Source organism: Actinotalea solisilvae (assembly GCF_016464425.1).
GTDB classification, from domain to species: domain Bacteria; phylum Actinomycetota; class Actinomycetes; order Actinomycetales; family Cellulomonadaceae; genus Actinotalea; species Actinotalea solisilvae.
Genome location: NZ_JADDKQ010000006.1, coordinates 1 through 113827, shown reverse-complemented (window position 1 = coordinate 113827; position 113827 = coordinate 1). Strand labels below are relative to the sequence as shown.

The 113827-nt window shown below is 74.6% G+C and carries 106 protein-coding genes, 1 tRNA gene and 1 pseudogene (1 of these 108 cut by a window edge); 56 read left to right on the top strand and 52 right to left on the bottom strand.

What is annotated here, in order from left to right; genetic code table 11:
- The 5 genes from JIG38_RS06505 to JIG38_RS06485 form a co-directional block, all read left to right on the top strand.
- On the top strand, positions 1-1722 hold the 3' portion of the coding sequence (locus JIG38_RS06505) for a hypothetical protein (protein WP_199422947.1). The gene continues 1524 nt to the left of window position 1, outside the view; 1722 of the gene's 3246 nt are visible here — the last part of the coding sequence; its start codon lies beyond the left edge, outside the window; the stop codon is at positions 1720-1722.
- Positions 1719-4559, top strand: coding sequence for an FtsX-like permease family protein (locus JIG38_RS06500; RefSeq protein WP_199422946.1), 2841 nt, complete (start codon positions 1719-1721; stop codon positions 4557-4559). Before JIG38_RS06505 ends, JIG38_RS06500 begins: the two co-directional genes overlap by 4 nt.
- Positions 4556-5554, top strand: coding sequence for an ABC transporter ATP-binding protein (locus JIG38_RS06495; RefSeq protein ID WP_199422945.1), 999 nt, complete (start codon positions 4556-4558; stop codon positions 5552-5554). Before JIG38_RS06500 ends, JIG38_RS06495 begins: the two co-directional genes overlap by 4 nt.
- Positions 5551-6225, top strand: a complete 675-nt coding sequence (locus JIG38_RS06490) for an ABC transporter ATP-binding protein (protein WP_199422944.1) — start codon at positions 5551-5553, stop codon at positions 6223-6225. Before JIG38_RS06495 ends, JIG38_RS06490 begins: the two co-directional genes overlap by 4 nt.
- A 120-nt stretch (positions 6226-6345) precedes the next feature.
- Positions 6346-11487 carry a glycoside hydrolase family 3 N-terminal domain-containing protein gene (locus tag JIG38_RS06485; protein WP_199422943.1) on the top strand — a complete coding sequence of 1714 codons (5142 nt, stop codon included), beginning with the start codon at positions 6346-6348 and terminating at the stop codon, positions 11485-11487.
- A gap of 46 nt (positions 11488-11533) precedes the next feature.
- On the opposite strand, the gene JIG38_RS06480 is transcribed toward JIG38_RS06485, so the two are convergent.
- Positions 11534-11959 carry a VOC family protein gene (locus JIG38_RS06480; protein WP_199422942.1) on the bottom strand — a complete coding sequence of 142 codons (426 nt, stop codon included), beginning with the start codon at positions 11957-11959 and terminating at the stop codon, positions 11534-11536.
- A 101-nt stretch (positions 11960-12060) separates the two neighbouring features.
- On the opposite strand from JIG38_RS06480, the gene JIG38_RS06475 reads away from it, so the two are divergent.
- Both JIG38_RS06475 and JIG38_RS06470 read left to right on the top strand, forming a co-directional pair.
- Positions 12061-13047: a helix-turn-helix transcriptional regulator gene (locus JIG38_RS06475; RefSeq protein WP_199422941.1), complete on the top strand. Its 987-nt coding sequence runs from the start codon at positions 12061-12063 to the stop codon at positions 13045-13047.
- Positions 13048-13105: 58 nt separating this feature from the next.
- On the top strand, positions 13106-14638 hold the full coding sequence (locus tag JIG38_RS06470; protein ID WP_199422940.1) for a histidine kinase N-terminal 7TM domain-containing diguanylate cyclase: 1533 nt from the start codon (positions 13106-13108) through the stop codon (positions 14636-14638).
- A 69-nt stretch (positions 14639-14707) separates the two neighbouring features.
- Here JIG38_RS06470 and JIG38_RS06465 read toward each other — a convergent pair whose 3' ends face one another.
- The gene (locus JIG38_RS06465; protein ID WP_199422939.1) at positions 14708-15136 is read right to left on the bottom strand and encodes a VOC family protein; all 429 of its coding nucleotides are present in this window, start codon (positions 15134-15136) and stop codon (positions 14708-14710) included.
- A gap of 156 nt (positions 15137-15292) precedes the next feature.
- Here JIG38_RS06465 and JIG38_RS06460 point away from each other — a divergent pair, with 156 nt between their 5' ends.
- Positions 15293-15871, top strand: a complete 579-nt coding sequence (locus tag JIG38_RS06460; RefSeq protein ID WP_199422938.1) for a TetR/AcrR family transcriptional regulator — start codon at positions 15293-15295, stop codon at positions 15869-15871.
- Positions 15872-16285: 414 nt separating this feature from the next.
- On the opposite strand, the gene JIG38_RS06455 is transcribed toward JIG38_RS06460, so the two are convergent.
- Positions 16286-18802 (bottom strand): PQQ-dependent sugar dehydrogenase, encoded by a 2517-nt coding sequence (locus JIG38_RS06455; protein ID WP_199422937.1) that lies wholly within the window; start codon positions 18800-18802, stop codon positions 16286-16288.
- Positions 18803-19142: 340 nt separating this feature from the next.
- Here JIG38_RS06455 and JIG38_RS06450 point away from each other — a divergent pair, with 340 nt between their 5' ends.
- Both JIG38_RS06450 and JIG38_RS06445 read left to right on the top strand, forming a co-directional pair.
- Entirely contained in the window at positions 19143-19820 is a 678-nt protein-coding gene (locus tag JIG38_RS06450) for a D-alanyl-D-alanine carboxypeptidase family protein (protein WP_233404558.1), read from the top strand.
- A 41-nt stretch (positions 19821-19861) separates the two neighbouring features.
- Positions 19862-20878, top strand: a complete 1017-nt coding sequence (locus JIG38_RS06445) for a DNA glycosylase AlkZ-like family protein (RefSeq protein WP_199422936.1) — start codon at positions 19862-19864, stop codon at positions 20876-20878.
- 50 nt (positions 20879-20928) lie between these two features.
- Here the strand turns inward: JIG38_RS06445 and JIG38_RS06440 are convergent, their stop codons facing one another.
- Positions 20929-22269, bottom strand: a complete 1341-nt coding sequence (locus JIG38_RS06440; protein WP_199422935.1) for a DUF2254 domain-containing protein — start codon at positions 22267-22269, stop codon at positions 20929-20931.
- 157 nt (positions 22270-22426) lie between these two features.
- Here JIG38_RS06440 and JIG38_RS06435 point away from each other — a divergent pair, with 157 nt between their 5' ends.
- The 3 genes from JIG38_RS06435 to JIG38_RS06425 all read left to right on the top strand — a co-directional run bounded on the left by JIG38_RS06435 (position 22427) and on the right by JIG38_RS06425 (position 24258).
- Complete coding sequence (locus tag JIG38_RS06435) at positions 22427-22756, top strand: STAS domain-containing protein (RefSeq protein WP_199422934.1); 330 nt, start codon at positions 22427-22429, stop codon at positions 22754-22756.
- 153 nt (positions 22757-22909) lie between these two features.
- Positions 22910-23467, top strand: coding sequence for an RNA polymerase sigma factor (locus JIG38_RS06430; RefSeq protein WP_199422933.1), 558 nt, complete (start codon positions 22910-22912; stop codon positions 23465-23467).
- A complete protein-coding gene (locus JIG38_RS06425; protein ID WP_199422932.1) occupies positions 23464-24258 on the top strand; it encodes a hypothetical protein in 795 nt (264 codons plus the stop codon). Before JIG38_RS06430 ends, JIG38_RS06425 begins: the two co-directional genes overlap by 4 nt.
- A gap of 16 nt (positions 24259-24274) precedes the next feature.
- On the opposite strand, the gene JIG38_RS06420 is transcribed toward JIG38_RS06425, so the two are convergent.
- Both JIG38_RS06420 and JIG38_RS06415 read right to left on the bottom strand, forming a co-directional pair.
- On the bottom strand, positions 24275-24421 hold the full coding sequence (locus JIG38_RS06420; RefSeq protein WP_199422931.1) for a hypothetical protein: 147 nt from the start codon (positions 24419-24421) through the stop codon (positions 24275-24277).
- Between the two features lie 56 nt (positions 24422-24477).
- Entirely contained in the window at positions 24478-26109 is a 1632-nt protein-coding gene (locus JIG38_RS06415) for a cation:proton antiporter domain-containing protein (RefSeq protein WP_199422930.1), read from the bottom strand.
- Between the two features lie 124 nt (positions 26110-26233).
- On the opposite strand from JIG38_RS06415, the gene JIG38_RS06410 reads away from it, so the two are divergent.
- Positions 26234-26548, top strand: a complete 315-nt coding sequence (locus JIG38_RS06410) for a substrate-binding domain-containing protein (RefSeq protein ID WP_233404556.1) — start codon at positions 26234-26236, stop codon at positions 26546-26548.
- Positions 26549-26584: 36 nt separating this feature from the next.
- On the opposite strand, the gene JIG38_RS06405 is transcribed toward JIG38_RS06410, so the two are convergent.
- Positions 26585-27562 carry a helix-turn-helix transcriptional regulator gene (locus JIG38_RS06405; RefSeq protein ID WP_199422928.1) on the bottom strand — a complete coding sequence of 326 codons (978 nt, stop codon included), beginning with the start codon at positions 27560-27562 and terminating at the stop codon, positions 26585-26587.
- Between the two features lie 81 nt (positions 27563-27643).
- Between JIG38_RS06405 and JIG38_RS06400 the strand changes: the two genes are divergently transcribed.
- On the top strand, positions 27644-28363 hold the full coding sequence (locus JIG38_RS06400; RefSeq protein WP_199422927.1) for an alpha/beta fold hydrolase: 720 nt from the start codon (positions 27644-27646) through the stop codon (positions 28361-28363).
- Between the two features lie 7 nt (positions 28364-28370).
- Here JIG38_RS06400 and JIG38_RS06395 read toward each other — a convergent pair whose 3' ends face one another.
- From JIG38_RS06395 to JIG38_RS06360, 8 genes are all read right to left on the bottom strand, one after another.
- A complete protein-coding gene (locus JIG38_RS06395) occupies positions 28371-28682 on the bottom strand; it encodes a hypothetical protein (RefSeq protein WP_199422926.1) in 312 nt (103 codons plus the stop codon).
- 116 nt (positions 28683-28798) lie between these two features.
- Complete coding sequence (locus tag JIG38_RS06390) at positions 28799-29797, bottom strand: class I mannose-6-phosphate isomerase (protein WP_199422925.1); 999 nt, start codon at positions 29795-29797, stop codon at positions 28799-28801.
- The gene (locus JIG38_RS06385) at positions 29794-30786 is read right to left on the bottom strand and encodes a DUF4432 family protein (RefSeq protein ID WP_199422924.1); all 993 of its coding nucleotides are present in this window, start codon (positions 30784-30786) and stop codon (positions 29794-29796) included. The genes JIG38_RS06390 and JIG38_RS06385 overlap by 4 nt, the downstream gene beginning before the upstream one ends.
- The gene (locus JIG38_RS06380; RefSeq protein ID WP_199422923.1) at positions 30783-31994 is read right to left on the bottom strand and encodes an ADP-dependent glucokinase/phosphofructokinase; all 1212 of its coding nucleotides are present in this window, start codon (positions 31992-31994) and stop codon (positions 30783-30785) included. Before JIG38_RS06380 ends, JIG38_RS06385 begins: the two co-directional genes overlap by 4 nt.
- 46 nt (positions 31995-32040) lie before the next feature.
- Positions 32041-32907: a ketose-bisphosphate aldolase gene (locus JIG38_RS06375; RefSeq protein WP_199422922.1), complete on the bottom strand. Its 867-nt coding sequence runs from the start codon at positions 32905-32907 to the stop codon at positions 32041-32043.
- 58 nt (positions 32908-32965) lie between these two features.
- On the bottom strand, positions 32966-33850 hold the full coding sequence (locus JIG38_RS06370; RefSeq protein WP_233404555.1) for a carbohydrate ABC transporter permease: 885 nt from the start codon (positions 33848-33850) through the stop codon (positions 32966-32968).
- Positions 33851-33852: 2 nt separating this feature from the next.
- Positions 33853-34818 carry a carbohydrate ABC transporter permease gene (locus tag JIG38_RS06365; protein WP_199422921.1) on the bottom strand — a complete coding sequence of 322 codons (966 nt, stop codon included), beginning with the start codon at positions 34816-34818 and terminating at the stop codon, positions 33853-33855.
- Positions 34819-34907: 89 nt separating this feature from the next.
- On the bottom strand, positions 34908-36200 hold the full coding sequence (locus tag JIG38_RS06360; RefSeq protein ID WP_199422920.1) for an ABC transporter substrate-binding protein: 1293 nt from the start codon (positions 36198-36200) through the stop codon (positions 34908-34910).
- Positions 36201-36400: 200 nt separating this feature from the next.
- Between JIG38_RS06360 and JIG38_RS06355 the strand changes: the two genes are divergently transcribed.
- The 5 genes from JIG38_RS06355 to JIG38_RS06335 are packed head-to-tail and all read left to right on the top strand — an operon-like array spanning position 36401 to position 40497.
- On the top strand, positions 36401-37213 hold the full coding sequence (locus JIG38_RS06355; RefSeq protein ID WP_199422919.1) for a DeoR/GlpR family DNA-binding transcription regulator: 813 nt from the start codon (positions 36401-36403) through the stop codon (positions 37211-37213).
- Between the two features lie 46 nt (positions 37214-37259).
- The gene (locus JIG38_RS06350) at positions 37260-38540 is read left to right on the top strand and encodes a saccharopine dehydrogenase family protein (protein WP_199422918.1); all 1281 of its coding nucleotides are present in this window, start codon (positions 37260-37262) and stop codon (positions 38538-38540) included.
- Between the two features lie 15 nt (positions 38541-38555).
- Positions 38556-39056 (top strand): nitroreductase/quinone reductase family protein, encoded by a 501-nt coding sequence (locus JIG38_RS06345; RefSeq protein ID WP_199422917.1) that lies wholly within the window; start codon positions 38556-38558, stop codon positions 39054-39056.
- Positions 39053-39928, top strand: coding sequence for an SDR family oxidoreductase (locus tag JIG38_RS06340; protein ID WP_307844639.1), 876 nt, complete (start codon positions 39053-39055; stop codon positions 39926-39928). Before JIG38_RS06345 ends, JIG38_RS06340 begins: the two co-directional genes overlap by 4 nt.
- The gene (locus JIG38_RS06335; protein ID WP_307844638.1) at positions 39925-40497 is read left to right on the top strand and encodes a TetR/AcrR family transcriptional regulator; all 573 of its coding nucleotides are present in this window, start codon (positions 39925-39927) and stop codon (positions 40495-40497) included. The genes JIG38_RS06340 and JIG38_RS06335 overlap by 4 nt, the downstream gene beginning before the upstream one ends.
- 19 nt (positions 40498-40516) lie before the next feature.
- On the opposite strand, the gene JIG38_RS06330 is transcribed toward JIG38_RS06335, so the two are convergent.
- The 3 genes from JIG38_RS06330 to JIG38_RS06320 form a co-directional block, all read right to left on the bottom strand.
- The gene (locus tag JIG38_RS06330) at positions 40517-42115 is read right to left on the bottom strand and encodes a glycoside hydrolase family 64 protein (RefSeq protein ID WP_199422916.1); all 1599 of its coding nucleotides are present in this window, start codon (positions 42113-42115) and stop codon (positions 40517-40519) included.
- Between the two features lie 382 nt (positions 42116-42497).
- Entirely contained in the window at positions 42498-42932 is a 435-nt protein-coding gene (locus tag JIG38_RS06325; protein WP_233404554.1) for a DapH/DapD/GlmU-related protein, read from the bottom strand.
- 71 nt (positions 42933-43003) lie between these two features.
- Complete coding sequence (locus JIG38_RS06320; protein ID WP_199422914.1) at positions 43004-44905, bottom strand: FAD-binding monooxygenase; 1902 nt, start codon at positions 44903-44905, stop codon at positions 43004-43006.
- Positions 44906-45007: 102 nt separating this feature from the next.
- Here JIG38_RS06320 and JIG38_RS06315 point away from each other — a divergent pair, with 102 nt between their 5' ends.
- The 7 genes from JIG38_RS06315 to JIG38_RS06285 all read left to right on the top strand — a co-directional run bounded on the left by JIG38_RS06315 (position 45008) and on the right by JIG38_RS06285 (position 53160).
- Positions 45008-46660, top strand: a complete 1653-nt coding sequence (locus JIG38_RS06315) for a thiamine pyrophosphate-binding protein (RefSeq protein ID WP_199423012.1) — start codon at positions 45008-45010, stop codon at positions 46658-46660.
- 73 nt (positions 46661-46733) lie between these two features.
- Positions 46734-48284: a fumarylacetoacetate hydrolase family protein gene (locus tag JIG38_RS06310; protein ID WP_199422913.1), complete on the top strand. Its 1551-nt coding sequence runs from the start codon at positions 46734-46736 to the stop codon at positions 48282-48284.
- Positions 48281-48976, top strand: coding sequence for a GntR family transcriptional regulator (locus JIG38_RS06305; protein ID WP_199422912.1), 696 nt, complete (start codon positions 48281-48283; stop codon positions 48974-48976). Before JIG38_RS06310 ends, JIG38_RS06305 begins: the two co-directional genes overlap by 4 nt.
- A complete protein-coding gene (locus JIG38_RS06300; protein WP_199422911.1) occupies positions 48973-50493 on the top strand; it encodes an aldehyde dehydrogenase in 1521 nt (506 codons plus the stop codon). The genes JIG38_RS06305 and JIG38_RS06300 overlap by 4 nt, the downstream gene beginning before the upstream one ends.
- On the top strand, positions 50490-51599 hold the full coding sequence (gene hpaD / locus JIG38_RS06295) for a 3,4-dihydroxyphenylacetate 2,3-dioxygenase (protein WP_199422910.1): 1110 nt from the start codon (positions 50490-50492) through the stop codon (positions 51597-51599). Before JIG38_RS06300 ends, hpaD begins: the two co-directional genes overlap by 4 nt.
- Entirely contained in the window at positions 51596-52387 is a 792-nt protein-coding gene (locus tag JIG38_RS06290; RefSeq protein ID WP_199422909.1) for a 2-keto-4-pentenoate hydratase, read from the top strand. The genes hpaD and JIG38_RS06290 overlap by 4 nt, the downstream gene beginning before the upstream one ends.
- Entirely contained in the window at positions 52372-53160 is a 789-nt protein-coding gene (locus tag JIG38_RS06285; protein ID WP_199422908.1) for an HpcH/HpaI aldolase family protein, read from the top strand. Before JIG38_RS06290 ends, JIG38_RS06285 begins: the two co-directional genes overlap by 16 nt.
- 54 nt (positions 53161-53214) lie before the next feature.
- Here JIG38_RS06285 and JIG38_RS06280 read toward each other — a convergent pair whose 3' ends face one another.
- Positions 53215-53424, bottom strand: a complete 210-nt coding sequence (locus JIG38_RS06280) for a hypothetical protein (protein WP_199422907.1) — start codon at positions 53422-53424, stop codon at positions 53215-53217.
- A 234-nt stretch (positions 53425-53658) separates the two neighbouring features.
- On the opposite strand from JIG38_RS06280, the gene JIG38_RS06275 reads away from it, so the two are divergent.
- The 4 genes from JIG38_RS06275 (at position 53659) to JIG38_RS06260 (ending at position 57763) form a co-directional block, all read left to right on the top strand.
- On the top strand, positions 53659-53940 hold the full coding sequence (locus tag JIG38_RS06275) for a hypothetical protein (protein ID WP_199422906.1): 282 nt from the start codon (positions 53659-53661) through the stop codon (positions 53938-53940).
- Between the two features lie 58 nt (positions 53941-53998).
- Complete coding sequence (locus tag JIG38_RS06270; RefSeq protein WP_199422905.1) at positions 53999-54388, top strand: hypothetical protein; 390 nt, start codon at positions 53999-54001, stop codon at positions 54386-54388.
- A gap of 66 nt (positions 54389-54454) precedes the next feature.
- Positions 54455-56080, top strand: a complete 1626-nt coding sequence (locus JIG38_RS06265) for a helix-turn-helix domain-containing protein (RefSeq protein WP_199422904.1) — start codon at positions 54455-54457, stop codon at positions 56078-56080.
- Between the two features lie 561 nt (positions 56081-56641).
- Positions 56642-57763, top strand: a complete 1122-nt coding sequence (locus JIG38_RS06260) for a class I SAM-dependent methyltransferase (RefSeq protein ID WP_199422903.1) — start codon at positions 56642-56644, stop codon at positions 57761-57763.
- A gap of 50 nt (positions 57764-57813) precedes the next feature.
- Here JIG38_RS06260 and JIG38_RS06255 read toward each other — a convergent pair whose 3' ends face one another.
- The gene (locus JIG38_RS06255; protein WP_199422902.1) at positions 57814-58740 is read right to left on the bottom strand and encodes an alpha/beta hydrolase family protein; all 927 of its coding nucleotides are present in this window, start codon (positions 58738-58740) and stop codon (positions 57814-57816) included.
- A 32-nt stretch (positions 58741-58772) separates the two neighbouring features.
- On the bottom strand, positions 58773-59120 hold the full coding sequence (locus JIG38_RS06250) for a hypothetical protein (RefSeq protein WP_199422901.1): 348 nt from the start codon (positions 59118-59120) through the stop codon (positions 58773-58775).
- 54 nt (positions 59121-59174) lie between these two features.
- On the opposite strand from JIG38_RS06250, the gene JIG38_RS06245 reads away from it, so the two are divergent.
- Complete coding sequence (locus JIG38_RS06245) at positions 59175-59741, top strand: helix-turn-helix domain-containing protein (protein WP_199422900.1); 567 nt, start codon at positions 59175-59177, stop codon at positions 59739-59741.
- 32 nt (positions 59742-59773) lie between these two features.
- On the opposite strand, the gene JIG38_RS06240 is transcribed toward JIG38_RS06245, so the two are convergent.
- The gene (locus JIG38_RS06240) at positions 59774-60328 is read right to left on the bottom strand and encodes a GNAT family N-acetyltransferase (RefSeq protein ID WP_307844636.1); all 555 of its coding nucleotides are present in this window, start codon (positions 60326-60328) and stop codon (positions 59774-59776) included.
- On the bottom strand, positions 60325-60786 hold the full coding sequence (locus JIG38_RS06235; protein ID WP_199422898.1) for a hypothetical protein: 462 nt from the start codon (positions 60784-60786) through the stop codon (positions 60325-60327). Before JIG38_RS06235 ends, JIG38_RS06240 begins: the two co-directional genes overlap by 4 nt.
- A gap of 198 nt (positions 60787-60984) precedes the next feature.
- Here JIG38_RS06235 and JIG38_RS20045 point away from each other — a divergent pair, with 198 nt between their 5' ends.
- Positions 60985-61428: a hypothetical protein gene (locus JIG38_RS20045; RefSeq protein WP_233404552.1), complete on the top strand. Its 444-nt coding sequence runs from the start codon at positions 60985-60987 to the stop codon at positions 61426-61428.
- Between the two features lie 12 nt (positions 61429-61440).
- Here the strand turns inward: JIG38_RS20045 and JIG38_RS06225 are convergent, their stop codons facing one another.
- A complete protein-coding gene (locus JIG38_RS06225; protein WP_199422897.1) occupies positions 61441-61821 on the bottom strand; it encodes an MmcQ/YjbR family DNA-binding protein in 381 nt (126 codons plus the stop codon).
- 105 nt (positions 61822-61926) lie between these two features.
- Here JIG38_RS06225 and JIG38_RS06220 point away from each other — a divergent pair, with 105 nt between their 5' ends.
- On the top strand, positions 61927-62958 hold the full coding sequence (locus tag JIG38_RS06220; protein WP_199422896.1) for an aldo/keto reductase: 1032 nt from the start codon (positions 61927-61929) through the stop codon (positions 62956-62958).
- 180 nt (positions 62959-63138) lie between these two features.
- Here the strand turns inward: JIG38_RS06220 and JIG38_RS06215 are convergent, their stop codons facing one another.
- From JIG38_RS06215 to JIG38_RS06185, 7 genes are all read right to left on the bottom strand, one after another.
- Positions 63139-63684 carry a phage tail protein gene (locus tag JIG38_RS06215; RefSeq protein ID WP_199422895.1) on the bottom strand — a complete coding sequence of 182 codons (546 nt, stop codon included), beginning with the start codon at positions 63682-63684 and terminating at the stop codon, positions 63139-63141.
- A gap of 9 nt (positions 63685-63693) precedes the next feature.
- The gene (locus JIG38_RS06210) at positions 63694-63927 is read right to left on the bottom strand and encodes a phage tail protein (protein WP_199422894.1); all 234 of its coding nucleotides are present in this window, start codon (positions 63925-63927) and stop codon (positions 63694-63696) included.
- Between the two features lie 1854 nt (positions 63928-65781).
- On the bottom strand, positions 65782-66585 hold the full coding sequence (locus JIG38_RS20035; RefSeq protein WP_307844634.1) for an SCO1664 family protein: 804 nt from the start codon (positions 66583-66585) through the stop codon (positions 65782-65784).
- Positions 66582-67169 (bottom strand): DUF3090 domain-containing protein, encoded by a 588-nt coding sequence (locus JIG38_RS06200; RefSeq protein WP_199422892.1) that lies wholly within the window; start codon positions 67167-67169, stop codon positions 66582-66584. The genes JIG38_RS20035 and JIG38_RS06200 overlap by 4 nt, the downstream gene beginning before the upstream one ends.
- 9 nt (positions 67170-67178) lie before the next feature.
- Positions 67179-67943 (bottom strand): MSMEG_4193 family putative phosphomutase, encoded by a 765-nt coding sequence (locus tag JIG38_RS06195; RefSeq protein ID WP_199422891.1) that lies wholly within the window; start codon positions 67941-67943, stop codon positions 67179-67181.
- Positions 67944-67988: 45 nt separating this feature from the next.
- Entirely contained in the window at positions 67989-68435 is a 447-nt protein-coding gene (locus JIG38_RS06190) for a cupin domain-containing protein (RefSeq protein WP_199422890.1), read from the bottom strand.
- 68 nt (positions 68436-68503) lie between these two features.
- Positions 68504-71077, bottom strand: coding sequence for a helix-turn-helix transcriptional regulator (locus JIG38_RS06185; protein WP_199422889.1), 2574 nt, complete (start codon positions 71075-71077; stop codon positions 68504-68506).
- 140 nt (positions 71078-71217) lie between these two features.
- On the opposite strand from JIG38_RS06185, the gene JIG38_RS06180 reads away from it, so the two are divergent.
- From JIG38_RS06180 to JIG38_RS06170, 3 genes and pseudogenes are all read left to right on the top strand, one after another.
- On the top strand, positions 71218-71784 hold the full coding sequence (locus JIG38_RS06180) for a dihydrofolate reductase family protein (protein WP_199422888.1): 567 nt from the start codon (positions 71218-71220) through the stop codon (positions 71782-71784).
- 98 nt (positions 71785-71882) lie between these two features.
- A pseudogene (locus JIG38_RS06175) lies at positions 71883-72364 on the top strand (SDR family NAD(P)-dependent oxidoreductase); the annotation flags it as partial.
- 72 nt (positions 72365-72436) lie between these two features.
- Entirely contained in the window at positions 72437-72820 is a 384-nt protein-coding gene (locus JIG38_RS06170; protein ID WP_199422886.1) for a hypothetical protein, read from the top strand.
- On the opposite strand, the gene JIG38_RS06165 is transcribed toward JIG38_RS06170, so the two are convergent.
- From JIG38_RS06165 to JIG38_RS06150, 4 genes are all read right to left on the bottom strand, one after another.
- Complete coding sequence (locus JIG38_RS06165) at positions 72744-73718, bottom strand: aldo/keto reductase (RefSeq protein WP_199422885.1); 975 nt, start codon at positions 73716-73718, stop codon at positions 72744-72746. The genes JIG38_RS06170 and JIG38_RS06165 overlap by 77 nt on opposite strands.
- A 105-nt stretch (positions 73719-73823) precedes the next feature.
- Positions 73824-74366 carry a hypothetical protein gene (locus JIG38_RS06160; protein WP_199422884.1) on the bottom strand — a complete coding sequence of 181 codons (543 nt, stop codon included), beginning with the start codon at positions 74364-74366 and terminating at the stop codon, positions 73824-73826.
- A 71-nt stretch (positions 74367-74437) separates the two neighbouring features.
- Positions 74438-75394, bottom strand: coding sequence for an NAD(P)-dependent alcohol dehydrogenase (locus tag JIG38_RS06155; RefSeq protein WP_199422883.1), 957 nt, complete (start codon positions 75392-75394; stop codon positions 74438-74440).
- Positions 75391-77538, bottom strand: coding sequence for a DEAD/DEAH box helicase (locus JIG38_RS06150; protein ID WP_199422882.1), 2148 nt, complete (start codon positions 77536-77538; stop codon positions 75391-75393). The genes JIG38_RS06155 and JIG38_RS06150 overlap by 4 nt, the downstream gene beginning before the upstream one ends.
- Before the next feature lie 335 nt (positions 77539-77873).
- Here JIG38_RS06150 and JIG38_RS06145 point away from each other — a divergent pair, with 335 nt between their 5' ends.
- The gene (locus JIG38_RS06145) at positions 77874-78635 is read left to right on the top strand and encodes an alpha/beta fold hydrolase (RefSeq protein WP_307844633.1); all 762 of its coding nucleotides are present in this window, start codon (positions 77874-77876) and stop codon (positions 78633-78635) included.
- A 21-nt stretch (positions 78636-78656) separates the two neighbouring features.
- Here the strand turns inward: JIG38_RS06145 and JIG38_RS06140 are convergent, their stop codons facing one another.
- The 3 genes from JIG38_RS06140 to JIG38_RS06130 form a co-directional block, all read right to left on the bottom strand.
- Entirely contained in the window at positions 78657-79529 is an 873-nt protein-coding gene (locus tag JIG38_RS06140) for an arginase family protein (RefSeq protein ID WP_199422881.1), read from the bottom strand.
- 100 nt (positions 79530-79629) lie between these two features.
- On the bottom strand, positions 79630-80787 hold the full coding sequence (locus tag JIG38_RS06135; protein WP_199422880.1) for an endo-1,4-beta-xylanase: 1158 nt from the start codon (positions 80785-80787) through the stop codon (positions 79630-79632).
- A gap of 135 nt (positions 80788-80922) precedes the next feature.
- Positions 80923-81969: a LacI family DNA-binding transcriptional regulator gene (locus tag JIG38_RS06130; RefSeq protein ID WP_199422879.1), complete on the bottom strand. Its 1047-nt coding sequence runs from the start codon at positions 81967-81969 to the stop codon at positions 80923-80925.
- 182 nt (positions 81970-82151) lie between these two features.
- Between JIG38_RS06130 and JIG38_RS06125 the strand changes: the two genes are divergently transcribed.
- From JIG38_RS06125 to JIG38_RS06115, 3 genes are read left to right on the top strand one after another with little or no spacing between them, the layout of a single operon-like run.
- Complete coding sequence (locus tag JIG38_RS06125; protein ID WP_199422878.1) at positions 82152-84131, top strand: right-handed parallel beta-helix repeat-containing protein; 1980 nt, start codon at positions 82152-82154, stop codon at positions 84129-84131.
- A 5-nt stretch (positions 84132-84136) separates the two neighbouring features.
- Positions 84137-85042 carry a dihydrodipicolinate synthase family protein gene (locus JIG38_RS06120; protein WP_199422877.1) on the top strand — a complete coding sequence of 302 codons (906 nt, stop codon included), beginning with the start codon at positions 84137-84139 and terminating at the stop codon, positions 85040-85042.
- Positions 85039-87054 (top strand): YjhG/YagF family D-xylonate dehydratase, encoded by a 2016-nt coding sequence (locus JIG38_RS06115; protein WP_307844632.1) that lies wholly within the window; start codon positions 85039-85041, stop codon positions 87052-87054. Before JIG38_RS06120 ends, JIG38_RS06115 begins: the two co-directional genes overlap by 4 nt.
- 49 nt (positions 87055-87103) lie before the next feature.
- On the opposite strand, the gene JIG38_RS06110 is transcribed toward JIG38_RS06115, so the two are convergent.
- The 4 genes from JIG38_RS06110 to JIG38_RS06095 form a co-directional block, all read right to left on the bottom strand.
- Positions 87104-88093 (bottom strand): hypothetical protein, encoded by a 990-nt coding sequence (locus JIG38_RS06110; protein WP_199422876.1) that lies wholly within the window; start codon positions 88091-88093, stop codon positions 87104-87106.
- Between the two features lie 134 nt (positions 88094-88227).
- Positions 88228-89022 carry a GGDEF domain-containing protein gene (locus JIG38_RS06105; protein ID WP_199422875.1) on the bottom strand — a complete coding sequence of 265 codons (795 nt, stop codon included), beginning with the start codon at positions 89020-89022 and terminating at the stop codon, positions 88228-88230.
- Positions 89019-89399 (bottom strand): DUF7793 family protein, encoded by a 381-nt coding sequence (locus JIG38_RS06100; RefSeq protein ID WP_199422874.1) that lies wholly within the window; start codon positions 89397-89399, stop codon positions 89019-89021. Before JIG38_RS06100 ends, JIG38_RS06105 begins: the two co-directional genes overlap by 4 nt.
- A 145-nt stretch (positions 89400-89544) precedes the next feature.
- A complete protein-coding gene (locus JIG38_RS06095) occupies positions 89545-89949 on the bottom strand; it encodes a RidA family protein (protein WP_199422873.1) in 405 nt (134 codons plus the stop codon).
- 78 nt (positions 89950-90027) lie between these two features.
- Here JIG38_RS06095 and JIG38_RS20030 point away from each other — a divergent pair, with 78 nt between their 5' ends.
- The 6 genes from JIG38_RS20030 to JIG38_RS06065 all read left to right on the top strand — a co-directional run bounded on the left by JIG38_RS20030 (position 90028) and on the right by JIG38_RS06065 (position 94521).
- Complete coding sequence (locus JIG38_RS20030) at positions 90028-90423, top strand: winged helix-turn-helix transcriptional regulator (RefSeq protein ID WP_199422872.1); 396 nt, start codon at positions 90028-90030, stop codon at positions 90421-90423.
- A 95-nt stretch (positions 90424-90518) separates the two neighbouring features.
- Positions 90519-91394: a class I SAM-dependent methyltransferase gene (locus JIG38_RS06085; RefSeq protein ID WP_307844631.1), complete on the top strand. Its 876-nt coding sequence runs from the start codon at positions 90519-90521 to the stop codon at positions 91392-91394.
- An 84-nt stretch (positions 91395-91478) separates the two neighbouring features.
- The gene (locus tag JIG38_RS06080) at positions 91479-92168 is read left to right on the top strand and encodes a histidine phosphatase family protein (RefSeq protein WP_199422870.1); all 690 of its coding nucleotides are present in this window, start codon (positions 91479-91481) and stop codon (positions 92166-92168) included.
- 108 nt (positions 92169-92276) lie between these two features.
- Complete coding sequence (locus JIG38_RS06075; protein ID WP_199422869.1) at positions 92277-93116, top strand: NAD(P)H-binding protein; 840 nt, start codon at positions 92277-92279, stop codon at positions 93114-93116.
- Between the two features lie 510 nt (positions 93117-93626).
- Positions 93627-93824 (top strand): hypothetical protein, encoded by a 198-nt coding sequence (locus JIG38_RS06070; RefSeq protein WP_199422868.1) that lies wholly within the window; start codon positions 93627-93629, stop codon positions 93822-93824.
- Positions 93814-94521: a hypothetical protein gene (locus tag JIG38_RS06065; RefSeq protein WP_199422867.1), complete on the top strand. Its 708-nt coding sequence runs from the start codon at positions 93814-93816 to the stop codon at positions 94519-94521. Before JIG38_RS06070 ends, JIG38_RS06065 begins: the two co-directional genes overlap by 11 nt.
- Before the next feature lie 24 nt (positions 94522-94545).
- Here JIG38_RS06065 and JIG38_RS06060 read toward each other — a convergent pair whose 3' ends face one another.
- The 3 genes from JIG38_RS06060 to JIG38_RS06050 form a co-directional block, all read right to left on the bottom strand.
- Positions 94546-95199 carry a hypothetical protein gene (locus JIG38_RS06060; RefSeq protein ID WP_199422866.1) on the bottom strand — a complete coding sequence of 218 codons (654 nt, stop codon included), beginning with the start codon at positions 95197-95199 and terminating at the stop codon, positions 94546-94548.
- A gap of 409 nt (positions 95200-95608) precedes the next feature.
- Positions 95609-96136 (bottom strand): GNAT family N-acetyltransferase, encoded by a 528-nt coding sequence (locus JIG38_RS06055; RefSeq protein ID WP_307844630.1) that lies wholly within the window; start codon positions 96134-96136, stop codon positions 95609-95611.
- Between the two features lie 43 nt (positions 96137-96179).
- Positions 96180-96665 carry an HIT family protein gene (locus tag JIG38_RS06050; RefSeq protein WP_233404551.1) on the bottom strand — a complete coding sequence of 162 codons (486 nt, stop codon included), beginning with the start codon at positions 96663-96665 and terminating at the stop codon, positions 96180-96182.
- 349 nt (positions 96666-97014) lie between these two features.
- On the opposite strand from JIG38_RS06050, the gene mobF reads away from it, so the two are divergent.
- The 3 genes from mobF to JIG38_RS06035 are packed head-to-tail and all read left to right on the top strand — an operon-like array spanning position 97015 to position 101314.
- Complete coding sequence (gene mobF, locus JIG38_RS06045) at positions 97015-99900, top strand: MobF family relaxase (RefSeq protein ID WP_233404550.1); 2886 nt, start codon at positions 97015-97017, stop codon at positions 99898-99900.
- A 36-nt stretch (positions 99901-99936) separates the two neighbouring features.
- Positions 99937-100089, top strand: a complete 153-nt coding sequence (locus JIG38_RS06040; protein WP_233404549.1) for a hypothetical protein — start codon at positions 99937-99939, stop codon at positions 100087-100089.
- A gap of 58 nt (positions 100090-100147) precedes the next feature.
- Positions 100148-101314: a tyrosine-type recombinase/integrase gene (locus JIG38_RS06035; RefSeq protein ID WP_233404548.1), complete on the top strand. Its 1167-nt coding sequence runs from the start codon at positions 100148-100150 to the stop codon at positions 101312-101314.
- A gap of 37 nt (positions 101315-101351) precedes the next feature.
- On the opposite strand, the gene JIG38_RS06030 is transcribed toward JIG38_RS06035, so the two are convergent.
- Entirely contained in the window at positions 101352-102044 is a 693-nt protein-coding gene (locus tag JIG38_RS06030) for a hypothetical protein (protein ID WP_199422864.1), read from the bottom strand.
- Between the two features lie 3 nt (positions 102045-102047).
- Positions 102048-102425: a hypothetical protein gene (locus tag JIG38_RS06025; protein ID WP_199422863.1), complete on the bottom strand. Its 378-nt coding sequence runs from the start codon at positions 102423-102425 to the stop codon at positions 102048-102050.
- Positions 102426-102581: 156 nt separating this feature from the next.
- Between JIG38_RS06025 and JIG38_RS06020 the strand changes: the two genes are divergently transcribed.
- Positions 102582-103379: a hypothetical protein gene (locus JIG38_RS06020; RefSeq protein ID WP_199422862.1), complete on the top strand. Its 798-nt coding sequence runs from the start codon at positions 102582-102584 to the stop codon at positions 103377-103379.
- A gap of 177 nt (positions 103380-103556) precedes the next feature.
- Here the strand turns inward: JIG38_RS06020 and JIG38_RS06015 are convergent.
- Positions 103557-103629, bottom strand: a tRNA-Arg gene (locus JIG38_RS06015).
- Between the two features lie 326 nt (positions 103630-103955).
- On the opposite strand from JIG38_RS06015, the gene JIG38_RS06010 reads away from it, so the two are divergent.
- The gene (locus tag JIG38_RS06010; protein WP_267907628.1) at positions 103956-105392 is read left to right on the top strand and encodes a basic amino acid/polyamine antiporter; all 1437 of its coding nucleotides are present in this window, start codon (positions 103956-103958) and stop codon (positions 105390-105392) included.
- A gap of 136 nt (positions 105393-105528) precedes the next feature.
- Entirely contained in the window at positions 105529-105990 is a 462-nt protein-coding gene (locus JIG38_RS06005; protein ID WP_199422861.1) for an META domain-containing protein, read from the top strand.
- Positions 105991-106095: 105 nt separating this feature from the next.
- Here JIG38_RS06005 and JIG38_RS06000 read toward each other — a convergent pair whose 3' ends face one another.
- The 4 genes from JIG38_RS06000 to JIG38_RS05985 form a co-directional block, all read right to left on the bottom strand.
- On the bottom strand, positions 106096-106356 hold the full coding sequence (locus JIG38_RS06000) for a hypothetical protein (RefSeq protein ID WP_199422860.1): 261 nt from the start codon (positions 106354-106356) through the stop codon (positions 106096-106098).
- Complete coding sequence (locus JIG38_RS05995) at positions 106353-107324, bottom strand: hypothetical protein (RefSeq protein WP_199422859.1); 972 nt, start codon at positions 107322-107324, stop codon at positions 106353-106355. The genes JIG38_RS06000 and JIG38_RS05995 overlap by 4 nt, the downstream gene beginning before the upstream one ends.
- Before the next feature lie 242 nt (positions 107325-107566).
- Positions 107567-108733 (bottom strand): sensor histidine kinase, encoded by a 1167-nt coding sequence (locus JIG38_RS05990; protein WP_199422858.1) that lies wholly within the window; start codon positions 108731-108733, stop codon positions 107567-107569.
- Positions 108734-108799: 66 nt separating this feature from the next.
- Positions 108800-109516 carry a response regulator transcription factor gene (locus tag JIG38_RS05985; protein WP_199422857.1) on the bottom strand — a complete coding sequence of 239 codons (717 nt, stop codon included), beginning with the start codon at positions 109514-109516 and terminating at the stop codon, positions 108800-108802.
- Positions 109517-109729: 213 nt separating this feature from the next.
- On the opposite strand from JIG38_RS05985, the gene JIG38_RS05980 reads away from it, so the two are divergent.
- From JIG38_RS05980 to JIG38_RS05970, 3 genes are all read left to right on the top strand, one after another.
- Positions 109730-111343: a basic amino acid/polyamine antiporter gene (locus tag JIG38_RS05980; RefSeq protein ID WP_307844628.1), complete on the top strand. Its 1614-nt coding sequence runs from the start codon at positions 109730-109732 to the stop codon at positions 111341-111343.
- Positions 111340-112617, top strand: a complete 1278-nt coding sequence (locus JIG38_RS05975) for an arginine deiminase (protein ID WP_199422856.1) — start codon at positions 111340-111342, stop codon at positions 112615-112617. The genes JIG38_RS05980 and JIG38_RS05975 overlap by 4 nt, the downstream gene beginning before the upstream one ends.
- 124 nt (positions 112618-112741) lie before the next feature.
- Positions 112742-113707 carry a manganese catalase family protein gene (locus tag JIG38_RS05970; RefSeq protein ID WP_199422855.1) on the top strand — a complete coding sequence of 322 codons (966 nt, stop codon included), beginning with the start codon at positions 112742-112744 and terminating at the stop codon, positions 113705-113707.
- Positions 113708-113827: the final 120 nt, after the last annotated feature.

Below are 113827 nucleotides of genomic sequence, written 5' to 3'. Positions count from 1 at the left end.
CCCGTGCACGGCGTCACCGTCGTGCTCGTCGTGCTCGCCGCGGGGGCCGGGACGGTCGTCGCCGCCTACACGGGGACGCTCGGCCGCTGGGCCGCGGACGTCCGGCACACCGCCGTCGGCGCCGACGTCGTCCTCGACCTCGCCGGGCCGCCGTCGCCCGGGGTCCCCGCCGCCGCGGCGGCGCGCGAGCTGCCCGGGGTGGCGGCCGCGACCCCGGTGCGGGTGGTCGGCGCGGCGACGTCCGGGGCGGCCGGCGAGGTGGTCGCCGTCGCGCCGGGAGGACCCGACGAGGCCTCCGCCGCGCTGCGGGCGGTCGACGGCCCGCCCGCGCTCGCCCTGCCGGACGACGCCGGACGCCTCGACCTCGCGGTGGACGCGAGCGCCGGGACGCTCGCACCGACCGCGCTCGGCGCGCGCGTGTGGCTCGTGGACGACGCGGGCGACCTCGTCGCGCTCGACGCCGGGGAGGCCGTCGGCGAGCCGTCCGGCGGAGCGCCCTCCGCGCGCTTCACGTGGAGCGTCGACGTGCCTGCCGGCGGGCTCGGCGGCTGGTCCGTCGCCGCCGTCGACGTGAGCTACCGGGCGCTGCCGACGACTCCCGAGCCCCCGGCCGCCGCGCCGCTGCCCGGGGCCGACGCGGCGGCCGAGGCCCCGACGCCGGGCCCGCCGCTCACGGTCGCCGTGGCGGGCCTCGACGCCGTCGCCCCGTCCGGGGACGCGACCGACCTCCTCGCACCCGGGGACGGCTGGACCGCCGTCGTCTTCCGAGGCCGCGAGGCGAGCGAGCCCGCCCTCGCCGACGGTGCGCTCGCGCTGGCCCCCGCGGAGGCCGCGGCGCTCGTGGGCACACCCCTGCGCTTCCTGCCCGGCGAGGCGACCCCGCCCCTCGCCGTGGTCGTGACGAGCGACTGGCTCGCGGAGCGGGACACCGCGGTGGGCGCCGCGACGCGGATGACCGTCGCGGGCCGGGAGACCGAGGTCGTGCTCGTCGGCGCGACCGCCGTCGTGCCGGGCAGCGCCGCCGCGGCCGAGCAGCGCGTGCCGGGCACCGCGGCCGACGACGACGCGCCGCCGCTGGCGATGCTCGCCGACCTGCGCGCGCTGGACCGCCTGCTGCTCCGCACGCGTGCCGAGCTGCCCGTCGCCGACGCCGTCCGGGTCACGACCGCCGACCCGCAGGGCGTGGCCGCGGCCGCGCTGGCCGAGCCGCGCCGCGAGACCGCCAGCGGGGACGCGGGGGCCGTCGGCGTCACCGCCGCGACGACCGCGACCCCGACGCCCGACCGGCTCACCGCACCCGCGGTCGTCGCGGCGGCGCTCGCCGCGGCGTGCGCCCTGCTCGTCATGGTCCCGGGCGTCGCGTCGACCGCGCTCGCGCTCGCGCTCACCCGAGCCCGCGAGGCGGCGGTCCTGCGCGCGCTCGGCGTCGCCCCGGCGCGGCAGGCGACCGCGCGGCGCGCCGAGCTCGCGGTCGTGACGTCCGCGTCGCTGCTCGTCGGCGTCGGCGGCGGGCTGCTGGTCGCGTGGTGGTGCGTGCCCCCGCTCGTCCGCGCGACGGCGCCCGGGCCCCGTGCGCTGCCGACCCACCTCGCCCCCGACCTCGTCGCCGTCGCGGGGGTCGTCGCCGTGACCGCTGCCCTGCTCGCCGCCGTCGTCGCCGGCTACGGGGCGCACGTCGCGCGCCAGGCGCACCGGGCCACGCGCGTGGAGGACGAGCGGTGACGCGCCGGTCCGGCTACGGCGCCCCCGCCCTCGTGCGCCGCCAGCTCGCCGCCGAGCCGGGCACGGCCGTGCTCGTCGCGGCGACCGTGCTGGTGGTCGCGTTCGTCCTGTCGCTGTGGCCGCGCGCCGTCGACGGCCTGCTCGGGGAGGACACGCGCGACGGCGTCGCGGACCTGCCTGCCGACCGTCGCGACCTGTCCACGAGCGACCAGTGGTTCCCGCACGACGCGCCGGAGGAGACGGTGGGCGCGGCCGACGGCAGCGCCGCGGCCGTGGACGGGACCGCCGTGCTCGACGCGTGGGTCCGCGAGCTCGAGGGCACGACGACGGCCGGGCCGACCCTGCGGTCGGTGCTGGGCGAGGCCGGCGCCTCGCTCACGCGCGCCCGCGACGCGGTCGAGCGCGGCCCGCGCGGCGGCGACGTGCACGACATGACGCTCACCGTGCGCGCGGACGCCGCGGTCGGCGAGCGCGTCCGGCTCGTCGGCGGCGCCGCGCCCGCGCCCTTCGACGCGGCGGCCGTGGTCGGCGTCGGCGGTCGCCTCGACGCGGTGCTCGCCGAGACGCCGATGGACGTCATGGTCTCGGCCGACACCGCCGAGCGGATGCGCTGGGAGGTCGGCGAGGTGCGCCGGATGCTCGGCGTCATCCCGTTCCGCATGCGCCTCGCCGGGGTCTTCGAGGCCGTCGACCCGGACGACGGCGCGTGGGCCCACGCGCCCGGGACGCTCGCGCCGACGGTGCTCGAGGACGGCGACGTCGGCATCACGATCCACGGGACGGCGTACGCCGACCCGAGCGCCGTCGGCGCGCTCGCGCTCGTCAACGGCCTCGACGCGGACCGGTGGATCGCGGTCGAGCCGGCCGCCGTCGCGGCGGCGGAGCGCGAGACGCTCGTCCGCGAGCTGCGCGCCTTCCTCGACGCGCGCGGCATGACCAGCGAGCTCGACGAGCGGCTCGACGAGGTCGCCGCGCGGCACACCACGTTCGCGACGCTGCTCGACATGCTCGCCCTCGGGCCGGTCGGGGTCGCCGCGGGCGTGCTGTGGCTCGCGGCAGTGCTCGCGGCCGCGCGCCGGCGCGGTGCGCTCGGGCTCGCTGCGGCGCGCGGCGGCTCGGGCACGGGGATCCGGCTCGCGATGGCGGTCCAGGGGCTCGTGACGGGGCTGCCCGCGGCGGCCCTGGGCGCGGCGGCCGCCGCGCTGGCGCTGCCGCGCCAGGTGGGCGCCTCGGCGTGGGTGCTGCCCGCCGCCGTCGGCCTCGCGCCGGCGGCGCTCCTGGCGCTCTCGGCGGGCGCGGGCATGCGGCACGGTCCGGCGCGGCGCGTCGACGCCGGCGGCAGCGGGGACGACGCGGGCGGCGCGCGCCGGGGACCGCGCGAGCTCACGCCCGCGGGACGACGGCGCCTGCGGTTCGGCGCGGAGGCCGTCGTCGTCGCCGTCGCCGTCCTCGCCGTGGTCGCGGTGCGCCAGCGCGGTCTCTCGGGCGGCGGGGGCGGGGGCACGGGCGAGGGCACCGACCCCCTGCTGCTCGCCGCTCCCGTGCTCCTGGCCGTCGTCGGCGGTCTCGTGGCGGTGCGCGCGCTGCCCCTCCCGCTGCGCGGGCTCAGCCGCGCGCTGCACCGCCGGCGCGGCCTCCCGCACTTCCTCGGCGCGGCCGAGGCGACGCGCTCGGGCGCGGGGCTCGCGGCCGTCGTCGCCCTCGTGCTCGGCGTGGCCATCAGCGTGTTCTCGGGCGTGACGTGGTCGACCGTCCGCGCGGGCATCGCGGCGACGGCGGCCGGCGACGTCGGCGCGGACGTGCGGGTCGACGTCGGCGCCGACGGCGCGACCTTCACCCCCGAGGACGTCGCCGCGGCCGCGGCCGTGCCGGGGGTCGCCCGCGTCGCGGAGGTGGCGTCCGCGGGCCGCGCGTCGCTCACGCAGGGCGCGTCGAGCGTGGACGTCACCGTGCTCCTCGTGGCCGGCGACGCGCTCGCGGCCGTGCAGGAGCCCCTCCCCGGCGCCGTGTCCGTGCGCCTCGACGCCGCGACCGGCGACGGGGCGGTCCCCGCGGTGCTCGCCGGCGGGGGCACGGACGGCGGACCGGCGCCCGTGCCCGCGACGGCCGAGCTCGGGGTCGGCGGGCTGCGCGTCCCGCTCGCGCCCGGGGCCGTGGTCCCGGCGGTGCCGGGAGTGACCAGCGGGTCGCAGTGGGTCGTGGTGGACCGTGCGGGGTGGGCCGCCGCGACGGGCGACGCCCCCGCGCCCGGGCGCCTGCTCGTCGACCTCGCCCCGGGCGCCGACCCGGAGGCCGCCGCGGCCGCGCTGGGCGCCGCGCTCGCGGACGCCGAGCCGAGGGTCACGACCGCCGCATCCGTCCAGGCAGCGCTGGGCGACCGGACGCTCGTGCGGGGCGTCACCGTCGGGCTGCTCGCGGCCGCCGCCCTGAGCGGCCTGCTCAGCGTCGTCGTCGTCGTGCTCGCGCTCGCGGTGCGCGCGCCCGAGCGCGGCCGGCTCGTCGCGCTGCTCTCGACCGTCGGCGCGCCGCGCGGCACCGCCGGGCGCCTCGTGGCCTGGGAGGTGTGGCCGCTCGTCGCGGTGAGCACCGTCGTCGGCGCCGCGGTGGGCGTCGCCCTGCCGTGGCTCCTGCTCGCGACCGCGGACCTGCGCCCCTTCACGGCGGGCGCGGTCCAGCCACCCGTGGTGGTCGACCCCACGGTGCTCGCCGTCACCGGTGCGGGCGCGCTCGCCACCGTCGTCGTGGCCGTCGCCCTCAGCGGCGCCGTGTCCCGCGTGTCCCCCCGGTCCCGGAGCCGGCGCGCCGCCGTCGTCCTGCGAGAAGGAGAACGCCCATGACCGCACCCGCCGCCGCGCCCCGCACGGGGACCCGGCCCCGCGACGCCGCGCCGGGCGACCAGGGCCCGGAGATCTGGTGCGAGGACCTCGTGCGCGTCTTCTCGACCGAGGGTGTCGAGGTCCAGGCGCTCCAGGGGCTCAACCTCCGCGTCGACGCGGGCGACCTCGTCGCCGTCGTGGGGGCCTCGGGGTCGGGCAAGTCGACGCTGCTCACCATCCTCTCGGGCCTCGACCGCCCGACGGCGGGCTCGGCCGTCGTCGCGGGCACGAACCTGCTGACCATGACCGCGGCCCGGCGCAAGCACTACCAGCGCGACGTCGTCGGCTTCGTCTGGCAGCAGACCGGGCGCAACCTCCTGCCGTACCTCACCGCGGCCGAGAACGTCGCGCTGCCGCTGGTCGTCGCGCGCACCGTGCGGCGCGAGCGCGACCGCGAGGCGCGCGTGGCCGAGCTGCTCGAGCTCATGGACGTCGCGGACTGCCGCGACCGGCTGCCCCGCGAGCTGTCGGGCGGGCAGCAGCAGCGGGTCGCGATCGCGGCCGCGGTGGCGAACCGGCCGCGCGTCCTGCTCGCCGACGAGCCGACGGGCGAGCTGGACGAGGCCACGTCCGCGCAGGTCCTCGAGGCGATCCGGCACGTCAACCGCGAGCTCGGGACGACGACGCTCATCGTGACGCACGACCCGTCGGTCGCCGAGCACGTGCGCCGGACCGTGCAGATCCGCGACGGGCGCACGTCGACCGAGGTGCTGCGCCGGTCCACGGTCGACGAGCACGGGCGCGAGCAGCTCGTGGCCGAGGAGTTCGCCGTGCTCGACAAGGTCGGGCGCCTGCAGCTCCCCCGCGAGTTCGTCGAGTCCCTCGACCTGCGCGACCGCGTGCGGCTCGGGCTCGAGCCGGACCACGTGAGCGTCTGGCCGGACGCCTCCCCGCCGGCGGCGCCGGGGGCGCACGACGCGTCCGGCACGAGCGGCACGTCGGGGGACGCCCGGTGAGCGCCGCGCTGCGGGGCGAGGGCCTCTCGCGCACGTACGGCACGGGCGCCGCGGCGGTCCGGGCGGTCGCCGACGTCGACGTGCAGGTGGACGCGGGTGAGCTCGTCGTCGTGCGGGGCCGGTCCGGCTCGGGCAAGACGACGCTCCTCCACCTGCTCGGCGGGCTCGAGCGGCCGACGTCGGGCCGCGTCCACGTGGGCGACCGCGAGCTCACGGCGATGACGCAGGACGAGGTCCTCGCCCTGCGCCGGCGGCACCTCGGCTACGTCTTCCAGTCGTTCGGGCTGATCCCGTCGCTCTCGGCCGCCGAGAACGTCGAGGTCCCCCTGCGCCTGCTCGAGGTCGACCCCGCCGAGCGGGACGAGCGCGTCGCCGCCGCCCTCGACGCCGTCGGGCTGGCCCGGCACGCGCGCCAGCGCCCCGCCGAGCTCTCGGGCGGGCAGCAGCAGCGCGTCGGCATCGCGCGCGCGCTCGTGGCCGAGCCGCGCGTGCTGCTCGCCGACGAGCCCACCGGCCAGCTCGACAGCCAGAACGCCGTGGTCGTCATGGACCTGCTCGCGGACCTCGTGCACACGCGCGGCGTCGCGGCCCTCGTGACGACGCACGACCCGCTCATGGCCGAGCGCGCGGACCGCGTCGTCGAGCTGCACTCGGGCCGCCTCCGCGTCTGAACCGGGTCGCCACGCCCGGCCGACACGCCGTCGTGACCTTTTCGTGACCTTTCGCCCTCTGCCCGCTTCGCACCGCGTTGTGGTCTTGTGGTCGGGTCTCGTCTCACGAAGGAGTGAACGGTGCCCGGACGTCGCAGCCTCGGCCAGGACAGGCCCCACCCCGACGCACCGACCTCGGGACCACGCCGACGACGGCTCGCGGCCACCGTCGGGCTCCTCGCGATGCTCCTTCCCGGCGCGCTCGTGGCCACCGCCGGCCCCGCGGCCGCCGCGACGGACCTGGCCCTCACGGGCGTCGCCACGGCCTCCGCGTCCCAGGACGACGGCGACGGCAGCTTCCCGGCCTCCAACGCGATCGACGGCGACCCGGGCACGCGCTGGGCCAGCGGCAACGGGCCCGACGAGGACGTCGAGTTCACCGCGTGGCTCCAGGTCGACCTCGGCACGTCGGCGACGCTCGACGGCGTGACGCTCGCGTGGGAGGCGGCGTACGCCGCGTCGTACGAGGTGCAGGTCGCGGCCGCGGCGCCCGAGGACGAGGCGTCCTGGACGACCGTGGCGACCGAGCCCGCGAGCGACGGCGGCACCGACGCCCTGACGTTCGGCGCGCCCGTCGAGGGCCGCTACGTCCGCGTGCTCATGCTCGAGCGCGTCGCGTTCGACTGGGACCCCGCGCGCCCCCACTGGTACGGGTACTCGCTGTTCTCCCTCGAGGTGCTCGGCGTCCCCGACGACGTCGCCGTCGCCTTCGCGCGCGCGACGACGCAGGTCCCCGCGGGCGACACCGCGACCGTGCCGATCGTGCTCAACGCACCCGCGGCCGGCGACGTCACCGTGCGGGTCGCGTCGACCGGCGGCACCGCCGTCCCGGGCACCGACTACACCGTGGTCGACGAGGTCGTCACCGTCCCGGCCGGCACGACGACGGCTGCGGTCGCCGTCGCGACCGTCGACCGCGGGCCCCTCGCGCCCGTGAGCACGGTCGAGCTCACGCTGAGCGACCCCGCGGGCGGCCTCGTGCTCGGCGGCCGCACCACCACGACGGTCACGCTCACGCCGCACGGCGAGCTGCCGGACGTCGGCGCGGTGCACGTGCTCGAGGACTTCGAGGCGGGCGTGCCCGCCGGCTACTTCCCGTGGGGCGCCCGCGCCGAGGTGACCCCGGCGCTCTCGACCGTCGCGGCGGACCGCGACGGCGCCCCCGCGGGCAACCACGTGCTCCAGGCCTCGGTGACCGGGCCCACCACGGCGGGCGACTGGTTCGGCTTCTCGCACGACCTGGCCACGCCCGCCGACTGGTCCGACCACGACGGGTTCACGTTCTGGTTCCTCGGCACGGGTGCCGGGGGCACCCTGCGCTACGAGGTCAAGAGCGGCGGGCAGCTCTTCGAACGCTCGGTGGTCGACGACGTGGCCGGCTGGCGGCGCGTCAACGTCGCGTTCGCGCAGCTCCGCCTCAAGGGCGACCCGGCGTCCGACGCGCGGTTCGACCCGAGCGCCTCGACCGGCTTCGCGGTCACGCTCACGGACCTCGGCGCGGGCGGCTGGCAGGTCGACGACATCGCGCTCTACGACCGGACCACGATGATCCTGGACGTCGAGGGCGACGTCCCCCTCGCCGAGCCCGGCTCGACCGTCGGCATCTTCACGTGGGGCTCGGACGGCGCGCAGGTGTCCGTGGGCGTCGAGGAGCAGGACCGTGAGGGCGCACCCGCCGGCAACCACGTGCTCGCGGGCGAGTACCTCATCCCGGGCGGCGGCTGGGGCGGCTTCAGCCACAACCTCGCGGCGCCGCAGGACTGGAGCTCCTACCGCGGCATCCGCTTCCTCTGGTACGCCTCGCAGGACACGCGCCCCGCGTCGCCGACCGCGGGCGCCGACATCAAGGTCGAGCTCAAGGACGGCGGCCCCGACGGCGAGCACTCCGAGCTGTGGGCCGCGACCTTCAAGGACACGTGGTCGCCCGAGGGCAGCCGGTGGCGCGTCGTCGAGATCCCGTTCAGCGACTTCACGCTCGGCGGCTTCCAGCCGGGCGACGCCGCGACGCAGAACGGCACGCTCGACCTCACCACCGCGTGGGGATACGCGCTGACCATGGTCCCGGGCACGGCCGAGCCCGTCCGGTACGCCGTCGACGACGTCGCGCTCTACGGCTCCGCGGTGCCGGCACCGACCGTCACCGTCGCACCCGCCCAGGACGTCGTGCTCGTCGACCCGGGCGAGACGGCGCAGGTCGCCGTGCGCGTCACCACGACGGACGGCGCCCCGCTCGCGCAGGCCGTGACGGTGACCTACGCGGATGCGCCGGGCACCGCCGAGGCGGGCACCCACTACACGCCCACGAGCGGCACGCTCACGTTCGACGCCGGGACGGCGTCGGGCACCGAGCAGGTCGTCGAGGTCGCCACGGCCGCGACGGCCGCGCAGGACGACGCGCGCTCCTTCACGCTCACGCTCGAGGCCGACGGCGCCGAGGCGTCGTCCGCGCGCGTCGTGCTCAACGCGGTCGGCGCGCCGTACCTCGACGCCTCGCTGCCGGTCGCCGAGCGGGTCGAGGACCTGCTGGGTCGGATGACGCTCGCCGAGAAGGTCGGGCAGATGACCCAGGCCGAGCGGCTCGGCCTCCAGTCGCCCGGGCAGATCGCCGAGCTCGGCCTGGGCTCCGTGCTGTCCGGCGGCGGCTCCGTGCCGCGGGACAACACGGCGGCGGGCTGGGCCGACATGATCGACGGCTTCCAGCGGCAGGCGCTCTCGACCCGGCTGCAGATCCCGCTGATCTACGGCGTCGACGCCGTGCACGGCCACAACAACGTGGTCGGGGCGACGATCGTGCCGCACAACACGGGCCTGGGCGCCACGCGGAGCCCCGAGCTCGTGCGGCTGCTGGGCGAGGTCACCGCGCAGGAGACCCGTGCCACGGGCGTGCCCTGGACGTTCGCGCCGTGCCTGTGCGTCACGCGGGACGAGCGGTGGGGCCGCAGCTACGAGTCGTTCGGCGAGGACCCGGCCCTGGTCGAGGTGTTCGCGGACGACGCGGTCCTCGGCCTCCAGGGCAGCGACCCGACCGACATCTCCGCGCCCGACCACGTGCTCGCGACCGCCAAGCACTGGCTCGGCGACGGCGGCACGCGGTACGAGCCGGCCCAGGCGGGCTCGGGCTACCCGATCGACCAGGGCGTCACGTACGCCGGCTCGCTCGAGGAGCTGCTGCGCGTGCACGGCGACCCGTACGTGCCCGCGATCGAGGCGGGTGTCGGCTCGGTCATGCCGTCGTACTCGGCCGTCGACCTCGGCGCCGGTCCGCTGCGGATGCACGAGCACGCGCAGCTCAACACCGACGTGCTCAAGGGCGACCTCGGGTTCGAGGGCTTCCTCATCAGCGACTGGGAGGGCATCGACAAGCTCCCGGGCGGCACCTACACCGAGAAGGTCGCGCGGAGCATCGGCTCGGGCCTCGACATGGCGATGGCGCCGTACAACTTCGCGACCTTCGTCGCGTCGCTCACCGAGAACGTCGAGAGCGGCGCGGTCACGCAGGAGCGCGTCGACGACGCCGTCCGCCGCATCCTCACGGCGAAGGTCCACCTGGGCCTGTTCGAGCAGCCGCTCGCCGACCGCTCCCTCGCGGGCGAGGTCGGCTCGGCGGAGCACCGGTCCCTCGCGCGCGTCGCGGTCGGCGCGTCGCAGGTGCTGCTCAAGGACGACGGCGTGCTGCCGCTCGCGACCGACGCGCACGTGTACGTCGCCGGCTCCAACGCCGACGACCTGGGCCACCAGGCCGGCGGCTGGACCATCGCGTGGCAGGGCGGCTCGGGCGACATCACGGAGGGCACCACGGTCCTCGAGGGCATCCGCGAGGTCGCGCCGGACGCCGAGGTCACGTACTCCGAGGACGCGTCGGCGCCCATGACGGGCGCGGACGTCGGCGTCGTCGTCGTCGGCGAGCCGCCCTACGCGGAGGGCGTCGGCGACGTCGGCAACAACGGCCGCAGCCTCTCGCTCCCGGCGGCGGACCAGGCCGCGATCGACGCGGTCTGCGGCGCGATGGAGTGCGTCGTGCTCGTCGTCGCCGGGCGGCCGCAGCTCGTCACCGACCGGCTCGACGCGATCGACGCGCTCGTCGCGTCGTGGCTGCCGGGAAGCGAGGGCGCCGGCGTCGCGGACGTCCTGTTCGGCCAGGTGCCGTTCACGGGTCGCCTGCCGATCTCGTGGCCGGCGTCGGCCGACGCGGTCCCGGTGAACGTCGGCGACGCGTCCTACGCGCCCCTGTACGCGTACGGCTGGGGCCTGCGGACCGACGCGGTCCGCGCCCGCCTCGTCGACGCCGTCGAGGCGCTCGAGGGGTCGGGCGGCGCGGAGGCGGCCGCGGCCGTCCAGGCCGTGCTCGACGCCGACGTGTGGGAGGGCGACGCGCTCGCCGCCTCGCCCGAGGCGGTCGCGCAGGCCGTGCGCCTGCTCACGGCCGCCGCGGGCGTTCTCGACGGGGAGTGGACCGCCGAGGCGGACCTCGTCCTGTCGGTGGTCCGCGACGTCGCGCAGGCCGCGATGGTCGCGGGCACCGCGGCCGACGGCGCCGTCGTGCTCACCGCGGACGCCGAGCACGCCCTCATGTCGGGCCGCGTGGGCGAGGCGGCCGCGCTCCTCGCGGCGGCCGCGGGCATCGACCTCACCGAGCCCGTCGACTCGACGACGACGCTGAGGCTCGCGCCCGAGCGCACGACGTTCGGCCGGGGCTCGACGGCGGTCGTCACGGTGCGCGCCGACGGCGCCGCACCGACGGGCACGGTCGACGTCCTGGTGAACGGCGAGGTCGTGGCGTCCGGCGAGCTCGTCGCCCGGGGCCCCGAGCGGGCCCGGGCACGCGTCGAGCTGCCCGACGACCTGCCGGTGGGCACGCACGAGGTCGTCGCGGTCTACCGCGGCACGGCCGAGGTCGCGCCCTCGACGTCGGAGGCGGCCACGTACGTGATCCGCCGCGCCCAGCCGCACGTCACCGCCGCGGGCACCGACTGGACCGTGGGACGCGGCGACCCCAAGGTCGTCCGGGTCCAGGTGGGCGGTGTGGCGGACGTCGCGCCGACGGGGTCCGTCACCGTGTGGGTCGTCGGCGGCCCGGCCGTCACCGCGCCGCTCGGCCCCGACGGGACGGCATCCGTGCGCCTGCCCGACCGGACGCGCACGTCGCTCGTCGTCGTCCTCTACGGCGGCGACGCGACGTACGAGCCGGGGATCGCCCTGCCGAGGATCCTCCTGGTCGGGTAGCCGAGGCCGGGGCCGCCGCCTGTCGCGCGGCGGCCCCCGCCACGCGTCACGGCGCGGGGTAGGGCACCGCGACGTCGAGCACCCAGGTCACGCCGAAGCGGTCGGTGAGCATGCCGTAGAGCGGCGCCCACCCCGCAGGCGCGAGGGGCTGGACGACGGTCGCGCCCTCCGCGAGGCCGGCCCAGTAGCCCCGGATCTCCTCGGCCGAGTCACCCCGCACCGAGACGAACACGGCGTTGCGGCCCGGGTCGTGCTCGAGGCGCCCCGGCACGTCGTAGGCCATGACGGCGAAGCCGGCGTCGGAGACGGCCTGGCCCCACATCACCTGGTCCGCCTCGGCCGCGTCCCCCACGGCCCCGGCGTCGCGGTAGGTCACCGCGGTCACGGTGGCCCCGAACACGGCGGCGTAGTGCTCGAGCGCGGCCCGGGCGTCGCCGCGGAAGTTGAGGTGGGTCGTCGTGCTCACGGTCATGGTGTGCTCCTGGGTCGGTCGTCGGGCGTCTCTCGCCCTCCCGGTCGACGCTAGGAGCCATCGGTGCCACTTCCTGACCGCATGGCCAGCAGACTGGGCCCATGGCCGACACCAGCGTGCGGACGCTCCGCCTCCTGTCGCTCCTGCAGTCACGCCGTCACTGGCGCGGCGCCGACCTCGCCGGGCGGCTCGAGGTGTCGTTGCGCACGCTGCGCCGGGACGTCGACCGGCTGCGGGCGCTGGGTTACCCGGTCGAGGCGCACCCCGGCGTCGACGGCGGGTACGCGCTGGCCCCGGGCGCCTCGCTCCCCCCGCTCGTGCTCGACGACGACGAGGCGGTCGCGATCGCGGTGGGGCTCTCCGCGGCGGCGACCGCCGGGGTCGCCGGCCTGGCGGAGGCCGCGGTGCAGGCGCTCGCCAAGGTCGTGCCCGTGATGCCCGCGCGCCTGCGCCGGCGCGCCGAGGCGCTGCGCACGGCCACGGTCCAGGCCTCGTGGGGCACGCCGGGAGCGCCGGGCACCGCCGGGGGCGACGAGGCGGTGGACGCCGAGGCGCTGACGACGGTCGCCGTCGCGTGCCGCGACGGCGTGCGCCTGGACTTCACCTACGTCGCCGCCGACGGCGCCGGCTCCGCCCGCCACGTCGAGCCCCAGCGCGTCGTCGTGCTCGACCGGCGGTGGTACCTCGTGGCGTGGGACCTCGACCGCGTCGACTGGCGCGTGTTCCGCCTCGACCGCCTCGACGCCCCCCGCGCCACGGGCGCACGCGTCGCGCCCCGCCGGCTCCCGGACGACGCCGCGGCGTTCGTCCGGGCGCGGCTCAGCGGCGGGCCGCAGCGGCACCGCGTCGAGGCGGTGGTCGACGCGCCGGCGGCGGTCGTCCGCGGCCGCGTCCGGTGGTGGCTCTCCGTCGAGCCCGAGGGCGAGGACCGGTGCCGCGTCCGCCTCGACGTCGACGACCTGCTGTGGGCCGTCACGGCCCTGGGCCTCGTCGGCGCACCGTTCACCGTGGTCGCCCCGCCCGAGCTGCACGCCACGCTGCGCGACGTCGCGCAGCGGTACGTCCGCGCAGGTGAGCAGCCGTCCTGAGGCTCCGCGACCCTCACAAGCGCCCGCCCGCGGTCGATGGGAGGTGCGGAGGTCCTCCGTGCCCACGATCGTCGCCGTCGTCTCCCTGGCCGCTGCTGTCGTGGCGACGGTCACGGGCGTCTCGGTGCTGCGCCGACGCCGGACGTCCCCCCTCGCCCTGCCGCTCGCGCTCATGCTCCTCGGGGCCTCCGAGTGGGCCGCGGCCCGCGCGCTGCTCACGGTCGCGCGGTCCTCCGAGGGGGTGACCCTGCTCCTGCACCACGCGGTCTTCCCGGGCGTCGCCGTCGTCGTCAACGGGGCGTTCTGGTACTTCGTCGTGCTCTCGGGTCGGCGCCTCTCGCGGCGCGGGGCGGTCCTGCTGTGCCTGCACCCGGCGCTGCTCGCGGTCGCCCTCGTGACGAACCCCTGGCACGAGGCGTTCCTGCGGCTCGACGTCGACGGGCTGACGCGCGACCTCGCCGTCGGCCCGCTCTACTGGGTCCACACGGCGTACAGCTACGGGATGCTCGTCGTCGGGCTCGGCCTCGCGGTGCGCACGATGGTCCACGCGGTGCCCGGGCACCGGCACGTGCACGCGATCTCCGCGGTCGCGGCCACGATCCCGGTCCTCGGCAACGTCGTGGCGACCGTCGTCGCCACGACGTCCCAGAACCTGCACCTCACGCCGGTGTTCTTCCTCGCGAGCGGGGCGATCTTCTGGTGGCTCGAGCGCTACCGCCCGCTCAGCCGCGCGGTCCCGATCTCGACCCGGCAGGTGCTCCGCGCGCTCAGCGACGCCGTCGTCGTGCTCGACCCGCAGGGGCGCCTCCTCGACGTCAACCCGGCCGCGCGCACGCTCCTGCGCCGGCCGGACGACATCGTCGGCACGGAGCGCGTCGTCGGCGCGCAGCTGCGCGACCTCGTCGCACCCGAGCTCGCCGACGCGCTCGAGGGCGCCGAGCCCGGGCTGATCACGACGGCGTCGGGCGCCGTCCTCGACATGCGGGTCACCTGCATGGACGACGACCACGGTCGTGCGCTCGGCGCGGTGGTCGTGCTGCGCGACGTCACGGAGCTCGAGCGCCTGCGCGCCGAGCTCGCGAGCCAGGCCTCGCAGGACGCGCTGACGGGGGTGGGCAACCGGCGCTCGTTCGAGGAGCGGCTCGCGGCGGCCGTCGCCGAGGCCCACGCCTCCGGCACCCCGATGAGCCTGGCCCTCCTCGACCTCGACCACTTCAAGGCCGTCAACGACACGCACGGCCACGCCGTGGGCGACCGCGTCCTCGTCGAGGTCGCGCTCGCGCTCACCTCGTCCGCCGTGCCGGGCGAGACGATCGCGCGGATCGGCGGCGAGGAGTTCGTCCTCCTGCTGCCCGGCCTCACCGCGCCGGACGCCGCAGCACGGGCCGAGGAGGCGCGGCGTCGGTGCTCCGCCACGCGGGTCCCGGTGCGGGGCGGGGACGTGGGCGTGACGGCGAGCCTCGGCGTCGCGGAGCTGACGCCCGACGGCACCCCCGACTCCGTCCTGCGCGCCGCCGACCGCGCCATGTACGCCGCGAAGGCCGGCGGGCGCGACCAGGTCGTCCGCGCCCGGGAGCGCGTGGGGAGCTGAGCGTCGTCCCGGGACGCCGCAGGGCGGCGCCGGGTGCCGGCACCGCCCCGCAGTCGTGCGGCCTGGACGTCAGGCGGCGACGAGGTCGAACTCGTTGCCCTCGGGGTCGGCGAGCGTGACCCAGCGCCGGCCCTCGGCGCTGAGGCTGCCGAGGCGCCGGGCGCCGAGGCCCTGGAGCCGCCGCATCTCGTGGTCGAGGTCGTTGGTCGTCAGCTGCAGGTGCAGCGGGGTCGACAGGACGCGACCCTCGGTGGCCTGGCGGAACACGAGGCGCGGCATGCCGCTCGCGGGGTCGTCGACGAGCTGGGCGAACTGCGGGCTCGCACCGGGTGCCACCTCGACGCGCAGCGCGGCGGCCCAGAACTCGGCGGCGGCCTGGGCGTCGAAGGCGTCGTAGGCCAGCCCACGGAAGACGGACACGGAAGCAGGGGTGGTCGGCGCCGTGGCGGTCGCGGCGGCGCGGCCCGTGGTCGGACGGGGCAGGGTGATGGTGGTCATGGTGTCTCCTCGGTGCTGCGTGGAGGGGGTGGGCCGGGCGCGGGGCCGGCGCGATGGACGCGGGGCCGGGCGGTGCGTACCCTGGAACGGAGGAGCCTCCGTTTCCGTTGTCACCACCATAAGCGGAGGATCCTCCGGATAGCAAGAGGGAGTTCTGTGTCCACCACCCAGGCCGCCGGCAAGCCCCTGCGGGCCGACGCGAGGCGCAACCGCGACCGGCTCCTCGCCGTCGCCACCGAGGCCCTGACCGAGGACGTCGAGGTACCGCTCGAGACCATCGCCGAGCGCGCGTGCGTCGGCATCGGCACCCTGTACCGCCACTTCCCCCACCGCGACGCGCTGGTCGAGGCCGCGTACCGGCACGAGGTCGAGGAGCTGTGCGCCGCCGCGCCGCGGCTGCTCGAGGCCGACCGGCCCGCCGTCGACGCCCTGCGCGGGTGGATGGGCCGCTTCGTACGCTACGCCGCGACCAAGCGCGGGCTCGTCGGCGCGCTCCGCACCGCCGTCGGCTCCGACTCGCCGCTCTTCAGCGAGACCAGGGCCGGGATCGTGGGCGCGATCACCATGCTGCTCGAGGCAGGTCGCGCCGACGGCTCCGTCCGCCCCGACGTCGAGGGGACGGACGTGTTCCTCGCGCTGGGCGGCGTGTGGATGGTCCCCGACGGCCCCGAGTGGGAGGCGCAGGTGCGCCGCGTCCTCGACCTCGTCGTCGACGGCCTGCGCTACCGCGCCTGAACGCCTGCCTCTCCCGCTCCGCAGACGGTCACGGCACTCCGCGGGCCGGCCCCGCCCTCCCCCGACTCCAGCGCGGAGCCTCGTGCCACGACACGCCGGCGTGTCCGGGCACCACGCTCCACCCCCGCGGCACGCCGCTCCGCAGACGGGCACGGCTCTCCGCGCACGCCACAGCGCTCCGCGACCACGGCACCGGCGCCCGGGCCCGCCCCGGACTCCAGCGCGGAGCCTCGTGCCACGACACGCCGGCGTGTCCGGGCACCACGCTCCACACCCGCGGCACGCCGCTCCACCGACGGGCACGCCGCTCCGCGGACGGCACAGGGCTCCGCGAACGCCACGGGGCTCCGCGAACGCTCGGCGAGGGACGCGCTCGGCGGAAGAGACGCTCCCCGCTCGCCCGACGCCGTCCGATCAGGGACGCAGCCGGTCGGCCGGGACGATCTCGAGCGGCTGGGACGGGCTCGACCAGCGCAGCTGCGCGACCGCCGAGTGGGTCCGGTCGAAGTACTCGAGCACGATCGGCGTGGCCGTCCCCGCGGTGAGCGCGACCGTGCCCGTGTCCACCTGCCGCGAGTGCGGGTTCCACTGGTCGATGACCAGCCGCCCGCCGACGCGCAGCCGGACGCCGTCGTCCGACGTCGTCGCGAACGTGTAGGTCTGGCTGTACCGCGGCACGACGCTGCCGCTCCACCGCACCGAGAACGTGTCCGGGTCCACGCCGGGCGCGGGCGCGCCGCGGCCCCAGTCGAACGCCGCCGTCGGGTCGACGCGCGTGAGCACGGGGCTCGTGAGGTCCTGGTTCTGGAAGTACGTCGCGGTCAGCCCGCGCAGCGAGAGGGTCGCGGTGAGCGTCGTCGCGGCGGCCGGCGTCGTCCAGGTGCGGGTCGCCGAGGTCGAGCCGTCCGACCAGCGGTCGAACCCGTACGGGCGCCCGGCGGCGTCGGTCTGCGCGGGGACGCCCAGGCGCAGCGGCGCGCCCGCCCACGAGGTCACCGTCGTCGGCCCGGTCACGGGCGTCCCGTCGACGGTGAGGGTGCGGCCCGCGGGCGACGTCGCGAGCGTGACCGCGACCGTGCGCGGACGGAAGTCGCGCACCGCGGTCGCCGTCGCGCCGCCCGCGTCGGTCACGGTGAGGGACACGCGTAGGTAGCTGTTAGCCGCGGCGGCGAGATCCTCGGGGCCTGGCGCCGTGAAGGTCACGTCGCTGCCCGCCACCGGCCCGAGGAACGGGTGCGTGTGCTGGTCGTGCACGCGCACCACGGTCCAGCTCAGCGCGCCCGGCGGCAGCGTGCCGTCCTGGGCGTCGGTGCCCGAGCCGGTGAGGTGGTACGTCTGGCCGGTGGTGAACAGGGCGCCGACGGCGGGCGAGGTGAGGACCGCGGTCGGCGCGGTGTTGCCGGAGCGCACGACGACGCTCGCGGCGGCCGACGTCGCCCCGGCCGGGTCGCGCACGCGCAGGCTCGCGGTCCACGTGCCGGCCGCGTAGGTGTGGCTCACCGTGGCCGCCGTCGTGGTGACGTCCGGCGAGCCGTCGCCGAAGCTCCACAGGTAGGTCAGCGCGCCGCCGTCGGGGTCGCTGCTGCCCCGCCCGTCGAGCACCGTCGTCAGCGGCGCCCCACCGGTGGACGGAGTCGCCGTGAGGGCCGCAGTCGGCGGGCGGTTCGCCGTGCCCGTCGCGGCGATCCGGCGGATCTCGCCGCCGTTCGCGTACGTCGTGTAGTAGAGCGCCTGGCCGCCGGCCGGGACGGGCCCGAACTCGAGGTGGACGGCGCCGCCGAGGCCCGTCGCGACGTCCGTGCGCGTCGTGCCGACCAGCATCATGATCTTGCCGCAGACGTAGTCGGCGAAGAGGTAGCCGTTCTCGTACGCCGCCGGCCAGACGCCGTTCGGCACGAAGGCGCCGCCCGTGATCGACCCGCACCCCGCGCTGCGGTCGTAGTCGTGGATCGGCCCGGTCATGCCGGCGGGCTGTGCGGGACCGCAGTTCGCCGCGGAGCCCGTGTTGGCGCAGTGCCCCTCGCGCACGTTCCAGCCGTAGTCCGCGCCCGCCGTGCCGCGGTCGATCTCCTCCCACACGTTCTGGCCGACGTCGTTGACGTAGAAGCTGGTCCCGGTCGCGTCGGGGTCGAAGGCCATCCGGAACGGGTTGCGCAGGCCCCACGCGAACGTCTCGCGGCAGACCGTGCCCGCCGCGGCCGGAGCCGTGCGGCACGACGCCGTCCCCGTCCCCAGGAACGGGTTGCCGGGAGCCGCCTCGCCCGTGGTCCGGTCGACCCGCAGCACCTTGCCGAGCAGCACGTTGCGGTCCCGCGCGGCGTCGTTCGCCCCGCCGCAGCCGCTGTCGCCGCGGTAGTCGCAGCCGCCGTCGCCCGTGGAGACGTAGAGGTAGCCGTCCTTGCCGACGTGCAGGTCGCCCGCGTTGTGGTTGCCCGCGGGCGACGCGATGCCGTCGAGCAGGATGCGCTCGCTGGCCGGGTCGACCGTGTTGTCGTCGCGCAGGACGAAGCGGCTCACGCGGTTGACCGGCGCGCCGGCCGGCGTGCCCGTCGTGCTCGTCGGGCAGGACGTGCTCGTGCCGCGCGCGGTGTAGAAGAGGTAGATCGCGCGCGAGGCCGGGTCCGGGTCGGTCGCGACGCCCAGCAGGCCGCGCTCGGAGTTGGTGCACAGCCGCGCGGAGAGGTCGAGCGCGGGCGCGGCGAGCAGCGTGCCCGACGCCGTCTGCAGCCGCAGACGTCCGGGCTGGGTGGCGACGAGCATGCGCCCGTCGGGCATGAAGGCGATCGCCGTCGGCGCCGGGACCGACGCGACGAGCGCGTCCGTGAACCCCGCGGGCACCGTGGCGGCGGCGGCGGGCGCGGCGCCGGGCAGCAGGAGCAGGGGCGCGAGCAGGGCGCACACCACCGCCGGGACGAGCCGCTGGATCCGCATGCTGGGCCCCCTCGCCCGACGTCGGCCGACCCCGCCGAGCATCCTCCGCCCCCGCTCCCCCCGCAAGGCTCCGCCCCCGCCCTGCCCCGCCCGCCCCGTCCGCCCCGGCCGCCCCGTCCAGATGCTCGGATCCGCACATCGGAGCCCTCCGACCCGTACTCGACACGGGCGGAACGCTGAGACGTTCGGATCCGAGCATCTGGACGGGGCCCGTCGTGGGCCCGGTGCGGCGGGATGAGGTGTCGGGGCGCCGCGTGCGACCGGCGGATGACGGGCGCGGGCCACGGTCCCGACGATGGGCAGACGCGGGACCCGGGCCGGCACGGGTCGGATGGTCACCATGGACCACGCACCCCAGCCGGCCCGACGACGGCGCGTCGCCGGCCGCAGCCATCTCCGCCGCACCGGCCTCCGGGCGACCGCCGTGCTCGCCGGACTCGTCGCCGTCGGGCTCCTGGCCGCGCCCTTCCTCATGCCGCGCTCGGCAGGGCTCGACGGCGCCCCGCCGCCGCCCCCGCTCCAGGTCGGCGCGGTGCCGGACGTCGGCACCCCGGACGAGGCCGCGCCGGACGACGCCTCGGCGACGGCACCCGACCCGCGCGAGCGTGACGACCGCATCGACCCGTTCGACGAGGACCACCCGGCGGTCGCGGGCCTCGACCCGGACCTCCGCGCCGCGGTCCAGGCCGCGGCGAGCGACGCCGCCGCGGACGGCGTCGAGCTCTGGCTGACGTCCGGTCGCCGCAGCCCGGAGTACCAGCAGGACCTGCTCGACCGCGCGACGGCGACCTACGGCTCGCTCGAGGAGGCGCTCGCGCGCGTCGCCACGCCCGAGACGTCGAGCCACGTCACGGGCGAGGCGGTCGACGTCGGCCCGACGGCGGCCGCGGACTGGGTCGGGCGGTTCGGCGACGCGTACGGCCTGTGCCAGACGTACGCCAACGAGATGTGGCACGTCGAGCTCGCGACCACCCCCGGCGGCGAGTGCCCCGCACCCCTCCCGGACGCGCGCGGCTGACCGCCATGATGGGCAGCGACCGTCGGGCGTGAGGGGGACGCATGGCTGCGCTGGAGCTCACCCGCGAGCAGGTGCTCGCCCACCGACGACGCGCGAACGGCCTCGAGGAGCGCGTCGCACCGACGCCGGACTCGGTGCGCCGCGCCGCCTGGGCGGGGATGACGGACAGCGTCCCGCGCGCGGCCCTGCACTCGCTCCACGCCCGCGTCGAGGGCACGCCTGCGACCGCTGTGCCCGAGCCGCCGCTCGTCCAGGTCTGGGGCCAGCGCTTCAGCGTCCACGTAATCGAGCAGCGCGACCGCGCGGTGTTCACCCTCGCGCGACGCCCGATGGACACCGCCCGGTACGCGGAGGCGGAGCTCCTGGCGGAGCGCCTCGACGCCCACCTCGCGGGCGCCGAGAGGCTGCTGCGCGACGTCGCGCGCGAGCTCGGCGTGCACCACCACCAGTTCCGCTACGCGAGCACGACCGGACGGCTGCTCATCCGGTGGGACGGCGCGCGGCAGCCGACGGTCCGCACCGCGCCCCTCGCAGAGACGGACTACGTCGCCGCGCGCCTCGAGCTGCTGCGCCGCTACCTCCACGTGCTCGGGCCGGGCACGGTCGCGGGGTTCGGCGACTGGGCCGGACTCCGCAAGCCGTCGGCCACCGCGGCGTTCGACGGCCTGGCGGACGAGCTCGTCCCCGTGCGCACCGACCTCGGCGACGCGTGGGCGCTCGCGCGGGACGAGCCGAGCCTCCGCGCTCCGGTCGAGCCCTCGACGGCCGTCCGCCTGCTGCCGAGCGGCGACGCCTACTACCTCCTGTGGGACCGCGAGCGCGAGCGCCTCGTGCCCGACGCCGCGCGCCGCGCCGAGCTCTGGACCCCTCGCGTCTGGCCGGGTGCGGTGCTCGTGCGCGGCGAGGTGGTCGGCACGTGGCGCCGCGCGGACGAGAAGGTCGTGATCACCCCCTGGCAGCCGCTCGACGCGGCGACGACGGCCGAGGTCGAGCACGAGGCGACGTCGCTGCCCCTCCCCGGCGTGACCACGCCGATCTCCGTCCGCTGGGCGAGCTGAGTCCGCCGCGTGGACCGCGCGGGTCGCCTTCTCCCGGTGCGCGGTACCGGTCAGACCGACATCAGCCGGGCGCGCACGGAGCCCGCGTGGTCCGCGAACGCCTGCATGTCGTGGGCGTGGTGCCCGGCACCGGCGAACGCGTCCTCGAGCAGTCCCACGTGGGTGAGCAGGCGCGTCCGCACCGCACCCGACGCGGCGCGCGTGCCGACCCGTTCCACGAGGTCGAGGGTCGAGTGCATGACCGAGGGGGCGGACGCCGCGTACCAGCGCATGCTGTCGATCACCGGGACGACGAGCTCGTCGACGCCGACGCGGGGCGCGTGGACGCGCAGCCGCCCCTCCGCGTCGAGGCGCGCGCGAGCGGGTGGGACGCGCGCAGCCAGCGCCGACAGCGCCGAGGACAGGTCGTCGAGAGCGTTGACGGCGGTGTAGGGGTCGTTCGTGCCCGGCGACAGCGCGCGGACCGCCATCTCGGTCAGCTGCTGGACCGCGAACTCGGGGTCCTGGTGGGGGGTGCGCGCGTCGGAGAGGTGCAGGGTCGCGCGCACACCGTCGGCGAGGCGGTCGTCCGCGCGCTCGGCGGGCAGGACGTGGGCGACGACGGCGTCCTGCAGCACGTACGCGCCCGGCCGGACGTCCAGGACGACGACGACGTCGTGCTCGCGGGCGAGGCGTAGCAGGTCGTCGTCGTCGAGGGACTGCAGGTAGCCGGACCGGTGGGCCGTGACCGGCGCCCCGCCGTCGGGGCGCGGCAGGTCGCGGACGCCTGGACCGGGCGCTGCCCCGGGCCCGCCGTGCACGGCGACGTCGGTGGCGTCCGGCAGGGGGTAGAGACGCTCCACCGTCGCGAGCAGCTCGTCCCGGACGCGCCCGGTCAGGGTCGTGATCTGGATGGAGTCGCTGATGTGGTGGATGAAGTAGATGAGGACGGCGACGTCGGCGACGGCGAGCAGGACCGCCGCGTTGACGGCCAGGTGCGGTACGAAGGCGTCGTCCCCCGACTCGCCGATGACCCGGATCGAGCGCAGGACCAGCAGGCTGTAGAGGAACGTGGCGACGAACACCCCGAGGACCGCCTGGTTGCCGCGGTCCGACATGAAGTTGCGGACGAGTCGAGGGCCGTAGGTGGACGACGTCAGGGCGAGCACCGCCATGGTGATCGAGAAGGTGGTGCCCGCCACCGCAAGGCTCGACGAGGCGATCGCGCCGAGGACGTCACGGCTGCCGCTCGCGCCCACCCGGTAGAGGAGCGTCCCGGCCCAGCCGGGCACGTCCAGCCCGCCCAGGCGCTCGTCGAGCGCGACCAGCCCCTCGGCGAGGACGAACGCCGCCAGGCACAGGACTGCCGGGATGAACCAGAACCGCTCGCGCAGGCGTTGGACGATGCTCACTCCCTGACAGTGCCAGGCGGCCGCGGAACCCGCCGGTCATAGGTTGGCAAAGTTCACCCCATGGGCGGGTTGTGCTCCGACGACGACCGGTGCTTGCATGGAGCCGGACCTCGGGCCTCGAAGCCCGTGCCCCAAGCCGGAGACAGGGAGGTCACCCGTGCCGGCACCCGCACCACCGACCGGTTCCATCACGACGACCCAGACGCCGGAGCGGACGATCGTCCGGCTCTCCGGCGAGATCGACGCCACCCTGAGGACGCAGGCAAGCACCGCGATGTCCCTGGTCGCGTGCCGTCACGTCCCGGTCGAGCTCGACACGTCCGACGTCACCTTCATCGACTCCACCGGGTTGTCGTTCCTCATCCAGTGCTGCACGGTCGCGCACGCCGAGGGGCTCGGCGTCTCGCTGCCCGAGCCCGCGCCGCCCGTCGCCGCGCTCATCTCGGTCGTCGGCATCGACAGCCTGTTCGCCGAGCCCCGGCAGTGACCGCCGCAGCGCCGCCACCGCCGAGGTCGAGCGGGAGACGACGTCGCCGCCCGTCCCCGGCGTGAGCACGCCGGTCACGGTGCGCTGGGCCACCTGAGCCGATCCCCGCAGCACGTGCGACACACTCGCACCCGTGGCGGACAGGTACCGGGTATGAGTCCACCTACCCGCGCTCCGGACCGGGAGCGTGCGTTCCGGTCGTTGTACACGGCCGTCTACCCGGACGCGCTCCGTTTCGCGCAGCGTCGCATCCTGCGCGAGCACGCCGAGGACGTCGTCGCCGAGGCCTTCCTCGTCGTCTGGCGCCGGTTCGATGACGTACCGCGCGCCGACGACGACGCCCGTGCCTGGGTCTTCGGCATCGTGCGGAACGTGCTGCTCAACGACCGCCGCGGCGAGCGGCGTCGGGAGGCCCTGGGCATCCGCCTCGCGGACTCGGCCACGCTCGTCGTCGACGCCCACGACGACGCCGTCGTGAGCGCCGTCGACCTCGCCGCCGCGTGGCGGCGGCTGCCCGCGGCGCACCAGGAGGTCCTCGCGCTCGCGGCGTTCGAGGGCCTCACCGCGCCGCAGGCCGGCGTCGTCCTCGGCATCTCCCCCGTCGCGGTCCGGCTCCGCCTGACGCGCGCCCGCCGGGCGCTTCGTGCCCACCTCGACCACCTGCCGCAGCGGGCCGCGACGCCCGCCCTCGCCGGAAGGACCACCCGATGACCCTCGACGACCACCTCACCGCCACGCTCCGGACGCTCGACCCCGCCGTCCGCGAGGTCGACCCGGCGAGCCCCCGCGCACGGGCCGACCTCGAGGCGATCCTCGCCACGTCCCCGTCGGGCCCCGTGTCCCTGCCGGCCCGCCGCCGGCCGACGGCCCGCCGCCTCGCCTTCGCCGGCGTGTCGGTCGCCGCGGCGACGGCCGCCTTCGTCGTCCTGCCGCCGCTGACCGGCGGCGACGCCGCCTTCGCGACGTGGACCGCAGCGCCGTCGGGCCTGTCCGCGCAGGAGCAGGCCGACGCCGGCGAGGCCTGCCGCACGCAGCAGCGCGAGGGCGCCGGCAGCGACCACCGGGCCGAGCTCGACGCAGCCGTGACGGCGATCGCCGAGCGCCGCGGCGTCTGGACGACCGTCGTCCTCGCCGGCGAGGACGGCTTCGCGGCCCTCTGCATCGCCGACGGGTCCGCGCGCCTCTTCGCCGACGCCATGGTCGGGTCGGTCGGCACGCCCGACGGCTACGCCCCGCCGGGCCTGCGCGACGTGGTCGCGACGGACCTCGGCTCGGGAACCATGGCCGCCGGCGACCTCTCGCTCGCGGCGGGCGTCGCGGGGGCCGACGTCGTCGGCATCACCTACCGGAGCGCCGAGCACGGCGAGGTGGCCGCGACCGTCGACGGCGGCCGCTTCGCGCTGTGGTTCCCCGGCGACGAGCTGCGGGACGCGTCGAGCGGCGTCGACATGGTCGTGACCTACCGCGACGGCACGACGGCGACCGCCCGCCTCAGCCTCTGACGGGCGCCGGAGCGACTCAGCGGCGGGGCGTCCGCGGGGCCGGCGGGCGGACGCCCTCGGCGCAGCAGCGTCGGCACGCGTAGACGAACCCGCCGCCCTCGTCGTCGCGCGGCACCTTCGTCGGCCGGTGGCCGAGGAGCCGGCACACGAGCGTCGACAGCACGCTCGCACCCTACGTCGGCGCCCGGCCGGGGACGGGTCGGCGCACGACGTCGGGCGTCAGCCCGTGACGAGCCCGGGGGCGGAGCCCGGCTCGTGCTCGGGTCCGGTGGGCTTGCGGTGCATGAGGACCTCCGCCGCGTGGTCCGCGAGCGCCGCTCCCGCCGAGCCGTACAGGTGGAAGACCGCGTCGGCGCCGTGCCGCTGGAGCTCGGCCACGTCGTCGTCGTACCGCGCGACCGCGGCGACGCGGCCCGTGAAGCCGGCGGCCTGGAGCCGTGCGAGCGCGATGAGATTGGCGTTGTGGAAGGGCATCGCGAGGACGACGACCTGCACCTTGCCGGCGCGCTTGACGCGCGCCCAGAACTCGAGGTCCGTCGCGTCGGCGCGCAGCACCTCGAAGCCCTCGAGCTCGAGGTCGGTGACGCGCGCCTGGTCGTGCTCCACGCCGACCACGGACAGCCCGTACTCGTCGCGCAGCCGCAGGTAGGTGGCCGAGCCGATCCGGCCGAGGCCGAGCACGAGCGCGTCGGCCTCGCCCACGTCGACGAGACGGTCGTCGGGGTGCAGCTGGTAGGTGCTGTGGTGCGGGAGCAGGCGCACCATGCGGGTCGCGAGCTCGACGCCGCGGCGGTTGACCAGCGCGGACACCGCGAAGCTGAAGGCGACGGCGAGCGAGACCACCAGCACCCAGCTCTCGCTCAGCAGCCCGACGGTCGCGCCGACCGAGGCGACGATGATGCCGAACTCCGAGAAGTTCGCGAGCACGAGCCCGGCGAGGAACGCCGTGCGCCGGCGCAGGCGCATGGCCCACAGGAGCACGGCGTAGAACGCCACCTGGAGCGGCAGCACGGCGAGCAGCGCGGCGGCGAGCAGCACCTCCTCGAGCCCCGGTCGCCCGTGCAGGCCGATCTGCAGGAAGAACGCGACGAGCATGAGGTCCTTGAACGTCATGAGGGACCGCGAGAGCTCACCCGCGCTCGGGTGCTTCGCGAGCAGCAGCCCCATGACGAGCGCGCCGAGCTGACCGTCGACGCCCACCGCCTCGAACAGGCCCCAGCCGAGCGCCACCGCGACGGTCACGCCGAACAGCGCCTGGAGCTCGCCATGCCCGATCCGGTCCCAGATCCGGTGCAGCGGCCACGCCGCGGGCAGCAGGAGCACGAGCGCGAGCGCCCACGGGCTCGGCGCCTCGCCGCCCGCGAGCGCCATGAAGATCACCGCCGCGATGTCCTGCATGACGAGGAGGCCGACGGCGATCCGGCCGTAGAGCGAGGTCGCGTCCGACCGGTCCTCGAGGACCTTGACGACGAAGACCGTCGACGAGAACGACAGGGCGAAGCCGACGAGCGCGAGGGCCCCGACGGGCTCGTCCGCGACGAGCCCGTGCCCGGCGACGGCGAGCAGCCCGAGGAAGCCCATGCCGACCGCGGTCGACAGGACGAGGTGGACGCTCGTCGTCAGCCAGATCTCGCGGCGCAGCAGCGTGCGCGCGTCGAACTTCAGCCCGATCGCGAACAGCAGGAGCACGACGCCGACCTCGGCGACCTGCTCGAGCCCGGCCGGCTCGGGCGCGCCGAGCGCCCCGAGCGCGAAGCCCGCGGCGAGGTAGCCGACGAGCGGCGGCAGGCGCACCGCGACGGCGAGCAGACCGCCGACCACAGCCCCGACGAGGTAGAGACCGAGCTCCATGGGTCCTCCTCCCGGTGGCGCGCCATTCTCTCGCGGCGGGACGTCGCGCGGAACTCGCGGTGCTCCCGAGCTCGTGCGTCACGTGGGCTTCTCGGTCGAGGCGGGCCGGACCCACGGACGGGAGATGCTCTCGCTCCCCCAGCCACCGACCGCGGTGGTCGCGGGGAACGACGAGATCGCCGTCGGCGTGGTCGCCGTCGCGCGGGAGCTGGGCGTCGCCGTGCCGACGAGGCTGAGCGTGGTCGGCTTCGACGACACGCCCCAGGCGGCCTGGACGTCCCCGCCGCTCACGTCGGTGCACCAGCCCCTCACCGGGATGGGGCGGATGGCCGTCGAGACCGTGCTCGGCATGGCGGCGGGCGGCGAGCCCGCGTCCCGGCACGTCCAGCTCGCGACGCACCTGGTGGTCCGGGGGTCGACGGCGCCGCCCGGCGGCTGACGAGCCGGCCGCGGCCCCGGGAGCCGCGGCCGCCGGTCAACGTCCCGGTACCGTCGCCCGACCCACGGCGGCCGTCAGGCGCGCGGCCAGCTCGCCGACCGCCCCGCGCAGCTCGGGCCCGCCCTCGACGCGGAACGGCAGCGGGATCGCGGCGAGCCACTCGCCCGCGTACATGACCGGGTTGGCGGTGGTGCCCACGAGGGCGCACCGGGCGCCGTCGTCCAGGGGGTCGAGGCGGCCCATGGGCGGCCGGACGTACCGCGCGACGACGTCGGCCGGGGCGTCGAAGACGACCCGGGTCGCGTAGGGCCAGCCGCGCCCGAGGTGCTCCTCGAGGAGGGCGACGGGGTTGAGGTCGTCCGGGGCGCGGAAGCGGTCCTGCCGCGGTTCGACCGCGGCGATCCGGTCGACGCGGTAGGCACGCACGGCGTCCGTCCGGTGCGCGTGGCACAGCAGGTACCAGCGCCCGTGCCGCACGACGACGGCCCACGGGTCGACCTCGCCGCGCCACGACGCGCCGGACGCCGAGCGGTAGTCGACCGCGACGCGTCGCTGGTCGCCGACGGCCTCGACGAGCGCGCTCGTGATGTCGGGGTCAGGACGGTCCGCGCGCCGGTCCGGGGCCGCCGCGGCGAACCGGCGCACCGTCGCCGCCTGCCTGCCGACGCCCTCGGGCATGGCGCGGATGACCTTGCCGAGCGCCGCGCCGACCGGGTCCTGCGGGTCCGCGGCCGCGTGGTGGCCGTCGAGGACGGCCATGACGAGTCCCAGCGCCTCCGACGCCGTGAAGACGACCGGCGGCAGGCGTACGCCGCGCCCGAGCCGGTAGCCGCCGTAGCGCCCCCGCGCCGCCTCGACAGGGATGCCGGCCTCGCGCAGCAGGGAGACGTAGCGCCGGGCGGCGCGCTCAGTGACGTCGAGCTCGTCCGCGATCTCCTGCGCCGTCACGCCAGGACGGTGCTGCAGGAGGTCCAGGGTGCGCAGGGCGCGGGCGGTCGGTCGCAGGTCCGTCACGCGCCGACGCTAGTGCGGACGCGGATCGTCCGGAACCCCTCCTACGGTGGCCGCGACACCCCCGGAGGACGGAGATCGACCATGGACATCCTGCTCGTCGGCGGCCTGTGGCTGGACGCCTCGACCTGGGACGACGTCGTCGGGCCGCTCGCGGAGCGCGGGCACCGCGCCGTGCCCGTCGCCCTGCCGGGCCAGGGTGACGGCGACGCGTCGGCCACGCTCGCCGACCAGGTGGCTGCCGTCGTCGCGGCGGTGGACGCGGCCGAGGGCCGACCGTGGGTGGTCGGCCACTCGGCGGCGGCGACCCTCGCCTGGCTCGCGGCGGACGCGCGCCCCGACCGCGTCGCGGGCGTCCTCCTGGTCGGCGGGTTCCCGTCGGCCGACGGCGACCGCTACGCGGACTTCTTCCCCGTCGAGGACGGCGTCATGGCCTTCCCCGGGTGGGAGCCGTTCGAGGGCGCCGACGCGGCAGACCTCGACGACGCCGCGCGCGGCGCGTTCGAGGAGCGCGCCGTCCCGGTGCCGGAGGCGGTCGCGCGCGGCGTGGTGCGGCTCGCCGACGACCGGCGGTACGACGTGCCGGTCGTGCTCGTGTGCCCGGAGTTCACGCCCGAGCACGCGCAGGCGTGGGTCGCGGCCGGCGACCTGCCCGAGCTCGCGCGCGCGACGCACGTCACGTACGCGGACCTCGACAGCGGCCACTGGCCGATGCTCACGGCGCCCGCCGCTCTCGCCCGGGTGCTCGCGGACGCCGTCGGCGCTGTCCCCACCGCCGGCGGCGCGTCGCGGTCGGACGGCTAGACCGCGGTCACCTGTCGACGAGGTCCACGAGGCGCCAGCCCGCGCCGAGCGGCGAGACGCCCGCGGGGAGGTCGGCGTCGTCGACGACGACGTTCGTCCCGGTCCCGGACACCTTCTCCCAGCGGCTGCCGAACGCGTGGTCCACGGCGAGGCCGGGCGGCTCCGGGGCGAGGGTGGCGTCCTCGAGGACCTCGGTGACGCCGCTCGCGTCGTCGGCGGTCCAGTACAGCGTGGCGTGGGGGCGGTAGCTCGCCCACTCCCACTTCCACCTGCGCTGGACCAGCTCCCAGTGGCAGAGGGTCTCCGTCGGCTCGGGCATGGGTGCCACCTCCTCCGTGCGCGCCGTCGCGCACGCTCTCCTCGATCCTGGCACCGCCCCACCCCCTCCGGGGAGGGGACGTCGGTCCCTGGTGCGAGGACCCCGGCCGACGTCGGCTACCGGCCGGCCCGGGGCGCGGGCGGGCGGCAGACCAGCACGTGGAGGTCGTCGCCCACGACCGTCGCCGGTCCCCCGGCGGCGGGTACCAGGACGGTCCCGCCGCGACGCAGAGGGACCGCCGCGCCGTCCGTCGCGAGCTCGCCCGCGCCGTCGACCACGACGAGGACCGCGAAGCCCGGCTCGAGCGTGCGCCCGCCCCGCCACCGCTCGACGCGGAAGAACGCCGCGGCGTCCGGCAGCAGGTCGCCGGTGTCCGCGGCCGTCGCGCCGCGCAGCCGGGCGACCGCCTCGGCCGACCAGCCGCGCCGGTCGACGGCGGCGAGGGCGCGGTCGAAGCCCAGGCCCAGGTGACCGTCGGCGCGGCCGTCGATCGCGAAGCCCGACCACTCGAGCAGGATCGACAGGTCGGTCGGCTCCTGGAGCTCGACGACGAACGCGCCCTCGCCGATCGCGTGCGGCAGGCCGGCAGGGACGAGCACGGCGTCCCCGGCGGCGAGCTCGAGCGCGTGCATCGCGCCGAGCATCGCCTCCGTCGACTGCGCGGCCACCCAGGACGCGAGCTCCTCGGCGCCGATGTCGCGCGTGAAGCCGAGGTGGACCGTCGCGGGCTCGAGGACCACCCAGGCCTCGGTCTTGCCGTGGGCGAGGCCGAGGTGCGCCTCGGCGAAGGGGACGTCGGGGTGCACGTGCACCGGCAGCCGCTGGCCGGCGTCGAGCAGCTTGACCAGCAGCGCCGGGTCGTCGCCGTACGCCGCCACGTGCTCGGCGCCCAGCCACGCGACCGGGTCCGCCGCGATGGCGTCCCGCAGCAGGCCGCCGTCGGGCAGCACGGTGAGGCCGACGGGCGCGTGCCCGTGCACGGGGGTCGACGACGCGACCCAGTCCTCGGGCTCGTGGCTCGCGACGCGACCGGTCCCCCGGAACTCCACGATCTGCCGCCCGCCCTCGTAGAAGCGGTCGGCGGGCTGGTTGGCGGGCAGGGTGATGGGCCTCATGCGACTCCTTCGCGGGTGGGCCCGACGGCGATCCGCACGCCGGTGCGCCAGGTCTCGCCCGGCTCGAGCACGGGCGCGCCGGCGTGGGGCAGGTCGCGCTCGGGTCCGAAGAGCGGGGCGTTGCAGGGCTCGACGCCGAGCACGTACGCGCCGCGCGCCGGCCAGCTCCACGTGCACAGCCGCGGCAGGGTCGCCCCGGTCCAGGTGACGACGACGTCGGGGTGCTGCGCGTCGCCGACGAGCGTCGCGCGCGCGGCACGTACGCGGTGCTCGGCGACCACGGGCGCCAGCCCGGGCGCAGGCGCGGGCGTGACGAGCGGGTCGCGCCCGGCCGGCAGGGGCTCGCGCACGACGGCGTCGTCGGCGTCGAGCTCGAGGCGCGCGCCCGGGCGGACGAGCGGGGCGCCGAGGTTGACGTGGTAGAGCAGCGGGACGCCGACGGGCTCGTCGCCCACGTTCCGGACGACGTCGGCCACCTCGACCGCCGCGGTGCCCGTGGACGCGACGACCTCGCGCTCGACGACGACCCGCGGCCCGTCGAAGGTGGTGTGCGCTACGAGGCCGCTGACGCGCACCTCCACGCGGCCGTCGACCACCCGCCGCGACCAGTGCACGTCCGTCGCGGGCGTGAGGTGGTGCGTCCCGTGCTGCCCCGAGGTGCCGCGCGGCGGCCCGATGTTGTCCGGGCCGCACGTCGCGAGCAGGCCGCCCAGGAAGCGCTGCTCCCAGCCGTGCCCCGGACCCGGGTCGACCGGGTGCATCGAGCGCCACGCGAGGGGCGTGGACCCCCACCACGCCGCGCCGAGGTCGAGCCCGCGGTCGGGCAGGACGTCGAACGTGAGGCCGCCGGCGAGCCGGACGGCGATCGCGCGACGCCCGTCGGTGCGCGTCACCTCGTCGACCACGGCGAGCGCCTCGGGCAGCGGCACGCGGCCGTCGTCGAGCAGGTCCGCCCAGCCGGCGTACCGGCTCGTGCCAGGTCCGCTCACGCCGCGTCCTCGACACCGCGGCCGCGGTCGAGGGCGGCGAGGAAGCCGCCGACGAAGGTGTCGCCGAGCCCGATCGTCGTCGGCGCGGGGACCGCGGTGAGGTCGAGCGCGGGCACGGCCGTCGCGTCGGGCCCGAGCAGCCGGGCGATCGCGTCGGCGAGCGCCGTCGCGCCGGGGCCGGGGGCCATCGCCGCGGTGGCGGCGTAGTCCTCCGCGGTGAACCCGTCGCCGAGCCGGTAGCGCGTGCTCGCCATGACGATGCCTCCGCGGAGCGCCGGGCGGAGCGCCGTCGCCCGCTCCCCCACGGCGAGCGCCCAGTGCTGGGTGTGGACGACCAGGGTCGGCGCCGGGACGAGGCGACGCAGCTCGGTCACGGCCCCGGCGACCGCGTCCGCGTCGAGCAGGTCGACGCGCCGCCCGAGGTACGCCTGCATCTCGTCCTCGTTGAGGCTGTAGACGTCGACGACGCCGGCCATCTCGTCGCGGACGCGCAGGCTGAGCGCGGGCACGTGGAAGCCTGCGTCCTCGAACATCACGAGCGCGCCGTCGGGCAGCGAGCGCATGGCCCGGCGCACCGTCGCGAGGCGGTCGTCGAGCGTGGCCGGGTCCTGGATGACGTTGAACGACGAGAGGAGGAAGACGTCGGCCGAGGCCAGGGCGTCGGGCAGGTCGTCGGCGATCCGCAGCTCGCGGTGCGGCGGGTCGTTGGCGTAGATGATCCGGTTGGGCCGCGGGGCGACGATCTCGACGTCGCCCAGCCGCACCCGGGCGCCCGCGGGGTACTGGACGATGAGGTGCGGGTCGAGCGTGTCCTCGCGGGCGCTCGAGACGTAGGCGACCGCGGTGGGCAGCAGCCGGCGCACGTGGTCGTCCATCGAGACGAGGTGCAGCGTGCTCGGGACGCCCAGCACGTCCATCGCGATCGCCGCGCGCACGCACGTCCCGCCCAGGGTGACCGCCGTCTCGAACCGCGTCGCGACCGCCGCGACGATGTCGGAGGAGGCGACGAAGCGCTCTCCCCCGACACCGTCGCGCACGAACGCGAGCAGGCTCCGCACGAGGTCGCGGACCGAGTCGACCGGGGCGTCGAGGTCGAGGTCGTCGGCCCCCACGCCGTGCTCGGCGGCGAGCCGCTCGAGCACGGCGGGGTCCCACCGGATCTCGTAGTCGACCGTCCCACCCATGCCCAGCACGAACCTCGTGCCCATCGACGTCTGCTCCCTCGCGTGCGTGCGTGCGGCGTGCGTGCGGCCGTCAGTACAGGTCGGCCTTGCCGGCGGCGTCGAAGAGGTGGATCTTCTGCGCCGCGACCTCCTGCATCGCCGCGATCGCGGGCGGCTGGATGAGCAGGGGCTCGCGCAGCGTGGTGTCCGCGAGGACCTCGCGCATCTTGTCGTGGTACGCGACCTTGATGTCGCTCGAGATGTTGATCTTGTTGACGCCGAGCTTGACCGCCTGGCCGATCTCGTCGTCCGGGTTGCCCGAGCCGCCGTGCAGCACCAGCGGGATCGGCAGCAGCTCCTTGATCTCGCGCAGCAGGTCGAGCTTGAGCTCGGGCTTCATGTGCTTGGGGTAGAGCCCGTGGGCGGTGCCGATCGCGACGGCGAGGCTGTCGATGCCCGTGCGCTCGACGTACTCCACCGCCTGCTGCGGGTCGGTGTAGGTGATCGCCGAGACCGCCACGCCCTCCTCGGCCTGCTCGTCGAGCTTGCCGATGGTGCCCAGCTCGCCCTCGACCGAGACGCCGACGGCGTGCGCGGTGTCGACGACCTTCTTCGTCACCGCGACGTTGTCCTCGAACGGCTGCATGGAGGCGTCGATCATCGCCGACGTGAAGCCGTACTGGATCGCCTCGAGCACCTGCTCGTAGGAGCCGCCGTGGTCCCAGTGGATCACGACCGGCACCGACGACCGGTGGGCCCGCTGGATGAGGGCGGGGAGCGCGTCGCGCCCGAGGTGGGCGACCTCGTCGGGGTGGATGGCGATCATCAGGGGGGCGCGCAGCTTCTCGCTGATCTCGAAGATGCCCTGGGCCATCGCCCAGTCGCTGATGTTGAACGCGGGGACGGCGAAGGAGTTCTCGTTCGCGACCGCCAGCAGGTTCTTGCCACTCGTGAGCATGGTGAAGTCTTCTCTCTGTACGTCTGCGGGTGCTTCTTCGGTACGTTTCGGAACGGATTCAGATCTTGACGGCGCCGGCAGTCATCCCCCCGATGAAATATCTCTGGAAGAAGAGGAACAGCAGCAGCACCGGGACGCACCCGAGAATGCTCATCGCCATCATCTCGTTCCATTCGTACGAGTGCTGGCCCATGAGCAGCTGGATGCCGATCGGCACGGTGCGCATGTCCTCGGTCCGGGTCAGCGTCAGCGCGAAGAGGAACTCGTTCCACGCGATCATGAACGTGTAGACGCCCACGGAGACCAGGCCGGGCACGGAGATCGGGACGAGGATGCGCCACAGGGCCGTCATGGGGCCTGCGCCGTCGACCTTGACGGCCTCGTCGAGCTCCTTGGGAAGGGTGTTGAAGTAGCCCGTCATCATGATGATCGCGTAGGGCAGCGTGAACACCATGTAGGTGAGGATCAGGCCCTGGTAGGTGTTGTAGAGACGCAGCCCGACCATGAGCCCGAAGTAGGGGATGAGGAGCGTGATCGGCGGCACCGCCTGCACGGACACGACGACGACGTTGATGATCCGCTTCCCGCGGAACTCGTAGCGGCTGAACGCGTACGCCGCGTGCACCGCCACGACGAGCGTCAGGAGCGTCACCGAGAGGGCGACCACGTAGCTGTTCGCGAAGAAGCGCAGCTTCACCGGGTCGGTGAGGATCGTCGTGTACGCGTCGAAGGAGAATCCCGGCGTGACGAGCCTCGGCGGGAACGCGAAGATCTCGGAGTTGCTCTTGAAGGAGCTCGCGAGCATCCACAGCACGGGCAGCGCCGAGAAGCAGCCGCCCAGGAAGAGCGTGACGATCAGCGCGACCTTCTTCCCGGTGTGCTTCGGCGGGACGCGCGTCGGTGCGGGCTCGGCGATGATCGCGGGGTCGGCGAGAGCGGTCATGGTCAGTCCCTCGACTTCTGGTGCCGGACGTAGAAGAACGCGAGCACCATCGACATGAGGAGCACCAGCACCGCGGCGGCGGAGGCGACCGAGAAGTCGTAGCGGGTGAACGCGAGCTTGTACGTGAAGGTGGACAGGACCTCGGTCGCGTCGATCGGGCCGCCGCCGGTCGTCATCCAGATGAGCGCGAACTGCTGCGTCGTCCAGATGAAGTCCAGCAGGGCCATCGAGATGATGATCGGCTTGAGCTGCGGGAGGGTGACGTGGCGGAACTGCTTCCACGCGCCGGCGCCGTCGACGCGGGCGGCCTCGTAGAGCTCGCGCGGGATGCCCTGCAGGCCGGCGAGCAGCGAGATCATGAAGAACGGGTAGCCGGACCAGATGTTGATGAAGGTCACGGCCGCGAGGGCGGTGGACGGGCTCGCGAGCCACTCCGTCGAGCCGTCCGTGAGGCCGACGGCGCCGAGCACGTAGTTGACGACGCCGTTCGGGCTGAGCAGCAGGCGCCAGAGCACCGCGACGATCGCGACCGTGAAGAGCCACGGCAGGATGTAGATGACGCGGAAGAGGCCCTTGATGCGGTCGCCCAGGAGGGGCGAGTTGAGCATGAGCGCGAAGCCGAGGCCGATCCCGAAGTGCACGACCACCGACGTCAGCGTGAAGACGAGCGTGTTCCGCACCGCGGTGACGAACACCGGGTCGGTAAGGACCTCGACGTAGTTCTCGAAGCCGATGAACGCCGGGTTCTTGTTCGTGATCACGCCGTCGAGCAGCGAGTAGCTGATCACCATGATGATCGGCGTCACCATGAGGATGACGAGCAGGACGCCGGTGGGGGTGAGGAACCCGTAGGGCGTCAGCCGCCGCTTGAGCTGCGACACCTTCCGGGCGCGGGCGCCGTCGTCGTCCGCGGGCCGGGGCTGCGGCGCCCGGTGCACGCGCGGCGGCGGGCTGGTGAGCTGGGACATGAGGGTCTCTCTTCGCTGGCTGGTGGCGCCGGGGCGGGCTCGTCGCGCGAGGCCCGCACCCGGCACCACCCGGGGTCGAGGACGCAGGCCTAGAACTCGCTCTCCCACTTCTCCTGCGCCGCGGCGAGCGCGTCGTCCATCGACTGCTGGCCGTCGAGGGCCCGCTGGAACTCCTCGCCGAAGTCGCGCATGAGCTGCTCGGCGACGGGGAGACCGGTGAACTCGTTGGCCGGGAAGCCCGACTGGTAGATCTCGAAGGCGGTGCCGAAGAGCTCGTCCTCCTCGACGAAGTCCGGCACCGAGCCGACGTTGCCCGGGAACGCGTTGGCGATCGAGGACAGCTCGCTGTTGACCTCCTCGCTCATGAGGAACTCGACGAGCTTGAAGGCCTCCTCCTTGTGCTCCGAGTTCTCGGCCACGCCGATGCCCCACGACGCGTAGGGGATGCCGCGCTCGCCGTCGTACCCGTCCTCGGCCGGGATCGCGGAGATGCTGAAGTCGAGGTCGGGGTTGGACTCGCGGATGAGGTTCACGTGCGCGAGGGAGTCGATCATCATGCCCACGCGGCCGTTGGTGAACTCCTCGACCTTGTCCTGCTCCTTCATGGTGAAGGCCCCGGGCGCGATGACGCCGTCGTCCCACATGCCCTGGATGAACTCGGTCGCGCTCGAGACGTCCTCGTTGTCGACGAGGGCCGGCTGGCCCTCCTCGAGCATCGAGCCGCCCGAGGCCCAGACCCACGACATGACGTCGTTCTGGATGCCGTTGGGCGCCTCGAGCGACAGCGGCAGGATCCAGCCGTACGTCTCGCCCGAGGTCACGGCCGACGCCGCCTCGGCGAACTCCGTCCGCGTCTCCGGCGGGGCGGTGACGCCCGCCTCGGCGAGCAGCGCGTCGTTGGTGAACATCGGGTAGACGAAGTTGACGACGGGGATCATGTACGTCGCGTCGTCGACCTGGACCTGGCTCGCGAGCTCGCTGTCGTCGTAGCCGACCTCGTCCATGAGGGCCGTGAGGTCGGCGATCGCGCCCTGCTGGGCGAAGTCGCTCACCCACGCGCCGTCGAGGCCGACGACGTCGGACATGGTGCCGGCAGCGGCACCGGCCACGACCTGCTCCTTGGTCGAGGCGTAGGGCCCGGAGAGCAGCTCGACGGTGATGCCGGGGTTCTCCTCCTCGAACCGGTCCATCAGCTCGCGGAAGGCACCGTCCGGGAGCTCCGGCTCCCACCACTGCGAGAACTCGAGGGTGACCTCGCCACCCTCGGCGGTGTCGCCACCCGTGGCGTCCCCGGCGTCCTGTGCCCCCGAGCAGCCGGTCAGTGCGAGTGCTGCAGCTCCGGTGACGGCGACGAAGCGTCCGACGTAAGCGCCCTTGCTCATGACTCTCCTTCTGGGCTCTGCCGCTTCCTGCGCTTCGCTGCGCACTCTTGCGGGTTTCTGCAACCTAATCCGGGAATCGAGCGGTGTCAACGCCCTCTCAGCACCCGGTGCGACCCGCAGCGCGCACAGTCGCCGCCACCGATCCGAGATGGCCGATGCGGTTTCTTGCATGAAGTCGCATCGTCGGCTTCACTTCTCGCATGTCCACGACGATCGACGGGTCCGCGCGCCGCCTGCCGGCCGGCCGCAAGGCCGAGCTCGCGGCGTACGTCGCCGACTCCGGCCAGGTGACGGTCGCCCACCTCGCCGAGCGGTTCGACGTGTCGCCCGACACGATCCGGCGCGACCTCGACCAGCTCGACGCCGAGGGCGTGCTCATCCGCACGCACGGGGGCGCCATCAGCCCGCAGGCCGTGCCACGGCCCGACACGGGCGTCGACGTCCGGCTGCGCATGCAGACGCAGGCGAAGGACCAGATCGGTGCGCTCGCCGCGACCCTCGTCCCGGACGGCGCCGCCATCATGATCAACGCGGGCACGACGACGCTCGCCACGGCCCGTCACCTCGCCGAGCACCGCGACCTCACGATCGCGACGAACTCGCTCCGTCTCGCGACCGAGCTCAGCCCGGCGGCGTTCCGCGACCTCTACGTGTTCGGCGGCGTGGTCCGCGTCAGCGCGCAGGGCACGGTCGGGGCGGTCGCCTTCCCGGTGCAGAGCGGCGCGGACCGCGAGATCCGCTGCGACCTCGCGCTCATCGGCGTCGGCGCCGTCTCGGCGGACGCGGGGTACTCGACGAGCAACCTCGGCGAGGCGGCGATGATGCGCGAGATGATGGACCGCTCCACGCGCGTCGCCGTGCTCGCCGACTCGACCAAGTTCGGGCGGCGGCTCTTCGCGCAGATCGCGGAGCTGGGCCGTGCGGACTACCTCGTGACCGATGCCGCGCCACCCGCGGACCTCGCCGAGGCGCTGCGCGCGGCCGACGTCGAGGTCCTCACGCCCGAGCCCTGACCCCGGCCCGCTGGCGGCCCGCGGACCGCGCGGGGAGCATCGCGGCATGACTCCTGCCCCGCACGACCCTGACGTGCGCGACCACGACGTCGTCGTCCTGGGTGCCACCGGGTTCGTCGGCGCCCTCACCGCCGAGCACCTCGCGCGACACGCACCGGCGGGCACCCGGGTCGCGCTCGCGGGGCGCTCGCGCGACCGCCTCGAGCGGGTGCGCGCCGGCCTGCCCGGGCGGGCTCACGACTGGCCCCTGCTGGTCGCCGACGTCGACGACGCCGCCTCGCTCGCCGCCCTCGCCGGCTCGACGCGCGTCGTCGTGACCACGGTCGGTCCCTACCTGCGCCACGGGCTGCCCGTGGTGGCGGCCTGCGCGCGGGCCGGCACGCACTACGCCGACCTCACAGGCGAGGTGCCCTTCATCCGGGCGGCGATCGACGGGTACGACGCCGTCGCGCGTGCGAGCGGCGCGCGACTCGTGCACGCGTGCGGCTACGACTCCGTGCCGTCCGACCTCGGCGTCCTCACCCTGCACCGACGCGTCGCGGCGGACGGCGCCGGCACCCTCGAGCGCATCCTCACCGTCGCCCGCGCCCGCGGCGGGGTGAGCGGCGGCACGGTCGCGTCCGTGCGCGGGATCGTCGAGCTCGCCGCGCGCGACCCCGCGGCACGCCGGCTCCTCGCCGACCCGTACGCGCTCTCCCCCGACCGCGACGCTGAACCGGCCGCGCCCCAGCCCCCGAGCGCGACGCCCCCCGCACGGCTGTCCGACGGCGCCTGGGTCGCGCCCTTCCCCATGGCGTCGGTGAACTCGCGGGTCGTGCGGCGCTCGAACGCCCTCCTGGGCTGGGCGTACGGGCGCGGCCTGCGCTACGCCGAGGCGAGCGCCACCGGACGCGGTGCGCGCGGCGCGCTCACCGCCGTCGGGCTCGCCGCGGGGCTCGGGCTCGGGGCCGCGGCCCTCGCCCTGCCGCCGGCCCGCGCGCTGCTCGACCGGCTGCTGCCGGCGCCGGGCACCGGGCCGGACGAGCGGACCCGCGCCGAGGGCTGGTTCCGGATGGAGCTCCGCGCGACGACGTCGTCGGGGCGGCGCTACGCGGCCGTCGCCGCAGGCCCGGGCGACCCGGGGTATGCCGCGACCGCCGTCATGCTCGGCGAGGCAGCCCTGGCCCTCGCGCTCGACGGCGACCGGCTCCCGGACCGCGCCGGCTCCCTCACCCCGGCCACCGGCGTCGGCGACGTGCTCGTGGAGCGCCTCCGCGCGGCCGGCCACAGGTACGACGCCACTTCCGGTCCCGTCGGGCCCGAAGGTCCTAACGCTACGGATGCGTAGCGTTAGGATCGAGGCATGGACCCGAGCCAGCGCCCCGCCGTCGAGGCGGCCCACCCACCGAAGCGCGCCTACGTCGTCGTCAACCGCGTGATGCGGTGGCTGCTCTCGTCGCCGCGCCGCGCGTCCCGCATCGGCCGGGCGCTCCTGCTGCTCCACGTCACGGGCCGCCAGTCCGGTCGCGCGCTGACGTTCCCCGTCGCGTACCGCCGCGAGGACGACGGCCGCCTGCTCGTGCTCACGAGCTCCCGGTGGCGGCACAACCTCCGCGGCCGCCCGGACGTCGAGGTGACCCTGCTCGGCGTCCGGCGCCCGGCCCGGGCGGAGCTGGTCGAGGACCCGGACACGGTCGCGCGGGTGTACCGGGCGCTCATCGAGGCCGAGCGGCACCGCCGGGCGGGCCGCCGGATGGGGATCCGCCTCACCGTCGACCGGGTGCCGACGCTCGAGGAGCTCGCCGACGCCGCCGTGCGTGACGGCCTGGCCGTCGTCCGCCTCGACGTGACGGCAGCACCGTGACGCGCGGCCCGGTGCTCGTCACCGGCGCGAGCGGGAACGTCGGCGGCGCCGTGGTCCGGTCCCTGGCGGCGGCGGGCGTGCCCGTCCGCGCCGCCGGCACCGACCCTGAGCGCCTGCGCGCCGCGTTCGGCGACGTCGCACGCGTGCGGCTCGACCTGCACGACCCGAGCACGTTCGACGACGCGCTGTCCGGGGCGTCGGCCCTGTTCCTCGTCCGGCCGCCGGCGATCACGCGCGTCGGTCCGACGCTCAACGCACTCGTCGACGCCGCGCAGCGGCACGGCGTCGAGCACGTCGTCTTCGCCTCGGTCACGGGCGCCGACACCAACCGGGTCGTCCCCCACCACCGGGTCGAGGCACGCCTGCGCCGGCTCGACGGCTCGGGCACGTCGTGGACGATCCTGCGGCCCGGGTTCTTCGCCCAGAACCTCGCGGACGCCTACCGGGCGGACATCGTCGAGGACTCGCGCCTCTACCTGCCGGCCGGCGCCGGGCGGGCGGCCTTCGTCGACGTTCGGGACCTCGGCGACGTCGCCGCCGTCGTGCTCGCCGAGCCGGCGGCGCACCGCGGCGCGGGGTACACCCTCACGGGACCGCGCGCGGTCGGGTTCGACGAGGTCGCCGAGATCCTCACGCGGCAGCTCGGCCGGCCGGTGCGCTACGAGCCCGCGAGCGTCGTCGGCTACGCCCGTCACCTGCGCGGGCGCGGTCTCCCGGCGCCGCAGGTCCTCGTCCAGACCGTGCTGCACACGGGGCTGCGCCGGGGCCAGGCCGAGGCCGTGGACCCGACCGTCCAGCAGCTCCTCGGTCGACCGGCACGCGACCTCGTGGACTACGTCCGCGACCACCTCGACCGCTGGGCGGTCCGGTGACCGCCGGCCTGCACCCCCGCGTCGCGCGCAGCCGTGCGCGGGCGCTGACGGCGGCGCTCGAGCTCCTCGTCGAGCGCGGCATCGCCGGCACGACGATCGAGGCCGTCGCCGACCGTTCGGGGGTCGCCAAGACCACCATCTACCGACAGTGGCCCGGGCAGGCCGCGCTGGTGCAGGACGCGTTCGACAGCCTCCTCCAGCCGCCCGACGCCCCCGACACCGGGAGCGTCCGCGGCGACCTGCTGCTGCTCGTCGGCGGCCTGGCCGACGCGTTGTCCTCCTCGCCCGCCGCGCGTCTCATGCCCGCCCTGATCGACGCCGCCGAGCGCGACGCCGACTTCGCCGAGCTCCACCGGCGGCAGGCGGCCCGCCGGCACGCCCCGGTGCTGCGGGTGCTCGAACGCGCGGTGCGGCGTGGGGAGCTGGCGAAGGACGCCGACCTCGGCCTCCTGCTCGACCTGCTGAGCGGCCCCCTGTTCTACCGCCGGATGGTCTCCGGCGGGCCGCTCGACCGCGCGTACGCCGAGCGCGTGGTCGACCACGTCCTCGGGCGGGCCAGGAACCCCTGACCCGCCCGAGGAGCACGGGTCAGGCGCCGGGCACCGACCACCACTGGGCGCTGTTGTTGAAGCAGTCCCAGAGCTGGATGCGGTTGCCGTTGACCGCCTGGTTGCTCGGGTTGTCCAGGCAGCGGTTCGACGCGGGGTTGCGGTACGCGTTCCCCTGACGCACCCAGGTCTGGTTCGACTGGCCCGGGTTGCAGTCCCAGATCTGGAGCTTCGAGCCGTTGGCCGTGCCCCACTCCGCGACGTCGAGGCACTTGCCGAGCGCGCGCAGCGTGCCGTCGGAGCCGAAGGTCCACCGCTGCGCCGCCGTGCCGTTGCAGTCCCAGAGCTGGACGGCGGTGCCGTTGGCGCTGTTCCCGCCCGAGACGTCGAGGCACTTGCCGGACACGCCGGCCCGGACCGCGCCCGTCCCCGTCGCAGGGCCGGTGCCGCCGCCCGAGAAGGGCGTGAGGTCGATGCGCGCGCTGCGCGGGTCGCCGTCGTGCACGAGGGACTCGAACGCGCCGACGTCGTCGAACGCGAACGCGTACGCGCGCCCGTCGGTCATGGCCGCGTGGATGACGCGTCCGTACAGGTTGGGCGGGCTGCTCCGGTAGAACTGCGACGCGTCGAGCACGGGCTCGGTGCTGCTCGCGCCAAGGGTGCCGCGGAACAGCGCGGCGCACAGCGTGCGCGCGATCGGGCCGACCACCTGGTCGTTGGGCGCGTGCAGCGCGCCGTCACAGCCCCACACGTCCGACGACGACGGTCGCTGGAAGGCCGCGACCTCGCGCCCGGACGCGTCCGTGAACCGCATCGTCGTGCCGGACGTGCGGCCCGTGTAGCGGATCTCGGGACGGTCGCCGAAGGGCTGCACCGTGAGCGTGCGCGTCGTGTAGGCGTTCCACGCCGACGCGATGTAGCCGTCGAGGTACGTCGCGCTGAGCAGACCCGCGCTCGCCGCCTTGCCGGGCGCGAGCACGCGCAGCACCGTGCCGTCGGCGCGCGTGACGACGCTGCGGGCCCAGTCGGGGTTCGCGCGCAGCGCGTCGATGATCTGCTGACGGCCGTTCGCCACGAGCGTCCCGGTCGTGCGCGTCGCGCCCGAGGCGCCGGTGACGCTCACCGCGTGCGGCACCGCGAACATGTCGACCTGCGAGCTGTTGAGCCACAGGCCGGCGTCGTTGTAGGTGAGCTCGCTCCAGTCGAAGAGGATGTCGCGCGTCGGGTCGCCCCCGGCCCACGGCGCGGGCTGGACGAGGCCGTCGGGCGTGAGCGAGAAGGGCAGCTTCTGCCCGAACGAGAAGTAGATGCGGCCGGAGAAGCCGCGCGGGACCTGCACGGTCACGGCCCCGCCGTTCGACGGCCCCGCGATCGCGCTGTCCGGCGCGGGCGACGGCGGGTTGGACCCGGCGGGCCACGGGCGGAACGTGCCGCCCGCGTCGACCCAGCCGAGCCGCCCGGTCGCGAGGTCGGTGCCGAGCACGTGGACGAACACCTGCTCGCCCCGGCCCGACTGGTTCGCGATCGTGATGGGCAGCCGGTCCGGCCCGATCGCCGCCGCCGGTGACGCGACGGTGGCGCCCACGGCGCACAGCCCCCCGACCACCAACGCGCTGAGCCACTTCCGTAGCAGACGCATCCTCGTCCCTTCGCCAGGCGGTACCGCGCGCGGTGGGCGCACGGGGCGCGCGTCGCTGCGCGCCGGACACGGCCTGCCCGGCTGCCGGACGACGTCGTCCGGCGGGCGCGCGGGCACGACCCGCGCGGGGCGGGACCAGCCGTGTCGCCGCCATGCTGACACGTGTCAACCGCACCGGGTCAAGGCCGCCGGACCGATCTACGGGGCATCCCGTAGGTCGCGGACCGGCCGGCGCGCCACAGGCGCCCGCCTTCCCCGACGGGACGTGCGGCGCACGGGACCGACGGGACGGACGGACGCCCGGACCGGCCGCCGGCAGTCGTCACGCGTCACTCCAGCACCGTGCGCCGCACGTCCGGGACCACGCCGTCCGGCGTGCGCGTCAGGCGGCCAGGTCCCGCGAGATCCCGACCGGCACGCTCCCCCGCGGGCGCGGCGCGTGGACGCTCGCGTCGTCCGGCACGCGGCTGTCGGGCGCGACGACGGCTCCCGCCGCGATGGTCACCCGCGCGCCGACGGTGGCCCGGTCGCCGACCCGCGCGCCCGCGCCGACGACGGCGTCCCGCCCCACGTGCACCCCGGCACCGAGCTGCGCGCGCCGTCCGACGACAGCCCCGCGCTCGACCCAGCACCGGGACCCGACGCTCGCGCCGTCCAGCACGCGCGCGCCCGGGTCCACCCAGGCGTCCGCGCCGAGGCGCGCGTCCTCGGCGACCTCGGCCGCCACGGCGACGACGGCGCCGCCGTCCTGCCGCCGGTACCGCACCAGGCGGCCGGCCTCGTCCTCGAACTCCTCGATCCGCTTCATCTGCTTCATCGCTCTCATCTCCACGGACATAACGACCGGGAGACGTGGGATGTTCCGTGGGCAGGACCCGCGAGAGCGCCTCAGCCGACGCCCCGCAGGTCCAGCAGGTGCTGCCGGAAGAAGGCGGCGAGCTCGTCCGTCGCGCCGAGCGGGAAGACGCCCGCGACGTACTGGTCGGGCCGCACGACGACCACGCACCCCGCGCGGTCGACGCCGCGCGCCTCGAAGACGTCGTCCGCCGGGTCGGCCGCGAAGACCTTCCCGTAGTCCAGGAGCTCGAACGGACCGGTCAGCGGTAGGAACAGCCGGGGCACCGTCCCGAGGTCGACGTCGGCGTGCGGCTGCTGGAGCACCAGCTTGACGTCGAGGACGGCATCGAGCGCCTCGCCGTCGCGCCGGTGCGCGGTGACCGGCGAGTCCCGGGCGTCGGTCATCCACGCCGCCCAGCGCGCGAGGGCCGAGCCCTCCCCGGGCGCGCCCGCGTCGGCGAACGCGTACACGCGCCAGCGGCCGTCGGCGCGGTGCTGGTGACCCAGGTGCAGCGGGTTCGCGTCCGCGACGCGCACCACGGGGGCCGAGCGGAACCGCTTGCCGACCGGGAAGCCCGTGGCCAGCGCCTGGTGCGCGGGCCCGGCCACGATCATCGACGGCGCGTACTGCGTCATGAAGCCGAAGAGGAACTCCGTCGTGCGTACGTAGTACGCCGCGACCTCGGCCGGGTCGGCGAGCTCGCCCGGCTTCTTCGCCATGAGCGTCGACCACTCCTTGTCGAAGTCGATGAGCGCCTGCGCGACGACCTGACGCTCGGCCGAGTACGTCTCGAGCAGCGCCTCCGGGCTGCGGCCCGTGAGCACGTAGCCGAGCTTCCAGGCCAGGTTGAAGCCGTCCTGCATCGAGACGTTCATGCCCTGGCCGGCCTTGGCGCTGTGCGTGTGGCAGGCGTCGCCCGCGATGAACACGCGCGGGTGCCGGGTGCCGGCCTCCCCGACCGGGACGTCGTCGAACCGGTCCGTCAGGCGGTGGGCGACCTCGTAGACGCTGTGCCAGGCGACCTCGCGCACGTCGAGCGTGTAGGGCTGCAGGATCGCGTTCGCCCGCGCCACGATCTGGTCGATCGTCGTGGCGCGCACGGCGTGGTGGTTGTCCGGGTCCACCTCGCCGAGGTCGACGTACATCCGGAACAGGTGGCCGCCCTCGCGCGGGATGAGGAGGATGTTGCCGCCCGCGCCGGACTGGATCGCGCACTTGAGCCGGATGTCGGGAAAGTCCGTCACGGCGAGGACGTCCATGACGCCCCAGGCGTGGAACGCCTGGTCGCCGCGCATGGTGCAGCCGATCGACGCGCGCACCGCGCTCCGGGCGCCGTCGGCCCCGAGCACGTAGCGCGCGCGGACGACGCGCTCCTCGCCCGCGCGCTCCCCCGCGGTCCGGCGCAGCGTCACGGCGACCGGGCGGTCGTCGTCGTCCCGGCGCTCGAGGCCCACGAGCTCGTAGCCGTAGTCGGGCGCCATGCGGCTGGGCGAGTGCGCCATGAACTCGGCGAAGTAGTCGAGCACGCGGGCCTGGTTGACGATGAGGTGCGGGAACTCGCTGATGCCCGACGGGTCGTCGGGCGGACGCTCGCCCCGGACGATCCGCGAGGGGTCGTCCGGGTCGGGGTGCCAGAAGCACATCTCGGTGATGCGGTAGGCCTCCTCGGCGATCCGCCCCGCGAAGCCGAACGCCTGGAACGTCTCGACGCTGCGCGCCTGGATCCCGTCGGCCTGCCCGACGGCGAGCCGCCCCTCGCGGCGGTCGACGATGCGCGTCGTCAGCGTCGGGAACTGCGCCAGCTGCGCGGCCGCGATCATCCCGGCCGGCCCGGCGCCGACGATCAGGACGTCGACCTCGTCGGGGAGCTCCTCGGGACGGTCCAGGCCCACGCCTGCCGCGGGCTCGACGCGGGGGTCGCCCGAGACGTAGCCGTGGTGGTGGAACTGCATGCGACCGACTCCCCTGACGCCGCTGTCGAGGTGGACGGATCGTATATGATCACACCGCGCAGGAGCAACGACGCCCCTGCGGTCGTCCCCCGGGAGTCGCCCGTGCCCACGGTCTCCGCGCACGTCGCCGTCACGCTCGCCGACCACGTCGACCACGTGTTCGGCGTCATGGGCAACGGCAACGCCTTCTTCCTCGACGCGCTCGGGCGCCGCACGAGCGCGCGCTTCACGGCCGTCCGGCACGAGGCCGGCGCGGTCGCGGCCGCGGACACCTTCCACCGCGCCTCGGGACGCCTCGCCGCCGCGACGACGACGTACGGCGCCGGCTTCACCAACACGCTGACCGCGCTGGCCGAGGCCGTGCAGGCGCACGTGCCGCTGGTCCTCGTGGTGGGCGACGAGCCGACGTCGGGCCCGCGCCCGTGGGACGTCGACCAGATCGCCATGGCGTCCGCGGTCGGGGCGCGGACGTACACCGTCGGGCGCGCCGACGCCGCGGCCACGACCGTCATCGCCGTCGAGCACGCGCTGACCTACCGCGTGCCCACGGTGCTCGCGATCCCCTACGACGTCGCCACGCTCGACGCCGGCCCCGTGCCCGCGACCCTCGCGCCGCACCTGCCCGCGCCGCTCGCGCCGCACGGGCCGTTCGCGGCGGGCATGGTGCGGGAGGTCGCGGCGGCCCTCGCGGGCGCACGGCGCCCGCTGCTCCTCGCCGGGCGCGGCGCGTGGGTCGCGGGCGCGGGCAAGGTCCTCGGTGCGCTCGCCGACACGACCGGCGCGCTCACGGCGACGACGGCGCTCGGCCGCGGCGTGTTCGCGCGGCCCGAGGTCGACCTGGGCGTCGCGGGCGGGTTCGGCGCGCCGGGCGCGATGGCGCTGGTGCGCGAGGCCGACGTCGCCCTCGTCGTCGGGGCGTCGCTCAACCAGTTCACGATGCGGTTCGGCGAGCTCTTCGCGCCGGGCACGCGCGTCCTGCAGGTCGACGTCGCGCCCGCCGCGACCCACCCGCACGTCGGCGGGTACGTGCGCGGCGACGCCGCCGTGGTGGTGGAGGCCGTGCTCGACGAGCTCGCACGCGCGGGCGCGACGCCGAGCGCGTGGCCCGAGCAGGTCGACGTCGCGTCCGCCCGCCGGCACCACCCCGGCGACGGCGTCGCTCCCGACGGACGCCTGGACCCGCGCACCGCCGCCGCGCGCCTCGCGGAGCTGCTGCCCGAGGACCGCGTCGTCGTCTCCGACGGCGGCCACTTCCTCGGCTGGTCGAACATGTACTGGCCGGTCGCGTCGCCGGACCGCATGGTCACGGTCGGCACCGCGTTCCAGGCCATCGGCCTGGGACTGCCGAGCGTCGTGGGCGCCGCGCTCGCGCGCCCGGCCTCGACCGTCGTGCTCACGACCGGCGACGGCGGCGGCCTCATGGCGCTCGCCGACCTCGAGTCCGCCGTGCGCGTGGCGCGCGGGCGCGGGATCGCGGTCGTCTGGAACGACGGCGCGTACGGCGCCGAGCTGCACCGCTACGGCCGCCAGGGCCTCGCACGCGGGCCCATGCTCATCCCCGACGTCGACTTCGCGGGTCTCGCGGCCGCGCTGGGCGGCGAGGGCGTCGTCGTGCGCACCGTCGAGGACCTCGAGGCGCTCGCCACGTGGACCGCCCGACCCGTCGACGAGCGCCCCTTCCTCCTGCTCGACCTGCGGGTGTCGGGCGCCGTCGTCGCGCCCTTCTACGAGGAGATCGCGCGCCTCAGCGGCTGAGGCGCAGGCCGCGGCGATGCCGCACGCGCACCCATTCGTATACGATCCTGCCGACGCACGGGCGAGGGAGCTCATGACCGAGGACACGACCACCGACGGCGCGCCCACCGACGCCCGCGTCGCCGCCCTCCCCCGGCGGCCCGGCAAGGTCGTCGCCGTCCACGTCGCCTACGCGTCACGCGCCGACCAGCGCGGGCGCCGGCCCGAGCACCCGTCGTACTTCCTCAAGCCCACGAGCTCGCTCGCCGCGTCCGGCGGGACGGTCGAGCGGCCCGCGGGCACCGAGCTGCTCGCGTTCGAGGGCGAGGTCGCGCTCGTCATCGGCACGCCCGCGCGCCGCGTGCCGGTCGACCGGGCGTGGGACCACGTCGGCTGGATCACGGCCGCCAACGACCTCGGCCTGTACGACCTGCGCGCGGCCGACAAGGGCTCGAACCTGCGGTCCAAGGGCGGCGACGGGTTCACGCCCGTCGGGCCGCACCTGATCGACGCGCGGGCGGTCGACCCCGCCGCGCTCCGCGTGCGCGCCTGGGTCGACGGGGATCTGCGCCAGGAGGACACCACGGCCGGCCTGCTCTTCCCGCTCGCGCGGATCGTCGCCGACCTGTCCCAGCACCTCACGCTCGAGCCCGGCGACGTGATCCTCACCGGCACGCCGGCGGGCTCGTCCGTGGTCGTGCCCGGCCAGGTCGTCGAGGTCGAGGTCGACGCCCCGGGCGCTCCCGGCGCGCCCAGCAGCGGCCGGCTCGTCACCACCGTCACCCAGGGCGAGCACGCGTTCGACGCGGACCTCGGCGCGCTCCCGGCCGTCGACGACGTCCAGCGCGCGGACGCGTGGGGCTCGCGCGCGGCGGCGGGGCTCGACCCCGGGCCCGGGGCCGTGCCCGACCCGGAGCCCGACGACGGGCTCCGGCCCGAGCCGTTCCGCCTCACCCCCGCGCTGCGCGACAAGCTGCGCCGCGCTCCGGTCGCCGCGCTCAGCGCGCAGCTGCGCCGCCGCGGCCTCGACGACGTCACGGTCGACGGCGTCCACGCGATGCACCCGGGCACCACGCTCGTCGGCACGGCGCGCACGCTGCGCCTCGTGCCCTACCGCGCCGACCTCTTCGCGAGCCACGGCGGCGGGTACAACGCCCAGAAGCGCGCGTTCGACACGCTCGGCGAGGGCGAGGTCCTCGTCGTCGAGGCGCGCGGCGAGACGGGCGCGGCGACGCTCGGGGACGTGCTCGCGCTGCGCGCCCGCGCGCGCGGCGCGGCCGGCATCGTCACGGACGGGTGCGTGCGGGACCACGACGCGGTCGCCGCCGTCGGCCTGCCCGTGTACTCGCGCGGCGCGCACCCCGCCGTCGTCGGGCGCCGGCACGTGCCGTGGGAGACCGACGTGACGATCGCGTGCGGCGGGACGACCGTGCAGCCGGGCGACGTCGTCGTCGGGGACGCCGACGGCGTCGTCGTCATCCCGCCCGGCCTGGCCGAGGAGGTCGCCGACGCGGCGCTCGCGCAGGAGGCCGAGGACGCCTGGGTGGCCGAGCGGGTCGCCGCGGGGCACCCGGTCGAGGGGCTGTTCCCGATGGACGCGACGTGGCGCGCGCGGTACGACGCGTGGCGGGCGGGTCGCGCATGACGCACGCCGACCCCGCCACCAGCACCCCGACGGCCGAGCCGCGCAGCAAGTCCCAGCTCGCCCATGACTGGCTCCAGGAGCGCATCACGCGCCGCGAGTACGCGCCGGGCTACCGCCTGGTGCTCGCGACCATCGCGGACGAGCTCGGCATGAGCGTCGTGCCCGTCCGCGAGGCGATCCGGCGCCTCGAGGCGCAGGGCCTCGTGACGTTCGAGCGCAACGTCGGCGCGCACGTCGCGATGATCGACGACTCGCAGTACCGGCACAGCATGGAGACGCTCGCCGTCCTCGAGGGAGCGGCGACCGCCCTGGCCGCCCCGCACCTCACGACGGCCGACCTCGCCCGCGCGCGAGAGATCAACGCGCGCCTCGTCGCGAGCCTCGACGACTTCGACCCCCACACCTTCACGCGCCTCAACCAGGAGTTCCACGCGGTCCTGTTCGCGCCCTGCCCCAACCCGCGCGTGCTCGAGCTCGTCACCGCCGAGTGGACGCGGCTCGGCCGGCTGCGGGACTCGACGTTCGCGTTCGTCCCCGGCCGCGCGCAGGAGTCGGTGCGCGAGCACGAGGGCATCGTCGCGCTCCTCGAGGCCGGCGCACCCCTCGCCGAGGTCGAGCGCGCCGCGCGCGACCACCGCTCCGCGACCCTCACCGCCTACCTCGAGCACGAGCACCCGGGAGCCCACCCATGACCCCGCCCCTGACCGACGCACGGCCGCACGTGCCCGCCGACCTGCCCGACCACCTGCGCCACCACATCGGCGGCGAGGACGTCGACTCCCTCGACGGCTCGACCTTCGAGGTGCTCGACCCGACCACGGACCAGCCCTACCTGCGCACCGCCGCCGGGAAGGCGGCCGACGTCGACCGTGCCGTGGCCGCGGCGCGGCGCGCCTTCGACGAGGGGCCCTGGTCGCGCATGCTCGCGCGCGAGCGCTCGCGCGTGCTGCACCGCGTGGCCGACCTCGTCGAGTCGCGCGACGCTCGACTGGCCGAGCTCGAGAGCTTCGACTCGGGCCTGCCGATCACGCAGGCGCTCGGCCAGGCGCGCCGGGCCGCGGAGAACTTCCGCTTCTTCGCCGACCTCGTCGTCGCGCAGTCCGACGACGCCTTCAAGGTGCCTGGGCGTCAGCTCAACTACGTCAACCGCAAGCCCATCGGCGTCGCCGGGCTCATCACGCCGTGGAACACGCCGTTCATGCTCGAGTCCTGGAAGCTCGGGCCCGCGCTCGCGACGGGCAACACGGTCGTGCTCAAGCCGGCCGAGTTCACGCCCCTGTCGGCGTCGCTGTGGGCGGGCATCTTCGCCGAGGCGGGCCTGCCGCAGGGCGTGTTCAACCTGGTGCACGGCCTCGGCGAGGAGGCGGGCGACGCGCTCGTGCGGCACCCGGGCGTGCCGCTGATCTCCTTCACGGGCGAGAGCAGCACGGGGCAGGTGATCTTCGCCAACGCCGCGCCGCACCTCAAGGGCCTCTCGATGGAGCTCGGCGGCAAGTCCCCCGCCGTCGTCTTCGCCGACGCCGATCTCGCCGCCGCCGTCGACGCGACGATCTTCGGGGTGTTCTCGCTCAACGGCGAGCGCTGCACCGCGGGCAGCCGCATCCTCGTCGAGCGCTCGGTCTACGACGAGTTCGTCGAGCGCTTCGCCGCCCAGGCCGCACGCGTCGTCGTCGGGCCGCCGCACGAGAGGGCGACCGAGGTCGGCGCGCTCGTGCACCCGGAGCACTACGCCAAGGTCATGCGCTACATCGAGATCGGCCGGTCGGAGGCGCGGCTCGTCGCCGGCGGCGGGCGGCCCGACGGCCTGCCGACCGGCAGCTACGTCTCGCCCACCGTGTTCGTCGACGTGCCCCCGGACGCGCGGATCTTCCAGGAGGAGATCTTCGGGCCGGTCGTGGCCATCACGCCGTTCGACACCGACGAGGAGGCGCTCGCCCTGGCCAACGGCGTGCGGTACGGGCTCGCGGCCTACGTGTGGACCAACGACCTGCGGCGCGCGCACACGTTCTCCCAGGCCGTCGAGGCGGGCATGGTGTGGCTCAACAGCAACAACGTCCGCGACCTGCGCACGCCGTTCGGGGGCGTCAAGGCGTCGGGCCTCGGCCAAGAGGGCGGGTACCGCTCGATCGACTTCTACACGCACCAGCAGGCCGTCCACGTGACGCTCGCGCCCGGCCACCAGCCCACGTTCGGGAAGGGCGCGCGGTGAGCGCCGTCGTGCCGGGGCGCGTCCCGACGCCGTCGTCGCCGCCGCCCGACGTCGTCCGGTGCGCGTCCTTCGAGCTGGTCGTGACGGACCTCGCGGCGTCGCGGGCGTTCTACGTCGACGTGCTCGGGCTCGTGGTGACCGAGGAGGACGCCGAGACCATCCACCTGCGCACGCTCGAGGAGTTCATCCACCACAACCTCGTGCTGCGCCAGGGCCCGGTGGCCGCGCTCGCCGCGCTGTCCTACCGCGTGCGCTCGCCCGAGGACCTCGACCGCGCGGTCGCGTTCTACGCCGAGCTCGGGTGCCGCGTCGAGCGTCGCGCCGAGGGGTTCGCACGCGGCGTCGGTGACTCGGTGCGCGTGGAGGACCCGCTCGGCTTTCCGATCGAGCTCTTCCACGACGTCGAGCACGTCGAGCGCCTCGCGTGGCGCTACGACCTGCACCCGCCCGGCGCGCTCGTGCGGCTCGACCACTTCAACCAGGTCACGCCCGACGTGCCGCGCGCGGTCGCGTTCATGGAGGACCTGGGGTTCCGCGTCACGGAGGACATCCAGGACGCCGAGGGCACCCAGTACGCCGCGTGGATGCGCCGCAAGCCCACGGTGCACGACGCCGCGATGACGGGCGGCGACGGGCCGCGGTTCCACCACGCCGCGTTCGCGACGCACGAGAAGCACCAGATCGTCGCGATCTGCGACCGGCTCGGCGCGCTGCGGCTCTCGGACCGGATCGAGCGCGGCCCGGGCCGGCACGGCATCTCCAACGCGTTCTACCTCTACCTGCGCGACCCCGACGGGCACCGCGTCGAGATCTACACGCAGGACTACTGGACCGGCGACCCCGACAACCCCGTGGTCACCTGGGACGTCCACGACAACCAGCGTCGCGACTGGTGGGGCAACCCCGTCGTGCCGTCCTGGTACACCGAGGCGTCGCTCGTGCTCGACCTCGACGGGAACCCGCAGCCCGTCGTCGCGCGCACCGACCGCAGCGAGATGGGCGTGACCATCGGCGCCGACGGGTTCTCCTACACCCGGCCCGACGACGCCCCCGACGCGCTCCCGTCGTGGAAGCAGGGCGAGTACAAGCTCGGCCACCAGCTGTGAGCGGCACCCTCGCGCCCGACGAGGTCGCGGCGATCGCCGACGAGCTCGCGGCCGCCGAGCGCGCCCGGACGACGGTCCCGCTGCTCACCGCGCGGCACCCGGGCATGACCGTCGACGACGCCTACGCGGTCCAGGCCGAGTGGCGGCGCCGGGCGGTCGCGGCCGGGCGCCGGCCGGTGGGCCGCAAGATCGGGCTGACGTCGAAGGTCATGCAGGCGGCCACGGGCATCGACGAGCCCGACTACGGCGCGATCTTCGAGGACATGGTGATGCCGAGCGGCGCGGACGTGGAGCACGCACGGTTCTCGAACGTGCGCGTCGAGGTCGAGCTCGCGTTCCGCCTGGCCGCGCCCGTCGAGGCGGGCGCGACCGTGGACGACGTCGTGCGCGCGACGGAGTACGTGGTGCCCGCGCTCGAGATCCTGTCCTCGCGCATCGCGCTCGAGGGCCGCACGATCGTCGACACCATCAGCGACAACGCCGCGATGGGCGGCATGGTCGTCGGGGACACGCGCGTCGCGCCCGACGACGTCGACCTGCCGTGGGTCGCGGCGGTGCTGTACCGGGGCGAGGAGATCGAGGAGTCCGGCGTCGCGGCTGCGGTGCTCGGGCACCCGGCGCTCGGCGTCGCGTGGCTCGCGACCAAGCTCGCGCAGCACGGCGAGCGGCTCGAGGCGGGCGAGCTCGTCCTGGCCGGCTCCTTCACGCGCCCGGTGTGGGTGCACGCGGGCGACGTCGTCCGCGCCGACTTCCGCGACCTGGGGACGGTGTCATGCCGCTTCGTCTGAGCCCGACCCTCCGCCACGCGCTCGCCGCGGCCGAGGGGCGCCCGCTCGCCGGGATGTGGGTGTGCTCGGGCAGCCCGGTGGTCGCGGAGATCTGCGCCGGGTCGGGGCTGGACTGGCTGCTGATCGACATGGAGCACGCACCGAACGGGCTCGCGTCCGTGCTCGCGCAGCTCCAGGCAGTCGCGGCGTACCCGGTGACGCCCGTGGTGCGCGTCCCGGCAAACGATCCGGTGACGATCAAGCAGGTGCTCGACCTGGGCGCACAGACGGTGCTGGTCCCGATGGTCGCGTCGGCCGACGAGGCGCGCGCCGCGGTCGAGGCCGTCCGCTACCCGCCGCGCGGGCGGCGCGGCGTCGGCTCGGCGCTCTCGCGCTCGGCGCGTTGGAACCGGGTCGAGGGGTACCTGTCGGACGCCGACGAGCACGTGGCCCTGCTCGTCCAGGTGGAGACGGCCGCGGGCGTCGAGGCCGCCGCCGAGATCGCCGCGGCCGACGGGGTCGACGGCGTGTTCGTCGGCCCGTCCGACCTCGCCGCGTCGCTCGGCCGGCTCGGCGAGCAGCGCCACCCCGACGTCGTCGCGGCGGTCCTGCGGACCTTCGAGGCCGTCCGCGCGGCAGGGAAGCCGGTGGGCGTCAACGCGTTCGACCCCGCCGCCGCGCGCGAGTACGTCGCCGCCGGCGCGTCCTTCGTCCTCGTGGGCGCCGACGTCACGCTCCTCGCCCAGGGCTCGGAAGGCCTGGTGAGCACGCTGTCACCAGGCGCGGGCGGTTGAGGCCTCGCACGGCAGCGCGTGCCAGTCGATGCCGTCAGAGCGGGACGGGCCGCGTCAGGCCCTCGCCGTCGCGAGTGCGCGGCTCGCACGCAACTCGTCGGCGTCCACCTCGGTGCGGTACTCGACGAAGCGACGCGGCGCTCGTGCAGTCGGCGCGCCCCCGCCCGCGAGAGCGTTCGCGAAGGTGTCGCACTCCCTCTCCAGCTTCTCCCGCTCGCGGGCGGTCGATATGGAGGACGTGTCCGGGACGAGGACGGCGGCCACGACGACGCCTGACGATGTTCACTCCGTCGCTGGGCGCGGGCACGGAGGGCCGATCGCTACGGTCGCCTCATGGTGCGCTCGGCGGTCGTAGCTTCAGGGCTGCTCGTCGTCGCGCTCACGGGGTGTGCGCCACAGGGAGCCGGTGACCAGCCTCCGCCGGCTCCGGCCCCCGCGGGACGCGACACGATCCCCTGCGACGAACGCGGCCTCAGCGTCGAAGACGAGCGCGACTGCGTGTACTACTCCTCGGGGGGCGACGCGAGCACACCAACGCCCCGCCTGTTCGGCGCCGACCCGGCCCAGCCCGTGGCCGAGGTGCCGCTGGAGACCCCGCCTCCAGCGGTGTGGTCGTGCTTCTACGACCCGACGATGGACTACGACTGGCACAACGACGTCCTGTGCTCCGACGGCGTCAACGTCGATCGGCCGTACCTGCTCGCCGAGGACTCGTTCGTCACGGAGGCCGAGATGGCCGACGCGGCCGCCGCCTACGAGGACCTGCTCAACGGTGGGTAGGCCTGGGCCCGCCGGCCGGCTGGCCGGCCGCAGTGCTGGCGACAAGGGTTCCCGGTGAGTGGTACGCGACGGGAACGTCGTCATCGATGCGAAGCGCTACGCGGGGCGGCCCTCGCTCCGCGGCGAGGGCGGCCTGATCCGACCACGCGTCGAGCGGCTCGTCGTCGGCTCTCGCGACTGCACCAAGCTCGCGGAGGGCGCGCACAAGCAGCCGCACCTTGTCCGCACGGCGCTCGACGACGCCGGGTTCACCGACGTGCCCGTGCACGGCTCCTTGTACTTCGTCGACGCGGACTGGCCGCTGTTCGGCGGGTCCATCGTCATCGACGGTGTCGCTGTGCTCTGGCCGAAGAAGCTCGGCGAGCGACTGCTCGCGCCCGGTGACCTCACCGCGCAGGAGGTCGCCGCCGTGCACCGCGCACTGGCCGACGCCTTCCCCATCGCCTGACCGGGCCCGGGGCACGGCGAGGACCCTCCCCGTCAGACGCCCCTAGGGCTAGCGTGACTGCTCACCATGGATCAGACCGACGTGCTCACCTCGGCGCGTGACGCGTACTCGCGGGGCGACTGGCAGACGGCCTACGAGTCGCTGTCGCAGGCGCGTGCGGGCGGCGAGCTCGGCGCCGCCGACCTCGCGGCGCTCGGCGGCGCGGCGTGGTGGGTCGGGCGCGTGCAGGAGTCGCTCGAGGTCACCGAGCTCGCGTACCGGCTGCTCGAGGACGCGGGCGACGCCGAGCAGGCCGCCATGCGCGCGCTCGACCTCGCGCTCCTGTGGTTCACGCGAGGCGACGTCGTCGTGACGTCGGGCTGGCTCAACCGGGCCCGCCGCCTGCTCGACGGCCTCCCCGAGGGCGCCGCGCACGGGTACCTCGCGTACATCGACGGCGCCCTCGGGCTCGCCCGGTGGGACATGCCCGTGCTGGACCGCGAGGCCGCAGCGCTCGCCGGCCTCGCGCGGCGCCTGCGCGACCCGGCGCTCACGTCGCTGTCCCTCGTCCTCGCGGGTCTGGGCGACCTGCGCCGGGGCCGCACGACGTCGGGCTTCGCGCAGCTCGACGAGGCGATGCTGCCCGTCCTCGCCGGCAGCCTCGCGCCCGAGTGGGCGGGCGAGGTGTACTGCACCGTCATCCACGCGTGCCACGAGCTCGGCGACCTCGAACGCATGCGCGCGTGGACCCGCGCGACCGAGCAGTGGTGCGAGCAGTTCCGCGGCGAGGTCGTGTTCTCGGGCATCTGCCGCGTCCACCGCCTCCAGCTGCTGTGCACCGAGGGCGGCTGGGCCGAGGCGGAGGAGGGCATCGAGCGCAGCGGCGCCGAGCTCGAGGGCCGCAACAACTGGGTCGCGGGCGAGGCGTTCTACCAGCTCGGCGAGATCCGCCGGATGCGCGGCGACCGCGACGGCGCCCTCGCCGCCTACGCCCGCGCCCGCGCGCTGGGCACCGAGCCCCAGCCCGGCGAGTCGCTGCTGCGGCACGCGACGGGCGACGGCGACGCCGCCTGGTCGGGCCTGTCGGGCGCCCTTGCCGGACGCGACCGCCTCGCGGGCGCGCGCCTGCTGACGTCGGGCGTCCAGGTCGCACTCGGGCTGAACCTCGTGGAGGAGGCGGACCGCTGGTGCCGCCGCCTCGAGGAGATCGCCGCCGAGTTCGACACCCCCGGCCTGCGCGCCTGGGCCGCCCACGCACGCGGCGCGGTGCAGGTCGCGCAGGGCCGGTGCGACGACGCGATCGCCTCGCTCGAGGCCTCGGCACGCGAGTACCGCTCGCAGCGCTGCCGCTACGAGACCGCCCAGGTCTACGAGCTGCTCGCCCGCGCGCACGCCGGCGCCGGTCGCGCCGAGGTTGCCGCCGGCGACCTGGCCACCGCCCTCGCCATCTACCGCGAGCTCGGCGCCGCGCCCGACGTGCGCCGCCTCGAGGGCGACGGCGCCGCGCTCCCCGCCGGACTCACCGAACGTGAGGGCGAGGTGCTCTCGTGCGTCGCGACCGGCATGAGCAACCGCGCCGTCGCCCAGACGCTGGTCATCAGCGAGAAGACGGTCAGCCGCCACCTCGCGAACATCTTCACCAAGATCGGCGTGACGTCGCGCACCGCCGCGGCGGCCTGGGCGCACGAGAACGGCCTCCCCCGCCGGACCTGACGCGCCGGTCCCACGCGCGAACCGCCGTCGTGCGCGACGTCGTCTGCACCACCTGACGCACGCCCGCCCCGCCCGGCTGCACCGAACGCCCGATGCGGGGCGTGCGCGCGCGCTCCTAACGTCGGCACGACCCCGACGCCGAGGACCGGAAGGAGCGTGCGGTCATGTCGTTCGACCCCGCGCTCGCCGCAGGCAGCGTCTCGACGGTCGTCTTCGCGGGCAGCGCCCTGCCCATGGTCGTCAAGGCCGTGCGCACGAAGGACCTCACGTCCTACAGCCTGCCGAGCCTCGTCCTGAGCAACGTCGGCAACGTCGTGCACGCGGTGTACGTCTACAGCCTGCCGATGGGCCCGATCTGGGCGCTGCACTCCTTCTACGTCGTCACGACGGGGCTGATGCTCGCGCTCTTCCTGCGGCACCGCCCGCGCGACGCGGACGTGCGGCGTCCGCCCCATGCGGCGCCGGACGAGATGCACGACTCGCCCGATGAGGCAGCCACGGCCGGGTTCCTAGCGTCGGGACGAGCCGGCCACAGGGGCCCGGCAGAAGCGGAGACACACCATGACGACACTCACGACGCGGGACACGGCCGAGGCGGTTCACCTCGACGAGGCGACCGGCCAGGAGCTCGACGCGGCGGCCGCCCAGGCATTCGCGGGGCGGATGCTCGGCGTCCTCAACGACGCGGCGGTCGCCATCCTGACGAGCACCGGCCACCAGACCGGCCTCTTCGAGACCATGGCGGCCCTGCCCGCGGCGACGAGCGAGCAGATCGCCGCCGCGGCTGACCTCGACGAGCGCTACGTGCGCGAGTGGCTCGGCGGCATGACGACCGCGCGGGTCGTCCGCTACGAGCCGGCGACGGCGACCTACGTGCTTCCCCGCGAGCACGCGGCCGTCCTCACCTCGGCGGCCGGGCCGAACAACATGGCGATCCTCATGCAGCACGTCGCGATGATGGGAGAGGTCGAGCAGCCGACGATCACGCGGTTCCGCGAGGGCGGCGGCCTCTCGTACGCCGACTACCCGCACTTCCACCGGAACATGGCGGAGACGAGCGCGGCCGTGCACGACGCGGCGCTGGTCGACGGCATCCTCCCGCTCGTCCCGGACCTCACGGACGCGCTCGCGCGGGGCATCGACGTCGCCGACGTCGGCTGCGGCCACGGTCACGCGGTCAACCTCATGGCCCGCGCGTTCCCGGCCAGCCGCTTCACCGGCTACGACTTCAGCGAGGTCGCGATCACGGCCGCGCGCCGCGAGGCGGCCGAGCTGGGGCTGACGAATGCGCGCTTCGAGGTGGTCGACGTCGCCCGGCTCACGGACGACGCGCGGTTCGACCTCGTCACGGCGTTCGACGCGATCCACGACCAGGCGCAGCCGGCGGCCGTGCTCGCGAACGTCCGGCGCGCGCTCGCCCCGGGCGGCACGTTCCTCATGGTCGACATCAAGGCGTCGAGCCTGCTCGAGCGGAACCTCGACCTGCCGTGGGCGAGCTACCTCTACGCGATCTCGACGTACCACTGCATGAGCGTGTCGCTCGGGCTCGACGGCGTCGGGCTGGGGACGGCCTGGGGCGTCGAGCTCGCGGGCGCGATGCTCGCCGACGCCGGCTTCTCGGAGGTCGAGGAGAAGCAGGTCGACGCGGACCCGTTCAACGCGTACTTCGTCGCTCGCCGCTGACGGGCGCCGGGCACCCGGGACCATCCGGGTGCCCGGCTTCCGCTGTGACCTCAGACCGCAGTCACCCGGACCGTCCGGGCGGCCCAGTCGACGACGAGCCGCACGACGCGCTCGTCGAGCGGCTGCCGGACCTCCTTCTTGTACGCCGCGAGCGACGCCGGCCCGGGCTGCCGCCGCAGGATGTGCGTGACGTCGGCCACCTCGTGCACCTCGACGGGGCCGCGGACGTCGTCTGCGACGCGCGCAAGGTCCGACGGCTTGACCTGCAGGTCCTTGCTGCCCGTCACCGCGAGCACGGGAACGGCGACCCGTGCGAGGTCGGTGCGCGGGTCGTACGCCATGAACTCCCGGTGCCACCTCGCGTTGACCCGCTGGCCGCCGATGCGCGCCACGTCCGTCGTCGTGGCGTTGATCCGGGCGCGGTTCTGCTCGGTCTTCTTCTCCAGGTCGATGCGCAGCAGGCCCATGAGCCTGCGCACCCACGGGGGCATCGACGCCGCGACGTTGTGCGTCTGCCAGCGGAGCAGCTCCTCCCCCGGCGTCGCGGAGGCGCTCAGCAGCGCGGCGCCCGCCAGGTTGTCGTCGTCCGCGGCGAGCCGGGCCGCGTGGATGGCACCCTCCGAGTGCCCGAGGACGACGACGCGCGACGCATCCACCTCCGGCCGGGCACGGAGGGCCGCGAGCGCGGCGCGGGCGTCGTCCGTGCTGTCGTCCAGCCCGGCCTCGAGCCAGCTGCCGGCCGTCGCGCCGACCCCGCGCTTGTCGTAGACGAGGGTGACGAGCCCGGCGTCCGCGAGCGCGCGCGCCAACGCCCCGGTGATGCCGAGCGGCATGCGGCGGTGGTCGGAGTTGCGGTCCACAGGGCCCGAGCCCGGCAGCAGCAGGACGGCGGGGAACGGTCCCGGACCGTCGGGCGTGGTCAGCGTGGCCGCCAGAGCGCGGTCGCCGGCGGGGAGGGTCAGGTCGGTCGTGGTCATGGGTCGCTCCCTCGTGAGGCTCGTCGCAGGGGTCACACCGCGGCCGCGAGGGCGGCGGCGGCCTGCTCGGGCGCATCGACGTCGAGCAGCATCTCGGCCCAGCGCTCGCCCGTGAGGACGACGCGCAGAGCGGGCCGACCCGCGCGCACCGAGGCAAGGGTCGTGCCGCTGCGCGAGCGCCACGTGCCGATGCTGCGCAGCCCGGGGAGGCCGAGCCCGGGGGCGCGCACGCCGTGCAGGGCGGCGAGTCCGTCGGGCACCACCTCAGCACGCACGACGGCGGCGGTCGGTAGCTCCTGGTCGCGCAGCAGCCCGGCGATCTTCTCGCGGCGCGTGAAGCGGACGGACACGGTCTGGTCGATACGGCTGATCGTCGTCATGTCGCCATTATTCTCAAACGCGAGAACGTTGTCAATCGTGAGTATGGTGGGTCTATGAGCGCACCGCTGACACCCGCCGACGTCGTGCTGCACCCCGTGCGCCTGCGCATCGTCCAGGCCTTCCTGGGCGACCGGCAGCTCACCACCGGCGAGCTGCGCGCGGAGCTCGACGACGTCGCCAGCGCCACCCTGTACCGGCAGGTCGCGGCCATGGTCGACGGAGGCGTGCTCGAGGTCGCCGACGAGCGGCGCGTCCGGGGCGCGGTCGAACGCACCTACCGGCTGCGCGCGGGCGCCGCGTACATCGATGCCGCAGGCGCCGCGGCCATGAGCGCCGACGACCACCGCCGGGCGTTCCTCACGTTCGTCGCCGGGCTCCTCGGCAGCTTCGACCGCTACCTCGACGCCGCCGACGTCGACCTCGCGCGGGACGGCGTCGGCTACCGGAGCCACGCGGTCTACCTCACCGACGACGAGCTCGCCGCGTTCGTGGACGACCTGCGCGCCGTCGTCCTCCCGCGGCTGGCGCAGAAGCCCGACGGCGCCCGCACGCGTCGCCTGTTCTCGACGGTCCTCATGCCTGCGCGCGACGGCGGGACGGACGCGGGCGCGGCACCCTGACGGGCGCGGCGCGCTCGCCGTCCACGGGGCGGTCACCGTGTGCCCGACAGGGCCCACTCCTCGGCGAGCGCCGCGTACGTGTAGGCGTCGTGCCAGACCGGCCCGCCGTCCGAGTCGGCCACGAACGCGACCGCGCGCACGTGGTGCGCCTCGCGCCGCAGGCCGAGGCGCTCGAGCAGCGCCCACGAGCGCACGTTGGCGGGGTCGCAGCGCGCGACGACGCGGTGGGCGCCGTCGGCGAACACAGCCGTGAGCAGGGCGCGGCACGCCTCGGTCGCGTAGCCGCGGCCCCAGTGGTCGGGGTGGAACACGTACCCGAGCTCCCACGTCCGCCACCAATCCGGTCCGGACGGGGCCAGGTAGAGGGTGCCGACCAGCGTCCCGCCCCGCGTCTCCACCGCCCGGAACCGCGGGTCGGACGCGCGCTCCCGCGCGAGGTCGTCGGCCTGCGCGTGCGTGACGACGTCGTACGGCTCGAACTCGACCGCCGCCGGACGGGACAGGATGCCGTGGAGCGCCGGCCCGTCGGAGGCCAGGAACCGTCGCAGCGAGAGCCGGTCGGTACCCAGCGGCCGGTCGGCGATCACGCCGCCGGCACAGCGTGCCGGGCACCGCCCCGTGCACGGCGCCGCCGGTCGGCGCGACGCCACGCGAGGCCGGCCGCGACCTCCGCGAGACCGATCGCCGCGAAGGCCCACTGCACCGGCGACGTCCAGCCGATCAGCGGCAGCTGGAAGGTCACCCACCCGGTGAGCACGGCGCCGACGGCGAGCGCCGCGTCGGGCGCCCGAGGATGGCGGCGCAGGCCGAGCACGAGCGCGCCCACCTGCGGCACACCGACGGTGGCAGCGAGCGCGAGCGCCGGCAGCACCCGTCCGTCGACGAGAGGCCAGGCGTCATGGAGCTGGTCGACGAGGGGGTCGAACGTCCCGTCGAGGAACCCCTTCACCCCGGCGACGGCGCCCACGGCCGTCAGCGACTGGAGCGCGAGGCCCGTGACCCGTGCCGCCCGCCCGGGCGGCGCCTGCACCGTCTCGATGCCCATGTCGCCAGACTGACACCGGCGCGCACGGCCGCCAGGGACGAAGGTCCAGCCGGTCGGCGCCGACCGGCAGGCGCGGCGCCGCGCCCGGGCCGGTCGACCGACGCGCGCAACTCGGTGCCGAACGGCCCTCCCGTCGGAGGCCCGCAGGCGCAGAATCGACAGGAGATCTCGGTCCCGTCCTGAAGGCAGGTGCTCGCGATGAACCGTCGGATGCAGTACTCGATCGCAGGAGCCGTCGTCGCCGTCCCGGTCCTCGCGGCGTCGGTCCTCCGCCGCCGGAAGCCGCGTCCGGCCGACGGCGCGCACCGCGACCCGGACGTCGACGAGGACGAGGCGGCCGAGAAGGACGAGCACCGCGGGAAGCACCCGGTCCAGGGCCTCGTCCGGCTCGTCATGATCGCGCTGGCCGTCGTCGCCGTCGTCCGCGAGCTGCGCCTGCCCCCCGAGCAGCGCACGTGGCACGGGTCCGTGGCGCGCGTCGTGCCCTACGACTTCCGCCGGCCCACGCTCGCGCGGCTCCGCGCGGCGAACTGGAACCCCGAGGGCAAGCTGGTCAACGCCCGGTCGTTCGGCGTCGGGTGGACGCTCAACGCGGGGCGGGCCGTCAAGCTCGTCCGCGACAGGCTCCCGACCGAGCACTGAGGCGGCGCGGGCTCACCGCCGCACGTCCTTCGGGACGACGTCGGGCCCGTCGCCGTCGAGGTACGCGGCCGCGACGCCCTTCGGCACGCACATCCGCCACGCGTCGACGAGGAGCTCGCGCAGCTCGTCGACGTCGATCGCGGCCAGCCGGACGTCGACCCACCGGTAGCGCAGGTCCGACTCGCGCGGCAGGAGGAACTTCTCCGGCTCGGCCTCGACGAGCGCGGCGCGCTCCTCGCGCGGGAAGGCGAACCCCATGACGGTCTCGTCGCGCGAGAACGCGGCGTAGACGAGGCGTCCGACGCGGAGCTTGACCTGGTCGCGCACGACCGCCTCGGTCGAGCGCGGGAGCGTCCGCGCGATCGCACGCGCGTCGTCGATCGTGACCGCCATCGACCCTCCTCGACCCGGGCGGCGCCGCCGCACCGCCTCAGCGTGCCGTGAACGGGTCGCCCGACGGAAGATGGGCCGACACGCCGACGATCCGCAGGAGGACCCATGCAGTACCGCACGCTCGGGCGCAGTGGCGCCGTCGTCTCCACGCACTGCCTCGGGACCATGACGTTCGGCGCCGAGGCCGACGAGGCGACGTCGGGCGCGATCCTCACCGCGTTCGTCGAGGCCGGCGGGACGTTCGTCGACAGCGCCGACGTCTACAGCCGCGGGGTGTCGGAGGAGATCGTCGGCCGCTGGCTCGCCGCGCACCCGACCGAGGCCGCGCAGCTCGTCGTCGCGACCAAGGGGCGGTTCCCCATGGGCGACGGGCCGAACGACGCCGGCCTGTCCCGGCGGCACCTGCGCGACGCCCTCGACGCGTCGCTGCGCCGGCTCGGCGTCGAGCACGTCGACCTGTACCAGATGCACGCGTGGGACGCCCACACGCCGATCGAGGAGACCCTGCGCTTCCTCGACGACGCGGTGAGCGCCGGCAAGATCGGCTACTACGGCTTCTCCAACTACCTCGGCTGGCACCTCACCAAGGCCGTCCACGTGGCCCGTGCCCACGGGTGGGCGGCGCCCGTGACCCTGCAGCCGCAGTACAACCTGCTGGTGCGCGACATCGAGCACGAGGTCGTCCCCGCCGCGCTCGACGCCGGCGTCGGCCTGCTCCCCTGGTCCCCGCTCGCGGGCGGCTGGCTGACCGGCAAGTACCGGCGCGACGTCGACCCGACGGGCGCGACGCGCCTGGGTGAGAACCCGCAGCGCGGCATGGAGGCGTGGGCCGCGCGCAACGCCGACGAGCGGACCTGGCAGGTGGTCGACGCCGTCCGGTCGGTCGCCGAGGGGCGCGGCGTGACGATGTCGCAGGTCGCGCTCGCGTGGCTCGCGCAGCAGCCCGCGGTGACGTCGGTGATCCTCGGCGCGCGCACGGTCGAGCAGCTCACCGACAACCTCGGCGCGGCGGACCTCGAGCTCACGGCCGAGGAGGTCGAGCGGCTCACCGAGGCGAGCACGCCGCGCGTCGACGACTACCCGTACGGCCCGGCGGGCGTGAAGCAGCGCGAGCGCACGCTCACGCCGCAGGGCTGAGGCCTCGCGGTCCGGAGGTCAGCGTGGAGCGCCGGTACCGCTGAGCGGGACGACGGCTCCACGGTCGCCGTCGGGCCCGGGGTGTGAAGGGTTGGTCACGCGGGACGCGACCAACCCTTCACACATCGAGAGGGCTGGAGGCACCACGAGGGCCGCGGGTCGCTGCGGTCGCCGTCGCCGTCAGGGTCGCGGCGGGTAGATGCCCTGCAGCGCGATGATGAAGCTGACGGTCAGGTACGGCGACCGGTTGTTGTGCGGCTGACCACCACCCGCGGCGGACACGGCAGCCGGCGACATCGCGACCGTGCCGGCGCCGGTCGAGTAGAGCTGCTCGGTGAGGCGGCCCTGCTGCGACCTCGCCCACGCGCTGCCCGACGGGTTGCCCGTGGTGCCGCGCGTGCCCGACGGCACGGTGCGCACGGCGTGGGTGTGGGCCGGCATCTCGCCGGCCAGCAGCGTCACGGTGCTCGTGCCGCCGCTCGCGCCGGGGGACGGCGGGACCTCGTGACCCGCCCCACCGGTCGTCTCCCAGTGGACCGGGGTCGCGTCCCGCAGGTCCGGGAGCGCGAAGGTGCTCTTCCCGTCGCCTCCGTAGTACGTGCCGATCAGCGAGAACAGCGCCGTGTTCTGGGAGATCGGCATGAGCTGCCCGTGGCAGAACGCCCAGCTGCGGGGCGCGAAGTTGCCGGCGAACATCCGGATCTCGCCGAGGAAGGGGTCAGCCACCGGTTCTCCTCAGTCCCTGCTCGGGAAGATGCCCTGCAGGGCGATGACGTAGTTCAGCGCCAGGTAGGGCGGCATGTTCTCGTGCGGCTGCGAACCGCCGACGTTCGCCACGAGGTCGGTCGCCATGACCACCTGCGACGCGGGCGCGTAGTGGTCGCGCGACGTCGTCCCCCACCGCGCGCCCGCGGCGTCGGCCAGCTCGGCCGTGGGCGCCGCCGTCACCGCGTGGGTGTGCTGCGGCATCTCCGCGACCGTCAGCGTGTGCGCGGCTTCGCCGCCCGCCTGACCGGGGTACGCGCGCGCTCGACGGGCAGCGGTACCGCGTGGTCGCGACGAACGCCGCGGGGAGCACGACCGGCACGCCCGGCACGCTGACCGTGACCTGGGGCCCCGTGGTCACGACCGCGCCCGGCGACGTGCTCGTGATGGCCGGCCAGGACGCGACCTTCTCGGTCGCCGTCGCCGGCTCGCCCGCGCCGACGGTCCAGTGGCAGGAGCTGGCGACCGCCGTCGGCGCCGTCTGGACCGACGTCCCGGGCGCGACCGGCACCACGTACGTGCGCACGGCCGTCCCCGTGACGGACGACGGCGTGCGCGTGCGCGCGGTCGTCTCGGGCGCCGGTGGCCCCGTGACGTCGGCGAGCGCGCTGCTCACCGTGCACGCCGCCCCGACGGTGTCCGACCCCGCGGCCGTGACCGCGGTCGACGGCGACGTCGCGACCTTCACCGTGACGACGTCGGGCACCCCCGCCCCCGCCGTGACCTGGGAGACGGCACCCGCGGGTACCTCCGCGTGGACGGCCGTCCCGGGTACCACGACGACGACGCTCACGGTGACCGCGGCGCGCGCCCTCGACGGGCAGCAGTACCGCGCCGTCGTGACGAGCGTGGCCGGCGCGGCCACGAGCGCGGCCGCGGTCCTCACCGTGCAGTGGGGCGCCGCGATCACCGACGACCCGGACCCGCTCACCGTGTCGTCCGGCCAGGACGCGACGTTCACCGTGGCCGTGGACGCGCGCCCCGCCGCGACGATCACCTGGGAGGCGCTCGACGCCGGCACGTGGACCACGATCGCCGGGGCGAGCGGGACGACCCTCACGCTCGCCGCCGTCGGCCTGGCCGAAGACGGCCTCACGGTCCGGGCACGCGCGACCAACGGCGTCGGGCCCGACGCCGTCTCGGCCGCCGCCGTGCTCACCGTGGTCGAGTCGCCCGTGTTCACGACGCAGCCAGCCGACGCGACGGCCGACGCCGGCACGACGGCGACCTTCACCGCGGTCGCGAGCGGCACGCCGTCGCCGACCGTCCGGTGGCAGACCCGGCCCGACGGCGGCGCGACGTGGGCCCCCGTGGCGGGTGCCACCGGCCCGCAGCTCGTGCTCACGCCGACGCTCTCGGACGACGGCCTGCTGGTGCGTGCCGTGGCGACGTCGTCGCTGGTCGCGGGCCCGACGACGGCCGTCAGCGCCGCTGCAGCCCTCACCGTCGCCGAGGCGCCCGTGATCGTCGCGGGCCCGACCGGCGTCGTCGCCGGGCCGGACGGCACGGTCACCGTGCGCGCGGGCGTGGCCCTGACGCTCGCGTACACCGTCGCCGGCACCGACCCGGACGGCGTGTGGCGCGTCTCGCTCGACGGCGGCCGCACCTGGGGTGCGGCGCTCGGCAACGCGACGGCATCCGAGTCGGTCGGCCCGGCCGGCACCACGTTCGCCTTCACGTGGACCCCGACGGCCGTGCAGGACGGCACGATGGTGCGGTTCGAGGCGAGCACGGCGACGGGGCAGGTCAGCGGTGCGCCGCTGACATTCCGCGTCGCGGCGGACCCGGCTGCGCCGGCGGCACCCGCGGCGCCCACGGCACCGGCCGCAGCCGCGAGCCCGTCGTCCGGCCCGCTGCCGCGCACGGGCACCGAGGCCCTCGGCCTCGCGGGGGGTCGCGCTGCTGCTGGTCCTCGCGGGCGCGTCGCTCGTCGCGGTCCGCCGCCGGCGGCCGGGCACCCGCTAGGTGCCGCGCTCCCCGCGCGTGTGAAGGGTTGGTCGCGGCCGGCGCGACCAACCCTTCACGCGCCACCGACCGCGTGGCCGCGGGGGCCGACCGTCAGAACAGCGGCCAGGGGACCGCAGGCATGTCGCCCTCCGGTCCGGGGAAGCACCCCTCGGCGAGCAACCGTTCGCACCGACCCGCGAGCGCGTCCACCTCGTCGGCCGCGAGCAGCTCGGCGAGGGTCGAGCCCAGGCCCGCCCCGAGACCTGCGAGCACCCGGCGGACGGCCGCGACCTCGTCGTCCGCGAGCGGGTCGCCGAGCCACCCCCACAGCACCGTGCGCAGCTTGGGCTCGGTGTGGAACGTGACGCCGTGGTCGACGCCGTACCGGTGCCCGTCCGGCATGGGCAGCACGTGGCCGCCCTTGCGGTCCGCGTTGTTGACGACGACGTCGAGCACGGCCATGCGCCGCAGCGTCGCCGAGTCCTCGTGGACGAGCACGACCGGCCGGCCGCGCTCGTCGCTGGCCTCGAGCACGGCGCGCCAGCCGTCGCCCGGGACGGCACCGGCGGGCACGACGTCGACCGGGTCCTGCTCGCGGTCCGGCTCCTGCCAGAGCTGGACCATGCCCGGTCCCAGCGGCCCGTCCCGCAGCCACGTGCGCGGCACGATGCCCCAGCCGAGCGCCTCGGACACCGCGTGCGCGGCGACCTCGCGGTTCGCGAGCGTGCCGTCGGGGAAGTCCCACAGCGGCCGCTCCCCCGCGACCGGCTTGTAGACGACCGCGACGCCGCCGATCGCGCCGAGGAACGTCGCGTTCGACGCGGTGGTGAGCCGCCCGACCAGCTCGAGCTCGCCGCCGTCGAGGTCGGCCTCGCCCCGCTCGCCGCCGTCGAGGTCGGCGTCGGGCTCCGTCACACGGCGCCGGGCAGGTCGGTCGGGTCGCACACGTGGCCGTCCGGGTCCATGGGCCGGCCGCAGCGTGGGCACGCGGGCCGCCCCGCGCCGACGACCCTGCGCGTGCGCTCGGCGAACGCGCGCGCGGTCCCCACGGGCATCCGGACGACGAACATCTCGCTCGGCTCGGCGGCCTCGGCGTCGGCCGCGAGGTCGGCGAGGTCGTCGTCGTCCGCGGCGTCGACCTCGAGCACCTCGATCGGGTACGCCTCGATGACGACCTGCGCGGTCCGGGGGTCCCAGCCGAGCCGCAGCTCGCCGGCACGGAACTCCTCCTCGACGGGCTGGTCGAGGGGGTCGTCGTCGACGAGCTCGGCGGGCGTCTCGGTCGGCACGCTGACGCGGTGGGTGGCGTCGGCGGCGAGACGGCTCAGCAGCTCGTCGATCGTGTCGGCGAGGACGGCGGACTGCTCCTTCTCGAGCGCGATCGCCACGCGCCGCGCGCCCGTGCGCGCCTGGAGGTAGAACGTCCGCTCCCCCGGCCGGCCCACCGTCCCGATGACGACGCGGTCCGGCCAGTCGAACTCGTGGACGAGGGTGGGCACGGTCGCAGTCTACGAGCGGGGCTGCGCGACGTCGCCCGGTCGGCCGTCCGCGGTGTCCGTTCCCGCAGCGCCCACCCGCTCGCCGTCGGCCGCGTGCCCCGCACCACCGCCGACAGCCGCGTCGCCCACGGGCGCGGCCGACGCGAGCCACGAGAGGTCGCCGTCGTCGAGGTTCATCCCGACGACCTCGGGCCGGCTCGCGCCGTAGCGCACGACGGAGAGCGACGCCGGGCCGACGGCGATCCGCTGGAACACGTCGAGGTGCATGCCGAGCGCGTCGGCGAGCACCGCCTTGATGACGTCGCCGTGCGACACCGCGGCCCAGACCGCGCCCGCGCCGTGCTCGGCCTCGACGGCGGCGTCGTGCCCGCGGACGGCCGCGACCGCGCGCGCCTGCATGGCGCGCATCGACTCGCCGTCGGGGAAGGTCACCGCCGAGGGCTGCTGCTGGACCACGGTCCACAGCGGCTCGGTCGCGAGCTCGCGCAGCGCGCGGCCCTGCCAGGCGCCGTAGTCGCACTCGGTGAGCCCGTCGTCGACCGCCAGAGGGGCCGCGGCCCGCTGCCGGTCGACGACCGCCTCGGCCGTGCGGCGGCACCGCTCGAGCGGGCTCGTGACGACGCCGACCAGGGGCACGACGGCGAGCCTCTGGGCCGCGCGCTCGGCCTGACCCCGCCCGACGTCGTCGAGCCCGACGCCCGGGGCGCGGCCCGCGAGGATGCCGGCGGTGTTCGCGGCGGTGCGCCCGTGCCGGACGAGGATGACGGTGGCCATCCCCGGAGCCTAGGCACCGGGGACGGCCACGCGCGTCGCGAGCCGTCACACCCCCGCGAGCGCGACGCCGTGCTTCGCGGCCACGGTCGCCATGGTGCCGAAGGCCTCGGCGTCGAGCCGCTCGGCCGAGACGCTCGCGGACATCTCGGCGAAGAACCGCCCGGCGCTCGTGCCGGACGTCACGGCGAGGAACTCCGCCGTGCCCTCGGTGACGTGGAACGTCACCGGCGTCCCGGCGGGCACGACGACCACGCCGCCCGGCCCGACGTCGCCCGTGAAGCCGTCCGCCTGCACGCTCACGGTGCCGCGCAGCACGTAGAGCACACCGCTCCAGGGCGACATGTGCTGGGGCGCCGGCGGCCTCGCCGGGGCGCGGACGACGAAGACCTCGAAGCCCGGCTCCGCGGACTCGACGGTCGCCTTGGCGACGTGGTCGCCGTCGATCATGGGGTGGTTCGTGCCCTCGCCGGGGGCGACGTAGGTGGCGGTCATGGGGGCCTCCTCGGGTGGTGGGTCACCCGAGCCTGCGCCGGCCCCCGCGCACCGGTCCGGGTAGCGGGCTACTCGGGTTCGGGCGGGTCGGCGAGCACCCCCGCGAGCCGGCCGCGGTCGGAGACGCCGAGCTTCTGGCCCGCGCGGTACAGGTGACCCTCGGCCGTCCGCACGGACACCGTGAGCCGCGCGGCGATCTCGCGGTTGCTCAGACCGCGCGCCGCGAGCGTGACGATCTCACGCTCGCGTGCCGTGAGCGGCAGCGGGTGGATCGCCGCGAGCAGCGCGGGCGTGCGGATCCCGCAGCGGCGCGCGAGCTCGTGGGCGCGCGTCGTGGCCGTGAGCGCCGAGCCCAGCCGCCCGGCCCGCCGGTGCGCGTCCGCGGCCTGCGCGGACGCGTCCACGGCCGCGACGACGTCGCCCACCGCCTCCCAGTCGCGCCCGACGGCGACCAGCGCGTCGGCGTCCTGGGCCGCCCAGGCGCGGGCGTGCGCCAGCGCCGCCGTCGCGCGCGGGCCGCCGACCTCCGCGGCGAGCTCCTCGAGCCGCGCGACGGCGTCCGGCGCCCCGCCGAGCTGCGTCGTCGTCTGCCACGCGAGCACCTCGAACGCGGGCGAGGCCTGGGCGCGGGCCCGCTCGGCCGCGGCGATGGCGTGCCCGCACGCCTCGGTGAGGGCGCCGTCGGCCGCCGCCGCCCAGGCCCGCGCGAGCAGGTCGTCGGGCGCGAGGAGCGCGTAGGCGGGGTGGACGTCGGTCGCGACGTCGGCAGCGAGCGGGCGGGCGTCGTCGGCGCGGCCCGCGAGCGCGTGCGCCGTCGCGAGCAGCGTGCGCGCGCGGAACCGGAACTCGTGGCGCGACGGCCCCAGCCCGGCCCACGCCTCCCGCAGCGGCACGACGGCGGCGCGCACGTCCCCGCCCGCGAGCGCCGCGTGCCCCGCGAGCACGAGCCCCATGAGCCGCGCCGGTCCGGGCAGCTGCGCCGACGAGTCCTGCAGCGCACGGCCCACCGCCCGCGCCCGCGCGACGTCGCCGTGCAGCCGGTAGCCGAGCACGAGCCAGTCGGTCAGCCCGAACACGGGGATCGCCCGACCTGCCGCGCCCGCGCCCTGGCGCGCGACGACGTCGTCGAGCAGGTCGACGCGGCCCTGCACGGCCGCGCAGGCCGCGACGGCGGCGGTGACGACGAGGCGGGTGAGGTCGTCGGGCAGGTCGCGCTCGTGCAGCGCGAGCGCCCGGGCGAACGCGGCGCTCGCGTGGCCCTCGGCGGCGTCGCACGCCGCGGTCATCGCCTCGACGGTGAGCGCGGCCGGTCCGGCGTCGGGGAGGGACGCGGCCTCGCGCAGGACGGCCCGCGCGCGGTCGGGACGGCGCAGCGTCCACAGCAGGTTGCCGGCGCGGTGGGCGTGGACCCAGGCGCGCAGGCCGTCGTCGGGCGCGTGCACGGCGAGGTCCGCGAGCACCTCCTCGGCCTCCTCGCCGCGCGTGAGCCACGAGAGCGTGGAGGCGTGCAGGAGGCGCGCGTGCCACTCGCCGTCGGCCGCGGCGGCGCGCGCGAGGCGCTCCGCGAGCGGCAGGTCGTGGAAGCCGAGCGCGAGCTGCGCCGCGCGCAGCAGCAGCCCGCGGTCGAGCGGCAGGTCGGAGTCCACCGCGAGGACCGCGCGGCGCAGCGGCTCGGCGTCCGGGTCGAGCCGCTCGGCGAGCCGCCCGCGCAGCCGGCGGGCCCGCGCGACGCCCATCGCGTCGCGCCGCACCTCGCCGTAGAGCGGGTGGACCAGCCGCACGACGTCGCCCCCCGGCCCGGCCTCCGCGCGCACGAGGCCGCGCGCCTCGGCGTCCTCCACCGCTCCCCCGCCCGCGAGCGCGGTGAGCGTCGCGAGCGCGAGCGGCTCGCCGAGCGCGACGAGGTCGACGACGTCGCGCACGGTCGCGTCGAGCGCGCCGATCTCGTGCTCGAGCAGCGCGGCGAGCTCGCGCGTCACGTGCGGCTCCCCGGTCCAGCACCACACGCCCGACGTGGGCGTCAGCCGCCCGGCGCGGACCTCGCCCGCGACGAGGTGCCGCAGGTAGAGCGGGCTGCCGCCGCTCAGCGCCGCGAGCCGGTGCGCGGCCGCCGTCTCCACCGGACCCGCGAGCGCGCGCGTGAGGAGGGACGCCGTCGTGGTCGCGTCCAGCGGCGCGAGGTCGCGGCGCGGCAGCAGCTCGTCCTTCCACAGCGCGGTCACCGCGTCGGGCGCGGGCTCGCCGTCGCGCACGGTGACCAGCACCGGCGCGATGTGACGCACGACGACGCGGTGGAGCACGAGCGCGGAGAGCTCGTCGAGCCAGTGGGCGTCGTCGACCCCGAGCACGACGCGCCCGCGTCGCGCGAGGTCGTCGAGCACCCGGCCGACCGCCGCGGCGGCGTCGCCCGGCGGCACGTCGACGAGCCCGGCGAACGCACCGAGCGGGTAGGCGCGCGCGGCGCGGCTGCCGAGCGCCCAGACGACGTCGGCCCCGGCGCGCGCCGCGGCGTCCCGGACGAGGCGGGTCTTCCCCACGCCCGCGGGCCCCACCAGCAGGATCCCGGCCCGCCCCGGCCGGACCGCCGCGGCGATCTCGCCGAGCTCGGCGTCCCGACCGGTCAGCGGCCACGGCCGCGCCATGCCTCGGATGCTAGTGACGCGGCTGCGTATGCGGCACCCTGCGAGGACGCCCGCGTCACCGGGGACCGATGAGGACCGGCGTCGGGCCCGGTCTGCAGGCTCGGGCGACGACGCCCCGCGCACACGAGGGAGAGCGACGAGTGAGGCCACTGCGGTACGCGATCAACGTCACGCTCGACGGCTGCTGCCACCACGAGGCCGGCCTGCCGCCCGACGAGGAGTCGATGCGGTTCTGGACGGCCGAGCTGGAGCGCTCCGACGCGCTGGTCTACGGCCGGGTGACCTACGAGATGATGGAGCAGGCCTGGCGCCGCCCGCCCACCGGCGGGTGGCCGGACTGGATGAGTCCGTGGGACGTCCCGTTCGCCGAGGTGATCGACCGGATGCCCAAGCACGTCGTCTCAAGCACGCTGGACGCCGTCGACTGGAACGCCGAGCTGGTGCGCGGCGACCTCGGGGACGCGGTGCGGCGGCTCAAGCAGGAGCCGGGCGAGGGCCTCTCCGTGGGCGGCGTGACGCTGCCGTCGGCGCTCGCGGACCTCGGCCTCATCGACGAGTACACGTTCGTCGTGCACCCCGTCGTCGCCGGGCGCGGGCCGACGCTGCTCGCGGGCCTGCGCGAGCAGGTGCGCCTCGAGCTCGTGGAGCGCCGCGAGTTCGGATCGGGCGCGGTCATGACGCGGTACCGGCCCGCCGGGGCGCCCTGACCCCCTGCGGTCGGGCGGATCCGGGTAGCGCGCTACTCGCGCCGGGCGGGCACGGCGAGGCCATCGTCGAAGGCCCCACCGTCCCCGAGGAGCCTCCGATGAGCGCCACCCGATCCGTCCTCGTCACCGGCGCCAGCCGCGGCATCGGCCGCGCGATCGCGCTGCGTCTTGCGCGCGGCGGCTGGCACGTCTACGCGGGCGTGCGCACCGACGTCGCCGCGAAGGCCCTCGCCGAGGAGTCCGACGCGATCACGCCCGTCGAGCTCGACGTCACGGTCCCCGAGCACGTCGCCGCGCTCGACGCCGTGCTGCCCGAGCGGCTGGACGCGCTGGTCAACAACGTGGGCATCGGCGTCGGGAAGCCGGTGGAGGCCCTGACGCCCGAGGACGTCCGCGGCCAGTTCGAGGCCAACCTCGTCGGGCCGCTGGCCGTGACGAGCCGCGTGCTGCCGCGCCTGCGCCGGGCGCAGGGCCGCATCCTCTTCATCTCGTCGGTCAACGGGCGCGTGTCCTTCCGTTCACCGGCATCTACAACGCGTCGAAGTACGCGGTCGAGGCGGTCGCCGACTGCCTGCGCGTCGAGCTCGGCCCGTTCGGCGTCCAGGTCGGGCTCATCGAGCCGGGCGTCGTCGCGACCGACCCGTGGACCGTCATGGACGAGCTCATCGACGACGTCGAATCGGGCCTCACCCCCGAGCTGAGGTCGCTCTACGCCCCGCACCTCGCGGGCGAGCGCCAGCTCATCGCCAACCTGCGCAGCCGCGCCGCGCCGCCCGACGGCGTCGCACGCGCCGTCGAGCGCGAGCTGACCCGGGCGCGCGTGCGGCCGCGCACGCCCGTGGGGCGCGACGCACGCGTGATCCTGCTCATGCGGGCCCTGCTGTCGGACCGTGCGATGGACCGCGTGTGGACGCGCAGCCTCGGGCTGCCGCGCGCCGTCCCGGCGGACGACGCCGACGTCAGCCGGCGTCGGGCGCCTGGTAGAAGTTCCGCTCCCACCGGTGACGCCGGACGACCTCGCGCTGCGCGTCCGTGAGCCGCCGGCCGTCGCTCGTGGCCGCGTTGCGCTCGACGTTGCGCACGGTGCGCATACCGGCGATGACGGTCGAGACCGCGGGCTCGTCGAGCACGTAGCGCAGCGCGACGTCGGCCAGCTCGTCCGTCGTGATGCCGAGCTCGTCGACGAGCGCCGTGACGTGCTGCTCGACCTGCGCGCGCCGGTCCCCGCCGAAGTAGCGGTTCCGGAAGTCGCCGTCGGGGAACGTGGAGTCCGCGGTGACGCGCCCGGTGAGCCCGCCCTCGTCGAGCGCGACGCGCACGATGACGCCGACGCCGTGCTCCGCGCACGCGGGGAGCAGCTGCTCCTCGGGCCGCTGGTGGAAGGCGTTGTAGATGACCTGGACGGTGTCCACGGCGCCGCTGCGGACCAGGGCGAGCACGTTCTCCGGCTGGTAGTCGTTGATCGAGACGCCGAAGAAGCGGATCTTCCCCTCCTGGCGCAGGTCCGCGACGGTCTCCAGCCAGTCGCCCTGGCCGACCCACTCGTCGCTCCAGACGTGGAGCTGCAGGACGTCGAAGGCCTCCAGGCCGGACGCGGCGAGGCTCGTCTCGAGGCTCGCGCGGATGTGCTCGCCAGGGAACGCCTCGTCGGCGTGGATGCCGGACGGCGCCGGCCAGACGCCGTTCTTCGGCGGGACCTTGGTCGCGACGTGCACGTCCGGGTGCTCGCGGATGACGCCGCCGACGATCCGCTCGCTCTCGCCGTATCCGCGTGCCGTGTCGATGACGTTCACGCCCAGCTCGATGGCGCGGTGCAGCGCCGCGAGCGACTCGTCCTCGTCCGCGCCGATCCACATCGACCCGCCGATCCCCCAGGCGCCGTACCCGATCTCCGACACCTGCAGGCCGGTGCGTCCCAGCGGGCGGTACTCCATGACGTCTCCTTCGGGGTGTGGCGGCGCGACGGCGCCGGCACCCAGCCTCTCGCGCGCCCGACGGCGACGCGAGCGATACCCGAGGGCGATCCGGGGGAGCCGGCGTCAGCCGAGGCGACCCGCGAGCGCGAGCACTCCGACCACCAGCCCCGCCACGACGACGAGCGCCGCCGTCCCGATCCCCACGACCTTCCCGACCACGGCCGACGTCGGCTGCCGCTCCTGCCACCCCAGTGCGGTCGCCGCCTCGCGGACCAGCGCGTGCAGCACGCGCGGGCTGTGCACCTGCTCGCGCAGCGGGCCGCGGGTCCCGTCGGGCAGCGGCCCGTACTCCCGCACGCTGCGGTCGCCGACGACCCGGCCGCGGAACAGGGAGGTGCTCACGCCGAGGCCGCCCACGACGCTGATGTCCCCCGCCGTGACCACGTCGGTGATCATGTAGGTCATCGTCGCCGCGTCGCAGGCGACGTCCGCCCACAGGCAGGTGGCGCTCCGGGTGCCGGCGCGCCGCATGACGAGGGGCTCGGGGTACCCGACGGCGAACCCGTCGGGAGCGGGCCGCACCGCGACGTCGTCGGGCAGGTGCCGCGCCACCTCGTCGCGCAGCTCGGCCACCAGGTCGACGTCGTCACCGCTGCCCGTCCTCACGGCCCGTGACGCTACACGGGCGCGCTCGGCCGACGCGCCCGTGTCGAGCGCACCCGCCGTGACACCCCAGGTCACCTCGGCGCGACGACGACCTTCCCGAGCGCCCGACCCTCGCCGACCCGCGCGAGCGCCTCGGGCACCTCGTCGAGCCCGACGACGCGGTCGATGCGGATCTCGACATCGCCCGCGACGCACAGGTCGGCCAGCGTCCCGAAGGACGCCGGCCCCTGGCGGACCATGAGCACGCCGAGCGAACGGCCCGTGAGCCGTCCCGCGAGCGAGCCGACGGTGAGCACCCGGAGCATCGAGCGCACCGACCCGCCGACGCACCGGTACGTGCCGCCGGGCGCGAGGGCCCGCCGGTAGGCGAACACGGACCGGTGGGCGACGAGGTCGAGGATGAGGTCGTACGGCTCGCGGCCGCGCGTGAAGTCCTCGCGGCGGTAGTCGACGACGTCGTCGGCCCCGAGCGAGCGCATGAAGGCGAGCTTGTGCTCGTTGTCCACGCCCGTGACGTGGGCGCCGACGCGCTTGGCGAGCTGGATGGCGAAGGTCCCGGTGCCGCCACCGGCGCCGTTCACGAGGACGCGCCGCCCGTCGGCGGCGAGCGCGGTCCCCTGCAGTGCGATCGCGCCCGCCTGCGGGATCGTGGACGCCTCGGCGGACGTCAGCCCGGCCGGCTTGGCCGCGAGCGCCTTCTCGGGCGCGACCGCGTACTCGGCGAAGCCGCCCATGAGCTCGAGGTTGTCGCCGTAGACCTCGTCGCCCGGGGCGAACCGGGTGACCCCGGCGCCCACGGCCTCGACCGTGCCGGCGATGTCCGAGCCGAGCGTCGGCCGCCGCGGCGCGCGCAGCCCGGCCAGTCGCGCGTAGGCGGGCGAACCCGTGAGCCCCTCCCAGTCGCTGAGGTTGACCGACGTCGCCTCGACCCGGACGAGGACCTGGCCCGCCGCGGGCCGCGGCGTCGGGACGTCCACGACGCGCAGGACCTCCGGGCCCCCGTACCGCTCGTGGACGACGGCCCTCATGCGGCGTCGGGCGCGAGGGCGTCCCGGAGCAGGCTCACCAGCGCCTCGAGCTGCACGTCCGTCGAGGACGAGCCGTCGTCCTCCGCCGCGCCGTCGAGCGCCCGGGCCGCCAGCCCGGACTTGCTGTCGATGAGCTCGGCGATCTTCGCGTCGATGGTCTGCGCCGCGATGATGCGCCAGGCCGTGACGGGCTCGGACTGGCCGATCCGGTGGATGCGGTCGATCGCCTGGGTCTGCTCGGCGTCGGTCCACGAGAGCTCCGCGAGCACGAGGTTCGACGCCACCTGCAGGTTGAGCCCGACGCCGGCCGCCATCAGCGAGCAGACGGCGATCTGCACGTCCGGGTCCGTCGTGAACGCGGTGATCGCCTTCTCGCGCGCCTTGGGCGTCTGGTCGCCGCGGATCGACGCGTACTGGATGCCGCGGTCGGCGAACGTCTGCTCGGCCTGATCCATGACGTCGACGTGCTTGGCGAAGAACACGACCTTGCCGACGTTCCGCGCGAGCTGCGCCGCGTAGTCGGCGGCGAGGCCGGCCTTGGCCTGGCCGATCCGCCGCACCATCGTGAAGACGTTCTCCCCACCCGCCTTCGACGAGGAGTCCTTGAGCTCGGCCGCCGCGATGCGCCGGGCGAGGTCGAGGTCGATCCCGTCCGGGACGTCGTGCGCCGGGCGCGAGGCCATGACCGTCCGGTACCGCTCGACCATCCGCTGGGCGAGCGCGGCCTCCGCGGCGCGGATCGAGCGCCCGACGGCGCCGTCCAGCTCGACCGGGAGGTCGGCGACGCGGCGCGCGGGGATGTCGTCGACGACGTCGACCTTGCGACGGCGGACGATGCCCATGTCGATGACGCTCGCGCGCGCCGCCTGGTAGAAGCCCGGGTCGGCCGGGCTGAGGCCGGTCTCCTCGAGCGCCGTCATGAGGCGGCCGAGCGGCTGCTTGTCGTCGATCCAGCCGAGGTACTGCCAGATCGCCCGGAAGTCCTCGATGTCGTTGATCAGCGGGGTGCCCGTGAGCGCCATCATGAGCGGCCGCGGGGTGCGCTCGCGGATCCGGTCGGAGATCGCGAGCACGTGCTGCGAGCGCTGGGAGCCCTTGTTCTTGATGAAGTGCGCCTCGTCGACGACCATCCCCCGGAACCCGAGGTCGCCGAGCCAGCCGACGTGCCGGTCGAGCAGCTCGTAGTTGACGATGACGACGTCGGCGAACGCGTCGACCTGCTCGCCGTCACCGTGCACGACGGTCGCGTTGCGCTGCGGCGTCCACATGCCCACCTCGTGCGCCCAGTTCGTCTTGACGACGTTGGGAACGACGACGAGCAGCGGGAAGGCGTCGACGGCCTGCGCGGCGAGGAGCGCCTGCGCGGTCTTGCCGAGGCCGGGCTCGTCGGCGAGCAGGAAGGTGCGGTGGCCGCGCACGGCGGCCGCGACGACCGCCGCCTGGTGCGGCATGAGCTCGCGTCCGGGCGGGCCCTGGACGAGGCGCCCGTCGGGCAGGTCCATGCACGCGGGCGCGCCCGGGCCGGCGTACTCGAAGGACCGGAACAGCGGCTCGAGCAGCTCCCAGCCGGCCAGGCGGCGGGCCCGCGCGGTGCGCTCGGCGGCGGCCTCGAAGTCCGGGGCGAGGAACGGGTTCGCGAGCTGCCGCGAGAGGACCGAGCGGGGCACGACGCGCTTCTCGGCGCCGGGCTGGGGCGCCACGGGGGCGGGCGGCTCGGGCTCGTCCGGCACCTCGAGGCCGGCGTCGCGCATGAGGGAGGCCTTGAAGGCGCGCGCGGCGTCGGACACGCGCGCGTCCTCGGCGAGCAGCGCGAGCAGCGACGTGTCCCGGGCGGCGATCTTGGCGAGCATCGTCGCGACGCCGTCGAGCCGCTTCATCTCCTGCGTGCGGCGGGACTCCGTGAGCGTGGCGTCCTTCTTGACGCGCGCCCGCTCCTCGCGCACGAGCAGGGCGACGACCTGGAACTTGACGCGCAGCACGGGCCGCGTCGGCGGCCGCCGGACGGCGTTGTCGACCTCGCGGGCGATGTCGGCCAGGATCGGGATGATCCCCTCCTGGTCCGGGCGCGGGGCACGACGACGCTGACCGCCGCCCGCGGTCGCCGTACGCGTGCGACCGGACTGGCGCTGCCCGCCTCGTGCCACATCTCCTCCTTCAGCACATGCGCGCCGCGCGTGCGGCGCCGATGTGCGCGCGCACCCGGGGCGGGCCGAGGAGTCCTCGGCAGCCACCGCCCGGGTGCGGGCGTCGTAGCTCTGGGCGGCGGGCGGCTCGCTGTGCGGTGTCACCGCCGGCGTCGCCCGCAGGCCTCGTTCACGCCCGGGACGGACCGCCGCCGGGCGCCTCCCTGGTCGGCGTGCAGCACCGCCGTGGCGCTGCTCGTTCGCGGGAGCACCTGGAGCCTACCGCCGCGAGCGCCCCGTGGAGCGACAGCGCGGCGTCGCGTCGGTCGATCCCGGTCCCGCTACGGTCACGGACCGTGGAGAGCTTCCGGTCCGACGACGGCCTGCAGATCGCCTACCGGACGTGGGGGGACGACGACGGCGTCCCCGTCCTCCTGCACCACGGCTTCGGCGCGAGCGCCGAGCTCGACTGGGTGGGCACGGGCGTGGTCGGCGCGCTCACCGCCGCGGGCCGGCGCGTCGTCGCGCTCGACGCGCGCGGCCACGGCGCGTCCGAGAAGCCGCACGACGCCGCCCGCTACGGCGAGCCACGCATGGCGCAGGACGTCGTCGGGCTGGTCGACGCGCTCGGCGTGCCCGCGGTCGACCTCGTCGGGTACTCCATGGGCGGCGTCGTCTCGCTGCTCACCGCCGCGCGCGAGCCGCGGGTGCGCCGCCTCGTCGTCGGCGGGATCGGCGCCGGTGCCGTCGAGGGCGGCGGCGTGGACACCCGCGTGCTCGACCCCGACGCGCTCCGGGAGGCGCTGCTGGCCGACGACCCGGCCGGCATCGCGCACCCGGTCGCCGCGGCCTTCCGCGGCTTCGCCGACTCCACCGGCGCGGACCGGCGCGCGCTCGCGGCCCAGGCGTCCGCGGTGCACCGCGCGCCGATCCCGTTCGGGCGGATCACCGCACCGACGCTCGTCCTCGCCGGGCGGGACGACCCGCTGGCGCCCCGGCCCGAGGTCCTCACCGCCGCCCTGCCGGACGCGACGCTGACCCTGGTCGACGGCGACCACGGCTCCGCGCTGCACGACGCCGCCTTCCGCCGCGCCGTCGTCGCGTTCCTCGCCGCCTGAGCGCGTCCGGGCGGCGCGGCCTCAGGCCTGCGCCGCGGCGAGCGCGCCGAGGTGCCCGAGCAGCGCGAGCCCCGTGTCGCGCATGCGGTGCTCGACGTCGTGCCGCGGGTCCCACGACGCGACCGTCGCCGAGGCGAGCGGCAGCCGCTCCACCGCCGCCGTGACGGTGTCGCGCACCTCGCCGGGGAGCAGGCCGCCCGGCGCCGCGTAGGAGTTCGCCGGCGCGACGGACGGGTCGTGCACGTCGAGGTCGACGTGGATGTGCACCGCGTCGGCGTGGGCCGCGACGCGGTCGAGCACCTCGCCCGTCCGGCCGGCGCGGATGTCGGCGACGCCCAGCCAGGTCGGCCCTGCCGCGTCGAGGAGCTCACGCTCGGCCTCGTCGAGGTCGTGCCCGCCGACGAGGACCGCGCGCTCGTCGGGCAGGGGCGCGAAGCCGGGCACGGTCCGCGCGAGGGCCTGCCAGCACCGGCCGCCCATCATGGCGAAGCCCATCCCGTCGAAGAACCCGCTCGCGGAGGTGGCGGGGCTCTGGAGGTCGCCGTGCGCGTCGAACCAGAGGACCGCGACGCGCCGCCCGGGCTCGCGCACCCGCAGGCCCGCGACGACGCCGAGGGTCACGCCGCAGTTGCCCGCCAGCACCACGGGCAGGTGGCCGGGGTGGGCGGCGACGTCGCCGGCGACGCGCCGCATGACCTCCGTGCCCGTGGCCGCCTCGATGCTGAAGCCGTGCGGGAGGTCGAGCTCGAGTCGCCCGTGGTCGACGACCGCGCCCGCCGCGCCGAGGCGGCGAACCGCACCCGCGGCGACGAGGGCGGCAGGGCCGGCGCCGTGGCGCACGGCGTGGTGGCCGGAGTCGTAGGGGACCTCGAGCAGGCGGACGGGCATCGACATGCGGGATATCCTCCCGAGCCGAGCCCCCCAGATCACCCTGATACGCCGGTGGCGCGCGACCCGAGCGGGTCACGCGCCACCGTCGGTCAGGCGGGTCGGGTCAGCGGTTGAGGCCCGGCGGCGTCCGCGGGGACTTGCCCGGCGTGGCGTCGGTCAGGCTCTCGAGCAGCGCGTCGTACGACGGCTTCTTCTCGAAGTCCTCCGTCATGATCGTCGCGTAGCCCTCGGGGAAGACCCCCGGGACCCAGGAGCGGGCGTCGTCGAAGCCCCACACCGTGAAGCTGGTGCAGGCGGCGACGTTGAGGCAGGCCTCGAGCATCGCGTCGAACCGCTCGGCCTGGAGCGCGATCTGCTCCTCGGTCGGCTCGCCGTCCTCGCCCAGCGGCATGCGGACGTCCGCCTCGGTCACGGCGACCTTGAGGCCGAGGGCCGCGAAGCGCTCGAAGTTCGCCTGGATCGACGTGTCGAAGCCGTACTGCAGGCTCAGGTGGCCCTGCGCGCCGAAGCCGTGCAGCGGCACGCCGTCGGCCAGGAGCTCCTGCGCGAGCGCGTAGTAGGCGTCGGTCTTGGTGTTGATCCCCTCGGCGTTGTAGTCGTTGAGGAAGAGCACCGCCTCCGGGTCCGCCGCGTGGGCCCACCGGAACGCGTCGCCGATGAGGGCGACCGGGTCCTCGGCGCACGCCTTGAGGAACGGGTTGGCCTCGGTGCGCAGACGCACGCCGCCGTTGTCCCACTCGTCCTGGAAGATCTCGTTGGCCACGTCCCACTCGTAGATCTCGCCGGCGTAGCGGCCGACGACGGTGGTGATGTGCTCCTCGAGGACGTCGCGCGCCTCCTCGCAGGTCCAGGTAGCGCTCGCCTCGACGACCCAGTCGGCGTTCTGGCTGTGCCACAGCAGGGTGTGGCCGCGCACCTCCTGGCCGTTGGCCTGGGCGAACTCGACGACGGCGTCCGCGCCCGAGAAGTCGTAGACGCCCTCCTCGGGGTGGATCTCCTGCCACTTCATGTCGTTCTCGGGCGTCAGCGAGTCGAACTCCGACGCGAGGATGCTCTGGAACTCCGTGAGGTTCTTCTGGTCGAAGCCGAGCAGGTCGCGCTGACCCCACACGGCACTGCCGATCTTGAGGTCGACCGGCGTCTGCGAGCGCAGCGTCGGCTCCGGGCGGGCGGCCTGCGCGGCCGGGGCGAGCAGCGCGAGGGCGGTCACGGCTGACGCCGTGACGGCGGCCGCGCGCTTCGTGGTCGTTGGACGGGACATCGTTGTTCCTTCCGATCGGGGGCCCGGCGGTTTTGATCAACCACCGAACAAATCCGGCGGAAGGACCGTAACCAGGGAGGTATCGGTTTCGCAAGAGGTGGCGAAACTGTCGATACCGTTCTCGGCCCCGGGCGGTCACCCCTCCGCGGGCGCCGCCGTGGAGTCGCGCACCACGAGCGTCGTCGCGAGCTCCACGTGGTGGGAGTCGACGGCCTCGCCGCGTGCCAGCTGCAGCAGCGTGCGGAGCGCGACGCGCCCCATCTCGGCGACCGGCTGCCGCACCGTCGTCAGCGGCGGCACCGAGGAGACCGCGGCGGGGCTGTCGTCGAACCCGACGACGGACAGGTCCTGCGGCACGCGCAGGCCGTGCCGCTGCGCGGACGCGAGCACGCCGAGCGCGATGGAGTCCGACGCGGCGAACACCGCCGTCGGCGGCCGGGGCAGGTCGAGGAGGCGGTCCGCCATGGCGACGCCGGCCTGGAACGTGTGCGCCTGCGAGCGCACGAGCGCCTCGTCGACGTCCACGCCGCCGGCGCGCAGGGTGCTCAGGTAGCCCTGGAGACGTTCGGCCGAGGGCGGGAACGTCGGGGCGCCGCCGGCGAACGCGATCCGGCGGTGCCCGAGCTCGAGCAGGTGCCGCGTCGCCTGCACGCCGCCGGAGAAGTTGGCCGAACCGACGGAGACGGTGGAGTCGTCGAGCGGGTTGGCCGGGTCGACGTGCACGGTCGCGACGCCGTGCGCGCGCAGGAGGGCCTGCTGCTCGGCGGTCGGCTCGGTCGTCACGAGGACCAGCCCCACGCGCTGCGCGGCCTGGCGGCGGACCCAAGCGGGCGACAGCGGCGTGGCCCCCTCGGCGCCACGGGTGCCGGGCAGGTCGAGCACGTCGACCAGCACCTCGACGCCGTGGTCCCGCGCCGCGGCGAGGACGCCCTCGAGCACGCGCGCCGCGTAGGGGTCGCCCAGGGTGCGGAAGACGACCGTGACGCTGCGGACCGGCACGCCGCCGCGCGGCCCGGTCGACGGGGCGTACCCCAGCCGCTCGATCGCCGCCTCGACGCGGCGCCGCGTCTCGGGCGAGACGTGCGGCCTCCCGTTGAGCACCTTGGACGCCGTGGACGTCGCGACCCCGGCGGCCGCGGCCACCTGCTCGAGCGTGGCGCGCGCGGGCGCGGGGGAGGCCATGGGGCGAGCGTAGCGGAAACTGTTTCCGCCCTGTGGGCTCTGGGGCACCGCTTCCCTCCGTCCAGGACGACGTCTATCGTCGCGTGGAGACCAGCACCGCCCGAAACTCTTTCCGCGACGACGACGACGTCGCCGCCGCCGCCACCCCGGCCGGCCCGGGCGCCACCGACCGAAGGGCCCTCATGACCACCGTCCACGTCGCCGTGTCCGGCTCGGACCGAGCCGACGGCACCGCCGAGGCACCGTTCCGCACCATCAACCGCGCCGCGCGCGCAGCGATGCCCGGCGACACCGTCCGGGTGCACGAGGGGACCTACCGCGAGTGGGTCAGGCCCGTGCGCGGCGGGACGGGCGACGACCGCCGCATCACGTTCGAGGCCGCGCCCGGCGAGCACGTCGCGATCAAGGGCTCGGAGGTCGTCACGGGCTGGGCCCGCGAGGAGGGCACGGTGTGGCGGGTCGACGTCCCGAACGCGCTCTTCGGGGACCTGAACCCGTTCGACGAGCCCGTCGCCGGGGACTGGCTCCACCCCGGGCCCGGCGGCACGCCCGCCCACCGGGGCGAGGTCTACCTCGACGGGCGCTCCCTCCACGAGGTCCACGACGTCGCCGCCGTCCGCGCGCCGGAGCGCCGCACCCGCACGCGCTACGACTGGACGGGCCTGCCGACCGAGCTCGTGGACCCGGACCGCACGGTGCTGGTCTGGTACGCCGAGGTCTCGGACGACGTCACGACGATCTGGGCCAACTTCCAGGGCGCCGACCCGAACACCGCGCTCGTCGAGATCAACGTGCGGCCGGCCGTCTTCTACCCCGAGCGCAGCCACCTCGACTTCATCACGGTGCGCGGCTTCGAGCTCGCGCAGGCCGCGACGCCGTGGACCCCGCCCACGGCGGACCAGCCCGGCCTCATCGGCCCGAACTGGGCCAAGGGCTGGGTCATCGAGGACAACCTCGTCCGCGACGCCAAGTGCTCGGGCGTCTCCCTGGGCAAGAACGCGGCCAGCGGGGACAACTTCGCGCACGAGCGCGGCGACAAGCCGGGGTACCAGTACCAGATCGAGGCCGTCTTCACCGCGTCCCACCAGGGCTGGGACCGCGAGCACGTCGGCTCGCACGTCGTGCGCCGCAACGAGATCCGCGACTGCGGCCAGAACGGCGTCGTCGGTCACCTGGGAGCCGTGTTCTCGACCATCGAGGACAACCACATCCACCACATCGGGACCAAGCACGAGTTCTACGGCTACGAGATCGGCGGCATCAAGCTGCACGCCCCGGTCGACGTCGAGATCACGCGCAACCGCATCCACGACACGACGCTCGGCATCTGGCTCGACTGGCAGGTCCAGGGCACCCGGATCAGCCGCAACGTGCTGTACCGGAACATCCGGGACCTGTTCATCGAGGTCAGCCACGGCCCAGCGACGGTCGACCACAACGTGCTGGCCTCCCCCATCGCGATCGAGCTGTTCAGCCAGGGCAACGCGTTCGTCCACAACCTCGTGCTGGGCGCCGTGCGGATGCAGGCGGTGCTCGACCGCGCGACGCCGTACCACGTGCCCCACTCGACGCAGGTCGCCGGGTACGCGTTCGTCTACGCAGGCGACGACCGGTACGTCGGCAACCTCTTCGTCGGCGCGCCGCGTGGTGTGTACGGCCCGGAGGCGCCCCTGGTGCTCGAGGAGTTCCCGCCCGAGTCGTTCGGCACCCACGCCTACGACGGCTTCCCGGCGTCGTGGGAGGAGTACCGCGAGCGCGTGGGGTCGCCCGGGGGCGCGGGCGACCACTCCCGCTTCCACCTCGAGCGGCAGCCCGCGTACGTGCGGTCGAACGCCTACGCGGGCGGCGCCCGACCCGCGGCGCACGAGGCGGACGCGGTCACGGCCGCGGGCCCGGTGTCTGTCCGCGTGGTCGACGACGGCGCCGAGGTCCACCTCGAGCTCGACCTCCCCGACGCGCTCGTGGCGCCGCTCTCCCCCGTGGTCACGGGCGCGGACCTCGGCCACGTGCGGATCGCCTCCGCCGCGTTCGAGGACCGCCACGGCTCCCCGCTCGTCGCGGACCTCGACCTCGTCGGGACGCGCAAGCAGCCCGGCACCCCCTACCCGCCCGGACCGCTCGCCGCGCTGGCCGGCGGCGCGTCGCGCGTCCGGGTCTGGTGAGCACCGTGGGTCACGCGGACGCGACCTACTGGGCACCGGCCGTCACGGCCTTCGACGCCGACGGGGGCCTCGACCGCGACGGCAACGTCGCGGTCTGGGACCACGTCCTCGGCGGCGGCGTCGACGGGATCGTCCTCATGGGCAGCACCGGCGAGTTCTTCGCGATGCGGCCCGAGGACAAGCGCGAGCTCATCGACCTCGCCGTCGAGCACGTCGGCCCGCGCGGCGACCTGGTCGTCGGCACGTCGTGCCTGCGCGTGGACGACACCGTCGAGCTCAGCCGGTACGCGCTCGACGCCGGCGCGGACGCCGTCATCGTCATCAGCCCGTTCTACTTCGCGCTCGACGACGCGAGCCTCGAGGCCTACTTCTCGGCCGTCGCGGGCCAGGTCGACGGCGACGTCTACCTGTACAACTTCCCGGCCCGCACGGGCCACGACCTGAGCGCCGAGGTGACGCGCCGCCTCCTGCGCCGGCACCCGAACGTCGTCGGCTACAAGGACACCGTGCTCGACGTCGGCCACACGCGCGGCCTGCTCACCGCGCTGCTCCCCGAGTTCCCGGAGTTCCGGGTGCTCGCGGGCTTCGACGAGAACCTGCACCACGTCGTCACCTCGGGCGGGGCGGGCGCGATCGGCGGGCTCGCGAACCTCTACCCCGAGATCTGCGCCGCGTACGCGCGTGCGGTCGCCGACGGCGACGCCGCCGCCATCGCCGCGCAGCAGCGCCGGATCGACGTCCTCATGGGGCTGTACACGCTCGGGACGCCGTTCTTCCCGCTCCTCAAGGAGGGCATGGTCCGGCGCGGCGTCGCTCTCGGGCGCCACTGCACTCCCCCGCACCACCCCGCGACCCCCGAGCAGGTGGACGCGCTCGTCGCGCTCATGGAGCGGGTGGAGGCCATGCCGTGAGCGACGCCGCCGTGACCTGGCACGACCTCCTCGAGCCGCACGACGGCATCTACGCCGTGCGCACCCAGGCGCCCGGCCCCGAGGGCCGGCTGCCGCTCACCCCGGAGCTGCTGCGCAAGGAGCCCAGCGGCACCGTCTTCGGGATGACGCAGAACGCGGGCATGGGCTGGCCGCGGGCGAACATGCTGGGCCCACAGGTCATGATCGTCTCGACGGCGGGCGGGCTGCGGTCCGACGACGGCCGCCCCGTCGCCCTCGGCCTGCACTCGGGTCACTTCGAGCTCAGCGGCCAGGTGGCGGCCGCGGCGGAGACCGTCGCCGCCGCGGGCGGGATGCCGTTCGCGACGTACGTGAGCGACCCGTGCGACGGCCGCTCGCAGGGCACGCCCGCGATGTTCGACTCGCTGCCCTACCGCAACGACGCCGCCGTCGTCATGCGGCGGCTCATGCGGTCGCTGCCGACGCGCTCGGCCGTGATCGGCGTCGCGACCTGCGACAAGGGCCTGCCCGCGACGATGATGGCGCTCGCGTCGCAGCGCGACCACCCCACGGTGCTGGTCCCGGGCGGCGTGACGCTGCCGCCCGCGCGCGGGGAGGACCTCGCGCAGGTCCAGACGCTCGGTGCCCGGTTCGCCAACGACGAGCTCTCGCTCGCGGACGCCTCCGAGCTCGGGTGCCGCGCGTGCGCGTCGCCCGGTGGCGGCTGCCACTTCCTCGGCACCGCGGGCACGAGCCAGGTGGTCGCCGAGGCGCTCGGCCTCGCCCTGCCCCACTCGGCGCTCGCGCCGTCGGGCGAGCCCGTGTGGGAGGAGATCGCGCGGCAGTCGGCCAGCGCCGTGCTGCGCCAGCGCGAGCTCGGGATCACGACGACGGACGTGCTGACGGACGAGGCGATCGCGAACGCGATGGCGGTCCACGCCGCCGTCGGCGGCTCGACGAACCTGCTGCTGCACGTGCCCGCGATCGCCCACGCCGCGGGGCTGCGGGTGCCCACCGTCGGCGACTGGGTGCGGGTCAACCAGGCCGTCCCGCGCATCGTCAGCGTGCTGCCGAACGGGCCCGTCCAGCACCCGACGGTGCGCATGTTCCTCGCCGGCGGGACGCCCGAGGTGATGCTCCACCTGCGCGCCCTCGGCGTGCTCCACCTCGACGCGCTCACGGCGACCGGCGAGCCGCTCGGCGAGGTGCTCGAGTGGTGGGAGACGTCCGAGCGGCGCGCGCGGATGAAGGAGGTGCTGCGCGAGCAGCAGGGCGTCGACGCCGACGACGTGATCATGGCGCCCGAGGCCGCGCGGCGCCGCGGGCTGACGCCGACGGCGACCTTCCCGGTGGGCACCATCGCCCCCGAGGGCTCGGTCATCAAGTCGACCGCGATCGACCCCTCGCGCCTCGTCGACGGCGTCTTCCACCGCGTCGGCCCGGCCCGCGTCTTCACCTCCGAGGCCGCCGCGATCGCCGCGATCAAGGTGCGCGAGGTGCACCCGGGCGACGTCATGGTCCTCATGGGCGGCGGGCCGCTGGGGACCGGCATGGAGGAGACGTACCAGGTCACGTCCGCGCTGAAGTACCTCAGCTACGGCAAGGAGATCTCGCTGATCACCGACGCGCGGTTCTCCGGGGTGTCGACGGGCGCGTGCATCGGCCACGTGGGTCCGGAGGCGCTGGCCGGCGGGCCGATCGGCCGGCTGCGCGACGGCGACCTGGTGGAGATCCGGATCGACGTCGCGGCGCTCGAGGGCACGGTCGACCTCGTCGGGACCGCCGCCGGGCCGCTGTCGGTGGCCGAGGGCGCGGCGGTCCTGGCCTCGCGTCCCCCGCACCCGGACCTCGCCGCGCACCCGCAGCTCCCCGACGACACGCGCCTGTGGGCCGCGCTCCAGGCGGCCAGCGGCGGCACGTGGGCGGGCGCCGTGTACGACACGGACCGCATCCTCGAGGTGCTGCGCGCGGGCATGGCGGCGCTGGCGACCGAGCGGGGCACGGCGAGCGAGGTCCCCGCGACGACCCGGTGACCGGGCCGCCGCGGGGACCGGCGTGCCGACGAGCCTGCGTGCCGGAGGGCTAGCCGCGGCCGCCCCGTGCGGTCGCGAAGAAGCTCACGCACTGCCCCTGGTTCCGGAACGCGGGCTGCGTGTGCGCGGCCCAGCCGCCCTTCTTGCACTGCTCGGCGCCCGTCGCGGCGTCGATGAGTCGCACCGAGAACTCGGCGCGGTCGAAGTACGTCGCGAGCCCCGTGGCGTCGGCGAGGTACGCGCCGTTCTCGTACGACACCGCGAGCGGCTGACCGCTGATCGAGGAGCGCGCGGTGACCTCCGCGACGGCCAGCCCGCGGACGGGCGTCACCTCGATGCCGAGGGAGACGGGCACCAGCCGGCGGGTGCCGGGGTAGGACGTGACACCGTCGGCCACGAGGGTCGACGCGATCCGCTCGCCGTTGGCGAGGAACGTGACGGTCGCCTGGTCGGCGACCGGCGTCCCGTCGGTCGCGGAGAGCACCTGCACCGAGGCGCCCACGGCGGTCATCCCGAGGAGCGCCTCGGACTGCGCGCCGTCCACCGTGACCGTGCCCAGACCGCCGAGCGCCGTGGGCCCGGACCAGGGGATGCGCTCGTCGCTCCCGGGGAACAGGAACGTGCCGCCCGTGAAGCCGACCTCCGCGTGCGGCATGAGGGTCGCACCGTCGTCGTCGGACACGAAGAAGGCCACGCTCTCCGAGACGTTCGGGTCGCCGACGTGGACCTTCGCCTCGCCGAGGGCGATGCCGTCGAAGACGTACTCGCCGCTGTCCTCGGGACCGGTCGCGTACCAGGCGCCGGCCGAGTCCTGCAGGTAGACGTAGCCGGTCGCGCGCAGGCGGTCGGTCTCGCCCCAGCCGTCGAGGGACGTGTCGTCGAAGGTGCCGTCGGGGTAGCGGTCCTCGAAGATCCTCACGGTCAGGGTCGCCGTCCCGGGGGTCGACGCGGCGGCGGGGCCGGCCAGCAGGCCGCCGGAGGTCAGCGCGGCGAGGGTGATCGCGGCCGCTGCCCGACGGCGCGTGGCACTGCGGTTCATGGTGCTCCTTGGGGGTTCGTCCGTGCCGGGAGGTGTCTCCCGGGCGCGATCGTCCCCTGCCGGTTCGGCCCCCGGACGGTGGTTCACGCACGCTTCATCGAACGTTCCACGCGGGCTCGCCGGGGCGTCGGCGATCAGCGCGTGAGCGTCGCCTCGTCGTGGCGGTCGCTGCCGTGCAGCACGCACGCGCCGCCGCCGCGCCGCTTCGCCTCGTACATCGCGGCGTCGGCGGCGGCGAGGATCGCGTCGGAGTCCGCGTCGCCGTCAGGCCCGAGCGCGACGCCGATGCTGCTGGTGGAGCCGTAGGTGCGGCCGTCGTACTCGTGCGGGGCGCGCAGCGCGGTGCTGATGCGGCAGGCGACGGCGAGCGCGGCGTCGGGCGAGGCGACGTCGTCCAGGAGGACGACGAACTCGTCCCCTCCCACGCGTGCGGCGAGGTCGCCCACGCGGAGCTGACCCGCGATGCGGTGGGCGACGTCGACCAGCAGCTGGTCCCCCGCCGCGTGCCCGAGGGTGTCGTTGACGCTCTTGAAGTCGTCGAGGTCGAGGAAGAGGACGGCGAAGCCGGCCCTGCCCCGGTCGCCGTCGCCGAGGCGCGCGGCGAGCCGGTCCCAGAGGGCCGCGCGGTTGGCGAGGCCGGTGAGGTCGTCGTGGAGCGCGCGGTGGCGGAGCTCGCGGGTCGCGACGGCGAGCTCGGCCGTGCGCTCGGCGACGCGTCGCTCGATCTCGTCGTAGGACGCGGCGAGCTCCTCGCCCAGCGCGTTCACGCCCGCCGCGACGGCGTCGACGATGTCCCCGGCCGTCCCGACGGGGGCGCGCGCGTCGAAGCGCAGGGCGGCGAGCTCCTGGATCACGCCGACGATCTCGTAGAGCCGGCGCTCCAGGTCCTCGTGGGCCGCCCCGTCCGGGGGCGCCGCGGCGCTGGTCACACCAGGTGCCCCCGCAGCCAGTCGGCGGCGGCGTCCACGTCCTCGAAGAGACGGATCGGCACGTCGGGCTTGCTGACGTTGATGAAGAAGGTCGCCATCATCCGGCTGAGCGGGTTGCCGACGACGAGGGCGACGGCGGCGACGACGTCCTGGCGGCGGATGAACTCCATGCGCGCGGCGCGGTCCTGCGGGCCGGCGTCGGTCGTGTGGACGAGGAGCGGGGCGGCAGTGCCGCCGGTGAGCTCGCGCATCGCCTCGATGACCGCGCGCGCGTCCTCGATGCCCGACGGGACGTGCGGCGCCCACGTGATCTCGGCGATGCCGTCGGCCCGGAGCCAGATGCGGAACTTCTCGCCCGTGATCTCGGCGGTGCTCATGTGATCTGTCCTCTGTCGGCGGCCGGCGGGCGACGTCTCCCCGTGCCGCAGGTCGCGGCCACGCGGGCGCATACCCGTCGTCCGCCGGAACCATCGGCCCGAGTGCCTCGCTCGTGAGCCGGCGGCGGCCGGATCACCCGTTCGCTCAGTCGAGGACCGCGGCGGCCTCGACCTCGACCCGCACGTCGGGCTCGTACAGCACCTCGACGCCGATGAGCGACGACGGCGGCATCGGCGACGGCAGGCCGAGCTCCCCCGCGACGCTCTCGACGCCGGCCATGAACTCGCCGATCTGCTCGGGCGTCCAGCGCGTGACGTAGAAGGTGAGCCGGACGACGTCGTCGAACGTCGCGCCCGCGCCCGCGAGGCCGAGCGCGGTGCTCCGCAGCGCCTGGGCGACCTGCCCGGCGAGGTCAGGCGCACGGTCGACCCCGGGGCCGCCGGCGACCTGGCCCGCGACGTGCACCTGCCGGGTGCCCGTGGCGATCGCGACGTGGTGGTACGGCGTGTTCTCGGCAAGGCCTGCGGGGCTGAGCAGCTGGACGGTCACGGGATGCTCCTTCGTCGGTGAGGTAGGTATCCCCTTGCTACCTGGTCACCGCAGGGCACTTCAACGAGACTAGGTGTCGTGACGGAGACCGCGACCACCCCCCGCCCGCACGACGACGACGTCGACCGCCTCGAAATCGGCGCGCTGCAGCGCGAGCTGCTCGGCCAGGTGCTCGACACCTGGTCGGTGCAGGTGCTCGAGCACCTGTGCGACGGCCCGCTCCGCTTCAACGGCCTGCGCCGCGCCATCCCGGCCGTCACGCAGAAGTCCCTCACCGCGACCCTGCGCCGCCTCGAGCGCAACGGCATCGTCGAGCGCGTCGTGACGAGCTCGCGGCCGGTCGCGGTCGAGTACCGCATCACCCCGCTGGGCAAGACGCTCCGCGAGCCGGTCGACGCCCTGCTCGCGTGGACGACGACGCACCTGCCCGACGTCGCCGCCGCGCGCGAGCGCTTCGACGAACTCGCGGGATGACCGTCGAGCGCGATGCCGGCCCACGCGGCGACCAGACGCCCGAGGGTGTCTCGGCGTCGTCCGCCGGTGACAACCACGCTGCTAGCGTCCGCACCGTGCCCGCCGACGAGTACCTCGACCTCAACCGCACCAACTGGGACAGCCGCGCGACGGTGCATGCGCAGGGCTACGGGATCGACCGCCTCCTGGCGGACCCGGACGCGCTCTCGGACGTGGTCGAGTTCGATCGACCGCGCCTGGGTGACATCGCGGACCTGGACGTCGTCCACCTCCAGTGCCACATCGGCACGGACACACTGAGCCTCGCTCGGCTCGGAGCCCGCGTCACGGGCGTCGACCTCTCGGGCGTGTCCCTCGACGAGGCCCGGAGCCTGGCGCAGCGTGCCGGCGCCGACATCGAGTACGTGCAGTCCGACGTCTACGCCGCCCCCGAGGCCCTCGGCGGCCGGCGGTTCGACGTCGTCTACACCGGCATCGGCGCCCTCTGCTGGCTGCCGAGCATCGGGCGCTGGGCCCGGACGGTCGCCGCCCTGCTGCGCCCGGGCGGGCGCCTTTTCATCCGCGACGGTCACCCGGTGCTCAACGCGGCGATGGCGATGACGGTCGGCGCCGAGCACCCGGACCGCGAGCAGCAGCCGTGGATGACCGGTCCTGGAGGGACGACGGTCGCGCTCGAGCTCCCGTACTACGAGCAGGCCGAGCCGCTCGTCTGGAACGACGAGGACACCTACGCCGGCGAGGGGAAGGTTGCGCAGCCCCGGTCGATGGAGTGGAACCACGGGATCGGCGAGATCGTCACCGCGGTGCTCGACGCCGGCCTCGAACTGACGTCGCTGACCGAGCACGACAGCGTCCCGTGGGACGCGCTCCCCGGTTTCATGGTCCTCGACGAGGACATCAACGAGTACCGCCTGCGCGAGCGCCCCGAGCGGCTCCCGGCGACCTTCACGCTCACCGCTCGCCGTCGCTGAGGACGGCAACACCCCGCCCGACCTTCACCCCCAGGTCACGCCGCCGTCGTCGGCCGGACGGCCGCCCCGCCTAGCGTCACGCGCATGACCAAAGACACGACGGTCGCACCGACGACGACCGGGACCCTCACCCTCACGCTCGTGCGCCACGGGCGCACCTACCTCAACCAGCGCCGCCTGCTGCAGGGCTGGTGCGACTCGCCGCTGACGCGCGGCGGCCGTGACGGCGTCCGCACGACGGCCCGGCACCTCGCGCAGCGGCCCTTCGTCGCGGCGTACTCCTCGCCGTCCGGGCGGGCCGTGGCGACGGCGGCCGAGATCCTGCGCCACCACGAGGGCGTGCGCCTGCGCACCGACCCCGGCCTGCGGGAGTACCACTTCGGCGACTACGAGCGGAAGCACGAGTCGGTGCTCGACCAGGTCGTCGCCTGGCCCGAACTCGTCGGCAGCATCCTCGACGGCTCCCACCCCGGGCTGCCCGGCGGGGAGAGCGCACGGTGCTTCCTCGACCGGCTCCACGAGGCCATGGCGCGGATCACCGCCGCGCACCCGGAGGGCGGCGAGGTACTCGTCGTCGGACACGGGCTCGCGCTCGGCGTCTGGCTCGCCGCCGTGGGCGACGGCGTCCTCGTGCCCCTGCCGAACGCGTCGGTCTCCCGGGTGCGGCTGAGCGCGGACGGCGTCCACCTCGACGAGGTCGGCACGGACGTCGCGGACCAGGGCGCGCTCGGTGCGCGACCGGCGCTCGCGCTCGCGGTCGGCGCCACGGCCTGACGGCTCCGGGCGGCGGAGGTCCCCCCACCAGGCGCCGACCTGCCACTGTCCTACCTGTCGTCCACGATGGTCCCGGACCGGGCGATCAACTGGTGTGGAGGAGCTCTCGTGACTCGTGTGCTGGTGACCGGCGTGCGCGGCAAGACCGGCGTTCCCCTGGCGCAGGCGCTCATGGCCCGGCCGGGGGTCGACGTGCTCGGCGGCAGCAGCGACCCGAGGACGGTGACCCTCGAGGGCGTGCAGCCCACCGCCTTATCGTGGGACAACGAGTCCACCTGGGCGACGGCGACGGGCGGCGTAGACGCGGTGTACGTCGTGCGGCCGGATCGCGCGGACGCACCCGAGCTGATCGACGCGCTGCTCACCGGGCTGGCTGCTGAGACGCGCGTCGTGCTGCTGTCCGAGCGGAACGCGGACTCCCTGGGCCCTCACAGCTGGGCCGCGCGCACCGAGCAGGTGGTGCGCAGCAGCGGTCGGCCGTGGACCATCCTGCGGCCGAGCTGGTTCATGCAGGTGCTCACGGACGAGCGCTTCTACCTCGGCCCGGTCGTCGAGGAGGGAGAACTGGCCTTCTCCAGCGGCGGGGCGAGCGTCGCGTGGATCGATGCACGGGACATCGCCGCGGTGGCCGAGCGTGCCCTGCTCGACGACGGTCACGAGGGGCAGGTCTACGAGCTCACCGGACCGGAGTCACTCACGCTGCCGAAGGTCGCCGACCAGCTCTCGGCCGCCGTCGGCCGCCGCGTGACCCTCCGGGAGACCACGATCGCTGAGACCCTCGAGGGCCTCAGCGGTTTCGAGCGTGACCTCACGATGTGGACGTTCGAACGCGTGCACGCCGGCGACTTCGCACCGGTGACCGACACCGTCGAGCACGTCACGGGTCGTCCGGCCCAGTCCCTCGAGTCCTTCCTCACGGACTCCGCCGCGCAGCTAAAGCGAGGCTGACGGCGGCCGGGCCCGCTCAGGTTGGTCCGCGGACTCACCGCCCACTGCACGGACGCGCCTCACAGCTGCACCGTCACCCTCAGCGCACGGGCATCGATGCTGGCCCGCCTCGGACCTTCGTGACCCGGCGACGCCGCGTCGACCCGCTTGCTGTGCGCCTCGGCAGATTGGAACTGCCGACACCCGCTTTAGGAGTTTGATCTTGGTCTGTCGATAACGGGCTGACCTGCGGAATCGCATGCGGGTAGTTCGTCCGGTGACCCGGTTCCAAGCCGCTCGCTGACCACACGCTGACCACGGCAGCCGGCCAGTCCGCCGCGCTGCGGCAAGGCGGCCGCCACATCGACGGAGGGCCAGAGCGGCCGCCGTATCGTCTCACGAGCGGTGCCGCTCCCTCGCCAACACGCCCTCGATATCTCGCCGAGCACGCTGGACACTCGGAGGTTACGGACCTCCTCGCGCGTGTCGGTACCGGGCGGCAAGATGGAGGCCGGAGCGAGAGGTGATCACATGCCGCCAAGGACCATCGAGGTCACGAGGGATGAGCTGCTTGCGCGACGGGAGCAGGTCCTCGACTCACTCGGGACGACGCTCGACGCGCTGCGCGCACGCACTCGCACGGGCGCCCTGTCCGGCGAGGAGTGGGAGGCAGTTGCCGAGTTGGAGGAGATCAGCTTTCTGCTGAACGACTCGCCCGATGACTTCTGATTTGGCGGACCGCTCAAGGGAGTTCGCGGGCGAAGTCGCGGACCTGCTCCGGCGCACCTTCGGCAAGAACGTCGACGTCGTTTCCGTCAAGTTTGGCGAGCGATACGCTGTGCGACCGGCCGGCAAGACCGCAGCCAGCCGCCGCATTCCGCTCACCGTCCAGGGCGAGCACCTTGCCGACTTGGCCGTAGCGCTCTACCAAACCATGGATCATTCGGGCCTTCATCTGAAGACGACCAGAACAGACGTCGGTCTCTTCTCGACGCTGGACCGGACGCCTCTCCTGCGCCTCGAGTACAGGAGCGATATGCGAGCGGACCCGATAAGCCATTGGCAGTTCCACGCCGAACGTGGCGCCTTCACCCACCTCCTGTCGATTGCCAACACGGCAGACGCAACACGCGTTCAGAGCCCCCACGACCTATCCAAAGTCCACCTCCCTGTCGGCGGCGAGAGATTTCGCCCGTGCCTCGAGGACGTCCTCGAGATGTTGATCCGCGACTGCGGGGTTGACGCCGCACCAGGATGGGAGTCTGTCCTACGCGAGGGCCGGGAGCGTTGGCGAATGAGACAGTTCAGGACAGCCGTTCGGGATCTTCAGGACGAGGCTGCCCTCGTCCTGCGCGCTCACGGGTGGTCAGCGACGCCACCAGCGGAGCCCTACACACCCCACCTCGAGCCGTACCGCAAGTGGTAGAGCGAGACCGGATCCCTGGGCTCCCTAACCTCCCGCGCGAGCCAGCAGTTCAAAAAGTCGGTCGGACAGGTCCACCGCAAGCGCCAACTCCTCCGCCTCTAGCGGGCGAGCGTGCGCAACCGTATTGCGCGCAGCGCGGATTACCTGCAGCTCTTCATCGAATATCGCGCGGAAGCGCGACGCTTCCTCGGCCGACAGCTGTGGGACGCCCGAAAATGACGTGCCGTCGCGGAGAACCCGGCGAGGAGGCAAATCAAGGGCGGCGGCGATGCGCTCCCAGTTGTCTATGAGCCTACCGATGCGTTCATAGTCGGGCCTCTCGGCCACTTCTGCGCCGTCTGTTCCCGGACGACTCTCACCGCTCTCGAAAGCACGAGCCTTTTCGCCAAACTCAGACAACGACTGTCTGATGGCCGCATCGCCGATGAGGATGGGGCCGACGGTTGCCTGGGCAGCGGCCGAGGCGACGCTCTGCGCAACGCTGTCGAGGCGAACACTGTGCAAGGCGAGCTGGACTTCAAGTTGCTCCGCTTTCTTGGCGGACCGTTCGGCTTCGCGCTCCGCGGACTCGACGCGCCGCTTGAGCGAGATCCCGAAGACTCCCACTTCACCCATCTCAGGGCTGACCAAGAGAACCACTAGCAGCGCGAACGTCAGCACGCTCGCGTCGGTGATCACCGGCGGGGCGCAGATGCTACGCACCTCGTCCTGGACCAAGACGTCCTTGCACACCTCGAGCCGTCCTAGAAGAAGGCCAACTCCACATACGGCGAGGATGCTGATCGCTGCCGCCCACCGGGTACGCCTCCAAGGCGTCGAGGTCGCGTCCGCCCGTGAGGTCACAGCCCTCCCGTCAGCATGTCGCGCATTCCAGCGCCCCTCGCGGAGCGGCGGCCAACCTGCCGCATCCAGGATCCTACGTCGCAGCTCTCGGCGGGCGAGGCGCCGCTGCAAGTCCCGTCGTCCCAAACGAAGGACACAGCCCCCGCCCCACATCCGCAGGCTGGGTGGACACGCATCCATGCAAGAAGAGTCGCGGCCCGTCATCGGCTCGACAGCGGCCGTCACCGGCAGTCGCGGGCCGGGGTCAGCGGGCGGGACTCAGCGCTTCTCTCGTCGGAACCCAGTAGCGCCGCTTCGGTGAGCCCCCGGGTACCGATCGGACGTCTTCGAGCACGCCGCCGCACCGCTCGATCACCGCAGCTGAGCCGACGTTCTCGTCGTCGCAGGTCACGAGCGCCTGGTCGATGCCCAGACCGTGAGCGACGCCGAGCCCGGCGCGGAGCAGCTCGGTCGCGTACCCGCGCCGCCGGTACGCGGGCCGGACTCCGTAGCCGATGTGGCCGCCAACCTGGAGCAACGCTTCGGTGAGCCGGTGCCGCACGGAAACGCGCCCGACCACAACGCCGTCAACCGCGGCGTAGAGGTCGGTCCACGGCACGTACCCGGGCGGAAGGCCGGCACCGTAGCGAAGGCGCTCGACCCGCTCGAGGTACGCGGCCCATGGCTCGTTCGGGTCGTAGAACGGCAAGAAGGCGAAGCCCTCGGTCGCCAGCTCGGCGTGCGCCGCCCTTGCCTCGGCTTCGTCGTCGATCCTGAGCGCGCGAAGCTCCACTACCACTCCCCTCTACACAGCACGGCCGCTGCCACGCGGCGCGTCAGTCGGCCGATGCGATGGCGTCCCGGATCACCTGAGCCTCGGCGTCAAGGAGCGGCCGCTCACGTTCCACCTCGTCGGGAAGGATCGTCCACCCGTCGCCGTCGTAGCGCGGGATGACGTGCAGGTGGAAGTGGAAGACCGTCTGGAACGCGGCCTCGCCGTCACACAGGAAGACGTTGATCCCCTCGCATCGCATGGCGGAGCGGCGTAAGGCTCGCGCCATCTCGTGACCGACCGACCAGACGTGGGCACTCGTGGCCGCGTCGATGTCCTCGAGGCCGACGACGTGCTGGCGTGGCACGACGAGAAGATGCCCGGGGACCACGGGGTGCAGGGCCATCCAAACCATGACTGTCGCGTCGTCGTAGACGAGGCTGACCTCCGCTCGGCCGGCAACGATCGCGCAGAAGATGCACTCGTGCTCGACCGCCGCCCGTGGCTTCCCCATGAGCCGGATGGTGCCAGACACCGTGAGCTCCTCCATCCGACTTCGGGTCGACGGGTTGGTCCTGCGACGTCTCGCGGGAGCCCAGGGAATGCCGCTCGGCTCAGGCTGGTGCCGCGTCGCGCTGTCGTCATCGATGACGCGGACGCGGATGGCCGGCGCCTGGTGCGCCGTCATTGCACTTGTTCGCGTCATCGCCTGCGACGCCAGTTCGTCATCGCTCTGTCTATCGGGCGTGAGGAGTCTGGCGTCGTGCGCACGACCCGACTCCCCTACCTCGCCCCGCGTGACGCGCCAGGGCGGCGGGCGGTCACGCATCTTCTCGCCTCGGGCCGCACACCTGCAGGTAGGGGTCGACGTCGGAAGGGGGGTGCCGGACGTGATGTCGATGCACAAGCTGACTGCCGGCGACGGGTACGCGTACCTAACCCGGCACGTCGCCGCGGGTGACGCCGGCCTGGACGCAGGTGCGTCGCTGACCGCCTACTACGAGCAAACCGGGGACCCGGCCGGTCGTTGGTGCGGCGAGGGGCTCGCGGGGCTCGGCGACGACAGGCGGCGCCTGCGCCCGGGTGACGTGGTGACCGAGGCGGCGATGACGGCGGTGTTCCGCGACGGCGCCGACCCGCTGACGGAGGACGCGCTCGGCCGGCCGCATAGCCGGTTCGATGACGGCAAGCGTCATGCGGTCGTCGGGTTCGACCTGACGTTCACCGCGCCCAAGTCCGTATCCGTCCTCTGGGCGCTGGCCGATGACGCGACGCGCGTCATCGTCTATGACGCGCACCGGGCGGCGCTGGCGTCATCGCTGGAGTTCGTCGAGCAGCGCGTCATCCGCACGCGCACCGGCGACGCCGGGCGTCATCAGGTCCGCACCCGCGGGATGCTCGCCGCGGCGTTCGACCACTGGGACACCCGGGCCGCTGACCCGAACCTGCACACCCACGTCGTCATCGCCAACAAGGTCCAAGGCCCCGACGGCGCCTGGCGGAGCCTGGACGGGCGGACCGTGCACGCCGCCGTCGTCACCGTGTCCGAACTCTATGACGCCCTCCTTGCGGACGAGCTCGCGCGGCGGCTGCCGGTGGAGTGGTCGACGCGCGACCGCGGACCCCGGCGGAACCTGGCGTTCGAGGTCGACGGGGTCGGCGATGACCTGCTCGCGCACTTCTCGACCAGGGCGGAGGCGATCCACTGCGCCGAGCAGGAGTGGCTCGCCGAGTTCGAGGAGAGCCATGGCCGGGCGCCGACGCGGGTGGAGACGACGCGGGCGCGGCAGCACCTGACCCGCGCCACGCGGCCGCCGAAGACGGTCCGACCGCTGGCGGACCTGCTGGCGGACTGGGCGAACCGCGCCGGCGCGCTCACCGGGCTCGAGCCCCGCGACCTCGCAGCCCGCGCTCTGACTGGCGCCTACGGGCGGCCGCTGCATGCGCACGACGTCGGCCCAGAGGTGCGGGCGGCGATGGTCGCGCAGGTCCTCGATGACGTCTCGACACGGCGGTCGGTGTGGACGACGTGGAACCTCGGCGCCGCCGCCGTCCGCGCCTCGAAGCTGCTGCGGATGGCCTCGGCCGCCGAGCGGCGCGAGCTGCTCAACGAGATCACCACCGAGGCCGCGGCGGCGTGCGTGCACCTGGACGACAGCCGCGACCCGACGACGCGGCGCGTCGGGGAGTCGCCGTTCACCTCGACCGAGCTGCTCGGGGCGGAGAAGGTACTGATCGACGCCGCCGAGACGACCGGCGCACCGCACCGGCCGGCGGAGATGCTCGGCGCCATCCCGCTACGCACCGAGCACCACCTCGGCGCCCTCGCCCCCGACCAGCGCGCGGCCGCCGAAGCCGTCATCACCTCCGCCCGGCTCCTCGACGTGCTCGTCGGGCCGGCGGGGTCGGGCAAGACCACCACGCTCGCGGCGATCACCTCGTTCTGGCGGCACGGCATCGGGTCCGTCGTGGGGCTCGCGCCGTCGGCCACCGCTGCGCGGGCGCTGGCGGAGTCGCTCGGGGTGCCGTGTGAGACGACGGCGAAGTGGCTGCACGAGTCCACCGGCGACGGCGCTACCACCCGGGCCCTGCGCTACGCCGACGCCGTTGCCCGGATGGCGACGCGTGACTACCAGGGGCAGCGGGCGGCCAACGAGGAGCACTGGCGGCTGCGCGCCGAGCAGGACCAGTGGCGGTTCTGCCCCAGGCAGCTCGTCATCGTCGACGAGGCCTCCCTCGCCGACACCCGCACCCTCGCCGCGATCGTCGAGCAGGCACGCGCCGCGAGGGCGAAGGTGCTGCTGGTCGGGGACCACCTGCAGCGTGGCTCGGTCGATGCCGGCGGCGCATTCGGCATGCTCGCCCGGCGGGGGCCGACCGCCGAGCTCACCAGCCTCTGGCGGTTCGCGAATCCGTGGGAGGCGCGCGCCAGCCTCGAGCTGCGCCGCGCCCACCCGGCTGCGCTCGACGCCTACGAGGCGCACGGCGCGATCGCCTCCGGCGGGCACGACGCGATGCTCGACGCCGCCATCGAGGCCGTCACCACCGCGAGCGAGCAGGGCCGAGTCGCGGTCCTGCAGGCGGTCGACAACCGGACCGTCCGCGAGCTCAACGCCCGCATCCGCGCCGACCGCATCACCAGCGGCGACGCCCTCCCCGCCGGGGTGAGCCTGCACGACGGGCTGACCGCCGGCGTCGGGGACCGGATCGTCACCCGCCGCAACCACCGACGCCTGGCCACCGCCGACGGGTTCGTCCGTAACGGCGCCCTGTGGGACGTCACCGCCGTCCTGCCCGACGGGTCCCTCCGCGTCCGACCCGCCAACCACGCCGACGCGCCCACCGTCCGCCTCCCCGCCGACTACGTCGCCGACCACGTCGAGCTCGGCTACGCCACCACCATCGCCCGCACCCAAGGCATGACCGTCGACGAGACCCACACCATCGCGACCCCCGGCATGGGCCGCGAAGACCTCTACGTCGCGATGAGCCGCGGCCGCCACACCAACCGCGCCTACGTCGTCATCGACCACGGCGACCCGGACTGCCTGCCCGGCCACGCGCCGTCGTCGGGCCGCGAGGTGCTCGAGCAGATCCTCGCGACCAGCCACGCCGAGCCCAGCGCAACCGAGACCTGGGACAGCTACCACCCCGGTCGGACCGCGCCCCTCGTGCCGCCCGTGCGTCCACAGCAACCGTGGAACCCGCAGCCTCCACAGCCCGCGCCGCACCGCTTGACCGCGCCGCCGCCGTCGTCCGCCGATGGACCGGTGCTCGGTCGCTGACCACCGCCACACCCAACCCAACAGAAGGAGAAGGTCATGACCACCACCGCACAGCACGCCGTCCCCGCCACTCCGGCCCGGCAGTACTACCGCGTGAAGGACGCGGCGCGGGTGCTCGGGGTGCCGCCCCGGACGCTGCCCACCTGGTCGAGCACGAGCAGATCCCGTACCGGCGCCTCGGCACGGTGATCCTCCTCCCGGCGGCGTGGGTCGAGCGCGAGCCGACGATGCCGGTGAAGCGGCGCTGATGTCCGTCACCAGACGGCAGCATCCGACGGGCAAGGTGACCTGGCGCGCGAAGGTGTTCTTCGAGGGCCGGGTCATCGCGCAGCGGTCGTTCGGGCGCCGGGTCGATGCGAAGCGCTGGGAGGCTGACCAGCTCGCGAAGCTCGACGCCGGCTCGTGGATCGACCCGGCGCGCGGGCGGATGACGTTCGCGGCGCTGGCCGAGGAGTGGCAGGCCTCGCGTGGTCACCTGGCGGTGCGCAGCCAGGAGACCACGCGGTTCCTGCTGGACAAGTACGTGATCCCGGAGATCGGGGCATACCCGATCTCCGGGATCTCGGCCGCCGACGTCGAGCGGGTGATGTCCGCCCTGACGGCGCGTGGGCTGGCGACGGCGACCCGGCGCCGGGCGCTGTCGATGATGCGACTGGTCGTCGACTACGCGATCCGCGACCGGCGGCTGAGCGTGAACGTCGCACGGATGGTGGCGCTGCCGCGCGGGGGGACCAAGCGCGAGCCGCACTGGCTGCGGCCTGAGCAGCTCGGCCGGCTGGTCATGGCGGTGCCGCCGCTGTGCCAGCCGGTCGTGCTGTTCCTCGGGACCACCGGGTGCCGGTTCTCGGAGATGGCCGCGCTGCGGGTCGACGACGTCGTGCAGACCCCGCACGGGCTCGGCGTCCGGGTGCACCGGGCCGCGACGCAGTCGAAGCGGACGAGCGGGGCGGTGTTCGGGCCAACGAAGACGCATCAGACCCGGACAGTGCCGGTGCCGGCGGCGCTGGATGAGTACGTGCGGACGCGGGTCGCGGGGACGGCGCCGGGCGGGTACCTGTTCCCGAGCCCGACCGGCGGCGTGTGGACGAACACCAACTTCCGGGCGCGGTCGGGGTGGATGGACGCGACGCGGCGGGCGGGTGTCGAGGGGACGACGATCCACGACCTGCGGCACACCGCCGCCTCGCTGCTGATCGCCGCCGGCGCGGACGTCAAGGCCGTGCAGGTCATCCTCGGGCACTCCACCGCGACGATGACGATGGACCTCTACGGGCACCTATTCAACGAGGCGACCTGGCAGGCGATGGAACGGCTGCCCGTGATACCGCTGATGCAGGCGCCGCGAGCGATCGAGCCGCGCCACTCGTCGAGTGTAGAAGAGCCGCCCGCAGCTTGGCCGCCGTCCGAGGCCTGACGGCCAGGGAGGTCTCCTTGACCTGCGGTTCACCGGGTCAGGGCATCGCCCGGCTCGTCGAGAGGAACCGGTCGACGATCCAGAGCGCCTCGAGGGTCTCCTCTTGCGAGACATCGTCACCGTGGATGCCCCGGTTCATCACACTCACGGCGTAGCGAAGTTGGTCCGCTATCCCTTCGTCGATCGCCCCGCGCCGGTTGAGCAGCCGCAAGAGCGCCCCGGCACCGAGGCGCGCGCCCCTGTCGCGATCTTCGGGCGTGAGTAGTGCTCTGAGGCGCATCTCAAGAGCGCGGCGCGCCCGAGCTAGGGCCTCCCAGGAGTCGCCCCTGTCGCCAAGTGCCCAGGCGAGGTCCCGGCCTGGCATCGCGTCGCCGCGTGGGCCGGCACCTCCACCGCTTTCAGACGAGGGCGGCCCCACCGGGCCGACTGACTCATCAGAGCGCTCACCTAGGAATCGCGCGACTTCGTCGAAGGCCGCCTGGACGGAATCACGGACGCCCTTGTTCTTCGTGTAGTCCGCGAGACTCGTTGCCCCGAGATCTACAAAGAGAAGCTGACCGAGACGGTCGATCTCACTCGCAGCCAGAACGTCAGCGGTTCGAACACGCGACAGCGCGCGCATCTGAAGCAAGCGCCGAACCCAGTCTTGAACCAGAGAGAAGATGGAGACCGCGATCGTACTGCCCGCAAGCGCGGAGGCGACCGCCGCAATCAGCGGCTCGATTCCCACTTTTCAGCGCCTCGTTCGGTACAACTTCAGGAACCCGCGGACGGTCTTGAGCTCTTCCAGGAGCGCTTGTGCCATGATGTACTCGCGGTGAAGCGACGCTGCTGAATAGAACACGATCGCGCCAGCAACGAGAAGGACTCCCGCGGACCCGAGCGCAATCGCAATCGCGAGGCCCTCGACCGGCCTAGACGAGTCCGGCTGGACAATCGGCAGAATGATGGCCAAGACAACGGAGAGGCCAGCCGCAGCCAACGCTTTGCCCTGCGCAACTCTCTGCCCATGGCGCCACTCGTACACCGTCGCTAGGTGCTCCTGCGCCCCGTCACCCTCGATAGCAGCGAGCTCGATCAGGTCCGACACTGCAGTGCGACGCCTGGACACCCGAGCAGTATGGCGCCCAAGATCGAGGTGCGCTAGCAGCGGACGCAGCTACGACCACACACCGCTCAGCGCGCGGAGCGAATACGGCGATGTGCGCCGTGCTGATGCATCGCACATGAGCAGCCCCGACTTGGGCGCGACTACTGGGGAGCCGAGATGACAGAGGACGATGCGGGCGGCGACACGCCACCAACTCTCACGGCCGCAGGCGCGCCGGACGGCCTGGAGCCGCCTTCGCCCTCCGGTGTGTCCTTCGACGTGGCAAAGACGGTTGGTAGCAGCAGTCTGGGCTGGCAACGCACCCAAACCTGGGCGGCCAGCTCCGAAGCTCGCTTCGCCCCCCCGCCGGGATACCGGGTCGTCGTCGTGGATACAAAGTCGTGTAGCAGGGTTCGGGACTTGGCCAGTCTCCGCCGGGATCTCGAGCTTGCGCGCCTCTTCGCGGAGACATATCTGGATCGGGCCTCTTCGCGCCCCGAGGGCGGGCGGTTCCCTGACGACGCACAGTGGATGTCGGCGCTGGTGATGTATGGGCGGGCTTTCGGCAGCTCGGTACGGGCATCGGAACGCCTGACTGACGACTGGCTCAAAGACGACGAGCGCGCTTCGCACCGGTTCCTACTTGACATGCGGAACAAGTTTGTCGCCCACGCGGTCAACAACTTCGAGCACGCCGTCGTGGTCGCGTACCTGGCCGACTCAGCCTTCGAGCGTCGTAATATCTCACGACTGGGACAAATGCACGCTGAGATCCTGCCCGTTAGCGAAGACCGCCTCCTAGACCTCGTCGGCCTCTGCAAGAGATTCGTCATTCACATCAACCGACGGCTCCGGGCGGCACTGTCCGATGTGGAGCGCGAACTGCGCGCGCTTGGTCTTGATGAAGTCTACGCGATGCCTGACCTGGCACCGCCAGAGATCGACCTCGCCCGCGTCGCCAAGCGACGCAGATAGGCGGCGGTAAGACTCGACGACGACCGTGTCCGGCGACGTCCGTCCACGTCCTCGACCAGCCGTCCACGTACCGAGACAAGTCGCTGACCACACGCTGACCAATGCCCGGCAAATCGGACACGGCCCCCGCCGCGACCGAGGCAGCGATACCGCCTCTGACCTGCGCAAACACCTCTGTGCGCCTGGGCAGATTCGAACTGCCGACACCCGCTTTAGGAGAGCGGTGCTCTATCCCCTGAGCTACAGGCGCGGGAGCCCGGCCACCTCGGCCGAGCCCTCCACACGCCCACGCGACCGCGGTCGGCGAGCCCCACGAGCGTACCGGCTGACGTGACGCCGACGCCGCCCGGGGATCAGGATGCTCCCGACCACCGCCGCACCACCCCGAGGACCTCCGTGAGCACGCCCGACACCACCGGCACCGGCACCGGCACCGGCACCGGGACCGGGACCGGGACCGGGACCGGCACCGGCACCGGCACCGGGACCGGGACCGGCACCGGCACCGGCACCGGCACCGGGACCGGGACCGGGACCGGGACCGGGACCGGGACCGGGACCGGGACCGGGACCACGCTGCCACCCGCCACCGCCCCGCACCGCGGCGTCACGCTCGGCGTCGGGACTCTCACCGCGATGGTCGTCGGCTCGATGGTCGGCGCGGGCGTCTTCTCGCTCCCGGCGACCTTCGCGGGTGAGACCGGCGTCGTCGGGTCGCTCGTCGCCTGGGCGATCGCGGGCACCGGGATGCTGCTGCTCGCTCTCGTGTTCCAGAGCCTCGCCGTGCGCAAGCCCGAGCTCGACGCCGGCGTCTACGCCTACGCCAGGGCCGGCTTCGGCCAGTACGTCGGCTTCTTCTCGGCCATCGGCTACTGGGCGAGCGCCTGCGCAGGGAACGTCACCTACTGGGTGCTCATCATGTCGACCGCGGGCGCGCTGCTGCCCGCGCTCGGCGCCGGGGACACGCCCCTGGCCCTCGTCCTCGCGAGCGTCGGGGTCTGGACGTTCTTCCTGCTCGTGCGCCGCGGCGTGCGCGCGGCGGCGACGCTCAACCGGATCGTCACGGTCGCCAAGGTCATCCCGATCGTCGTCTTCATCGTCCTCGCGCTCACCGTCTTCGACCCCGCCGTGTTCGCGGACAACCTTCAGGGCGGGCCCGACGCCGGCTCCCTCCTCGAGCAGGTGCGCGGCACCGTCCTCACCACGGTGTTCGTGTTCATCGGCGTCGAGGGCGCCAACGTCTACTCGCGCCACGCGCGGCGCGGCACGGACGTCGGCCGCGCGACCGTGCTCGGCTTCCTGGCGGTGCTCGCGATCTTCGCGTCCGTGACCATCGTGTCCTTCGGGGTGCTGCCCGCGGCCGAGCTCGCCGAGCTGCGCCAGCCGTCGATGGCGGGCGTGCTCGAGGCCGCCGTCGGGCCGTGGGGCGTGGGGCTCGTGAGCGTCGGCCTCGTCATCTCCGTGCTCGGCGCGTACCTCGCGTGGACGCTCATGGCGGCCGAGGTGCTGCTCGTCGCGGCCGAGGACGGCGACCTGCCGCGCTTCCTCGCGCGCACCAACAAGGCCGACGCGCCCGGCAACGCGCTGCTCCTGTCGACCATCACGACGCAGGTGCTGCTCGTCGTCACGCTGCTCTCCGAGGACGCGTTCTCGTTCGCGCTCAACCTCACGAGCGCGCTCGTCCTCGTGCCGTTCCTGCTGGTCGCGGGGTACGCGCTCCAGCTCGCCGCCACCGGCGAGACCTACACCGGCCAACCCTCGGCCCGGACGCGCGAGCTGGTCGTCGCCGGCCTCGCGACGCTCTACGCGGCCTTCCTGCTCTGGGCCGCGGGGTGGGCGTTCCTGCTCGTCTCGTTCCTCGTCTACGCGCCCGCGACCGTGCTGTTCGCGATGGCCCGGCGCGAGCAGGGGCGGCGCGTCTTCTCGGCGCGCGAGCGCGTGGTGTTCGCGGTCGCCGTCGTCGGCGCGGTGGTGGGCGTCGCGCTGCTCGCGACGGGCGCGATCGCCTTCTGAACCCGCCTCCTCGAGCACGCGGCCGACGTCGGCCCGAGTGGAACCACTCAGGGCCGCGCACGCCGCCGCGCCGCGCTCCCTAGAACTATCACCAGGCGCCCGACCGGGCCCCACCACCAGTGACAGGGAGAACCCCATGAGCACCACCGCTGCCGCCCGCCGCTCGACCCGACGCGGCCCGCTCGTCCTCGCGATCGCCGCCCTGGCGACGGTCGTCATACTCGTCGTCGTGGGCATCGCCTCGACCGCCGACGGCTCGAGCCGGACGCCGGACCTCGTCGGCCGCACGTTCGTCTCGACCGACACGCCCGGCCACGACCTCGTCGCCGGCACCGAGGTGCGCCTCGCGTTCGACGAGGGCCACGTCAGCGCCCGCGCCGGCTGCAACACGCTCTTCGGCGGCGCGACGTGGACCGACGGCGTGCTCGAGGCGCCGCAGCTCGCGAGCACGATGATGGCCTGCTCCCCCGACCGCATGGCGCAGGACGCGTGGCTCGGCGACCTGCTCGCGAGCGGCCCCGCCCTCACGCTCGACGGCGCCACGCTGACGATCGGCGACGCCGACAACGGCCTCGTCCTCGTCGAGACGGAGGCCTGACCTCGACGCGCCCGAAGCACGCCACGCGCACCGCGGAGCCCGGCCCCGGAGAGGCCGGGCTCCGCGTGCGTCACGCCACCGTCGCAGCGAGGTCGTGACGCCGGATCACGGTCGGGCTGCCGCGACGCGTGCCCGATGCTGGCGCGGCAGGATCGCCAGGCGCACCGCTGCCGCGAGCGCGAGGGCGAGCCACACGAAGCGCACCGGCCCGGGCTGCAGGGCGACGCCCACTACGCCGGAGACGAGGATCGCTCCCACGGCGAGTCCCTGATCGCGCACCCACTGCTGGGGCGCGGCACCTTGCGACCGAGAGAACCGCCAGGCCGCGATACCCATGGCGATGACGAAGACGACGATCGGAATCACGCGCAATTGTATTGCCCCCTCTTGACCTCGTACGCACCCCAGGTGAGTGGCTGCAGCCAGTTCGTCACCGGGAACTGGTACCCCATGCAATTGCCCCTGTTGAGCACCCATCCCGCGAAGATCGCGTCGATCCCCAGCTTTGCACCGACGACCGCAGCAAGAGGGGCGAGAATGCCCCCGGACACGGCAGTCAGACCGGCCACGATCCCTGCGATGCCCGTGCCCGCGGCGATGTTGTTGGTGTAGCTGCGGTTGAACTTGATGAAGCACATTCCGTACCAGACACAGCTGGAGGAGATGTTCGGGTCTGCAACGACCGGGTAGCTGCCGACGGAGGAGAGGTCGACCACCTGGACGACCGATGAGCCCTCGACGCGATAGAACGTCGCCACCGGAGCTCCAGCGGCGTCGAACGCCCACGGCACGTCGAGGTGCCCGACGGTAGCGGTGAGGTTGTCGTCCACGGCGACGACCAGATCGACGGACCCGTCGGCGTTGAGCACCGGGGTGCTTCCTTCGAAGGCGTAGGTGTACTGCGTGGGAGCTGTGGAGTCGGCGATCACGGTCTGCACTCGCACGCCGGACTGAGTGGCTTGAACCGCGACGTCCACGGACGCTTCGCCGGCGTACACGACGGTGCCGCTCTCCGTGACCACGGCGGCCGAGTCGGCCACCTGAGCCTCATCGGGCAGGGACAGGACGACGTCCGGCACGTCGAGTGCCTTCTGGGCTGCAGCCTGGTCGAGCGCGCCGTTGGCCACGAGCAGGTCACCATCACCCAGCGCGGGAACGCTGGTGACGCTCTCGGCTGCAGCAAGGCGTCCGTCGACCCCGCGTACCGGTTCCAGCACGTCGACGTCCGGCGCCACCGCTGCAACCGTCTCATCGACCGCGGCGGCGTGGCCCTCTGCCGCCGATGCCGACCCGGTAGGGACAAGGCTCATCGTGACGGAGAGCGCAATGAGCACTCCCGAGGCCGAAGAGCGACGTGTTCGCACCATTTCCCCCTTGTGACTGAAGCGCCGCGTCGTTGCTGCGCAGAACGCACGCTAGGCGCCGGGTCACAGTCATGTGGCTGATTCAGTGCTATGGGTTACCGTGAGGTGTGACCGCTTAGCATCGGCCTTGCGCCTATCACAAGGGACGTCCAGCCCGCACGGAGCGCCACATTCAGAGCCACTCATCCGGCTCGCCACGTACCCGAACGAATTCACGCCTTGTCTCTACGTCCCTCCTGCCACGCCGGCATCGGCAGGCGCGCGACCAGCCGGCAGCCGCCGTCGGAGCCCGGAATCAGGTCGAGCGCGCCGCCGCGCTGCTCGAGCCGGTCGCGCAGGCGCGCGAGGCCGCTCTCGCGCGCCACCTCGCCCGCGAGCCCGTCCCCGTCGTCGTCGAGCGTGACGGCGAGCGTGAGCGTCGGAAGCTCGATGCCCAGGTGCACCGCGATCGCGTGTGCGTGGCCGTGCCGGACCGCGTTCGTGACGCCCTCCTCGACGACGTCGAGCACGAGCAGCCGGTCCGCCATCGCCATGCGCGGGCGGCCCGGCGCGTCGAGGTGCTCGAGGATCACCGGGTCGAGCGTGAGCGACGTCGACACCGTGGCCGGCAACCGACCCAGCGCGAGCAGCAGCGCCTCCCGCAGCCCGATCTCCACACCCACCGGCACGAGCGCGTGGCTGAGCTCGCGCACGTCGCGCTCGCGCACGTCGTCGAGCTCGTCGGCGAGCGCGCGCAGCTCGGCCGCGGTGTCGCCGGACCCGTCCGCGCCGCCGTCGGACAGCCGTTCGATCCGGTGCGTGAGGAGCACGAGCCGCTGCTGGAGGCTGCCGTGGAGCCGCCGGGACACGTCGCGCCGGACGGCGAGCTCCGCCTCCTCGGCCTCGCGCGCCGCCGCCACCGCGCGCTCCTCCTCCGCGCGCCGCCGCCCCTCCGCGGCCCGGAGCTCCGCACCGACGTCGTGGTCGTAGAGCGCGAGCGAGACCGCGAGCGTCACCGCGAGCACCCCGAACAGCACCTCGACGACGACGAACCACACGTCCGCAGGCGAGTAGCGCAGCGTCGCGAGGAGCAGGAGCCGCACCACGGCCGACGTCGGCGCCGCGACCCCGAGGACCGTGAGCCGGCGTCGCCAGCCGTAACGCCACACCTGCGCCCACCGCAGGCACGCGACCACCGCCAGGGCCGAGGGCACGAGGTTCGCGCCGAACACGGCGAGCACGCGCCACCAGTCCGGCGAGGTCACCGGCAGGTCGAGCTCGTTCTCCGTGCGCCACGACGCCCACTGCCCCGCCGCGGCGAGCGAGGCCGCGAGCACGTTGACCAGCCCGAGGACGAGCGCCCGCCGGGCGGCCTCGCGCTCGTCCTCCTGGCGTGGCATGCGCCCGACCGGCGCGAGCTCGGGACCCGTGGCGGCCGGGCCCGCGGGCGCGACGTCGGCCACCGCTCAGTACCGGCTGGACTGCTGCACGAACGCGAGCACCGCCATGACGCGCGGGTTCGCGTTCTCGGTGGGGATGTCGAGCGCCTTGTAGATCGCGTGCAGGTGGTTCTCGACCGAGCGCGGCGAGAGCGCGAGCGTCTCGGCGATGTACGCGTTCGAGTAGCCCTCGGCGGCGAGGCGCAGCACCTTCATCTGACCCTTGGTCAGCGCCGCGAGCGCCGACCCCTGACGCGCCTCGGCCTTGTTGACGAGCTCCGGGTCGAGCACGACCTCGCCCCGCGCCGTCGCGTGGATCGCGCGCGCGAGCGTCACCGGCTCGAGCGACGACTTCTTCGACAGGTAGCTCCACGGCCGGCGCATGGTGTCGCGGACCGCAAGCACGAGGTCGAGCACGTCGTGCGAGGAGAAGAGCAGGACGCCGAGGCGCGGGTCGCGCTGCTGGAGCAGGGTCGCGAGCGCGACGCCGTTGCCGTCACCCAGGTCGATGTCCATGACGACGACGTCGGCCGTGCCCGGCTGCACGGCGTCGCGACCGGCCGCGAAGCCCGCGGCCTCGTGCACGAGCACCATGTCCGGCCGCGCCTCGACGATCTTGCGGACCATCCAGCGCATGAGCGACTCGTCCTCGACGACCGCGACGCGCACCGCGATCCCGCGCGGCGCGCGGGCGTCGTCGGGCGCCGTGCCGGGTGCCGCCTCGGGCGCCAGAGCGTCGGCCATCTCCCCCGCCTTCCCCCGTCACCCCGACGGTCCTGCGCGGTACCCCGGCGCGTCAACGCCCCGGGCGCGGGAACCGACGTCGGGCAGGCCTTGAGTGGAACCACCCACGGCGTCGCACGCGCTCCCCGCGCCCGGAGCACCCTCGAGTCATCGACAGCGGCCCCACCCGGCCGGACACCGACAGCGGCCACCGCCGCACCGAGGAGAGAACCCGTGAGCACGCAGACCACGGCCGCGACCGCCGTCGCGCCCGCCCCCGCGGGAGGCGGCGCGCCCGCGTCCAGCGGACCCAGCACCACCGTGACGATCGGCGTCGCGACGCTCGCGGCGATGGTCGTCGGCTCGATGGTCGGCGCGGGCGTCTTCTCGCTGCCCGCCCGCTTCGCCGGCTCGACGGGCGTGCTCGGCGCGCTGGTCGCGTGGCTCGTCGCGGGCACCGGGATGCTGCTGCTGGCGTTCGTCTTCCAGAACCTCGCGATGCGCCGCCCCGACCTCGACGCCGGCGTCTACGCCTACGCGAAGGCGGGCTTCGGCCAGTTCGCCGGCTTCTTCTCGGCGATCGGCTACTGGGCCAGCGCGTGCGCGGGCAACGTCACCTACTGGATCCTCATCATGTCCACGGCCGGGGCGCTCGTCCCCGCGCTCGGCGAGGGGAACACGCCGCTCGCGTTCGTGCTCTCGTCGATCGGCGTCTGGGCGTTCTTCCTGCTGGTGCGGCGCGGCGTCAAGGAGGCCGCGGGCATCAACCGCGTCGTGACGATCGCCAAGCTCGTCCCGATCCTCGTGTTCGTCGTGCTCGCCCTGACGGTCTTCGACCCGGCCGTCTTCGCGGGCAACCTGCACGGCACCGCCGACGCCGGGACCCTGTTCGAGCAGGTGCGCGGCACGATGCTCATCACCGTCTTCGTCTTCCTCGGGGTCGAGGGCGCGAGCGTCTACTCGCGCCACGCCCGCAAGCGGTCCGACGTCGGCCGCGCGACCATCCTCGGCTTCCTCAGCGTCCTCGCGATCTTCGCGTCCGTGACGATCGTCAGCTACGGCATCCTCCCGCTCGAGGAGATCGCCGGCCTGCGCCAGCCCTCGATGGCGGGCGTGCTCGAGGCCGCCGTCGGGCCGTGGGGCGGGGTGCTCGTGAGCGTCGGCCTCGTGGTCTCGGTGCTCGGCGCCTACCTCGCGTGGTCGCTCATGGCGGCCGAGGTGCTCATGGTCGCGGCCAAGGACGGCGACCTGCCGCGCTTCCTCGCCCGCACCAACGCCGCCGACGCGCCCGGCTCCGCGCTCCTCATGTCGAGCGTCGCCGTCCAGCTGCTGCTCGTCGTCACGCTCTTCTCGCGGGACGCCTTCAACTTCGCGCTCGACCTCACCGCCGTCCTCAGCCTCGTGCCGTTCCTGCTCGCCGCGGGCTACGCGCTGCGGCTCGCCGTCACGGGCGAGACCTACGACGGGCGCTCGGCGGCCCGGACGCGGCAGCTCGTCGTCGGCGTGCTCGCGACGCTCTACACGGCCTTCCTCGTCTGGGCCGCGGGCCTCGGCTTCCTGCTCCTGTCCTTCCTCCTCTACGCGCCGGCCACCGCGCTCTTCGCCCCGACGCGAGCAGGGCCGCCCGGTCCTCGTCGGCCGGGAGCGAGTGCTGTTCGCCGCGACCGTCGTCGGGGCGCTGGCCGCCGTCGTCGCGCTCGCCACCGGGGTGATCGCCCTCTGACCCACCCCTGCCCCTGCCCCTGCCCCCGACCTACCCGGTCCACCGCCGGCCGCGCGGCCGGAGCCCTACCCCGCGGGACCGCCGCGGGACCACACTCGATCCGTCCTCAAGGAGACCAGCCATGACCAGCCAGCCCACGCAGACCACCACCCAGCCCGTCGCCCAGACCTACGGCGTCCACTCGGAGGTCGGCCGACTGCGCAAGGTGCTCGTGTGCGAGCCCGGCCTCGCGCACCGCCGCCTCACGCCGTCGACCGCGGACGACCTGCTGTTCGACGACGTCATGTGGGTCGACAACGCGCGGCGGGACCACGCCGAGTTCGTCACGATGATGCGCGGGGCGGGTGTCGACGTCGTCGAGCTGCACGACCTGCTCGCCCAGACGCTCGCCGTGCCCGGCGCCCGCGACTGGGTGCTGGACCGCAAGATCGTGGCCGACGTCGTCGGGCTCGGCCTGGTCGAGCCGACGCGCCAGTTCCTCGAAGGGCTGGATCCGCGCACGCTCGCCGAGCACCTCATCGGCGGGCTCGCGACGGACGACCTGCCGGGCGGCGTCGGCGGCGGCTACCGCGCGCTGGCCGAGTACCAGCCCTCGGCGCGCGAGTACCTCATGCCCCCGCTGCCCAACACGCTCTACACGCGCGACACGACGTCGTGGCTCTACGGCGGCGTGACCCTCAACCCGCTGTACTGGGCGGCCCGGCACGACGAGACCCTGCTCATGAAGATGGTCTACGAGTTCCACCCGGACTTCGTGGGCGCGAACGTCTGGTGGGGCGACCCGGAGACCGACCAGGGCCGGTCGACGTTCGAGGGCGGCGACATCATGCCCGTGGGCAACGGGACCGTCCTCATGGGCATGAGCGAGCGCACGTCGCGCCAGGCGATCAGCCAGGTCGCCAAGGCCCTGTTCGACGGCGGCGCGGCGCAGCGGTTGGTCGTCGCGGGGATGCCGAGGCTGCGCGCGGCGATGCACCTAGACACGGTATTCACGTTCGCGGACCGCGACATCGTGTCCGTGCACCCGAAGATCGTCGACCAGATCCACTCCTTCACGCTGCGGCCCGACGAGGGCCCGACGGGCGTGCACGTCACCGACGAGGGGCAGGCGGCGTTCACCGACGTCGTCGCGCGGTCGCTCGGGCTGTCGTCGCTGAACGTCGTCGAGACCGGCGGGGACACGTACGAGTCCGAGCGTCAGCAGTGGGACTCGGGCAACAACGCCTTCGCGCTCGAGCCCGGTGTCGTCTTCACCTACGACCGGAACACGACGACCAACGCGCGCCTGCGTGCCGCGGGCGTCGAGGTCATCCCGATCGTCGGGGCCGAGCTGGGCCGCGGCCGCGGCGGCGCGCACTGCATGACCAGCCCGATCCTCCGCGACCCGGTCGCCTACTGACCAGCCCGCGAGACGGCGGCGTCCCCCCGAGGTGCCGGATGGCGGGGGCGGGCGCACCGTGAGGGATCAGACGGTGGCGGTGCGGCCCCGGTCGCGGTGCCACCACCCAACCGGGGGGGTCGGCATGTACCTGCACGTCCAGAGGCTCATCCACGAGATCGTCCCCGACGAGCCGGACCCGGCCGCCGCCAACGCGCTGCAGGAAGGGCTCGGCGGCCAGTTCGGCGAGATGCGCACGATGATGCAGTACCTGTTCCAGAGCATGAACTTCCGCGGCCCGGCGGGGAAGCCGTACAAGGACCTGCTCCAGGGCATCGGCACCGAGGAGATCAGCCACGTCGAGCTCATCGGCACGACGATCGCGCGGCTGCTCGACGGGTCGCCGCGCTACCAGGGCAAGAAGACCGACCCGCTCGACAAGCCCGGCGCGGGTGGGGACACGCCGCTGAGCATCGCGCTCGACACGAGCAACATCCACCACTACCTCGTCGCCTCGCAGGGCGCGCTGCCCGTCGACGCGGCGGGCAACCCGTGGATGGGCAGCTACGTCTACAACTCGGGCAACCTCGTGCTCGACCTGCTCTACAACCTCATGCTCGAGTCGACCGGCCGGCTGCAGAAGTGCCGGATCTACGAGATGACGGACAACAAGACCGCGCGCTCGACGATCAGCTACCTCATCGTGCGCGACCAGGCGCACGAGAACGCCTACGCGCGGGCGCTCGAGACGCTCGGCGTCGACTGGGGCAAGGTGCTGCCGATCCCGAAGACCAACGCCGAGCGCTTCCCCGAGGTGAAGAAGCTCACCGACCTCGGGCTGCAGAGCAAGCAGTACTCGTTCGACCTCACCGCGCAGTCCGAGGCGGGGAAGATCTTCCAGGGGATGTCGCCGTCGAAGGACGGGACGACGCTCGACGCGAGCGAGCAGGCGCCCGCGGGCGTCCCCATCACCATCGCCGAGGAGCGGTTCGAGGAGTTCTCGCCCGGGCTCGACACCGAGCTGCTCGCCCTCATCCAGGCGACCGCGGACCTCGAGATGGCCGAGGTGCAGCCGCTCTACGGCCCGGTCCCGCCGACGACGACGCCCTGACCCCGGGCTGCGCCGCGCCCCCTGCCCCGGGGCCTCGGGGGGCGGCGGGGCCCCCCCCGCCCGCGGGTCCCGGGACCCCCCACCCCCCCCCCAGAGCCCCGGGGCGGCGGGGCCCCACAC

Bases quoted from the DNA above. Each gene is read 5' to 3' on its own strand.
- JIG38_RS06495 (WP_199422945.1), top strand. From the start codon at position 4,556: ATGACCGCACCCGCCGCCGCGCCCCGCACGGGGACCCGGCCCCGCGAC.
- JIG38_RS06480 (WP_199422942.1), bottom strand. From the start codon at position 11,959: ATGACCGTGAGCACGACGACCCACCTCAACTTCCGCGGCGACGCCCGG.
- JIG38_RS06475 (WP_199422941.1), top strand. From the start codon at position 12,061: ATGGCCGACACCAGCGTGCGGACGCTCCGCCTCCTGTCGCTCCTGCAG.
- JIG38_RS06465 (WP_199422939.1), bottom strand. From the start codon at position 15,136: ATGACCACCATCACCCTGCCCCGTCCGACCACGGGCCGCGCCGCCGCG.
- JIG38_RS06455 (WP_199422937.1), bottom strand. From the start codon at position 18,802: ATGCGGATCCAGCGGCTCGTCCCGGCGGTGGTGTGCGCCCTGCTCGCG.
- JIG38_RS06450 (WP_233404558.1), top strand. From the start codon at position 19,143: ATGGACCACGCACCCCAGCCGGCCCGACGACGGCGCGTCGCCGGCCGC.
- JIG38_RS06445 (WP_199422936.1), top strand. From the start codon at position 19,862: ATGGCTGCGCTGGAGCTCACCCGCGAGCAGGTGCTCGCCCACCGACGA.
- JIG38_RS06430 (WP_199422933.1), top strand. From the start codon at position 22,910: ATGAGTCCACCTACCCGCGCTCCGGACCGGGAGCGTGCGTTCCGGTCG.
- JIG38_RS06425 (WP_199422932.1), top strand. From the start codon at position 23,464: ATGACCCTCGACGACCACCTCACCGCCACGCTCCGGACGCTCGACCCC.
- JIG38_RS06415 (WP_199422930.1), bottom strand. From the start codon at position 26,109: ATGGAGCTCGGTCTCTACCTCGTCGGGGCTGTGGTCGGCGGTCTGCTC.
- JIG38_RS06410 (WP_233404556.1), top strand. From the start codon at position 26,234: ATGCTCTCGCTCCCCCAGCCACCGACCGCGGTGGTCGCGGGGAACGAC.
- JIG38_RS06400 (WP_199422927.1), top strand. From the start codon at position 27,644: ATGGACATCCTGCTCGTCGGCGGCCTGTGGCTGGACGCCTCGACCTGG.
- JIG38_RS06395 (WP_199422926.1), bottom strand. From the start codon at position 28,682: ATGCCCGAGCCGACGGAGACCCTCTGCCACTGGGAGCTGGTCCAGCGC.
- JIG38_RS06390 (WP_199422925.1), bottom strand. From the start codon at position 29,797: ATGAGGCCCATCACCCTGCCCGCCAACCAGCCCGCCGACCGCTTCTAC.
- JIG38_RS06380 (WP_199422923.1), bottom strand. From the start codon at position 31,994: ATGGGCACGAGGTTCGTGCTGGGCATGGGTGGGACGGTCGACTACGAG.
- JIG38_RS06375 (WP_199422922.1), bottom strand. From the start codon at position 32,907: ATGCTCACGAGTGGCAAGAACCTGCTGGCGGTCGCGAACGAGAACTCC.
- JIG38_RS06370 (WP_233404555.1), bottom strand. From the start codon at position 33,850: ATGACCGCTCTCGCCGACCCCGCGATCATCGCCGAGCCCGCACCGACG.
- JIG38_RS06365 (WP_199422921.1), bottom strand. From the start codon at position 34,818: ATGTCCCAGCTCACCAGCCCGCCGCCGCGCGTGCACCGGGCGCCGCAG.
- JIG38_RS06360 (WP_199422920.1), bottom strand. From the start codon at position 36,200: ATGAGCAAGGGCGCTTACGTCGGACGCTTCGTCGCCGTCACCGGAGCT.
- JIG38_RS06355 (WP_199422919.1), top strand. From the start codon at position 36,401: ATGTCCACGACGATCGACGGGTCCGCGCGCCGCCTGCCGGCCGGCCGC.
- JIG38_RS06350 (WP_199422918.1), top strand. From the start codon at position 37,260: ATGACTCCTGCCCCGCACGACCCTGACGTGCGCGACCACGACGTCGTC.
- JIG38_RS06345 (WP_199422917.1), top strand. From the start codon at position 38,556: ATGGACCCGAGCCAGCGCCCCGCCGTCGAGGCGGCCCACCCACCGAAG.
- JIG38_RS06330 (WP_199422916.1), bottom strand. From the start codon at position 42,115: ATGCGTCTGCTACGGAAGTGGCTCAGCGCGTTGGTGGTCGGGGGGCTG.
- JIG38_RS06325 (WP_233404554.1), bottom strand. From the start codon at position 42,932: ATGAAGCAGATGAAGCGGATCGAGGAGTTCGAGGACGAGGCCGGCCGC.
- JIG38_RS06320 (WP_199422914.1), bottom strand. From the start codon at position 44,905: ATGCAGTTCCACCACCACGGCTACGTCTCGGGCGACCCCCGCGTCGAG.
- JIG38_RS06310 (WP_199422913.1), top strand. From the start codon at position 46,734: ATGACCGAGGACACGACCACCGACGGCGCGCCCACCGACGCCCGCGTC.
- JIG38_RS06305 (WP_199422912.1), top strand. From the start codon at position 48,281: ATGACGCACGCCGACCCCGCCACCAGCACCCCGACGGCCGAGCCGCGC.
- JIG38_RS06300 (WP_199422911.1), top strand. From the start codon at position 48,973: ATGACCCCGCCCCTGACCGACGCACGGCCGCACGTGCCCGCCGACCTG.
- JIG38_RS06285 (WP_199422908.1), top strand. From the start codon at position 52,372: ATGCCGCTTCGTCTGAGCCCGACCCTCCGCCACGCGCTCGCCGCGGCC.
- JIG38_RS06265 (WP_199422904.1), top strand. From the start codon at position 54,455: ATGGATCAGACCGACGTGCTCACCTCGGCGCGTGACGCGTACTCGCGG.
- JIG38_RS06260 (WP_199422903.1), top strand. From the start codon at position 56,642: ATGACGACACTCACGACGCGGGACACGGCCGAGGCGGTTCACCTCGAC.
- JIG38_RS06255 (WP_199422902.1), bottom strand. From the start codon at position 58,740: ATGACCACGACCGACCTGACCCTCCCCGCCGGCGACCGCGCTCTGGCG.
- JIG38_RS06250 (WP_199422901.1), bottom strand. From the start codon at position 59,120: ATGACGACGATCAGCCGTATCGACCAGACCGTGTCCGTCCGCTTCACG.
- JIG38_RS06245 (WP_199422900.1), top strand. From the start codon at position 59,175: ATGAGCGCACCGCTGACACCCGCCGACGTCGTGCTGCACCCCGTGCGC.
- JIG38_RS06235 (WP_199422898.1), bottom strand. From the start codon at position 60,786: ATGGGCATCGAGACGGTGCAGGCGCCGCCCGGGCGGGCGGCACGGGTC.
- JIG38_RS20045 (WP_233404552.1), top strand. From the start codon at position 60,985: ATGAACCGTCGGATGCAGTACTCGATCGCAGGAGCCGTCGTCGCCGTC.
- JIG38_RS06225 (WP_199422897.1), bottom strand. From the start codon at position 61,821: ATGGCGGTCACGATCGACGACGCGCGTGCGATCGCGCGGACGCTCCCG.
- JIG38_RS06220 (WP_199422896.1), top strand. From the start codon at position 61,927: ATGCAGTACCGCACGCTCGGGCGCAGTGGCGCCGTCGTCTCCACGCAC.
- JIG38_RS06210 (WP_199422894.1), bottom strand. From the start codon at position 63,927: ATGCCGCAGCACACCCACGCGGTGACGGCGGCGCCCACGGCCGAGCTG.
- JIG38_RS06195 (WP_199422891.1), bottom strand. From the start codon at position 67,943: ATGGCCACCGTCATCCTCGTCCGGCACGGGCGCACCGCCGCGAACACC.
- JIG38_RS06190 (WP_199422890.1), bottom strand. From the start codon at position 68,435: ATGACCGCCACCTACGTCGCCCCCGGCGAGGGCACGAACCACCCCATG.
- JIG38_RS06185 (WP_199422889.1), bottom strand. From the start codon at position 71,077: ATGGCGCGGCCGTGGCCGCTGACCGGTCGGGACGCCGAGCTCGGCGAG.
- JIG38_RS06170 (WP_199422886.1), top strand. From the start codon at position 72,437: ATGGACGAGCTCATCGACGACGTCGAATCGGGCCTCACCCCCGAGCTG.
- JIG38_RS06165 (WP_199422885.1), bottom strand. From the start codon at position 73,718: ATGGAGTACCGCCCGCTGGGACGCACCGGCCTGCAGGTGTCGGAGATC.
- JIG38_RS06155 (WP_199422883.1), bottom strand. From the start codon at position 75,394: ATGAGGGCCGTCGTCCACGAGCGGTACGGGGGCCCGGAGGTCCTGCGC.
- JIG38_RS06140 (WP_199422881.1), bottom strand. From the start codon at position 79,529: ATGTCGATGCCCGTCCGCCTGCTCGAGGTCCCCTACGACTCCGGCCAC.
- JIG38_RS06135 (WP_199422880.1), bottom strand. From the start codon at position 80,787: ATGTCCCGTCCAACGACCACGAAGCGCGCGGCCGCCGTCACGGCGTCA.
- JIG38_RS06130 (WP_199422879.1), bottom strand. From the start codon at position 81,969: ATGGCCTCCCCCGCGCCCGCGCGCGCCACGCTCGAGCAGGTGGCCGCG.
- JIG38_RS06125 (WP_199422878.1), top strand. From the start codon at position 82,152: ATGACCACCGTCCACGTCGCCGTGTCCGGCTCGGACCGAGCCGACGGC.
- JIG38_RS06110 (WP_199422876.1), bottom strand. From the start codon at position 88,093: ATGAACCGCAGTGCCACGCGCCGTCGGGCAGCGGCCGCGATCACCCTC.
- JIG38_RS06100 (WP_199422874.1), bottom strand. From the start codon at position 89,399: ATGAGCACCGCCGAGATCACGGGCGAGAAGTTCCGCATCTGGCTCCGG.
- JIG38_RS06080 (WP_199422870.1), top strand. From the start codon at position 91,479: ATGACCAAAGACACGACGGTCGCACCGACGACGACCGGGACCCTCACC.
- JIG38_RS06070 (WP_199422868.1), top strand. From the start codon at position 93,627: ATGCCGCCAAGGACCATCGAGGTCACGAGGGATGAGCTGCTTGCGCGA.
- JIG38_RS06065 (WP_199422867.1), top strand. From the start codon at position 93,814: ATGACTTCTGATTTGGCGGACCGCTCAAGGGAGTTCGCGGGCGAAGTC.
- JIG38_RS06050 (WP_233404551.1), bottom strand. From the start codon at position 96,665: ATGGAGGAGCTCACGGTGTCTGGCACCATCCGGCTCATGGGGAAGCCA.
- mobF (WP_233404550.1), top strand. From the start codon at position 97,015: ATGCACAAGCTGACTGCCGGCGACGGGTACGCGTACCTAACCCGGCAC.
- JIG38_RS06040 (WP_233404549.1), top strand. From the start codon at position 99,937: ATGACCACCACCGCACAGCACGCCGTCCCCGCCACTCCGGCCCGGCAG.
- JIG38_RS06035 (WP_233404548.1), top strand. From the start codon at position 100,148: ATGTCCGTCACCAGACGGCAGCATCCGACGGGCAAGGTGACCTGGCGC.
- JIG38_RS06020 (WP_199422862.1), top strand. From the start codon at position 102,582: ATGACAGAGGACGATGCGGGCGGCGACACGCCACCAACTCTCACGGCC.
- JIG38_RS06005 (WP_199422861.1), top strand. From the start codon at position 105,529: ATGAGCACCACCGCTGCCGCCCGCCGCTCGACCCGACGCGGCCCGCTC.
- JIG38_RS05990 (WP_199422858.1), bottom strand. From the start codon at position 108,733: ATGCCACGCCAGGAGGACGAGCGCGAGGCCGCCCGGCGGGCGCTCGTC.
- JIG38_RS05985 (WP_199422857.1), bottom strand. From the start codon at position 109,516: ATGGCCGACGCTCTGGCGCCCGAGGCGGCACCCGGCACGGCGCCCGAC.
- JIG38_RS05975 (WP_199422856.1), top strand. From the start codon at position 111,340: ATGACCAGCCAGCCCACGCAGACCACCACCCAGCCCGTCGCCCAGACC.
- JIG38_RS05970 (WP_199422855.1), top strand. From the start codon at position 112,742: ATGTACCTGCACGTCCAGAGGCTCATCCACGAGATCGTCCCCGACGAG.